The sequence below is a fragment of the Streptococcus sp. ALY_211 genome, assembly GCF_058314555.1.
This window is the reverse complement of sequence record NZ_JBZFUN010000003.1, coordinates 171,795-253,373: the sequence shown is the minus strand read 5'-3', so window position 1 is coordinate 253,373 and position 81,579 is coordinate 171,795. Positions and strand designations below refer to the sequence as shown.

75 protein-coding genes, 3 pseudogenes and 1 riboswitch (1 of these 79 cut by a window edge) are annotated in these 81,579 nt (G+C 41.4%); of the genes and pseudogenes, 13 read left to right on the top strand and 65 right to left on the bottom strand.

What is annotated here, in order from left to right; translation table 11 throughout:
- Window positions 1–257 precede the first annotated feature (257 nt).
- Both AC4HAJ_RS04480 and AC4HAJ_RS04475 read right to left on the bottom strand, forming a co-directional pair.
- Window positions 258–1,076: a transporter substrate-binding domain-containing protein gene (locus tag AC4HAJ_RS04480; RefSeq protein ID WP_491078960.1), complete on the bottom strand. Its 819-nt coding sequence runs from the start codon at window positions 1,074–1,076 to the stop codon at window positions 258–260.
- Between the two features lie 90 nt (window positions 1,077–1,166).
- On the bottom strand, window positions 1,167–1,634 hold the full coding sequence (locus AC4HAJ_RS04475) for an 8-oxo-dGTP diphosphatase (protein ID WP_491078969.1): 468 nt from the start codon (window positions 1,632–1,634) through the stop codon (window positions 1,167–1,169).
- A 160-nt stretch (window positions 1,635–1,794) separates the two neighbouring features.
- On the opposite strand from AC4HAJ_RS04475, the gene AC4HAJ_RS04470 reads away from it, so the two are divergent.
- Window positions 1,795–2,397: a class I SAM-dependent methyltransferase gene (locus AC4HAJ_RS04470; protein ID WP_491078959.1), complete on the top strand. Its 603-nt coding sequence runs from the start codon at window positions 1,795–1,797 to the stop codon at window positions 2,395–2,397.
- Window positions 2,398–2,466: 69 nt separating this feature from the next.
- On the opposite strand, the pseudogene AC4HAJ_RS04465 reads toward AC4HAJ_RS04470, so the two are convergent.
- The 4 genes and pseudogenes from AC4HAJ_RS04465 to AC4HAJ_RS04450 form a co-directional block, all read right to left on the bottom strand.
- A pseudogene (locus tag AC4HAJ_RS04465) lies at window positions 2,467–2,547 on the bottom strand (UvrB/UvrC motif-containing protein); the annotation flags it as partial.
- Window positions 2,548–2,571: 24 nt separating this feature from the next.
- On the bottom strand, window positions 2,572–2,997 hold the full coding sequence (locus AC4HAJ_RS04460) for a hypothetical protein (protein WP_491078958.1): 426 nt from the start codon (window positions 2,995–2,997) through the stop codon (window positions 2,572–2,574).
- A 12-nt stretch (window positions 2,998–3,009) separates the two neighbouring features.
- Entirely contained in the window at window positions 3,010–5,001 is a 1,992-nt protein-coding gene (uvrB, locus tag AC4HAJ_RS04455) for an excinuclease ABC subunit UvrB (protein ID WP_491078957.1), read from the bottom strand.
- A gap of 9 nt (window positions 5,002–5,010) precedes the next feature.
- A complete protein-coding gene (locus tag AC4HAJ_RS04450; protein WP_491078956.1) occupies window positions 5,011–5,544 on the bottom strand; it encodes a hypothetical protein in 534 nt (177 codons plus the stop codon).
- Window positions 5,545–5,836: 292 nt separating this feature from the next.
- On the opposite strand from AC4HAJ_RS04450, the gene AC4HAJ_RS04445 reads away from it, so the two are divergent.
- Together AC4HAJ_RS04445 and AC4HAJ_RS04440 are read left to right on the top strand one after the other, a co-directional pair.
- Window positions 5,837–8,032 (top strand): ABC transporter substrate-binding protein/permease, encoded by a 2,196-nt coding sequence (locus AC4HAJ_RS04445; RefSeq protein ID WP_491078955.1) that lies wholly within the window; start codon window positions 5,837–5,839, stop codon window positions 8,030–8,032.
- Window positions 8,032–8,772: an amino acid ABC transporter ATP-binding protein gene (locus tag AC4HAJ_RS04440; protein ID WP_491078954.1), complete on the top strand. Its 741-nt coding sequence runs from the start codon at window positions 8,032–8,034 to the stop codon at window positions 8,770–8,772. The genes AC4HAJ_RS04445 and AC4HAJ_RS04440 overlap by 1 nt, the downstream gene beginning before the upstream one ends.
- A gap of 236 nt (window positions 8,773–9,008) precedes the next feature.
- Here the strand turns inward: AC4HAJ_RS04440 and AC4HAJ_RS04435 are convergent, their stop codons facing one another.
- The 6 genes from AC4HAJ_RS04435 to cdaA form a co-directional block, all read right to left on the bottom strand.
- Window positions 9,009–9,176, bottom strand: coding sequence for a hypothetical protein (locus tag AC4HAJ_RS04435; protein ID WP_491078953.1), 168 nt, complete (start codon window positions 9,174–9,176; stop codon window positions 9,009–9,011).
- 23 nt (window positions 9,177–9,199) lie between these two features.
- Window positions 9,200–10,513, bottom strand: coding sequence for a GTPase ObgE (obgE, locus tag AC4HAJ_RS04430; protein ID WP_491078952.1), 1,314 nt, complete (start codon window positions 10,511–10,513; stop codon window positions 9,200–9,202).
- Between the two features lie 314 nt (window positions 10,514–10,827).
- Window positions 10,828–10,956: a DUF4044 domain-containing protein gene (locus tag AC4HAJ_RS04425; protein WP_491078951.1), complete on the bottom strand. Its 129-nt coding sequence runs from the start codon at window positions 10,954–10,956 to the stop codon at window positions 10,828–10,830.
- Window positions 10,957–11,335: 379 nt separating this feature from the next.
- Window positions 11,336–12,691: a phosphoglucosamine mutase gene (glmM, locus tag AC4HAJ_RS04420; protein ID WP_491078950.1), complete on the bottom strand. Its 1,356-nt coding sequence runs from the start codon at window positions 12,689–12,691 to the stop codon at window positions 11,336–11,338.
- Window positions 12,692–12,740: 49 nt separating this feature from the next.
- Window positions 12,741–13,730 carry a CdaR family protein gene (locus tag AC4HAJ_RS04415; protein WP_491078949.1) on the bottom strand — a complete coding sequence of 330 codons (990 nt, stop codon included), beginning with the start codon at window positions 13,728–13,730 and terminating at the stop codon, window positions 12,741–12,743.
- Window positions 13,720–14,577, bottom strand: coding sequence for a diadenylate cyclase CdaA (gene cdaA, locus AC4HAJ_RS04410; protein ID WP_491078948.1), 858 nt, complete (start codon window positions 14,575–14,577; stop codon window positions 13,720–13,722). Before cdaA ends, AC4HAJ_RS04415 begins: the two co-directional genes overlap by 11 nt.
- A gap of 109 nt (window positions 14,578–14,686) precedes the next feature.
- Here cdaA and murT point away from each other — a divergent pair, with 109 nt between their 5' ends.
- Both murT and gatD read left to right on the top strand, forming a co-directional pair.
- Window positions 14,687–16,030 (top strand): lipid II isoglutaminyl synthase subunit MurT, encoded by a 1,344-nt coding sequence (gene murT / locus AC4HAJ_RS04405; protein WP_491078947.1) that lies wholly within the window; start codon window positions 14,687–14,689, stop codon window positions 16,028–16,030.
- On the top strand, window positions 16,030–16,818 hold the full coding sequence (gene gatD / locus AC4HAJ_RS04400) for a lipid II isoglutaminyl synthase subunit GatD (RefSeq protein ID WP_491078946.1): 789 nt from the start codon (window positions 16,030–16,032) through the stop codon (window positions 16,816–16,818). Before murT ends, gatD begins: the two co-directional genes overlap by 1 nt.
- 80 nt (window positions 16,819–16,898) lie before the next feature.
- On the opposite strand, the gene AC4HAJ_RS04395 is transcribed toward gatD, so the two are convergent.
- The 14 genes and pseudogenes from AC4HAJ_RS04395 to AC4HAJ_RS04330 form a co-directional block, all read right to left on the bottom strand.
- The gene (locus tag AC4HAJ_RS04395; RefSeq protein ID WP_491078945.1) at window positions 16,899–18,176 is read right to left on the bottom strand and encodes a hypothetical protein; all 1,278 of its coding nucleotides are present in this window, start codon (window positions 18,174–18,176) and stop codon (window positions 16,899–16,901) included.
- A 266-nt stretch (window positions 18,177–18,442) separates the two neighbouring features.
- Complete coding sequence (locus AC4HAJ_RS04390) at window positions 18,443–20,278, bottom strand: GbpC/Spa domain-containing protein (protein ID WP_491078944.1); 1,836 nt, start codon at window positions 20,276–20,278, stop codon at window positions 18,443–18,445.
- A 208-nt stretch (window positions 20,279–20,486) separates the two neighbouring features.
- A complete protein-coding gene (gene lplA, locus AC4HAJ_RS04385; RefSeq protein WP_491078943.1) occupies window positions 20,487–21,476 on the bottom strand; it encodes a lipoate--protein ligase in 990 nt (329 codons plus the stop codon).
- Between the two features lie 194 nt (window positions 21,477–21,670).
- Window positions 21,671–23,425 (bottom strand): dihydrolipoyl dehydrogenase, encoded by a 1,755-nt coding sequence (gene lpdA, locus AC4HAJ_RS04380; RefSeq protein ID WP_491078942.1) that lies wholly within the window; start codon window positions 23,423–23,425, stop codon window positions 21,671–21,673.
- A gap of 196 nt (window positions 23,426–23,621) precedes the next feature.
- Window positions 23,622–24,659, bottom strand: a pseudogene (locus AC4HAJ_RS04375) (dihydrolipoamide acetyltransferase); the annotation flags it as partial.
- Window positions 24,660–24,842: 183 nt separating this feature from the next.
- Window positions 24,843–24,971, bottom strand: a pseudogene (locus AC4HAJ_RS04370) (biotin/lipoyl-containing protein); the annotation flags it as partial.
- 311 nt (window positions 24,972–25,282) lie between these two features.
- The gene (locus AC4HAJ_RS04365; RefSeq protein WP_491078941.1) at window positions 25,283–26,281 is read right to left on the bottom strand and encodes an alpha-ketoacid dehydrogenase subunit beta; all 999 of its coding nucleotides are present in this window, start codon (window positions 26,279–26,281) and stop codon (window positions 25,283–25,285) included.
- Window positions 26,282–26,325: 44 nt separating this feature from the next.
- Window positions 26,326–27,294 carry a thiamine pyrophosphate-dependent dehydrogenase E1 component subunit alpha gene (locus AC4HAJ_RS04360; protein ID WP_491078940.1) on the bottom strand — a complete coding sequence of 323 codons (969 nt, stop codon included), beginning with the start codon at window positions 27,292–27,294 and terminating at the stop codon, window positions 26,326–26,328.
- A gap of 194 nt (window positions 27,295–27,488) precedes the next feature.
- A complete protein-coding gene (locus AC4HAJ_RS04355; protein ID WP_491078939.1) occupies window positions 27,489–29,420 on the bottom strand; it encodes an ABC-F family ATP-binding cassette domain-containing protein in 1,932 nt (643 codons plus the stop codon).
- Between the two features lie 86 nt (window positions 29,421–29,506).
- Complete coding sequence (locus AC4HAJ_RS04350; protein ID WP_491078938.1) at window positions 29,507–29,863, bottom strand: hypothetical protein; 357 nt, start codon at window positions 29,861–29,863, stop codon at window positions 29,507–29,509.
- 12 nt (window positions 29,864–29,875) lie between these two features.
- Complete coding sequence (locus AC4HAJ_RS04345) at window positions 29,876–30,649, bottom strand: matrixin family metalloprotease (protein ID WP_491078937.1); 774 nt, start codon at window positions 30,647–30,649, stop codon at window positions 29,876–29,878.
- Between the two features lie 76 nt (window positions 30,650–30,725).
- Window positions 30,726–32,390: a ribonuclease J gene (locus AC4HAJ_RS04340; RefSeq protein WP_491078936.1), complete on the bottom strand. Its 1,665-nt coding sequence runs from the start codon at window positions 32,388–32,390 to the stop codon at window positions 30,726–30,728.
- Between the two features lie 216 nt (window positions 32,391–32,606).
- Window positions 32,607–33,272: a YwaF family protein gene (locus tag AC4HAJ_RS04335; protein WP_491078935.1), complete on the bottom strand. Its 666-nt coding sequence runs from the start codon at window positions 33,270–33,272 to the stop codon at window positions 32,607–32,609.
- Between the two features lie 15 nt (window positions 33,273–33,287).
- On the bottom strand, window positions 33,288–34,652 hold the full coding sequence (locus AC4HAJ_RS04330; protein ID WP_491078934.1) for a UDP-N-acetylmuramoyl-tripeptide--D-alanyl-D-alanine ligase: 1,365 nt from the start codon (window positions 34,650–34,652) through the stop codon (window positions 33,288–33,290).
- Between the two features lie 123 nt (window positions 34,653–34,775).
- Window positions 34,776–34,866: riboswitch (THF riboswitch) on the top strand.
- 79 nt (window positions 34,867–34,945) lie between these two features.
- Here AC4HAJ_RS04330 and AC4HAJ_RS04325 point away from each other — a divergent pair.
- A complete protein-coding gene (locus tag AC4HAJ_RS04325) occupies window positions 34,946–35,500 on the top strand; it encodes a folate family ECF transporter S component (RefSeq protein ID WP_491078933.1) in 555 nt (184 codons plus the stop codon).
- Between the two features lie 64 nt (window positions 35,501–35,564).
- Here the strand turns inward: AC4HAJ_RS04325 and AC4HAJ_RS04320 are convergent, their stop codons facing one another.
- From AC4HAJ_RS04320 to AC4HAJ_RS04300, 5 genes are all read right to left on the bottom strand, one after another.
- A complete protein-coding gene (locus AC4HAJ_RS04320) occupies window positions 35,565–36,503 on the bottom strand; it encodes a bile acid:sodium symporter family protein (RefSeq protein WP_491078932.1) in 939 nt (312 codons plus the stop codon).
- Between the two features lie 113 nt (window positions 36,504–36,616).
- Window positions 36,617–37,048: a hypothetical protein gene (locus tag AC4HAJ_RS04315; RefSeq protein ID WP_491078931.1), complete on the bottom strand. Its 432-nt coding sequence runs from the start codon at window positions 37,046–37,048 to the stop codon at window positions 36,617–36,619.
- 468 nt (window positions 37,049–37,516) lie between these two features.
- Window positions 37,517–38,563, bottom strand: a complete 1,047-nt coding sequence (locus AC4HAJ_RS04310; RefSeq protein ID WP_491078930.1) for a D-alanine--D-alanine ligase — start codon at window positions 38,561–38,563, stop codon at window positions 37,517–37,519.
- A 76-nt stretch (window positions 38,564–38,639) separates the two neighbouring features.
- Window positions 38,640–39,881 carry an acyl-CoA thioesterase/bile acid-CoA:amino acid N-acyltransferase family protein gene (locus AC4HAJ_RS04305; RefSeq protein WP_491078929.1) on the bottom strand — a complete coding sequence of 414 codons (1,242 nt, stop codon included), beginning with the start codon at window positions 39,879–39,881 and terminating at the stop codon, window positions 38,640–38,642.
- A complete protein-coding gene (locus AC4HAJ_RS04300) occupies window positions 39,871–40,347 on the bottom strand; it encodes a MarR family winged helix-turn-helix transcriptional regulator (RefSeq protein WP_491078928.1) in 477 nt (158 codons plus the stop codon). Before AC4HAJ_RS04300 ends, AC4HAJ_RS04305 begins: the two co-directional genes overlap by 11 nt.
- 141 nt (window positions 40,348–40,488) lie before the next feature.
- On the opposite strand from AC4HAJ_RS04300, the gene AC4HAJ_RS04295 reads away from it, so the two are divergent.
- A complete protein-coding gene (locus AC4HAJ_RS04295) occupies window positions 40,489–41,085 on the top strand; it encodes a TetR/AcrR family transcriptional regulator (RefSeq protein ID WP_491078927.1) in 597 nt (198 codons plus the stop codon).
- A complete protein-coding gene (locus tag AC4HAJ_RS04290) occupies window positions 41,082–41,648 on the top strand; it encodes an NAD(P)H-dependent oxidoreductase (protein ID WP_491078926.1) in 567 nt (188 codons plus the stop codon). Before AC4HAJ_RS04295 ends, AC4HAJ_RS04290 begins: the two co-directional genes overlap by 4 nt.
- Window positions 41,649–41,674: 26 nt before the next feature.
- Here AC4HAJ_RS04290 and AC4HAJ_RS04285 read toward each other — a convergent pair whose 3' ends face one another.
- The 4 genes from AC4HAJ_RS04285 to AC4HAJ_RS04270 all read right to left on the bottom strand — a co-directional run bounded on the left by AC4HAJ_RS04285 (window position 41,675) and on the right by AC4HAJ_RS04270 (window position 46,628).
- Window positions 41,675–42,634: an aromatic acid exporter family protein gene (locus AC4HAJ_RS04285; protein ID WP_491078925.1), complete on the bottom strand. Its 960-nt coding sequence runs from the start codon at window positions 42,632–42,634 to the stop codon at window positions 41,675–41,677.
- Between the two features lie 109 nt (window positions 42,635–42,743).
- Window positions 42,744–43,340 carry a recombination mediator RecR gene (gene recR, locus AC4HAJ_RS04280; RefSeq protein ID WP_491078924.1) on the bottom strand — a complete coding sequence of 199 codons (597 nt, stop codon included), beginning with the start codon at window positions 43,338–43,340 and terminating at the stop codon, window positions 42,744–42,746.
- A gap of 170 nt (window positions 43,341–43,510) precedes the next feature.
- Window positions 43,511–45,682 (bottom strand): penicillin-binding protein PBP2B, encoded by a 2,172-nt coding sequence (gene pbp2b, locus AC4HAJ_RS04275; RefSeq protein ID WP_491078923.1) that lies wholly within the window; start codon window positions 45,680–45,682, stop codon window positions 43,511–43,513.
- Between the two features lie 250 nt (window positions 45,683–45,932).
- Window positions 45,933–46,628, bottom strand: a complete 696-nt coding sequence (locus tag AC4HAJ_RS04270) for a phosphoglycerate mutase (protein ID WP_491078922.1) — start codon at window positions 46,626–46,628, stop codon at window positions 45,933–45,935.
- A 260-nt stretch (window positions 46,629–46,888) separates the two neighbouring features.
- Between AC4HAJ_RS04270 and AC4HAJ_RS04265 the strand changes: the two genes are divergently transcribed.
- Both AC4HAJ_RS04265 and AC4HAJ_RS04260 read left to right on the top strand, forming a co-directional pair.
- Window positions 46,889–47,824 (top strand): dihydroorotate oxidase, encoded by a 936-nt coding sequence (locus tag AC4HAJ_RS04265; protein WP_491078921.1) that lies wholly within the window; start codon window positions 46,889–46,891, stop codon window positions 47,822–47,824.
- Window positions 47,825–47,958: 134 nt separating this feature from the next.
- Entirely contained in the window at window positions 47,959–48,996 is a 1,038-nt protein-coding gene (locus AC4HAJ_RS04260) for an oxidoreductase (protein WP_491078920.1), read from the top strand.
- A 190-nt stretch (window positions 48,997–49,186) separates the two neighbouring features.
- On the opposite strand, the gene AC4HAJ_RS04255 is transcribed toward AC4HAJ_RS04260, so the two are convergent.
- From AC4HAJ_RS04255 to AC4HAJ_RS04235, 5 genes are all read right to left on the bottom strand, one after another.
- Entirely contained in the window at window positions 49,187–49,369 is a 183-nt protein-coding gene (locus tag AC4HAJ_RS04255; RefSeq protein WP_491078919.1) for a hypothetical protein, read from the bottom strand.
- A gap of 71 nt (window positions 49,370–49,440) precedes the next feature.
- Window positions 49,441–49,716: an HU family DNA-binding protein gene (locus tag AC4HAJ_RS04250; protein ID WP_491078918.1), complete on the bottom strand. Its 276-nt coding sequence runs from the start codon at window positions 49,714–49,716 to the stop codon at window positions 49,441–49,443.
- A 179-nt stretch (window positions 49,717–49,895) separates the two neighbouring features.
- On the bottom strand, window positions 49,896–50,495 hold the full coding sequence (locus AC4HAJ_RS04245; RefSeq protein WP_491078917.1) for a YpmS family protein: 600 nt from the start codon (window positions 50,493–50,495) through the stop codon (window positions 49,896–49,898).
- The gene (locus tag AC4HAJ_RS04240; protein ID WP_491078916.1) at window positions 50,464–51,336 is read right to left on the bottom strand and encodes an SGNH/GDSL hydrolase family protein; all 873 of its coding nucleotides are present in this window, start codon (window positions 51,334–51,336) and stop codon (window positions 50,464–50,466) included. Before AC4HAJ_RS04240 ends, AC4HAJ_RS04245 begins: the two co-directional genes overlap by 32 nt.
- Window positions 51,329–52,171, bottom strand: a complete 843-nt coding sequence (locus AC4HAJ_RS04235; RefSeq protein ID WP_491078915.1) for a DegV family protein — start codon at window positions 52,169–52,171, stop codon at window positions 51,329–51,331. The genes AC4HAJ_RS04240 and AC4HAJ_RS04235 overlap by 8 nt, the downstream gene beginning before the upstream one ends.
- 446 nt (window positions 52,172–52,617) lie before the next feature.
- Here AC4HAJ_RS04235 and AC4HAJ_RS04230 point away from each other — a divergent pair, with 446 nt between their 5' ends.
- Window positions 52,618–54,189: a putative cross-wall-targeting lipoprotein signal domain-containing protein gene (locus tag AC4HAJ_RS04230; protein WP_491078914.1), complete on the top strand. Its 1,572-nt coding sequence runs from the start codon at window positions 52,618–52,620 to the stop codon at window positions 54,187–54,189.
- A 409-nt stretch (window positions 54,190–54,598) separates the two neighbouring features.
- Here the strand turns inward: AC4HAJ_RS04230 and AC4HAJ_RS04225 are convergent, their stop codons facing one another.
- The 25 genes from AC4HAJ_RS04225 to prfB form a co-directional block, all read right to left on the bottom strand.
- Window positions 54,599–56,347 carry an ABC transporter ATP-binding protein gene (locus tag AC4HAJ_RS04225; RefSeq protein WP_491078913.1) on the bottom strand — a complete coding sequence of 583 codons (1,749 nt, stop codon included), beginning with the start codon at window positions 56,345–56,347 and terminating at the stop codon, window positions 54,599–54,601.
- Window positions 56,347–58,086 carry an ABC transporter ATP-binding protein gene (locus tag AC4HAJ_RS04220; RefSeq protein ID WP_491078912.1) on the bottom strand — a complete coding sequence of 580 codons (1,740 nt, stop codon included), beginning with the start codon at window positions 58,084–58,086 and terminating at the stop codon, window positions 56,347–56,349. Before AC4HAJ_RS04220 ends, AC4HAJ_RS04225 begins: the two co-directional genes overlap by 1 nt.
- A 197-nt stretch (window positions 58,087–58,283) precedes the next feature.
- Window positions 58,284–58,799 (bottom strand): VanZ family protein, encoded by a 516-nt coding sequence (locus tag AC4HAJ_RS04215; RefSeq protein WP_491078911.1) that lies wholly within the window; start codon window positions 58,797–58,799, stop codon window positions 58,284–58,286.
- Window positions 58,800–58,818: 19 nt separating this feature from the next.
- Window positions 58,819–59,913, bottom strand: coding sequence for a dual-specificity RNA methyltransferase RlmN (gene rlmN, locus AC4HAJ_RS04210; RefSeq protein WP_491078910.1), 1,095 nt, complete (start codon window positions 59,911–59,913; stop codon window positions 58,819–58,821).
- Between the two features lie 4 nt (window positions 59,914–59,917).
- Window positions 59,918–60,520: a YutD family protein gene (locus AC4HAJ_RS04205; protein ID WP_491078909.1), complete on the bottom strand. Its 603-nt coding sequence runs from the start codon at window positions 60,518–60,520 to the stop codon at window positions 59,918–59,920.
- 151 nt (window positions 60,521–60,671) lie between these two features.
- On the bottom strand, window positions 60,672–61,757 hold the full coding sequence (locus AC4HAJ_RS04200) for a SepM family pheromone-processing serine protease (protein WP_491078968.1): 1,086 nt from the start codon (window positions 61,755–61,757) through the stop codon (window positions 60,672–60,674).
- 11 nt (window positions 61,758–61,768) lie between these two features.
- Window positions 61,769–62,263 (bottom strand): pantetheine-phosphate adenylyltransferase, encoded by a 495-nt coding sequence (gene coaD / locus AC4HAJ_RS04195; RefSeq protein WP_491078908.1) that lies wholly within the window; start codon window positions 62,261–62,263, stop codon window positions 61,769–61,771.
- Window positions 62,253–62,792 (bottom strand): 16S rRNA (guanine(966)-N(2))-methyltransferase RsmD, encoded by a 540-nt coding sequence (gene rsmD / locus AC4HAJ_RS04190; protein ID WP_491078907.1) that lies wholly within the window; start codon window positions 62,790–62,792, stop codon window positions 62,253–62,255. The genes coaD and rsmD overlap by 11 nt, the downstream gene beginning before the upstream one ends.
- A gap of 36 nt (window positions 62,793–62,828) precedes the next feature.
- Window positions 62,829–63,917, bottom strand: coding sequence for an MmcQ/YjbR family DNA-binding protein (locus tag AC4HAJ_RS04185; protein WP_491078906.1), 1,089 nt, complete (start codon window positions 63,915–63,917; stop codon window positions 62,829–62,831).
- Between the two features lie 103 nt (window positions 63,918–64,020).
- Window positions 64,021–65,013 carry an aspartate--ammonia ligase gene (gene asnA, locus AC4HAJ_RS04180; RefSeq protein WP_491078905.1) on the bottom strand — a complete coding sequence of 331 codons (993 nt, stop codon included), beginning with the start codon at window positions 65,011–65,013 and terminating at the stop codon, window positions 64,021–64,023.
- 341 nt (window positions 65,014–65,354) lie between these two features.
- Entirely contained in the window at window positions 65,355–65,990 is a 636-nt protein-coding gene (locus AC4HAJ_RS04175; protein WP_491078904.1) for a TipC family immunity protein, read from the bottom strand.
- Window positions 65,991–67,700, bottom strand: a complete 1,710-nt coding sequence (locus AC4HAJ_RS04170) for a hypothetical protein (RefSeq protein WP_491078903.1) — start codon at window positions 67,698–67,700, stop codon at window positions 65,991–65,993.
- Between the two features lies 1 nt (window position 67,701).
- On the bottom strand, window positions 67,702–68,082 hold the full coding sequence (locus tag AC4HAJ_RS04165) for a hypothetical protein (RefSeq protein WP_491078902.1): 381 nt from the start codon (window positions 68,080–68,082) through the stop codon (window positions 67,702–67,704).
- Between the two features lie 13 nt (window positions 68,083–68,095).
- Window positions 68,096–68,371: a TIGR04197 family type VII secretion effector gene (locus AC4HAJ_RS04160; protein WP_491078901.1), complete on the bottom strand. Its 276-nt coding sequence runs from the start codon at window positions 68,369–68,371 to the stop codon at window positions 68,096–68,098.
- A 262-nt stretch (window positions 68,372–68,633) separates the two neighbouring features.
- The gene (locus tag AC4HAJ_RS04155) at window positions 68,634–70,187 is read right to left on the bottom strand and encodes a hypothetical protein (protein WP_491078900.1); all 1,554 of its coding nucleotides are present in this window, start codon (window positions 70,185–70,187) and stop codon (window positions 68,634–68,636) included.
- A gap of 9 nt (window positions 70,188–70,196) precedes the next feature.
- Window positions 70,197–70,415 (bottom strand): hypothetical protein, encoded by a 219-nt coding sequence (locus tag AC4HAJ_RS04150; RefSeq protein ID WP_491078899.1) that lies wholly within the window; start codon window positions 70,413–70,415, stop codon window positions 70,197–70,199.
- Window positions 70,412–71,236, bottom strand: coding sequence for an ABC transporter permease (locus AC4HAJ_RS04145; RefSeq protein WP_491078898.1), 825 nt, complete (start codon window positions 71,234–71,236; stop codon window positions 70,412–70,414). Before AC4HAJ_RS04145 ends, AC4HAJ_RS04150 begins: the two co-directional genes overlap by 4 nt.
- Before the next feature lie 8 nt (window positions 71,237–71,244).
- Entirely contained in the window at window positions 71,245–72,030 is a 786-nt protein-coding gene (locus tag AC4HAJ_RS04140) for an ATP-binding cassette domain-containing protein (RefSeq protein WP_491078897.1), read from the bottom strand.
- An 8-nt stretch (window positions 72,031–72,038) separates the two neighbouring features.
- A complete protein-coding gene (locus AC4HAJ_RS04135) occupies window positions 72,039–72,581 on the bottom strand; it encodes a hypothetical protein (protein WP_491078896.1) in 543 nt (180 codons plus the stop codon).
- Window positions 72,578–74,170, bottom strand: a complete 1,593-nt coding sequence (locus AC4HAJ_RS04130) for an Hsp70 family protein (RefSeq protein WP_491078895.1) — start codon at window positions 74,168–74,170, stop codon at window positions 72,578–72,580. The genes AC4HAJ_RS04135 and AC4HAJ_RS04130 overlap by 4 nt, the downstream gene beginning before the upstream one ends.
- 135 nt (window positions 74,171–74,305) lie before the next feature.
- A complete protein-coding gene (locus tag AC4HAJ_RS04125) occupies window positions 74,306–75,973 on the bottom strand; it encodes a zinc ribbon domain-containing protein (protein WP_491078894.1) in 1,668 nt (555 codons plus the stop codon).
- A gap of 20 nt (window positions 75,974–75,993) precedes the next feature.
- Complete coding sequence (locus tag AC4HAJ_RS04120; RefSeq protein WP_491078893.1) at window positions 75,994–77,163, bottom strand: hypothetical protein; 1,170 nt, start codon at window positions 77,161–77,163, stop codon at window positions 75,994–75,996.
- Between the two features lie 277 nt (window positions 77,164–77,440).
- A complete protein-coding gene (gene ftsX / locus AC4HAJ_RS04115; RefSeq protein WP_491078892.1) occupies window positions 77,441–78,355 on the bottom strand; it encodes a permease-like cell division protein FtsX in 915 nt (304 codons plus the stop codon).
- Window positions 78,348–79,040, bottom strand: coding sequence for a cell division ATP-binding protein FtsE (ftsE, locus tag AC4HAJ_RS04110; RefSeq protein WP_491078891.1), 693 nt, complete (start codon window positions 79,038–79,040; stop codon window positions 78,348–78,350). The genes ftsX and ftsE overlap by 8 nt, the downstream gene beginning before the upstream one ends.
- A gap of 21 nt (window positions 79,041–79,061) precedes the next feature.
- Window positions 79,062–80,160 (bottom strand): peptide chain release factor 2 gene (gene prfB, locus AC4HAJ_RS04105; protein ID WP_491078890.1). Its coding sequence is split into 2 segments (ribosomal slippage): window positions 79,062–80,087 and window positions 80,089–80,160, totalling 1,098 coding nucleotides; the frame shifts between segments, so codons are not numbered across the junction.
- Between the two features lie 265 nt (window positions 80,161–80,425).
- Here prfB and AC4HAJ_RS04100 point away from each other — a divergent pair.
- Window positions 80,426–81,283, top strand: coding sequence for a metallophosphoesterase (locus AC4HAJ_RS04100; RefSeq protein WP_491078889.1), 858 nt, complete (start codon window positions 80,426–80,428; stop codon window positions 81,281–81,283).
- Between the two features lie 74 nt (window positions 81,284–81,357).
- Window positions 81,358–81,579 carry the start of a glycerophosphodiester phosphodiesterase family protein gene (locus AC4HAJ_RS04095; protein WP_491078888.1) on the top strand. The gene runs 1,506 nt beyond the window's last position, so the window shows 222 of its 1,728 coding nt (coding positions 1–222); its start codon is at window positions 81,358–81,360; its stop codon lies beyond the right edge, outside the window.

Here is an 81,579-nt window from a genome sequence, read left to right as displayed (position 1 = left end):
ATAACGCGACTTTTTGGTAGAATAATTAGTGGACATGTTCATCTGCTTTCTATACTGAGTTGGAGGATTCTAGTATATCAGACGAACATGTCTTTTGTGTTGCACTTCATTTTACAACGCGGGAAAAGAATTGTGACAAAAGTCCAGTCTCGTTAGTATTGTTCGATAATTTCAAAATGGTAGGGGGCGAAAGCTAGACCTAATTGCTAGGAGATCTTAGTAGTTGATTGGGGCTTCTTTTTTCAGCTCTCCGACGGTTATTTTTCTGATTCTTCATTCACTTTTTGGACAAAGTAATCAATCTTACCGTCTTTTTTCAATTTTGTAATAATGGTGTTGATGCGATCACGTAAGGCAATAGACCCCTTTGGTAGCGCAATGGCATAAGAGCTGCCATCTACTTTTTTCAAGGTGATATTAGCAACAACTAAATCGGGGTGCTTAGCAACGTATCCTTCTGCGATAGCGTTCTCCATAACGATCCCTTCGATCTGACCATGCTCAAGCTCATTGATTCCTTCACTATTTTGTGTCAATGATACCGCAGAGGCTTTTGGGATCTGGTCTTGAAGGACACCCTCTTGAATGGTTCCTTTTTGGGCTGAAACAGATACCCCATCAAATGAATCTACAGATGTATATTTTCCAAGATCAGCTTTTCTAACCACTACTACATTTTTGGATTCAAAATAAGGTTCTGTAAACTCAAACGAGTCTTTACGATCTTCTGTAATTGAAATACCTGAAATGCCGTAATCCGCTTTGCCGATAGCAACACTACCCAGTACATTTGAGAAAGAGACCCCGAGAAAATGGGGCTTAACACCAAGTTCTTTAGCAATTTCTTTGGAAATTTCAACATCGATACCAGCAATTTGATCCTTACCATCCACCAGCTGTTTGTATTCAAAGGGAGCAAAATCTGGGCTAGTTGCTATAATGAGGGTCCCTCGAGATTGAACATCCTTCAAAGAGTTATCGGCTTTCTTATCAGACCCATTAAAGACACCGTAGGCACCCAGGATCAGTAAAACGGCAAGAGCGACTAGCACTATAAAATTTTTTCTTAAAGACATTGTTATCCACCATTAAGCTGTTTAGCTGGCCTATCCTTTATTTTTATACTATTTTAGCTTATAAAAATACACCTGTCAAGTTTTCATCCCTTAGTAAAAGAACTTACCCTTCCACTCACCATTGACTTTCTCGTCGTAAAAATACTCAGAAAGTTCTTCGTCATCAAATACTCGAAGGAGCTCTAGCATATCATAGGCTAAGGTCAATCGAGTGAGGTCCTTTCGATTAACCCAAAGGACCTCTCCTTCTTGGGAGGATCTGAGCTCCCCTTCATAGCCACGCGCTTTATACAAAAAGACGAGATAGCGCATTCCTTCATCTGTGTGCCAATCCTTCATTCCTACTAGTTTTGGTCGATGGATAGTGAGCCCAGTTTCTTCTAAAACTTCCCGAATGACAGCGTCATTCAGCGATTCCCCTGTTTCAATATGGCCGCCCGGTAATGCTGCTCCTGACCAAGCATAACGCTTGGGATCACGAATTTGCATAACAATATTGTCATGCTCATCTTCAATCAGACACATATTGGTTAAAATAACTTGAGACGCACGAGGTATGGTAGAGTGCTTCCTTTCCATCACAGTGATCTATTTAGGCTTTATTATAACACATAGATTATGCAAAAATGCTGAGTTGGATAACTATCTTTCTCATTATTTAACATGTTGGCTACATTGAATTAGCGAAAGAGGTATTATTTTAGTATATAATAGTAATATGAATTATCTTATCACCTATTTGATTAGGCAGTCGAAACAGCCGAGTGGTCTGGTCGGTCGGCTCCTTACTAAAATCTGGTCAACTTACTTTCAAAAGCTGAGTCTTTGGACACTGAGCTTAACGACTATACCACAAAGCCCTAGAATCCTTGATATTGGCTTTGGCGGTGGGAGTAATATCAAGACCCTTGCATCGATAGCTAAAGAGGCCGATATTTATGGTATTGATGTGTCTAATGAAGCCTATAAACAAGCGAGCAAACTGAATCGGCGACTCATCCAAAATGGACAGGTCCACCTCAGCCTAGCCGATGTCGCTCAACTCCCTTTTTCAGATCAAAGTTTTGATCTCATTGTGGCAACACAACCCCACATCTATTGGGATGAACTCGCCGAAGGTCTGGCAGAATGCGCACGTGTTTTAAGAAAAGACGGGCAACTCCTTATCAGCAGCGAAAAGGACAAAATCAATTATCATTTACCCGCATACAGTGATCCAAACGATTTTGTTGCTCTACTAAACCAACAGGGCTTTTCCGAAATTACGGTCAAAGATACCCCATCTTATATCGGTTTTATTTGCCAGAAAAAACAGAGCTAGCCTTATGCATTAGCCCTGTTTTTTTACTTTTTAAAGATAGACAATAGGAAAGCAGACAATCTCCTTACCTTAATCCATGGCCTTCAGCTCTAATACCATATCACGAATCTGAGCGGTCAGTTCAAAGTCAAGCAGCTCAGCTTTCTTTTGCGTGTTTTCCAATACCTAGATTTTTTAGTCCGAATAGGTGATCTTTTCCACTTTAGTTTTCATGAGATAACAATTTACTTTTTCGTGATAAACATCGTAGGAACCAAATCCAAACCCTTTTTCCACCACAATATAGTTTCCCTCTTCACGAGATAATAGCTCAAACGGTCCAATACCCTTAAATGTAATCAATAAAAAGATGAAATATAGAAAGACTAGCATAATGGGCACTAAAAGGGCATGGTAAGCATGCAATGTCACTTTTCTATATAGGAATGTGAACATCCCCAAAAATAATAGTGCAAAGAGCAACCAAACCAACCAAATATCTGGTTTCCATGTCATACCTAGACCATTTAACACGAAACTCACCATAAGAAAAATGCTCAACAGTCCAAATCCGATAATATAAAACCATTTGATCCTTTTATTGATTGTTTTTGTTGGCATCAATCATCTCTCCTAATCCATGGCCTTCAGCTCTAATACCATATCACGAATCTGAGCGGCCAGTTCAAAGTCAAGCAGCTCAGCAGCTTCTTGCATCTCTTTTTGGAGCTTCTTGATGGCCTCTTGACGTTCTTTCTTGGACATGGTCGATACATCCATCTCATCTGCTACTTGTGTTTCTTCATTGGTCTTAGTAATAGCAATAAGGTCCCTAATTTCCTTTTTGATCGTTTGCGGAACAATACCGTGCTCTTCATTGTAGGCCATTTGAATTTGTCGGCGACGGGCGGTTTCATCCATTGCTTTTTGCATAGACTCTGTCACCGTATCGGCATACATGATAACATGACCCTGGCTATTACGGGCAGCACGACCGATGGTCTGGATGAGGCCGCGTTCATTGCGCAAGAAGCCTTCCTTGTCAGCGTCCAAAATAGCAATCAAACTGACCTCAGGCACATCGATTCCTTCACGCAGGAGATTGATCCCAATGAGCACATCAAAGACTCCTAGGCGCAAATCACGAATAATCTCCGTTCGCTCCAGAGTCTTAATGTCGCTGTGCATATACTTAACCTTAATTCCCATCTCTTTAAGATAGTCGGTCAAGTCCTCTGCCATTTTCTTTGTGAGAGTTGTGATGAAAGTGCGCTCGCCCTTTTCGACACGGTCATTGATTTCACCTAACAAATCATCCATCTGCCCCATAGTAGGACGCACTTCGACTTCTGGATCAAGCAAGCCGGTCGGACGAATAATCTGCTCAATTACTGTGTCAGTCTGCTCCATCTCATAGTCACCTGGAGTGGCAGACACGTAGACAATCTGGTGGACATGGCTTTCAAACTCCTCACGACGTAAGGGACGATTGTCCAATGCACTAGGCAGTCGGAAACCATAATTAACCAGCATCTCCTTGCGGGAGCGGTCACCATTGTACATTCCCTTGATCTGTCCCATAGTCATGTGGCTCTCATCAATCATGATGAGGAAATCTTCCGGAAAGAAATCCAGCAAGGTATAAGGTGGCTCCCCTTCACTGCGCCCATCCATGTGACGAGAATAGTTTTCGACACCATTGGTGTAACCCATCTCACGCAGCATCTCAATATCATAGTCTGTCCGCTGTTTGAGACGCTGAGCTTCCAGAAGCTTGCCTTCGGATTCAAAGAGCTGCAGCTGGTCTTCAAGCTCAGCTTGAATTTTACTGATAGCCACTTCCATGTGTTCTTCATTGGTCATAAAGTGGGTCGCTGGGAAAATTGCCAGATGATCCACTTCACCTAAATGATGACCTGTTAGAGCATCAATCTCACGGATACGGTCGATCTCATCTCCAAAAAATTCAATTCTGAAGGCGTGTTGGTCACGGCTGGCTGGAAAGACCTCAACCACGTCACCCCGAACCCGGAAGCGCCCCCGTTGGAAATCGATGTCATTGCGTTCAAATTGAATGTCAACCAAATCGTTGAGAAGCTGGTCACGGGAGATTTCTTGACCGGGACGCAGGCTAACCACACTATCCGAATATTCTTTTGGCGACCCCAAACCGTAGATACAGCTGACAGAGGCTACAACGATAACATCGTTGCGCTCCAACAGCGCTGAAGTCGCTGAGTGACGAAGCTTATCAATTTCATCATTGACCGAGCTATCCTTCTCGATATAGGTATCAGACGAAGGGACATAGGCTTCTGGCTGATAGTAATCATAATATGAGACGAAGTACTCGACAGCATTGTCAGGGAAAAACTCCTTAAATTCTCCATAGAGCTGACCCGCTAAGGTCTTGTTATGAGCGATGACCAGGGTCGGCTTGTTGACCTTGCTGATGACTTGGCTCATGGTATAGGTCTTACCTGTCCCTGTTGCACCTAGCAAGATTTGAGCCTTCTCGCCACCCTCAATGTTATCAACTAATTGTTCAATAGCTTGCGGTTGGTCTCCTGATGGTTCATACTTAGAGACTAATTTAAATTGATTATCTGTTACACGCTCAATCATCTTTACTCCTTATTTTTTCATATAATCTATAATTTCAACTGTAGAAAACTTGGTTACAAAAATGATCCTAAAATCCACAATACGTGTATTTTGGATTGTTTCCAACTTTCCCTTACCTCTGTAGCCAAATTGTTTGGCATAAGAAACTGCCTGATTTCCTTCCTTGAATACAAGGTAAAAATATGCATAGGTACTTTCCATCACACTGCCTGCAGATAAGTGTGACTCATTATCTACCACTTTAGCCACCTTTAGGGTATTTTTGAAAATCCGGTTGGCACTGTTTCCATACTCTTCGCTGAACTCTTGAGATAGTGTCTTATTTCGTCGACCGATCGTTTCAATCAGGTCATAAGGAATCACCAAGCGCTTATTCCTAAACAGACCATAATAACGGGTGACTGCCGTCTCATCGAAACGAAACACAACTCGTCCTTGAAAGAGACTAATCCCAAAGTGAATAGCAGGTAAAAGTGCTACGAGAGCAAAAACACCATTAAATACTAGATAAATCAGTCTTTCTAACCAATCAAAATCAGTCAAAAAGAACCCGCTTAAAAACAGCATTAACCAGAAAAGGCCGAATGGTCCACATAACACTATGACCGTTAGGGTCTTCCATAAGCTATATCTTATTGTCATCACATTCTCCCACTGTTACTTCTATCTATTTTATCACAATTCAAATGCTTCGTTTGTCATCACATTCTACTTGCAACATTATTTTTTAGAAGCCCATGTTATATTTTCTTACATAGATCTCTAAAAAATTTGAACCTGCTACCTTTTTTTGGTAAAATAGGGTCGTATCTTACATTATTATAAGGAGAAAAATATGAAGAACAAACTGCTGGCACTTACAGCGAGTGTCTTATCAGTCTTCTTTATTTTCAGTGGTAAGGTTGAAGCAGCTGATAAGATTTCGATCGTATCGGATACCGCTTATGCCCCATTTGAATTTATGGACACTGACCACAAATATAAGGGGATTGATGTTGATATTATCACCGAAGTTGCTAAGCGATCTGGCTGGGACTATAAGCAAACCTACCCTGGCTTTGATGCTGCTATGAATGCGGTCTTATCTGGGCAATCTGACGGTCTAATGGCAGGGACGACCGTCACAGAAGCTCGGAAAAAAGAATTGACCTTCTCAGATACCTACTATGACACAGCTGTCGTCATCTATACCAAAAAGGGAGAAGACAGTGTCAGTGATTATCAGCAGCTGAAAGGAAAGACTGTTGGGGTCAAAAATGGAACGGCCGCACAGGCTTGGCTAAACGAACATGCTTCTGAATACGGTTACACCGTCAAAACCTTTGATACCAGCGATTTGATGAACAATAGCCTTGATCAGGGTAATGTCTATGCTGCTATGGATGATAAACCTGTCGTCCAATACGCTATCAAGCAAGGTAAAAATTATGAAATGAATATGGAGGGTGAAGCTGTTGGTAGCTTTGCCTTTGGGGTCAAAAAAGGCAGTGATAAAGAATACTTAGTCGATGATTTCAATAAGGCTCTAGCCGCTATGAAAAAAGACGGTACTTACGATAAGATCATGAAGAAATGGCTGGGAGATTCTGTCAATGAAAATTCAACAACCCCTTCTGCCCAGCTAAAATTGACCGGAAAGGCTGATGCCAAGGCTAAGTCTGTTAAAGATACCTATACTATCGTATTAGATTCATCTTTTGCACCGTTTGAGTTTCAAAAAGGCAATGATGCTTACACTGGTATAGATGTCGAACTCATTCAAGCTATTGCTAAACAACAAGGCTTTAAGGTTAAATTACAATATCCTGGCTTTGATGCTGCACTTAATGCTGTTCAAACCAGTCAAGCAGATGCTATGATTGCTGGTATGTCCATAACGGATGAACGTAAAAAGCAATTCGATTTTTCAGATGCTTACTACACCTCAAAGATTATTGTCGCTGTTGCATCAAATTCTCAGGTCAGCAAATATGAAGACCTCAAGAATAAAACTGTCGGTGCTAAGAAGGGAACCTCTTCTTATGAATGGTTGAGCGCTAACGACGACAAATACGGCTTTAAGGTCCGTGCTTTCGATGATGGTTCTACCCTGTATGATAGCCTTAACAGCGGTACTGTGGACGCTATTATGGATGATGAAGCAGTCCTAAAATATGCCATCTCTCAGGGGCGTAAATTTAAAACACCTATTGCAGGTGAAAAATCTGGGGATCTTGGATTTGCTGTTAAGCGTGGTTCCAACCCTGAATTAATCCAAATGTTCAACAATGGTCTTGCTCATTTGGTCAAAACTGGTGAATACGACAAGATCATCAACAAATACTTAGGGTCTAATAAGACTGCCAACACTGATGCTGCAGATGAGACAAGCATTTGGGGGCTGATCAAAAACAACCACGAGCAATTACTGCAAGGGCTCTGGATTACTATTGCCCTGACCCTACTTTCCTTTGCTATTGCTATGGTCATCGGGGTTATCTTTGGTATGATGGCAGTTGCTCCAAGTAAGACTCTCAGATTAATCTCTCAAATCTTCGTTGATGTTGTCCGTGGTATTCCTTTGATGATTGTAGCAGCTTTCATCTACTGGGGAATTCCTAACCTGATTGAATCCATTACCGGTAAGCAATCACCTATCAATGATTTCTTAGCAGCTACTATCGCCCTCTCGCTCAATGGTGGTGCCTATATTGCTGAGATTGTGCGGGGCGGTATCGAAGCTGTTCCTAAGGGACAGATGGAGGCTAGTCGAAGCTTGGGAATCTCCTATGGAACGTCTATGCGTCGGGTTATTCTTCCACAGGCTATCCGTCTGATGTTGCCAAACTTTATCAATCAATTTGTCATTTCACTTAAGGATACAACCATCGTTTCTGCGATCGGCTTAGTTGAACTTTTCCAAACTGGTAAGATTATTATTGCCCGCAACTACCAATCCTTCCGTATGTACGCCATTCTTGGTATTATCTATCTAGTGATTATCACCCTATTAACACGTTTGGCTAAGCGCTTAGAAAGGAAGTTGAAATAATGGCAGAATTAAAAATTGATGTTCAGGATCTTCATAAGTCCTACGGTGACAATGAGGTCCTAAAAGGCATCGACGCTCAATTCCACGAAGGGGATGTTGTTTGTATTATTGGTCCTTCAGGCTCTGGTAAATCAACTTTCCTTCGCACCCTGAACCTCTTAGAAACTATCACGAGTGGACGTGTTATTGTCGATGGCTATGAGCTTTCGGATCCTAAAACCAATGTGGATAAGGCACGAGAAAATATCGGAATGGTATTTCAGCACTTCAACCTTTTCCCACACATGTCTGTTCTAGACAATATTACCTTCGCACCTATCGAGTTAGGTAAGATGGATAAATCAAAGGCAGAGCAAGTAGGCATGGATCTGCTGGAGAAAGTTGGGTTAGCGGACAAGCGTGATGTTAGTCCTGAAAGTCTCTCCGGTGGTCAAAAGCAGCGTGTTGCGATTGCTCGCAGCCTCGCTATGAACCCTGACATCATGCTCTTTGATGAACCCACATCAGCATTGGATCCTGAAATGGTCGGTGATGTTCTCAACGTTATGAAGGATCTCGCTCAACAGGGAATGACCATGTTGATCGTTACTCACGAAATGGGCTTTGCCCGTCAGGTAGCCAACCGAGTTATCTTTACCGATGGTGGGCAGTTCCTCGAAGACGGTTCCCCAGAGCAAATCTTTGATAATCCTCAGCATCCCCGCCTTAAAGAATTTTTAGACAAGGTGTTGAATGCCTAATCTCATTTCTATACCCTTCCGTTAACTTGTTGTTAGCGAGGGTATTTTTTTAGCCAATGAGAAACGAATCTGATACAAAAATCCAGTTTCGTTGGTATTATGTAGGTTTACTAGATTAACAAGTACCTGAAACAGTCCACCAGAGTGTTTCAGGGATATCGCCTAGAAAGATAAAAGAGCGAAAAAAAAATCAGTAAACCGTGATTTCATCACGATTTACTGATTTCGTCCCACTCTCAATTTTTTGTTGCTTCTTGAGCTTCTTTTTTCTCTCTTTCTAAACGCTCTTTACGCTTAGGATTGAGGGTATTGAAAAGCTCTTCTAACTTTTCAGCATTCCAAACATCGGCTGCTGACACAAAGTTACCATCTTTGTCTTTAAAGGATATTGGTTTATCTCCCATAGCATACCTCTATCATTAAAAGTTTAATCTACAAACTCAAATTCAAAATTTCCAATACGGACGAGGTCACCATCTTTAGCACCACGATCACGTAGGGCCTGGTCAACTCCCATTCCCCGCAGTTGGCGAGCGAATTTCATCAGAGATTCGTCACGCTCTAAGTTAGTCATGACAAAGAGTTTTTCCAGTTTAGCCCCAGACAAGACCCAGGTTGCATCATCGTCACGTGAGATTTCAAATGGCTGTTCGTCAGCATCAAAGCCATAGTAGGCTTCCTCTTGTTCCATATCTTCTTCGCTGTAGAGCAAGAACTCATCCGTTTGATCGAGTAGCTCTGCCGTCGCTTCTAATAAATTTTCCAAGCCCTGATGCGCCAAGCTTGAGATTGGGAAGATCATCGGTAGCTCTTCAAATTCATCATAATTAGCGGCGAGTTTTTCCTTAAAACTCTTGAGATTGTCCTGCGCCTCAGGCATATCCATCTTGTTTGCCACAATAATCTGCGGACGCTCCATGAGACGAAGATTATAGGTTTCCAATTCATTATTGATAGAAAGGTAATCTTCATAAGGATCACGTCCTTCAGAAGCAGACATATCGATCACATGCAGGATAACACGGGTGCGCTCAATGTGACGGAGGAACTGAGTTCCAAGCCCAACACCTTGACTGGCCCCCTCAATAAGACCAGGCAGATCCGCCATAGCAAAGCTCTCACCCGATTTGGTACGTACCATCCCAAGATTGGGTACAATGGTTGTAAAGTGATAAGCTCCTATTTTGGGCTTAGCTGCGGTTACGACACTAAGCAAGGTAGATTTCCCGACTGACGGGAAGCCAACCAGTCCTACATCTGCTAAAATCTTCAGCTCTAACTGCAACTCACGTTCTTCGCCTGGTTCCCCATTTTCAGAGATTTCCGGTGCCGGATTGCGTGGTGTTGCAAAGCGAATATTCCCACGGCCACCGCGACCGCCTTTAGCGACCACGAATTCTTGACCATTCTCAACTAAATCAGTTAGAATCTTGCCAGTTTCAGCATCTCGCACTGTTGTACCGGGTGGAATAGCGACAATCAGGTCTTCGGCCCCACGTCCGTGCATGCCCTTAGTCATCCCCTTCTCACCATTTTTAGCCTTGAACTTACGATTATAACGAAAATCCATCAGAGTGCGCAAGCCCTCATCGACCTTGAAGATGACTGAGCCACCCTTGCCGCCATCACCGCCCCATGGTCCACCATTAGGGACATATTTCTCACGGCGAAAGGCCACCATACCATCTCCGCCACGACCAGCTTTGACGCTGATCTTAGCTGTATCCAAAAACATACTCATTCAAACTAGTTCCTATCTTGTAAATTCTAAAAAAAGAGTAAGACAGATAGCCGACTCTGCTCCCCATAATCTCTAGCAGTACGTCATCCGAGCAGGCTATTTGAGTATCACTCAGCGAAAAAGAGCTGAATCCGCCCTCTTACTCTTTCCATGTTCAACCTTAATCTATCGGATTAACTTTACTGGCTCATTAGACCAATTCTATGTTCAACTTTTCAGCAAAGCATAGAGAATCTCATCACTATCCTACATCTCTACCCCTATTGACCCCATACAAAATTTAAGGCCAGAACACCTCTGTCCCAGCCTTTACATTAGAAAATAGCAGCCAGCGCTCCCAAAACAATAGCAACTACCGTTACAATGATCATAATCAGCATAACAAAGCGCGTTAGGTGTTCAAAACCTGTCTTCTTACGTGGCCCATTATCTCCAAATGCCATAATCTCTTCCTCTCAATTAGTGATATTATAACTTATATTACCATGATTAAGGGGAATGCGCAAGACTTACCTAGATAGAGTATGGGGTGCAGATTTTTAGAAAGTAGAGAAGTATATTTAAAAACAGGAGAAATTCGAATAGCTTGTTTGTCATGTCATCATCCCTTCGTCTATTTCCTTTCAATCGTAGTCATATGACTGGATTACTTGACCTTTTTTTGAGAGCTGTCACTCTTTGTAGATAGGGGTCTAGCTTTTTGAATCTTTTGCTTATAAAAGAGGCTGAGACAAAAGTTCTCAGCCTTATTTATTTAGACAATTTTACTGACTAGGCGCAGGGGTTGGATATCCTTATTTTGGGATATACTCTCTTGACGACTTATGGCTCTATACCGATTTTTTGACGGACAACTTCTGCAATAGTGTCCACATAATAATCAACCAATTCTTGGGTAGGCGCCTCTGCCATTACACGAAGCAAGGGCTCTGTTCCACTTGGACGAACCAAGATACGACCGTTACCAGCCATTTCCTTTTCCATCTTTTCAATAATTGCAGCGATTTCAGGGACATCCATAGCTTTAGACTTCATAGTGTTATCCACACGGATATTAACTAGTTTTTGAGGGTAGATAGTCACTTCAGATGCTAGTTCTGACAAGGTTTTACCAGTTTCCTTAAGTATTTTAGCAAGCTGTACTCCAGTCAACTGACCGTCACCTGTCGTATTGTAATCCATGATGACTACATGTCCTGACTGCTCTCCTCCCAAATTATAGCCGCTCTTTCTCATTTCTTCAACAACGTAGCGATCCCCAACAGCTGTCACTACTTTATTAATATTTTGCTGATCGAGAGCCTTATGGAAGGCCAAGTTAGACATGACAGTGGTCACGATTGTATTGTGGGCAAGTTTCCCTTGCTCAGATAAATACTTACCAATGATAAACATAATACGATCACCATCAACGATAGCACCATTTTCATCAACAGCAATCAGACGGTCACTATCACCATCAAAAGCTAAACCAAGATCGGCACCAACCTCTTTGACCGTCTCTTGTAGTTGCTCAGGATGGGTAGAGCCACAGCCATCATTAATGTTGAGACCATTGGGACTTTCACCGATCACTGTGATATCTGCGTTCAAGTCGAGAAAAACATCTCTGGCTGAGACGGAGGCAGCCCCATTAGCAGTATCCAAAGCAATTTTCATTCCTTCAAGATCTGTGCCAGTCTCTACTAAAAATTTCTCGTACTTGCGCAGTCCTTCGGGATAATCAACAACAGTCCCAATCCCTTGGGCTGACGGACGTGGCAGGGTATCTTCCGGAGCTTCCAAAAGAGCTTCTATCTCTTCTTCACGCGCATCATCTAGTTTAAAGCCATCACTTCCAAAGAACTTAATCCCATTATCCTGAGCAGGATTATGGCTAGCTGAAATCATGACACCCGCACTAGCTTTTTCAGTGCGAACCAAGTAAGAAACGCCAGGAGTTGCTAAGACACCAAGATTGTAAACTTCGATACCTACTGAGAGCAAGCCTGCTACTAAAGCAAATTCCAGCATCTCACCAGAAATACGGGTATCCCTGGCTACAAATACTCGAGGACGTTCTATCTCATGCTGGCTAAGGACATAGCCGCCAAATCGCCCCAGTTTAAAGGCCAATTCTGGTGTCAGTTCTACATTTGCTTCTCCACGAACGCCGTCTGTTCCAAAATATTTTCCCATAATAGTCTTAGTGCTGGGCACTTTCCTCCATTCTTCTATCAAAATACTACTAATGTTTTTTTACTTTAAAGGTGACCTTTACTCTACCTGGAGTGACAAGATTATCACCTGAAGATAGTGAAACTGTTTTTGTCGTATTTTTAGTAATTTGTGCAATATCTATTGTAGCCGTCACCGACTTAATCTTATCCAGATCTTTCTTCTTTCCTCTAAGGGTGACCTTTGAGGTACCTAGACTATAGTCGATAGAAGCTACAGACGGATCCATCTGACCAGTGAACTTGATCTTGACTGGAACCTTCTTAGTTGATGAGGTAACGTTCACTTTAAGGTTGGCTGTTTGTTTCTCAATCGTTGCAGGCAGGACATTGCCTTTTTTATCAACAGCTTCTAAATTAACCTCCCCTTGATAATCTTTCGTTAAAGGGGAAATATCGTCAGGTAAACTAGCTCTGATGTGGTCAATGCGTGTGATTGTATCCTCGTTACTGGTCACTGCCACCTTATCCAGTGATACAGTGGCAGATCCTAGGCTATAGCCCTTTTGTAACTGTTTTGTTTCAATATCAGCTTGAACATTAAAATTCTTAGTTTTGCGCTTACCTATGGTGACACTCACTGTTCTTGGAATAACCTTAGCTGTCATACCAGAAGGTAGGTTGTGAACATCCAGCTCTACATTTGAGGTCCCTTCTGCAACATTGCTGAGATCGGCTACCACTTGAATATTTCTAGTCGAAGCATCCAATTCAGTGGTTAAATTAATCCTGTTTGAAGATGATAATTGCACGCTAACATTGCTAGCATAACCAGAAATATAGTATTTTTTACTATCATATTCAAAGCTAATAGGAATATTTTTTAAGGTATGACTGTAAGTAGAGGAACGACTGCCATTTGTGATTCCTCTTGTATTTCCTTCGCCGGTTGTTACCGTTAAAAAGACAAGCGTAGCTAGAAATACTGAAAAAAGAGCGGTAACCAAACGTCTTCTTATTTTTCTTCTGAGAGAGTAATGTTTAAACCATTTACTTATCACCTGAGTGCCCTCCTCTCAGACGCTTAAGAAGAGAAGGTCGCTGAGGTTGTGATTGTATGAGATTGTCACGTAAAAAGCTTTCAAGCTCTTCTTTAGACAAATCATGTAGGAACTCTCCACGGTAGGTCACAGAAAGACCACCTGTCTCTTCGGAAACAACCAAGGTTAATGAATCTGAGTTCTCCGACAAGCCAATAGCGGCACGATGGCGCGTTCCAAACTCTTTAGAGATGCTAGCTGACTCTGTCAATGGTAGGTAAGAGCAAGCTGTCGCAATCTTATTGCCTCTAATAATCACAGCTCCATCGTGTAACGGTGTATTGGGAATAAAAATATTAATTAAGAGCTGGCTGGATATATCTGCATCCAATTGAATCCCCGTTGAGATATACTCCTGCAATGTTTGAGTTCCCTCAATAGCGATCAAGGCTCCGATCTTACGTGGACTCATGTAGGCAACAGCCTTCATCAAGGCATCGATGACCTGTTCTTCCTCAGTCAAATTAGAGGTTTGGATAAAGGTCTGAGGAGCACGCCCAAACTTTTCCAACCCCGTACGGATCTCGGGAGTGAAAATAACTACTGCTGCAATAACTCCATAAGTAATAACTTGATTCATCAAGTAACTAACAGTTGTCAGCCCAATCGCTTGTGCCAGAAAGCGCAGTAAGACAAATAGGATAACTCCCTGGACTAAAGACATGACCTTGGTTCCAGCCAAAGCATTGATAAACTTATAAATCAAATAGGCAACAATGGCAACATCTAAGATATTGACCACTAGAGCCCATGGACTGGAAAAGACCGATTGCCAGAACTCTGGATCAACATTAATGAGACTATTCATAACTCCCTCTCTTATTAGAATAAACTGTTGAAATCATCCTTACTATTATAGCATGTTTTGCCATCTTTTTCGCTATCCTTCTCCCTTATTTTTGTGATAGAATAGTGGTATGAATTTACGTACATTATTAGGAATCACAGCGGGCAAAACCGCTCACACTGTTTTGAGTAAAATGGGGCGGGGATCGACCCTCCCTGGACAGTTAGCCTTAAAATTTGATCCTACTATTTTGGATAAATTAGCTAAGGATTATGAAATCGTCGTTGTGACCGGTACCAATGGCAAGACACTGACGACAGCTCTCATCGTTGGGATTTTAGAGGAAGCCTTTGGCCCCATCGTTACTAACCCTAGCGGAGCCAATATGATCTCAGGAATCGCCTCAACCTTTTTGACAGCAAAAAAGAGCAAATCTGGTAAAAAGATCGCTGTCCTAGAGATTGACGAAGCCAGCCTACCTCGGGTTACTGATTATCTCAAACCTAGTCTATTTGTCTTCACCAATATCTTCCGGGATCAAATGGATCGCTATGGAGAGATTTACACTACCTACCAATTTATTTTAGATGGAGCTAGTAAGACTCCAGAAGCTACGATTTTAGCCAATGGAGACAGCCCAATTTTTAACTCTGGCGAGGTTAAAAATCCTAGGAAATTCTATGGCTTTAATACTGAGAAAACTCCAGCCAAACAAGCCCACTATAATACCGAAGGAATCCTCTGTCCCAACTGTCAGCATATCTTAGAGTATAGGCTAAACACTTATGCTAATCTCGGTGATTATGCTTGTCCAAACTGCGATTTCAAGCGTCCTGAGTTAGACTATCAATTAACTGAGTTAACTGATATCACCAATACCTCATCATCTTTTGTTATTGACGGACAAGATTATAAAATTAATGTCGGTGGTTTATACAATATTTACAACGCTCTAGCCGCTGTTGCTGTTGCTGAACATTTCGGAATTGACCCAAGCAAGATCAAAGAAGGCTTTAATAAGAGCCGGGCCGTATTTGGGCGACAAGAAACCTTCGCCATCGGAGATAAATCATGCACTTTGGTCTTGATTAAAAATCCAGTGGGCGCCAGTCAAGCCTTGGAAATGATAAAACTAGCACCTTATGATTTTAGCCTGTCGGTCCTGCTCAATGCTAAATATGCCGATGGCATTGATACTAGCTGGATATGGGATGCTGATTTTGAAGCTATCACTCATATGCCTATCACTGAAATAAATGCTGGTGGTGTCCGTCATTCTGAAATTGCACGCCGCCTGCGTGTCACAGGCTATCCTGAAGATAAGATTACCCAGCATGACAATCTAGAAGCCATTATGGCAGCGATTGAGTCTCAGGAGGCTGATCATGCCTATATCTTAGCCACTTACACGGCTATGCTGGAATTTCGTGAACTGTTAGCCAATCGACGAGCTGTAGAAAAGGAGATGCACTAATGGTCTATACTTCATTACAATCCCCACAAAATAAAGATTACTCTTATCAACTCAATATTGCTCATCTCTACGGTAACCTTATGAATACCTATGGTGATAATGGCAACATCCTTATGCTCAAGTATGTCGCAGAAAAGCTCGGTGCTAGTGTGACCGTTGATATCGTTTCTTTGGAGGATGACTTTGATGACAATCATTACAATCTTGTCTTTTTCGGTGGAGGGCAGGATTATGAGCAAAGCATCGTCGCCAAAAATCTTCCTCTGATCAAAGACTCGATCGGTCGCTATATTGAGAATAACGGTGTCCTTCTCGCTATCTGCGGAGGATTTCAGCTCTTGGGTCAATACTATATCCAAGCCAATGGGCAACGTATCGATGGTATTGGTGTGATGGGGCATTATACACTCAATCAAAAGGATAATCGCTATATCGGTGATATCAAAATTCACAATGAGGAATTTGATGAAACCTATTATGGTTTTGAAAACCATCAAGGTCGTACCTTTTTATCAGAGGATGAAAAGCCTCTAGGAGTCTGTGTCTATGGCAGTGGGAATAATAAAGAAGACGCAACCGAAGGCGTCCACTATAAGAATGTCTTTGGTAGCTATTTCCACGGTCCTATCCTTTCTCGAAACGCTAATCTGGCTTACCGCCTAGTTACGACTGCCTTGCGTAATAAATATGGGCAAGAGATTCCATTAGCCAGTTATGATGAAATCCTCAGCCAAGAGATTCCAGAGGAATATGCTGACATCAAATCCAAGGCAGACTTTACAGCCTAGTTTCAAAAGTCCAATTCATCGGGCTTTTATTTTTCAAAAAAAGAGACCCGATGGGTCTCTTTTTGGCTTCTTAAATCTGATTATTTTTCTTCTTTTTTGGAGTATTTACCAGCAAAGAAGGCAATAATAGCTAGAATAACAGCACCAGAAAGAAGATAAGCAAAAATGTTAGAGTTCTTTTTGACACCTACTTCTGATTCTCCATTTTGCTTACCAGAAGCAATGGGTTTTTCAGAAGAACTGCTTGATGATGAGCTACCTTTCGCATCTTTTTCATCCTGAACACGAGTTGATGATGGAGCTGTTGGACTTTGTGGCAATGATTTCTCTACATCGTCTTGACGTCTTGCACGTCCCTCAGTCGCAGATTTCCCTTCAATAGCAGATGGACTTGTTGGCATAGAGTCATCTGGTTTTGAATCCTCGACAGAAGGCTTGGTTGATGGCTGGTCATTGTTTTGACTCGGTTTAGGCTCATCTCCTGATCCTGATGGTGCTTCAGAACCTGGATTTGGAGCTGGAGTTCCTGGAGCAGGAGATTCAGATCCAGGTCCTGGATTTGGAGCTGGGGTTTCTGAAGTAGATGGACCTTCTCCTGGAGCAGGAGATTCAGACCCAGATCCTGGATTTGGAGCTGGGGTTTCAGATCCTGGATTTGATGGAATTTGAGTGTTAGGATCTACTTCAGATGAGCCAGTCTCTGAATTTTGCGGTTCCATATTTGGCATGGATTCCAACTTAACTGGAACAAATACATCTTTTTTAGAATTATCTTTGTAAGTGATTACCACATGAACAGTAGTATCTTCAGTAGGGGTGAATGGGAACGACACCTTGTCATCCTCTACAGAGGCAGTAGCGCCATCAGGTAGTTCTCCTTCTCCAAATGCCTTTCTAATAAAGTCATCTTCACTAGCAATTACTTCGTTGGGTTGGACTTTAACTTCTTGTGGTTCAATCCCAGAGTTTTCTACTTCTGTTGCAGACTGTTCACTATTATTTTCACTAGTCGTTTCTTCAGCTGTGCTTGCTGCTGTTGCTGGACTAGTCACGTCATCTGCTGCAGTCTCTGAAGGAAGTTCAGCTACTGCTGCAGATTCTTCTTTTGGAGACTGGCTTGCTGCTGGCTCCGATGAAGCTGTAGCAGGTGTTTCTGTTTCAGGTACCGCTGTCGCCTCTGCAGCAGATGTCTGCTCAGCTGTTTCTTGCACTTGTGGAGTAGCCGTTTCAACAGCTCCTGCTGAGGCAGGAGTTGCTTGGTTTTCATCAGCAAAAGTTGTAGTGGTTGCAAGGACACTAGCGAAGAATAAACTTCCTACCAATGCACTCTTTACCGTTTTTGATGTCTTTGAAATCATCTCATTAATCCTCCTGAGATATTAAGCTATGTTAGGATGGGCTTATGCTTGGCATAAAACCAACTCACTAACAATGATAGCATAATGCCTTAATTCTGTAAATAACTACCAATCGTTTGGTAATATTTCAAGTCAATTATTACTAACATCTAATGGGTTATGATTTACAATTAGATTGCACCTTATGTTCATCTACAATTCAACTTATTTATAAAAATTTACAATCAAAAAATCCTCTCTATTTCTAGAGAGAATTTTATAAATTATTAGTCTTCTTTACGTTTTAATGAACCAAGAAGTGTCAAAGCTGAGAAGGCTACTACCCCAGTACCAAATGCTGCAATACCATAAGCATTTGAGTCACCAGTTTCTGGTAAGGCTTGAGCTTGTTGTGTTTGCCCTTGTCCTTGCTCTTGAGATACAGAAGCAGGTGTTTTAGCAGCTGTTGGAGCTGGTGGTGTTGGTTCTCCTGGCTTCCCTGGTGTTGGTGGTGTAGGAGGTGTTGGTTCTCCTGGCTCCTCTGGTGTTAGTTCTCCTGGCTCCTCTGGTGTTTGAGGGGCTGGAATCTCGTTTTGCGCAACAACTACAGCAGCATCATATCTTACTTCAACACTATCCAATGTTGGCATTTCAGGAGCTTTTGGTTCTTCATTTGGCTCTTGAGCAGCAACAGTATTGAAAGCAAACCAGATAGCAGTTGGTACTTCAGCATCGTTACCTGATACAGATACTGTAATAGGATCACCATTGTAGGTCATCGCACCTGCACCATGAATTGAAGATGCTGTACGAACTTCACCATCTTTGTTGATCTTATCCCAACCATCTTCACCATCACCGTTAAGAGCTGAACCATTAGCTACGTATTGGTTTTCTGTTGGTGAATAGATGTCTCCATCTTCATTAAGACGAATAGTTGAGTTGTCAAAGGCTACAAATTTATTTGAGCCGATATTTTTAACTTTTTCAACGTGGTTTCCGTATTCAGTTGTCCAGTGGTTCAATGTTGCCAAAGTCATAACTGCATTATTTTCAGCAAGATTAATCTCTTGACCATTTTCATCGTACAACTTCACTTGGATATCCATGTCCACTGACTTGGATAGATCATCTGATGTTTGAGCACCGATGAAGATTGATTTAGTTGGATCATGGTAGAGTTTAGCAATAGCAGTATTGTCATTGCTTGTAGTACCAGTCAAGGTGTAGCTTGTTACGATCTTAGAAACTTTAGTTCCAAGGTAGTCTGAATTTTCAAGATTAGTGTATGTTGCTGTAACAGTGTCACCAACATTCATCTTGAACCAAGCATCTTCATTAGCTGCATATGGATTTTCTGATGTCAATTCTGACGCTGGATATTTATCCGTGTTGAATTGTTGAAGGATTTCTTCTTGGACGTGACGTCCTTGAGCTTCCTTGGTAATGTATTGATTAACACCATCAATTGAAACTACAGCGTTTGGTTCGTTGACATAAAGCAAACCTTTAACTTGTTCAATAACTTCTGGTTTGTCCAAATTGTTTACAACATTTTGAACTTCGTTCTTTTCAGCAACTCTTTGATCGTAAGCTGCTTTTGCTTTGTTGTAAGCCTCTTGCTCTTGGCTGTAATTAGCCAAGGCAGTCTTATAGTTGTCTACATCATTTTGGTAGTTTGCTAAGGTAGCATTGATTGATTGTGCTTGCGCTTTGTTAGCAGCATCAGCTTCCTCAACGGTGTTATAAACCTTAGTTTCGCCTTCAGTTACTTTAACTTCAGGAACAACAACAGATGATGTTGCAGGTGCAGTTGTACCTTGTGCATCTGATGTTGAATTTGCTGAAGCTGGTGATGTTGATTTGTTAAAAGTATTAACATTATTAACAGCTTCAGTCAATTCTGGTGATGTTACTGAAGATACTGTTGTTGTTTTATTTCCTTCAGTTGTTTGAGAGATAACCTTGACTTGTGGTCCAGAAGTTGCGACTTCTGAAGATTGATTGTCAGTTGTTGGTGCTACATTAGTAGCTTCTTCGGCAAATACAGTTTGGCTAGCAGCGAGCGTAGTCAAAACTAATCCACTAAGAAGTGAGTATTGAGTGAGTTTTTTCTTCCCCATTGTTATAACCCTTCTCTACAATTATAATTTTAAGCATCGTTATATATTAATCGAAAATTAAAATATAACGTTATTTGCTATGTAATGATAGTAACATTTAAGTTACCTAAAATCAAACCGTAAAGCTTTTTAAGTTATTTTTTATATAAACGTTAATTATTTTAAAATATTTTTGTAACATTTGTATATCTGGAGTAATTTTTCTGCATTATGAAACGATGGCTTTTGCGATGTCCTCAGCAGACATTCCAGAAAAGTAACGCGATATATCTACCTGGCTCAAGCGTTCCAACACATCTTTGAATTCATAGCGACACCCTAATAATATTTCTTCGATGTCATCGACATCTAGGACTCCAAAGAAATCACCATAGATCTTAATTCCCTTGATGAGAGAATTTTCAACATTAGCAAAGGTGTTAATTTTTCCAGCAGGATAGCGAACATTGCGTTCTATTGTATATTCTGGTGACTGGCCATATGTCCATTCCCATGTGTTAAATTGATTGTCATAGGACTCTTGGATCTTGTCCAACTCCTCCTGACTCAGGACATACTCCGTCATATCTGGGTACATTTCCTTCATCTTATCTAAAATTTTATCTGAAAACTCTTGGACAGTAATTTTTTCAGGTAATTCGCTAAGAATATTCGTAACACGAGAACGGACAGACTTGACGCCTTTAGACTCAATTTTATCCTTGCTGACTTTTAAGGCATCACCAAGAACTGTCATATCAACATCAAATAGCAGACAGCCATGGTGCATCATACGCCCTTTGTAATAGGCTTGAGCATTGCCACAAATTTTTTTGCCATTGATTTCGAGGTCATTACGGCCTGAGAACTCAGCCTTAGCACCAAGATCGGCTAGGGTACTGATCACAGGCTCTGAAAAAGTTTTGAAGTCGAAAGCTCCTTCATCAGATTTATTTGAGATGATGGTGTAGTTAAGATTATTGAGATCATGATAAACAGCACCACCACCAGACAGCCTGCGGACAACATGGATGCCATGTGTATCTGTATATTCTTTATTGATTTCTTGAATGGCATTTTGATGCTTACCAATAATGATGGCAGGCTCGTTAATCCAGAGGATAAAGAGTTCATCTTCATCCACTAGTTCACGAAAGGCATAAGCCTCTAGAGCAACATTATAAGCAGGATTATTAGATTTATTTACGATATATTTCACTAGATTTCTCCTTATTATGACTTACTAGTCACATTATAACAAACTGATACTTTAGATTTAGAGAAAAAATTTCTCTATTATCATTTACAAAAGAGGCTAGGATCGACTCCTGCCTCTAGTTATTTGCTTTGCGATAAAAATTATTCGATAAATAGTCGCTTATCCTAAGTCCCAAGTACTGCTAGAACTATTGACTATTTGCGCTTGGGTGGGTTATGAATGGCTTCTCCTAGGACATCTGCAAAGGCTTCATACATGTTTTCTGAGAAGGTTGGGTGTCCATGGATTGATTGTAGCAATTCATCAACTGTCAATTCATTTTCCATGATAGTAGCCGCTTCATTTATTAATTCAGCAGCTGCTGGTCCGATAATGTGAACACCAAGGATTTCGTGATATTTAGCATCTGCGATGACTTTGACAAAGCCGTGGGCTTCATTTGAAGCGATGGCACGGCCATTCCCAGTAAAGCTTGATTTACCAACAAGAACCTCTCCATACTTCTCACGTGCTGCTTCTTCTGTGATCCCAACCATGGCAACCTCAGGATGAGTATAAACAGCTGCTGGTGTGAATTCTAGGTGGGCTGTGCGGTGATTACCCTTGATAGCATTATCAGCTGCTACCTCACCCATACGGAAGGCTGAATGGGCCAGCATCTTGGTTCCGTTCAAGTCTCCTGGGGCATAAATACCGGGGATTGATGTTTCTTGGAATTCATTGACTAGAATACGTCCACGATCATCTAGTTCTAGATCTAGATTTTCTAGCCCTTTCATCTGCGGTACACGGCCAATAGCAAGAAGGGCTTTATCAGCCACCAAGTCTTCACCATTGTTAAGTTTGAGAGTTAATTGGTTATTGTTCTCAATAATTTCGCTGACCCCAACAGATGTTTTGAAGGTCATGCCTTTCTTTTCAAGGAGTTTTTGAAGTTCAAGGGAAACTTCGCGATCCATAGCTGGGATAATGCGATCAGCCATTTCAACGACAGTCACATCCACTCCATACGATGCCCAAACTAGACCTAGCTCGACACCGACAACTCCGCCTCCCATGACAACGAGTGATTTCGGAATTTCACGCAGATCCAAGATATCATCTGAGGTTAGTACAAGGTCAGAATCGATACCAGGAACATTTAGACGAAAGACTTTTGAACCGGTTGCTAGGATTATTTTATGTCCTCTAATGGTCTCATCGTTGATGGTCACTGTCTTATCAGGGTAGGCTGTACCGAAACCATTGAAAATAGTTACTTTATTGGCACGAAGAAGGCCACGTACTCCGCTAGTCAGAGTTTTAACAACGGAATTTTTAAAGGCAACTGTTTGATCCATATCAATGGTATAGTCGGTCGATGCAAGATTAATACCACGATTAGCAGCTATCTTTAAGTTATCAAGGATTTCAGCATTCTTAAGATAGGTTTTGGTTGGGATACATCCGATATTCAAGCAGGTTCCACCAAATTCTGTCTTTTCGACAATGGCTACCTTGGCACCTAGCTGAGCTGCACGAATAGCTGCATAATAGCCAGCAGGACCGCCTCCTAATACAACAAGATCGTATTCATCCTCTGCTAGAGCTTCTTTTGGTTCTGAGGATACTTCAGCCGGTGAGGTTTTTGGAACCTGCATTCCTGCTGCTTCTAGGTTTTCTGTAGCCGCCTTGACTTGATCTTGACTCTCTTCAGTCGCAAGAGCTTCCCCTTGCTCACCTATATAGGCAATGACCTCTGTAACCGGTACTGTATCGCCAGCTGGATGGACGATTTTGAGGAGATAGCCTGAATCTTCTGCCTCGATTTCCATATTGGTCTTGTCAGACATGATCTCAAGCAGGATGTCCCCTTCAGATACGGGGTCTCCTTCTTGCTTTTTCCATTCAATAATTTCGCCTTCGGCCATATCGACGCCGAGTTTTGGCATAATGACTTCAACTGCCATATTTAAGATACCAAGAGCAAAAAGAAAGGGGCTGAGTCTAGGAAATCATGGGAAATCTTTAATTTCTAAACGATTTGTCTTTCTCCAAGCATTGTGCTCGGCTTCAGTTTTCTCTTTCTCTTGCTCTATATCCTTTCTTTATTTTGATTTTGCTTAAAGGGTTTACTACTTGATAACTTCTCTTGTTATTTCGTCATCAAATCAACAATTCCATCGGATTTTCAAGGATGTGCTTGAGGTCAACCATGAATTTGGCACCATTCATACCATCGACAATGCGGTGGTCAATAGTCAAGCACAGTTGCATAATTGGTCGAATAAGGATCTCACCGTCAACGACGACTGGTGTCTGTACTGTCGCTGCTACTCCTAGGATAGCTGAGTTGGGTTGATTGATAATAGGATTAAAGGACTTGGTTCCAAACATTCCAAGGTTAGTAATGGAGAAGGTTGAACCAGACATTTCAGCCGCTTTTAGCTTACCGGACTGGGCCTTCTTGATCACATCTTTAGATGCTACTACAAAATCAGATAGGCTCATCTTATCAGCACCGTGAACGACAGGAACAACGAGCCCTTCATCCAAGCCAACAGCAATACCTAAATTAACAAATCGATGCAGTTCGATATCCTTGGCATCATTGATGAGAGAAGCATTTAAATATTCATGCTCGGGCTTCATCAGGGTACGCACAACAGCCAAACCAATTAAATCTGTAAAGGTTACCTTTTGATCAGTCTTGTTCATGATTGGATCTAGGACTTGTTTACGAAGGGCCATCAAATTAGTCATATCAATATCATAATTAAGCGTAAAGGTTGGAGCTGTCAGGTAAGAATTTGTCATACCTTTTGCAATAGCTTTACGCATCGCTGACATTGGTTTAATTTCAACACCTTCTGCTAGATCAGCTGATTTTTGTGCTTGGACTGGTTCTGGGTTAGAGGTTGGAGCCGGTTGTGCTTCTTGAGCCGGTGATTGACTAGCTGCTAGGATATCTTTCTTGGTGATCTTACCAAAGACACCTGTTCCTGAAACTGCTGTTAGGTCTACATTAAGATCCTCAGCAATCTTACGTGCCAGCGGTGTTACCTTAGGCTGGTTTCCATCAAAGTTTTCGACATCGTCTTTGTGGATACGGCCATTAGGTCCTGTACCAGGCACCAGTTGTAAATCCACTCCCTGTTCTGATGCTAGCTTACGAGCAGCTGGTGTCGCACGTACCTTTTCATCTTTTCCTTCTGCTGCTACTAGCGGTTGAGTGCTAGGAGCCAGTGAGGAACTTTTTGTAGGCTCTTTGGCCTGCGATGATGGGGTTTGACTTCCAGCATCTTCGACAACTTCACCGGCCTGACCAATATAGCCGATCACCTCAGTTACGGGCACAACATCTCCTGCTGATCGAGTGATTTTAAGGAGAACACCTGAATCCTCTGCCTCGATTTCCATGTTCGTTTTATCCGACATAATTTCAAGAAGGATATCCCCTTCAGAGACTGTATCACCCTCTTGTTTCTTCCACTCGATGATTTCACCTTCAGCCATATCAACACCGAGCTTGGGCATAATAATTTCAACTGCCATAATTTATCACAAATAAGCAGATAAAAGCCTCAATAATTCAGGCTTTTGCACTTATTCTATCCTTTCTGTTAAAAGATAAGAGAGCTGCTTACTTTGCAAAATTCTCCGTAAGCAACAAGAGATCTGACAATAGTATACAAGGTCATCTCCTTTATTTGAAGTAATCAGCTCTCTTTTTCCTAAAATCACTTTAGGAATTGATCTAATCTGGCAAACAAAGACTTTTGTATATTGTAATAAGCGAAAGTTATCTGCTCGCCATCTATTTCATTCTAGTTACCCTTATTGGCCATTTTAATAATAGCTGTTTTTATTTTTTCAACATCAGGAAGCACCGCTTGTTCTAGGACACGCGCATAAGGAACTGGCACATCTTCGCTGGCCAAACGTACGATTGGATGATCAAGGTAATCAAAGGCTTCACTCTCAGTAATCATAGCTGCAATTTCACCGATAAAACCGCCTGTCTTGTAGGCATCATTGACCAGCATAACCTTACCCGTTTTCTTAACCGAATGAATAATCAGTTCTTTATCAAGCGGCACGAGAGTGCGAGGGTCAACAACTTCAACATTGATACCTTGTGCTGCTACTTCGTCAGCAGCCTGAAGGACTCTCTCAAGCATGCGACCGTAGGTCACAACAGTTAGGTCAGTTCCTTGGCGCTTGATCTCTCCCTTACCTAGCGGAATATAAAAGTCAGGATCGAGATCAACCTCTTCTTTTTTACCATAGAGGGCTTTGGGTTCCATGAAGACAACAATGTTATTGTCTTGAATGGCTGACTTGAGGAGACCCTTGGCTTCGTTGGCATTTCCAGGGGCAACCACCTTAATGCCTGGAATGTGGGTCAACCAAGCCTCCAGAGATTGCGAGTGCTGGGCTGCTGACCCGATACCAGAACCCGATGCCACACGAAAAGTAACAGGCGTCTTGAGACCGCCTCCAAACATATAGTTATTTTTAGCACCGTTATTAACGATAGCGTCAAGGGCGATCGTTAAGAAATCCATAAAGGTAATATCGACAATTGGACGCAGGCCTGTGATAGCAGCACCGATAGCTGATCCAGCGATAGCGGCTTCTGAGATTGGCGTATCTTTGATGCGTTTGGGACCAAACTCCTCGTACATTCCAACAGAGGTACCGAAATCTCCTCCATACACACCGACGTCTTCTCCCATTAAGAAAATCTTTTCATCTTTACGCATTTCCTCGGTCATTGCGAGGTTTACGGCTTCACGCAAGGCCATCTTTTTTGTTTCTGTCATTGTGCTCTCCATTGATCTGTGCATTCATTCAAAAATAATTATAATTAATCAACCCAAATGTCTTCAAAAGCAACTGAAATATCTGGATCTGGACTATTTTGTGCAAACTCATAGGCATCATCAATTTCTTTGACGACTTGCTCATGGATAGTATCCAGCTCTTTTACCGTAATATCAGTCTGGCTGGCTGCGAAATCTCGGAATTTAAGAAGAGGATCTTTAGCTTTCCAGCTATCCACTTCTTCTTTGCTACGGTACTTACCAGCATCAGCTGTCGAGTGACCGAACCAGCGGTAGGACTCCACTTCAATAATAGCTGGACCATTGCCAGCACGCACATAGTCCACTACCTCTTGCATCTTATCATAAACTGCCAGAACATCATTACCGTCTTCAACATAAAAGCCAGGAATACCGTAAGCTTCTGCCCTTGTGTAGAGATGGGGGGTGTTGGTCGCCTCGTTAATATCCATCGAGATACCGTAGCGATTATTGATGATGAAGAAGATAACTGGAAGTTTCCATGTTGCTGCCATATTGACAGACTCATGAAAAGAGCCCTCGTTAGTCGCTCCATCACCAGAAAAGGCGACGACGATATTCTTAGTCTCATTGTACTGTTGAGTGAGGGCGGCACCAACTGCGAGGGCGTAGCCACCACCAACGATACCATTGGTTCCGTAGTTTCCTTTTTCAAAATCAGCCAAGTGCATAGACCCACCGCGTCCTTTTGAAACACCGGTAGCCTTGCCAGCCAACTCAGCCATCATGGCATTGAGATCCATATCCTTAGCAATAGACTGACCGTGACCACGATGATTTGAAAAGATAATATCATCGTAAGTCAGATGAGCAATGGCACCTACACTGGCCGCTTCCTCACCTACTGAAAAATGCGTCATACCTTGGACAAAGCCACGACGAACTAATTTATTAATGCGCATATCAAACTCACGAATACGCTCCATCTTTAAATATAACTCTAATAGCTGCTCTTTGGATAGTTGTGCCATAAGAACCTCCCCATAATCTTTTATAAATCTATTCTATCCGAAAATTTCACAAACTGCAACCAAAAATACCCTTGATATTTCAAGGATGAAAAGGTTTTTATACAGGTTTTTGATAATGTTTTCACAATGTTTTTTTACGTGGTGTTTTCTATCCTTTTTTAGAAAAAAACAACCTGCATACGAGGTTGCATTTTCTAGGACATATCTTCCAGGTTTTGACTTAATTCCTCCCACTCTTGCATGAGACTGTCCTGCTTTGTTTCTAAGCTATCCCAATCTGCTTGAAGTTCCATCAGCGATTGAGCATCATTTGTTTGGCCCATATTCTGAGAGATCAATGCCATCTCTTTCTCTATAGACTCTAGATCAGCCTCTATCTGCTCAATACGACGGTTGAGTTTTCGGAGTTCCTTTTGATTGGCTTTTTGTGCTTGGTAGTCCTGAGGAGAGGATGATACCTGTGCTTTTTTCTCTTGCGTAAGAGAATCGACTTTGGTTTCAGCTAATTTGGCCAGCTCTTCTAACTCTGCTTTTTTCTCCAAGTAATAATCATAATCTCCCAAATAAAGGGTTGAGCCAGCTTCAGATATTTCTAGGACTTTGGTAGCAACACGGTTGATAAAATAACGATCGTGACTGACAAAGAGCAGGGTTCCATCAAAATCAATCAGGGCATTTTCTAAGACTTCTTTACTATCAATGTCCAGATGGTTGGTTGGTTCATCTAGGATAAGGAAGTTATTATTTTCCATAGAAAGCTTGGCCAACAACAGTCGAGCACGCTCTCCACCCGATAGCATGCTAACGGATTTCTTGACATCGTCTCCTGAAAATAGAAAGGCTCCTAGCCGATTTCTAATGTCAACTTCTGGAGTGGTACTAAAATCATTCCATAATTCATCTAAGACTGTATTGGTATTGGTTAGGTTACTTTGATTTTGGTCATAGTAACCAGTATCAACATTAGCTCCGAATTGCGCCTTTCCTTTGATAAAAGGGGTTTGATTGACGATGGACTTGACCAAGGTAGATTTTCCGATACCGTTTGGACCGACAATGGCGATGGCATCAAATTTTTTAATTTCCAGATTAATAGGCTCAGATAAGATATGGTTGCCGTATCCCACTGCTGCATCACTTAGGCTTAAAACAACATTGCCAGACGGCTTATCAGCATGAAAGGTCATATTAGCAGATTTTTGACCTGCTTGGGGCTTATCGAGACGCTCAATTTTTTCCAACTGCTTACGTCTAGCTTGAGCACGCTTAGTTGTGGAAGCGCGCACGATATTACGCTGGACAAAGTCTTCTAGCTTAGCGATCTCCTTGGCCTGCTTTTCAAAAGCCTTGGCCTCGGAAGCTAGCTTCTCTGCCTTGGCATCCATAAAGAAAGAGTAGTTCCCCATATAGCGATCCAGCGCATGCGGCGTCAGATCATAGGTGATCGTTGCAACCTTGTCCAAAAAATAACGGTCATGACTAACAATGATAAGAGCCCCCTGATAATTGACCAAGTAGTTTTCAAGCCAGGCAATTGTTTCGATATCCAAGTGATTGGTCGGCTCGTCTAGCACTAAAAGCTCAGGTTTTTCTAACAGCATTCTTGCGAGGGCTAAACGTGTATTTTGACCACCTGATAGGTCTGAAATCGGAGTTTGCCAGCTAGATTCATCAAATTTGAAGCCATTTAAGATAGCCTTTATATCAGATTCGTAGGTAAAACCACCTCTAGCTCTAAAGTCCTCGGAGAGCTGGTCGTAATCTCGCATGAGCTTATCCAGTTCCTGTCCTGTCACCTCCGACATCCTTTGCTCCATACGACGAAGGACCTTCTCCTGCTGGATTAAATCCTCAAAAACACGACGCATGCCATCGTAAATGGTGTCATCTGATTCAAACCGACTATCTTGTGCTAGATAGGATAAGCGCAGATCACGTTTGGTATTTATTTGACCTGTAGTTGGGGCTTCTTCACCGACTAATATTTTAAGCAAGGTAGATTTACCAGCACCATTTCTTCCCACTAGGGCAATACGGTCACGCTCATCTACTTGAATATTAATGTTATCAAAAAGCACATCTCCTGAGAAAGAGCGCTCAATTTTATTTCCTTGTAAAATAATCATAACTTTATTATATCAAAAATAAAAAGGAGCCTTGGAGAAATCACTCTTCAATATGAAGAAAGATTGCACGGCTCCTTACAGTTCAATCAACCAGGTAGCTGGCTTAAGAGCGACTGGTGACGGTAGATTAGGTAAATCCCTAGTAATAAAATGGCTATGAAAATCACAATTTTTAAGATCCCTTTGATCAGCTGCCAGATGACCAGGGCTATCATTGATAATCCTAACCAGAACCAAGGTAACTGGGTAAAAAAGCCTTGAAGATTGCTAAGATTACCTTGAGTCAGGGATTCTAGCCAATCTGGGATAGGAGGATTTCCTAAAGCTAGACCGAGCTTACTCCTAATCGCTAGTCCGGTCACTTTTAGCCAGATGAAAACACCTGTATTATAACCAAGAAGAAACAGTTGCAAGGGATAGCGTCTGAAGATCGTCCTCAACAAGATAATCACCTCCTAGTCTCTTTCATAAAGTTCCTTTGTGGCCTTAATATCACGTTTTTGGATGCCGTAATAGGAACCGGATGACTGCATCACCGAAATTTCAGCATCATTATGGTCAAGTCCAATGGCATGTCCCAATTCATGCTTGGCTGTATTGATGATTCGTTCATTACTATAACCATAGCTAGGATTTAGTAAATAGTAGCTATTTAAATAGACATCAACATGTTTGATGAGGTTAGTCCTAGCATCTGAGGTCGACTGAGCTTCTCCGGCTGCTTGACTGCTAGGGTCAGACTTATCCATAAGAACAATATCGGCTTGATCCTTACTAGCTGCTAAAGTAAAGGTAAAGGCACCCGTAGAATTCCAAGATTGCAAGGCTTGCTCATAAGCATTGACAATCGTTTGGTCTGTTGAAACGATGTAGACCGAAGCCTTATTGGTAGCCCAGCGTGAACCGTGAAAATGATTCGCATCGTGCTCATCTGTCGTTAAATTTTGTAGACCGAGCTCTTGAAGATTACGATCTAAATCTTCATCCATAGAGATCCGGCTGGTCACAGTATCAAAGGTAGTTTGAAGAGAGCGTGCAAAGGGTGAGCTTGCGTGTTGAGAATAGAAAAATAAGCCGACAAGAATGGCTGCTATCACTAAGGCTGCCTTAACCATACCAAAGAAAAAGCGTAAAACAAAGCTCAATGCAGCTCTAAATAATCGCCACAATAATCGAACCATATAGATCATCTGATCATCACCTCGCAATCTATCAAAACTAAATGACATTTAGTATATCAGTCCTGATAAAAAAACTCAATTGAAAAGGCAGGTTGCCCCACCTTTTTTGTATTATTAGTCCATCTCATCTAACTTCCATAATCACCGGAAGGATAGCTGGCCGGCGTTTAGTCTGATCAAATAAGAATTTATTGAGTTCATCACGGACTTGACCTTTTAGCTCGCCCCAGTCAAATCCTTCTGTCGCTAAGTAATTTTCGACAGTTTTATTTACCAAGTCCGCACTTTCACGCAGAATATCACGGCTCTTGCGAACATAGACAAAACCTCGAGTATGGACTTTAGCCTTGGAGACAATGGTCTTTTTCTTTTTATTGACTGTGATGACAACGATAAAAATACCATCTTCAGATAAAATGCGACGGTCACGCAGGACAATGTTACCCACATCGCCAATAGCATTCCCATCAATCATAACATCACTTGCTGAAACACCACCTTCATGTAAGAAGCCTTGATCGCTATAAGTCATAATATCTCCACGCTTCATTATGTAGATATTTTCAGGCAGCATGCCAACTTCTTCTGCACGATCAGCATGAGCTTGCAACTCACGGTACTCCCCTTGAATAGGGAAGAGGTATTGCGGACGCAGCAAATTGATCAAGAGCTGCAGGTCACGACCATTAGCATGACCAGATACACGCAAGTTTTGTGTGATCAGCTTGACACTACCACCAGCCATATAAATCATATTTTCTACACGGGCAACGACAGCTTCCTTAGCCACACTCGGCGTTGTGACGATATAGACTAAATCGCCATCCTTGATCTCAACATAGCGATGACGACCGATAGACATCTTTCGTAATCCTTCAAGAGGCTCACCCATGCGACCTGTTTCTAGAATGATCAATTCGTCATCTTCAAACTTAGCCATCTCTTTTGGCTTGATCATCAACTTCTCGTCAATAATACTGAGTTTATTGAGCCGAATGGCTGTACGAACGATATTTTCAGCGTCGAAACCTGTAAGAACTACACGGCGGCCATGCTCGGCAGCAGCATCAAAGACCTGCTGGATACGAGAGAGGTTGCTGGCAACGGCCGCTACGATAATACGTCCTTGGGCATCGCCTATCACCTCGTCCATCTCTAGGCCGACCTCAGCCTCACTGGCAATCTGCTCATTGCTATCTGCATTAGCAGAATCAGCAAGGAGGGCTAAAACACCTTCTCGTCCAATCTCAGCTAGACGAGCAAAGTCGGTCTGGTAACCACTGCTGGCTGCTTGGTCAAACTTGAAATCACCAGTATAGACGATATTACCACGGTCAGTCTTCAAGACAATACCAAGACTCTCAGGAATCGAGTGAGTTGTGCTAAAGAAGGATACCACAGCATTTTGGAATTCAATTTCCGTCTGTGCATCAACGATGTGAAAGTTATTGAACTTCTTAACTTGAGAGTTATTTTTAACGACTAATTTAGCCAACTCTATAGTCAATTCTGAACCAAATACTGGTACTGGCACATCTTGTAAAAGGTAGGGAAGGGCTCCAATAGCATCCGCATGACCATGAGTCAGGAAAACTCCTTGTACACGGTCTTTATTGTCTACCAGGTAGTCCATATTGGGTACTACAACGTCAACACCGAGTTGGTCATTATCTGGATATTTAAGACCAGCATCCAAGATAAAGATAGCATCGTTAACCTCTACGATGTAGAAGTTTTTTCCGTTTTCACGGACACCGCCCAAGGCGATGATTTTAATATCACTGCTCATGATTATTTCTCCATATATTTTTTATTACTTGATTATCAGAGGACATCCTCCATTATACCTACAGCTCATCACTGCGGGTTACCAACGGTCCTTAAGGTCCTCCTGCCCACTGATTACTCTCAAGGGTGAAGGTTACTAAGTCGATTTACAGTCTCTAGTATTATAGCACAAATTGCTGAGCTTAGTCAGGTTTTCAAGTAGTAAAAAAAGCCTTGATCAGGCTTTCTTATAAGATTGAAACGCCCACAAGCAAATAATCAAGGCTAGGCTATAAACACTGGAGACCGCTAGATAATTGATCCAGACATTGGTGCTATTGATAATCGGGGTGAATCGCATGATACCATAATTTCCACCTGTGATATGATTAACTCCAAGTAAAATCAGATCTAGTAGAAAAGTCCTAGCCACTAATCCCGCAATTGACAGGGACTCCTTGCTACGGTAATTGAGCAGATAGGCAAAACTATTGATCAAAAGGGCAAAATGTCCAAGAATAAAGGAGACTCCTGTAATATGAGGAAAATCGTAGGGATCTAAGACAGGATAGCCTAGGGCAAAGATAGCCCCAGCGAAGCCTAAATAAGCTAGATAGCGCTTCAATTTCCAACTATCAGGAAGAAAGACGAGGCCTAGCATAGCTAGGCGACAGTGGTAAAGCGGCAAACTGTCGGATACCGGAATAGTAAAGACTAGATACCAGCCATAGAGCCCTAGTAATTGTAAAAGCTGAACGGCTTTAAAAAGCTGCAAAAACCAGTTTTTACTGTGGTATCTATAGGTGATCACTAAACTGAAGACCAGGCCGGCTAAAATGAGCAGGTAAACCCAGATAGGAATGGTAGGGGGCTGAGTTTTGTGGGTCGTTAGAAATTCTTGCATATTTCTTTCCCTCCTTTAGCCAAGCAAACCATCGACAACCTTGTCCAAGTGCATGGAATTTGAGCCTTTAAGCAGGATTTGATCTTCAGGTTTGAGGAGGTCCTTGATCTTATCAAGCATTGGAGCAAATTGGTCTTCCTTGGTTGTTTTTTTGAAGAAATAGACATGGCCAAGAGGGAACATTTGGCTGGCTAGTTGACTCAATTCTTCAATGTCTTCTCCATAACAAATGAGATAATCCAGTTGATCAGGATTCATAGCCATGATCATATCTGTGTGCATCTTGACCGAGTCAGGACCAAGCTCTTTCATGTCAGCTAGGACGGCTATCTTCTTGCCGCCAGTATTGGCGGGAATGGACAAGAAGGTCTCTAAAATCAAGCGCATGGCTGTTGGATTGGCGTTATAGACATCAGCTAGGATATCAGCACCATTTTGAGCTTTTTTCCACTCTGTCCGATTCTTGGTCAAGACGAGATGCTCCAGTGCTGTTATGATCGCTCGATCCTCTACTCCTTCTAGCCTGCCGACATAGGCTGCCAGCATAGCATTGGTCGCATTATACTTACCAGTGACAGGCAGCTTTATCTTCCCATCCATGAAATTAAGCGTAAAACTCAAACTATTCTTACCCTCATCAAGCTCAGATAAGTAAATATCCTCATCTGGACCGAAACGGACGATCCGTTGATTATCTGGAAGATAGGGATTAATAATCGGATCTGCAGGTGCAATCAAAACACCATCTGTCGGCATACCCGCTGTGATCTGCATTTTCCCTTGGGCAATCTTATCACGGCTGCCAAAAAACTCTAGATGCGCTTCTCCAATCAAGGTCACAAGCCCTATTTTGGGGCGAGCGATCTTGGAGAGCAACTCAATATCACCTAGATGATCCTGCCCCATCTCTAGAACAAGCTTTTGTGTATCGTCTGGCATATGCAAAATCGTATAAGGCAGACCGATCTCATTATTATAGTTCCCTTGAGTCTTGTAGGTCTTGTAGGTGGTAGTTAAGACATCATGAATCATGTCTTTGGTAGTTGTTTTACCATTAGATCCTGTCACTGCGATGACATCGATTGGCATCTTTTCTAGGTAGTACTGAGCTAACTTTTGAAACGCTGCTAGAGTATCAGCTACCAAGAGAAAGGGATGGTCTTCAATGATACGTTCGCTAAGGGTTGCAGCCGCTCCATTATCAAAGGCCATAGGGATAAAATCGTGGCCATCACGCTCCCCTTTAAGAGGTAGAAAAAGGTCGCCATTTGCAATTTTACGACTATCAAATTCAATAGCAGAAATCACCACATCTTTATAAGCACTCACATCATTTTGAGCACCAACCACTTTTGCAATTTCCTGTAAGGTTAATTTCATGAGTACACCTGTTTCTTTTTTTATCTGATTATTCCTTAGCATTATATCATATTTAAATGTCCAAAATTTTTAAGGTCTAGCCTTTTTCTCGCAAGCATGGTAGACTGATAGAGTATGTAGCCATACAGAGTAGGTGGTTTGCGTCAAGTGTATGTGAATGGGATGTTGTCACATAACGAAACGAAACGTGCGATAAACCACTGCATCCGCTGTTTTTTCTAGATGATCTGTTGTCCCAATTTATCAGATCCTATAGGTAAACAGCTCCGCTTTACTAGAAAAGGAGCTTTTTTATGTCAAAATACCCCAGTAAACTCGAACTTAGGCAGCTCAGTACCCTAGCCATTCTGATGACTTTGCAGCTAGTCCTTAGTAAGCTATCTATCCCTATCATTCCTCAGCAGCTAACGGTCAGCTTGACTTTCATTACTGGTTGCTTGATTGGGGCTGTTGGTGGACCATGGTACGCTTTTATTGCTTTTGCCTTGATTGATATCCTTGACACCTTCAGCGGAGGTAGCTCCAATTTTATCATCTGGTGGACGCTTATGGAAGCTATCCAAGGTGCTATCTACGGATTCTTCTTTTATGGAAAGTCCCTCAGCTGGCACTCCAAAGGCAGTTGGCTACGGGTCAGTCTGGCTACTATCTTGGTCATGCTGGTGGGAACCTTCATTTTCACTCCTCTATTGATTCAGATTTATTACCATACTCCAATTTGGGTACAGTTTATCACTGGGCGTTGGTTGAAAATCTTTGAAATTCCTATTCGTATTATTTTAACCATGCTGGTTCTAACCCAGATGCAGAAAATTCCAGAGTGGTGTCGCATAACCAAGGCTAGCTAGCAAACAAAAAGTCGCATTTCCTATGAGGGGTGCGACTTTTTTAGTAGCTGTATTAGCTGTTTTATTACAAACTTTCTTTTGCATGATTTTTCCACCATGATGATAGGATTGAGCCAGAGATATTGTGCCAAATGGAGAAAATAGTTGAAGGGATAGCCGCTTGCGGCGTGAAATACTTCATGGCTAGGGTTGCTCCTAGGCTTGAATCCTGCATACCAACTTCGAAGGTGATTGCTTTTTGTTGAGGCTCTTTTAGTCCTAAGATTTTTGAGAAGGCAAATCCCAATCCATAACCACATAGATTGTGGAGCATGACAACAGGAATAACGATAGCTGTCGCTGATGTAAAGATATTGGCATGGTTGGCCGATACTACCGCACCAATAATCAACAAAATAGCTGTCTGTGAGATCAAGGGCATAATCTTAATAATAGCATCGATCTTATGGGCCAATAATTTATGAATGACGATACCGAGAATAATCGGTACAACGACTATTTGAAGCGTTGATACAAAAAGCTTTGCTGCAGGTACTTCAATATACTGTCCAGCTAAGATTGACAGCAAGATAGGTAACATCACAGGTGCTAATAAAGTGGAAAGGACTTCGATTGAAACATCCAAAGCCACATCCCCACCTGCTAAGAAAGCCATTACACTTGAAGAAGTCCCGCTTGGACAAGAGCCAACTAGAATAACTCCTGCTGCTGTTGCCCCATCCAAGTGGAAAATTGTGCAAAGCAGCCAAGCTAGGCCTGGCATAATAATATAGTGGGCTACTGTCCCCAGAACGACAGGAATAGGGCGTTTAGAAATACGGACAAAATCTTCAGTCGTCAATGTCAGCCCCATGCCAAATAAAATAAGACTAAGAAGATAAGAAGTATTTGGAATAACCCAACTACTGGTTTGGGGTAAACCATAATTAAAGGCTGCCCAGATAATCACAAATAAGGTGAACCATTTACTAATCCACTTACTAACTCGTTCTACCTTTTCCATAAGTTTTCGCCTCTTTCTATCATTGTGTGGCCTTATTATATACCTCTGTCAGAATATTTTCAATAGAGTTTTGAAAATATTCTGAAAATTATTTTCCCAAGTAAGCCATAAACTCACTCACTGATATCCCAGTCGCTTTTCATATAATCTTTTGTAGAATCGTAATCCTCAGGCTTTAAAATACCATCGGAAATCCACGCATCATCTTCTATATGCGCTTTCTTTGTTTTCAGCGGTTTGAAAGGAGAGGATTCCTTGTAAAGATACGTTTTAGTATCGTCCTGCCAGTGTAAGAGACCTCCACTATGGAAACGATCATAGATAACTCGGTAACGATCGCCCTGATAGGAAAAAGTAAAGGTTTCATAAGTACGAAAAAGACTAAAAAATATCATGCCTATACTCATTAACAGAGCTGTTGTTCCCATATACAGCCATAAAAATCGACCGACGTTGGTTGCTGATTTTCCCATAGAAAAGCCAATCATCAAAAATAAGATGGCAACGACTAGCAAAGTCTGAGGAAAATAATAGACCAGGGTCACACTCCATAAAAAATACTAAACCCAATAATGAAGCGAAGACGATTGGGTTCTTTTCTAAATATCACATAAATCCCTAACTGCAGTAAAGCAGAAAGTATTAACCTCATCATCACGTAACCCATTAAAGACATTTCCTTCTCCTTTTTCTGATTCTATAAAAAAAGCCTTTCGGCTTTCAGCTGAATAAAAAATAGTGTTTGCCACCATCCTTAAGGGCTTGTTGGACGCTAGCAACCTCCTTCGGAGTTTCATAGCTTAATTTTGAGACTTAGGTCTCAAAATTCTCGAGTGTTAGAAACCTTTATATAATAGCGTTTCTAACACTTTTAGCACGGCGGAGGTGGCTGGATTATGCTCGCCTTACTCGGTAAAAAAAGGAAATGTATTTGAAAACTTGCAAAGCTTCTTATCTCATTTTATTGGGGAAAATAAATTTGTCTCCAGTCTGAAAACTTCCGGCTTTTCTTTTTATAGCAAATGCGCTTCTCTCTTATCAAACATGTCTTGTGCGAGATCTACAAGCTCTGAAATCAGATCGGTATAGTTTAGTCCCATATTTTCCCATAGCAAGGGATACATAGACCATTGGGTAAAGCCAGGCATGGTGTTCAGCTCATTGAGATAGATGTGCCCTTGTGCAGTTAGGAAGAAGTCACAACGTGATAAACCACAACCACCAATCGCACGGAAGGCAACCTCTGCATAGTGACGCATCTGTGCCATAATGTCCTCAGGAATCTTAGCTGGAATAGCCATAGAAATCTTGTTATCAATATACTTGGCCTGATAGTCGTAAAATGCGACATCCTTGACCACTTCTCCTGGAAGGGTCGTCTTAACCTCACTATTACCAAGAATGCCAACTTCTATTTCTCGAGCATCCACTCCTTGCTCTATCAAGATACGGCTGTCATACTTAAGGGCTAAATCGATAGCTGCGCTCAGCTGATCACGGTCCTCAGCCTTAGATATCCCAACAGATGATCCCATATTAGCAGGCTTGATAAAGACTGGATAGGTCAGCTTTTCTTCTACCTTGTCCATGGTCTGTGATTTATCTTGACCTTCCAGATAGACCTGGTAAGCAACTTGAGGGACACCGGCAGATTCAAGGACATGCTTGGTTGTAATCTTGTCCATAGCGACACTAGATGATAAAAGATTGGTACCGATATAAGGCAGCTTCAGAACTTCAAGGAAGCCTTGGATAGAACCATCTTCACCCATGGGACCGTGCAGTACTGGAAATACAACCGCACCTTCTTCATAGATATCACTGGGTTTGATCTGAGCTGAGTAATCAACCTTATCGTTGGTCATGAGCACCTGATCTTGGCTGGGCTGGCTAGTAAAGCTTTGAGTTCTAATAAAGTCACCCGCCTGAGTGATGAAATAGGTCTTGACCTCGAATCGATCGTAATCGACAGCCCGCATAATGCTTTGTGCCGACAGAACAGATACTTCACGCTCAGCTGAGCGTCCACCGTATAGTAAAACTAATGGTTGCTTAGACATAAGTTCTCTTTTCTACTTTATTTTTTCGCTGGTGATATTATAGCATATCCATAAGTGTAATCAAATGCTCAGAAGGTTATAAATAATTTTTAAAAAATGCCACAGTAGCTTGCCAAGATAGCTGACTATCTCTTTTGGAGATTTTCCATGGCATACGGCTATAACGATGATTTGGCTGATTAGCAATGGTTAACATATGAGCACTACCAGGAAGAATGAGCGTTTGTACCTGTCCTGCTGGTTGGGATCCCTCAGACCATAGGGTCTGCTCAATCTGTTGGACCGAGGCGCTGGCTGGCCAGATTTCATCTTGTCCACCAGCTATCATTAAGAGATTGGCTTTGAAATCTTTCAAAGGAATCAAGCTATCTGACCTATATGCGATGATGGGACGACGGTACCATAAGCCCTTCAAGAAATTTTTCCATGAAAATGGTGTATAAGGTAACTCCTCACCTGATAGCAACCATGAGGAGGACTTGGAATTTCGTTTCCCTTTAATGCCTTCCATAACAGCACATGAAGGGGAGTTAAGAACTAGACAAGAAAAATCTTTAAAATAGGCCGCACTAACTAGGGCCATCTCTGCTCCTTTGGAGCGCCCATATAGGCCAATTCTGTTTGAGTTGACTTGAGGCAAAGTTTTAAGATAAGCCGCAGCTTCTTGTACTGAAAGTATTTCAATCCGGTTTAGATTTTTAGGCAAGCCTCTCAAGCCAAAATAGGATAAGGCTAAAGTAACAAAGCCCCTGCTGGCTAGTAACTGCGCAATATTTTGGGCTTTCTCTATACGACCGTCACTGCCACTTAAAACAATAATAGCTGGTTGATCTTGCTTATCTTCCAGGTAAAAAAGACGTCCCTTAGCCTTTGTAAGGTTGATCGTTTTTTCTTTCACTATTGGCAGTTGAAAATAGCGTTTAAAGCTTGCTCTCCCTACTATTTTTGAATTATGGTGTACTTCAATCAATACAGTAAAGTCTTTTTTCAAGGGTATATCTTCTATCTTATCCACAAGTGCTTTTTTTGCCACAGTTTGAGGGCGACATAGATAAAATAAAGCCATCGCTTCTATCCCCTTGTAGGAGCCACCAAAACTTTCACTTTTATTTATGGATAATCTGCCAGACCTATCGGTCTGATAAGTTCCTTTAGCTGTCCAAGGAATCTCTGGGTCCAAGGTCATTGGTGCATTAATATTGTAATAGCCAATTAAAGTCATTTCAATCTCATAAATAGTCTCAAGCAAAGCATCTGTCACGAGGATATCAAAATCATCATCTGCTAAATAACTCTTACTCTCTAGGCTAATCTTCATGAACTCCCTCTTCCTTATTACGTAATAGCAACTCATCCCACACCTTTTCAACATCTGTCATTAGTTGGTACATATCATCTAATAATTCGCTAGGATAATTTGCTAAAACCATCTGTAATCGTGTTTCTAAAAAATCGTGCTGTTGGCGATGGTAAGTCACTACTTCTCTGCCAGAAGCGGTCAATGACAGCTGCAATGCACTCTTTTTATGGTAGGAAGGAGTCTTTTTCAGATAGCCCTTCGCTACAACTTTACTGACAAGTTGTGTTACTGCACTTCTGCTGACACGCCATCGAATGGCGATTTCTGAAAGTCCTATATTTTCCTGCTGACTCACTAATACAATCAGATGAACCTCCGCTGTTGTTAGTGAACTATCCGGCATAGTATGCTGACGCTCTTCTTGTTGGTAATACTTATCGACAAAGTCTCTAAAGCGATCGTTAAATTGATGTAAGCTAACCATAATACCCTCGTTTGTTAAGTTACTTAACAATTTAACATATAAATGTCAACTTGGCAAATTCAATTTTTTCTTGACTTCAAAAAGTAGACAGTGTATACTTTTTATAAAAGTGGACAGCGTCTACAAAAAGAAAGGAGATTTATGAAAAGAGATACTCAAACGCTCAAAAAAGCACTGATCACCACTGCTCTTAAGGATATTGAGGAAAACGGCATAGACAACTTATCTATCCGTCAGGTGGCCAAACGCTGCGGAATCACTCACGGTGCGCCCTACCGGCATTTTGGCAGTAAGGAAGGTTATCTCAAAGTGCTGGTGGAAGAAATTTCTGCCTCTTTTAGCCAGATCATGATGTCGGGAGTTACTGATGCTGAGACTAGCCAGGAAAAGCTCCTGGTCATGGGGCAAAATGTCCTTAGATATGCTCAGCAATCCCCACATTTTTTTGATGTTCTATTTATCAAATTTCCGACGACTTACCTGACCTTCGCAGAGGAGCATATCATAGCTCATGAGTCTTTTCCAGGCTTCACACGCTTTGTAGCGATCGTTCAGACATTGAAGCAGGAAGCAAGCCTTAAGGCATCAGAAAAAGAGATTGCCCTGCATCTATGGAGCTATATTTTGGGATTGGCTATGATTGTCAGATCCGAAGTCAATTCCAAGCTTTCCCAAGATGCAATTTCTGATAATTTATCAGAATTTCTATCTATTTATATCACTGGAGGTCAAGCATGAATATTCTTATCATTACTGCTCATCCTAAGACAACTAGTCTTACACATGCCATTCAAACCAAAATCCAATCAAGTCTGCCAAAAACACATACTATCAAACATGTGGATCTTTATCAGGAAGACTTTAATCCTGTCTTACATTATGATAAGCGACAAGCTATCAAGGACGACCCTGAAATGGCAGTCTATCGCCAAATGATCACCTGGGCTGATGATGTTATCTTTATTTTTCCTATCTGGTGGGGAAGTATGCCAGCTATTCTCAAAGGCTTTATTGATCGTGTCCTTGCTTCTGGCTTCGCTTATTCCTACAAGGGGACACGGCCAGTTGGTCACCTTAAGGGAAAATCCGCTTGGATTATTACAACTCATGATACCCCTAGCTTTATTGCAAAATTCTTTCAGCAAGATTATGGACGCCTCCTTCAGAAACAAGTCCTTGGCATGTGCGGCTTCAAGCCCGTCAAACTCACCAGCTTACCTTATGTTAAAGGAACTTCTAAGGAAAAATTAACCAAAGGCTTGGACAAGATTGGTCTGATGACTGCTAATCGCTACCACTAAAAAATGCGCTTTAAATAGCGCATTTTTTAGTGGTTTTTCCCATAGCTCTCATAAAAATCAACCTTCAACTGGATAAAACGTTCTAAGTCTTGCAATAACTGAAACAAGATAGCTCTCGTTTCAAATTCTTGTCGTGTCTTGGGAAGATCACGCTGACGATACAAGACCAGCGTTTCTTGGATTTCTTCTATTAGGGCAAGGGCTGGGTTATCTTGACTGAGTTGTCTAGCTGTCTGCTGAAATAGGTGGGCTAAGATCTGACTCTCATCTCCATCTAGCTGACCTCGATTGATTGTAGTAGCCATCTGACGCAAAAGGCTATTTTGTTGCTGACGCATCTCAAAGTAGTGGACATGGTAGTTGGTTTGACTAAATAGCTTATTATGTCTATCTAGATAAACCAAGGTCAAAGCCTCTTCTAGCGTCTCAGCTAGGTCATTGATCAGTCTTGCATCATTGGTTCCGTCACCTTTAAGTAAGAAACTTTCAAACCGATAAAGGATTGCTTTTAGCTGATGCTCGACACGATCATGAAAACTTAAAATTTCTTTTTCTTTTGAGGGCATATAAAGATTGAAAATCAAGGCCCAGCCCACTCCTATAACAAACAGAGCTGTTTCATTGAGCAAGAGGGGAAAACCGATCGATTGCTCTGCTAATAAATGAGTGACAAGGACAGTACTGGGGGCAATTCCTGCAGCTAACTTCCAAGGATAGGCTATCAGCAGGTAAATCAATAAATAAAGAGCAAGGGCATAGAGGGTGTAACCTAGGCTAGCAAAACTTATCATAGCAAGAGCAAAGGCCAGCAGCATGGATAAAAATCGTCTTCCTGCTATCTGGAGCGTTGATCTCCGTGTTTCTAAAACACTTAGAATAGCTATAATACCAGCTGAACTAGCATAAGATAGACCTAGGCAGTTAGCTGTCACAATAGCGAGCAAGGTTGCTAGGGTTACTTTTACAGCACGCTCTAATGTTGTCATAAAACCTCCATATTACGTTAATACCAGATCGTATAAAGTCTTTAAAAGACATAGATAAAGACAATAGAAAATTCGTTAAAAAATGCCCCTTGAGGGCATTTGATAAGACCTATAATTCCGTACGATTTTCAATGGCACGCAGGAGTGTTACTTCGTCGGCATACTCAATATCACTGCCAACCGCCAAGCCACGCGCCAAACGGGTAACCTTGATCCCAGCCGGTTTTAAAATACGTGAAATATACATAGAGGTAGCTTCTCCATCTGCTGTGGCATTAGTAGCTACGATAACCTCATTAATCTCACTGTCCATGAGACGGTTGATCAAGGCTTTGAGGTTAATATCATCAGGGCCAACCCCATTCATGGGAGAAATTAGGCCATGCAAGACATGATAGAGACCGTGGTACTCTTGAATTTTTTCCATAGCCGTCACATCCTTGCTCTCCTCAACCACTAGGAGAACGGAACGATCTCTCTGCTCATCCTGACAGATTGCACAGGGATCTTCATCTGTCAGATTGCCACAAATAGAGCAATAAGTCAGCTCCCGTTTGGCAGCAAGGAGATTTTTCGCAAAGTCATTAACATCCTCATCAGACATACCAATGGTATAAAAAGCTAAGCGTGTAGCGGTTTTGCTTCCGATTCCTGGTAATTTTGAAAAACTGTCAATCAATTTTGCAATAGGTGTTGGATAAAGCATGCTAACCCTTTCTAAAGATAAATGTACAGAAACATGAGAATGAAGATTTTCTAGCAAGATAGGCTTTTTAGTCTGCTAGGGAAATAGCTACTGGAGCATTTAGGAACTCTAACTATAATGAGTTTGGGAAACTTCTCCCAAACTCATTAATATCTATTATTATCATAGCATTATTGTGCTGCTTTTGCACCATAAGTGGATTGATAGAGCTCAAGAACTTCTCTAGCCACATTTTGATGTGCCTTGCTATCTGATTCAAGGACATGAGGATACATAACAGCAACGGCAATTTTTGTGCCATCTCCTGCAGTAGCATACGCTACCGTATTCAAATTGTAGGTTGAAACCGTGCTACCATCATCTAATGAAGCAAAAGTTTCAGCTGTTCCTGTCTTTCCAGATACTGTCAAAGCTGAACTTGCTAGCGATTTACCTGTCGCATAACTATCTGAACTGTTGACCACATTATAGAATCCATTTTGAATGACACCCATTTGACCATCGGAGATCCCAACTTTATTGAGTACTTTCTTGTCAATAGACTTGACCTTATCTCCTAGACCGCCCTCGTCATTATTGCCGTAAATAGCAGATACCAGATGAGGGGCGACTCGATTTCCTCCGTTGGCAACCGTTGCCGCATATTGGGCTAATTGCATAGGAGTGTAACTATCAAACTGTCCAAAGGCTTCTGTCAAAACATTCCCTGGCTTATAATCATCGGTTAAATAACCAGATGATTCATTTGGTAGATCAATGCCCGTCTCCTTGCCTAATCCATACTCCCCGTAGGTCTTACGCAGGGCCTTCATTGTGTCATCAACACCCTTATCTGTCAGGGTCATTCCTGGGGTATAGGGTTGTCCCATCATCAGTAAGGCCAGCTGAACCATATACGTATTGGAAGAGTATTCTAGGGCTTTTGAAGCTGAGATGGAGCGACTGCCGTCCTCTGTAAACCAAGAGTTAATTGGGTTGGTACCATTAACACTGATCGTTTGGTCAACAAGGACATCATCTCCTTGGATAACACCTGCCTCCCATGCAGCAGATAGGGTTGCTCCCTTGACTACTGATCCTGGTACGAAGACATCAGTTACAGTTCCTAGGGCATCAGATGATAGATCCCCTGTATCTCTATTATGGGATAAACCAGCCATGGATAAAACAGCACCGGTATCAGCATTGAGCGCTACTGCATACATTCCTTCTGAGTACTGTGCATTGCCTGAGGAGATTTCTGAGCCATAGTAGCGCTTCAGAATATTCTCAACTCCTTTTTGATAATTAAGATCCAGAGTTAGTTTTAGGTTGTTGCCCTTGCTTCCTTTTTCTGTCAGCTTATTGGATACAACATTTCCTTCCTTGTCGACATCTATTTGTGTGGTCGTCCGTGTCCCTTGCAAATCATCTTCATATTGAGCTTGCAGGTAGGAAGTTCCGACACGGTCGTTAAGCGAGTAACCTTTGGCCAGATATTCATCAGCCTTTTCTTGTGGGAGACCCGTTTCTTCACTAGAGATCGTTCCGATGATATCCTTTAGGGATTCAGAAGAGGTGGTGATACTCTGATTCCAGTCCGTTGCCACGCTGATCCCTTGCAAATCATCCTTATGCGCTTCGAGGTAATCAATCTGTGAAGCACTGAGATCCCCTGTCGTCAAATAAACCGTACTAAAGTTGCTGGCTGAGTTCATCTGGCTATAGATAAAGGCTTGCTTCAACTCGTCCTTGTTGTAGGAGAGGGCACTCTTAGGTACAGCTGCAACAGCATTTTTATAGATAACGGATTCTTCTAGCTCATTTCCAAAAGTATCCTGTTTCTTGTTTTTGGGAAGGTTATCAACGATCTCCTGATAGTGCTTAGAATCCGCCAAATAAAAATCTCTCTTTTGGCGATCACTGACATTGGTATGAGTGAGATTAATTTCTTTGGAGAGTTTCTTTGTAATCCTCAGTAGGTCATCTGAGGTCGCTTTATTGCTACGGGTGAAGGCAACAACTTTTTTCTTTTCATTATCGACCAAAGGCTTGCCCTTGGCATCATAGATTTGACCACGCTCTGACGATTGACGCACAATATAAGTCGTCTGCTCATGGAGCTTATCAGCATAAAATTGGTGCTTAGAAACTTGCATATAGGCCAGACGACTAATCAAGACTGTTAATAAAATAAGAACAATCGAGAAAATGATATAAAGACGGCTCGTTAAGCTGGAGAGGAAACCAGCTTGGTGGACTCTTTTCTTGGTGATACGAGCCAGCTTATGCCCAGAAGCCCCTGTCTTATCCTTATCATCCTTGTCGTCCACTTTGGGACCAAATGACTTTAAAAAATCCATATTCCCCTCTTTTCCATATTATAATACCTTATTATTCTACCACAATTTACCCCAAAAACTGTGACAAAGCTAAAAGGATTTCCTTGGAAGTTTTTTCTACCAGCTGGTGGTTTGTAAAAGAGCTCAGGACCTAAAATTCCCAAGCTCTTGTTTTTTTAATTATTAAATATACAAGCGAGAGAAGGACTTACTGAGCAATCAAATCCCTCAGATTATTGATTGCTGTCCTACTCTCGTAACTTCCATCAAATTATTTATCTTCAAGGTAGTATTCCTTAACAAGGTTAAGGTTATCATCAAATTCAAATACCAATGGTGGGAAGTTTGGAATTTCAACATCCATAATTTCATCATCTGATAATTGTTTGATGTGTTTCACAAGGGCGCGGATTGAGTTACCGTGTGCACCAACGAAAACATTTTTACCATCTTTAAGGGCTGGAGCAATTTTATCTTCCCAGAATGGAAGGGCACGTTCCAAAGTCACTTTCAAGTTTTCAGCATCAGGGATTACTGAGTCATCAAGTGAAGCATAGCGACGATCGGTGTGCGCTGAATGTTCGTCATCTTTGGCCATGTCTGGTGGCAATACATCATAAGAACGGCGCCAGATATGAACTTGCTCGTCACCCCATTTTTCAGCAGCTTCAGCCTTGTTTTGACCAGTCAAGCCACCATAGTGACGTTCGTTCAAACGCCAAGATTTTTCAACCGGAACCCAAAGTTGATCAGATGCTTCAAGGGCAAGGTTAGTTGTCTTGATCGCACGTTTCAATACTGATGTAAAGGCAAGGTCAAACTCGATACCTGCTGCTTTGATCAGCTTACCAGCATCGATTGCTTGTTGTGTCCCTTTATCTGAAAGATCAACGTCTGCCCAACCAGTGAAGAGGTTAGCTTTGTTCCATTCTGACTCACCGTGGCGAGCAAAAACCAATTTTACCATTCGTCATGTCTCCTTTAAAAATGGACTCTTATTGAGTCAAATTTCGTTACGGTTTTACACCATTACTTCTTCATTTTACAAGAAATCTCTGAAAAAATCCAGTCTAATCTCAAGTCCTTAAGAAGAATGGATAATTACTTTAAATGACGAACGACATCCGAGCTTCACTCTGATAATATTCGTTTTACGTTGAAAATTCTTTAGATAAATAGTAAAATGGTGGCAGTTATAGGTTAGTTTTCTGTCTGAAAGGAGACATTATGGTATCAACTGCTACACAGATTGCTGATTTTTCATTTGATAACTGCTTAATGAATGCAGCAGGTGTCTATTGCATGACTAAAGAAGAATTGGAGGCTATCGAAAGATCTGGTGCAGGTTCTTTTGTGACAAAGACTGGAACGCTGGAACCTCGCCAGGGTAATCCTGAGCCTCGCTATGCAGATCTCCCCCTAGGATCTATCAACTCGATGGGATTGCCAAATAAGGGGTATCGCTATTATCTTGACTTAGTTACCCAACTACAAAATGAGGCAGGAAGTAAGAATCATTTCTTATCTGTTGTTGGTTTGAGCCAGGAAGAGACCCATACTATTCTCAAAGCTATCCAAGCCAGTGACTACCAAGGACTCGTTGAACTCAATCTTTCCTGCCCCAATGTCCTTGGCAAACCACAGATTGCCTATGATTTTGAAACAACCAACCAAATTCTGTCTGATGTTTTCACTTATTACAGTAAACCATTGGGTATTAAACTGCCTCCTTACTTTGATATTGCTCATTTTGACCAAGCTGCAGCGATTTTTAATCAATTTCCACTTAGCTTCGTTAACTGTGTCAACTCTATTGGAAATGGTCTCTTTGTGCAGGATGAAACCGTCCTTATCAAGCCTAAAAATGGCTTTGGAGGCTTAGGGGGTGATTATATCAAGCCAACTGCCTTGGCTAATGTTCATGCTTTTTACCAACGTCTTAAGCCCTCTATCCAAATTATCGGAACTGGTGGCGTCAAAAATGGTCAGGATGCATTTGAGCATATTTTATGCGGGGCTAGTATGGTTCAGATCGGTACCGCCTTGCAAAAGGAAGGACCCAACATTTTTGAGCGTGTGACACGTGAGCTACAAGACATTATGGAGGATAAGGGCTATCAAACCATCGAAGACTTTCGAGGCAAGCTCCGCTATATCAATTAACCTAGTTCAAATCTGTCCTAGCACAGATTTTTTTAATAATTTTTAGCCATATTTCTGCTATAATAATCCCGAAAATAGCGATCTAAGCTCTTCATTATTGGCTTAGAGAAACTCTAGCTTACAGGAGGAAGTCAATGTCAAAACTACTCTCACCTGCACATGTGGCGGGATTGGATCTTAAAAATCGTGTGGTCATGCCACCGATGTGTATGTATGTCGTTGATAAGGAGGATGGTATGGTCACCTCCTTTCATCACGCCCACTATGGGGCAAGGGCTATCGGACAAGTAGGGCTCATCATCTTGGAAGCGACAGCTGTTGAACCCGATGGCCGACTAACCAATAAAGATTTGGGGATTTGGAGCGATGACCATATCCCTGGACTTAAGCGCTTGGTTGATCAGCTCCATGCCTTAGGTGCAAAGGTTGGTGTTCAGCTCGGACATGGCGGTCGCAAGTCCAAAGATGCTCACATCAAAAAAGCTCCTTCTGCCATCGCCTATAATGATGATTATGGTATTCCACATGAACTCTCCCATCAAGAGATTGCAGACGTTCAACACGCTTTCTGCGCTGCCGCCAAGCGTGCTCAAGCAGCTGGTTTTGACATGATCGAGCTCCACGGGGCTCATGGTTATTTGATCAATCAGTTCTTAGAGCCGCAGAGCAATCAACGTCAAGATCAGTATGGAGGCAGCTTGGAGAATCGCTATCGCTTTTTAGGAGAAATGTTACCAGAGATCAAAGCGAACTTTCAAGGAGCTATCTGGACACGTTTGTCCATGACTGCCTACGATGATTTTGGACTTCAAAATACAATTCAAGACTGGCAGATGATCGGAAAATGGCTGGAAAATGATGGCGTGGACTGCCTCGATATCTCCACCGGTGGCCTCAGAGATATTCGTCCTAATATTTCTATCTACGGGGGCTATCAGGCTGACTATACGAGACAGATGAAGGAAGCTGTCTCTATACCTGTCACTGCTGTGGGTCTCCTGAATGCACCAGAACTTGGGGAATACCTCTTGCAAACTCATCAAGCTGATCTCATCGAGGTGGGACGAGGGCTGATCCGCAATCCAAATTGGCCTGCTTATGCTGCGGAAGTACTTCATGATCATGACTTTACAGTCTATAATAACTCTTACAAGAGAGGTCAAATGCGTTAAAAACTCGTTTCGATACAAGAAAGGGTCTGGAATAACATTCCAGACCCTTTTGTATCATTCAAAATTTACCAGATAGGCACAGTGGTTGGGAGTAAGATTTGTTGTGTCTATGCCAAGAAGTTTTAACCTTGCACACAGCTCATTAGGTACTTTAGCAACAATGAAGCACTGCTAGTCTTCAAATGATTCATTAGAAGTCGCTATCCTCCTGGTCTTCGTCTTCTTCCTCATCAAATTCACGATCAAACTGATCTTTCTCCTCTGGAGTCATCTCTGATGATGCTAAAAGATTAAAAATAGCTTTGAGGATAAAGAACTTGGTAACAGCATAGACAAAAAGAATCAGGAGGATAATCCAGACTATATTTTTCATAAATACTCTTTACTCATTAGTTGATAAATAAAGACTGGAAATAACTTCCAGCCTTTTCTTGTTTGTCCAAATTATTTAACTGCGTCTTTAAGTGCTTTACCAGCTTTGAATGCAGGTACTTTTGAAGCAGCGATTGCAATTTCAGCACCAGTTTGTGGGTTGCGACCCTTACGAGCTGCACGTTCACGAACTTCAAAGTTACCAAAACCGATCAATTGAACTTTTTCACCTTTTGCAAGGAACTCTTCAATAGAAGCAAATACAGCATCTACAGCTGCTGCTGAATCTTTCTTAGTCAATTCTGTTGCTTCAGCAACCTTTGCAATCAAATCTTGTTTATTAGCCATTTACTAATCCTCCAAAAATTATTAAGCCTTATTATTAAAGGCTTTAACACAACCTATCATATCTAATTTTCCTTATTAGGTCAAGTGTAAAGGAATATTTTGACTTATTTTTATTGAACAAATTATTTTTAGGATAAAATTATTCTTAAAATAATCAAGAGGCCCCTAGAGGCCTCTGTTTAACTCTTCTTATAAATATCAAAGTTGAGGTGATTATTGACCAAATCTAACTCAGTGGCCTTCACATAAATATCAGCCTCGTTTTTAAGTTTAGGTAGGTTGAGAATGATCGTCGTCTTTTTAGCATTAATCTCAACAAAATCAGGGAAGTCGTAGCTAGCAGCAATGACTTTTAGAACATCCTTTTTGGGAAGAGAGAGGCTACCAGCCGACACCGAAGATACTTCCAGCTGGATACTGCCATCATTCAGGACCACTGGAGTGAAGTAGATTTCTAAAGGAATGTCGTAGCCTAGAACTTTATAGCTGCCTTTAAAGACAATATCGCTAGATGTTGCTGAAAAGGTATACTGGTTGTTCTTGCCTTGGTACTCTTCAAAATAAGAAGCAACAGTCTCATTAAACTCATCTCTGGATGAGGTGAAAGTGCCTACTTTGACATCATTTTTACTGACAAAGGTCTTGTGCTCCTGAGTCAATCCACCATTTAGGGGACCTAGGCGTAGCATAACGATCGCTAGAAAAGCAACATTTAAGGCTAAAAGGGTTAGAAAGGCCCATTTCCACTTACTTGTTTTTCCATTGATTTTTGGTTCCATTTACTTCCTCCAAAATAGCGTTGGCCATGATTTGATAGCCAGTGTTATTGGGATGAAAATGATCTCCCTCAAATAGAACATCATTTTCAACAATCTTATCTTTATCTTTTGATGATGATGAAGTATCTGAGCTAGACTGACTGGACTCACTCACACCTTGCTTACCGTCTAATCCCTTATAAAGCAGGTCATTAATAGGAACAAAATAGACACGATCATATTCCCGAGTCACACTTTCAGTCCCCTTGTTCCAATTGTCTATGACATCCTGCATCTCAGTCAATTCTGGAAAATTGATATAGAAGGGATTGTATATTCCTACAATATAAATTGGCAGATCTGGGTTATCTTTTCTAGCTAGTTTTATAATATCTCGGACATTATTTTGATAGGTTTTTGCTGGTTTATTAAAGGTATCTACTTGTAGATCCTCAAAATGGTCTTTTAGCACATGAATGACATCATTACCTCCGACAGTAAGGGTCATCATATCTGCTGATGCCATATCTTTTTGGATATCCGACTTGGTCTTCATCCGCTTGAGAATCTGCTGGCTAGTATTTCCAGCAATTCCATAATTGGTTTCCGTAACTTGATAAGGATAGCGTTGCTCTAATTGTCTAGCTAAGATAGGGACAAAGCCACCTTGTTTACTCGTGTCTCCCACACCTTCCGTCAAGGAATCACCAATTGCTACATAAGAAAAAGAAGTTGTTTTCTTAGCCCTATCATTGTCTAGTGCAGCACTATTTTTTGCCCTGGGTAAGAGCAGATTGATAATAAGAGCAAAAATAATAAGGCAGCTAATAAAATATCCGATTGAAATCCAACGTCTATGCATAGTGTATCATGATTGCAAAGGCACCCTCACCCGTATGGGTTTGAATAATAGATCCCGTTTCAGCTACGGTGATCTTTTCACTATCAATCAAGCCTTGCAACTTCTCCTTTACTTGATAAGCCCAGTCAGATTTTCCGGCATAAGAAATACCAATTTCCTTAATAGGACGATCTTGGGCTTGCACGATAAAACTATCCAACCATTTGACAAAGGTCTTTTGTCCTCTACCTTTGACAACAGGAACTAGTGAAGCATCTTTGAATTGCATGATGACACGGATATTCAGCAGAGAGGAAAGCAGCCCTGATACCCGTCCAATACGTCCACCTTTGACAAGATTTTCAAGGGTGGAAACCCCAATAAAGAGCTCTGAATTTTTACGGACCTCTTCGATTTTAGCAAGGATTGTTTCAAGATCAGCACCATCTTTTGCTAATCTAGCTGCCTGGACAACCTGATGCATCATAGACTGATCCGTGAAATCAGAGTCTAAAACGGTAACATCTACTCCAGCTATAGCAGCTCCCTGTCTAGCTGCTTCTACTGTGCCAGAAAGACTATGGGTAATATGAATGGAAACAATGTGGTCAGCTCCTTGCTGTACGAGTTCTTCATAAACTTCTGCAAAAACACCAACCGGAGGTTGACTGGTCTTTGGAATTTCTTTACTCGCTTTCATGAGCGATAAAAATTTTCCCTCTTCCTTTAAATCAGTATCCTTATAGATGACACCATCAATCATCACCGTCAGTGGAACGATTGTGATATCCAAATCTTCGGCTAATTTAGGATCTATTGTGATCGATGAATCGGTAACAATCTTAATAGTTTTCATATCTTTTTTCCTAGTTTTCTATACTTTTATAACGACTATTTTATTATATCAGAAACTTAAATAATTTGCGTCAATAGTCTGCAATTACTACTAGCTAGTATTTTAAGGCGGCACTGACTTTTGAAGATTTTTTAACCTTTAATCTATCCTTTAGAGTAGCTTCTTTCTTTTTCACTCTAAAATGAATGATTGCAATCTCGTCAAATAGTTTTATCAAAATGTAACTAAAATGAAAAGTTGAACTTTTTTTCTCCTAATTTTGGTCCCTTCATCAAAAATAATGGCAAAGAATCCTTATCTTTTTTAGGGTCTTATCTCATTTATCATCTTTAGCACTTTGTCTTATTTTATTAATACTGGCAAAAGTTAGAAAATGGGTAGTAGGCATTCGAACCAATCTATGGTATTATTACTCAGTCAGAAAAAATATTTAGATAGGAATTACTATGCAAACGAACACATTTAGCAAACGTAAAACCAAAACTGCTGGCCTTTGCGGAGCCATCCTTGCTACTGCAACACTTGCTGTCGGACTTTCTTCGACAGTACAGGCCGATCAAAATTCTAAAACTACTCAAGCTACGTCGAGCCAAAAAGCTCCGACCTTTACTGTAGATACACAGACTGTTCAAGCACCTGCTGCTTCTAGTAATCAGTCTACAACAGCGGCTACACCAGCCCAAGAACCAACAACTACTCCAGTCGCTAGGCCACAAATGTCTTCAGCGACAGTAGCCGCTCCTACTGCAACAGCTGTTCCAGCGCAATCATCCGCTGCTAGTCCTGCTGAGCAGCAGGTTGCTCAACCTGTTCAATCTGCCAATGTTACTGTGACTAAGCCAGCTACTGCTGCTAGTACAGTAGCTTCTACTAAACCAGCAAATACAACTGAAATTGGTAAGGTGGACTACGACAAGACATTGTCATCGGCTCAAAAAATCGCACCAGTTACTGACATTACTTATAGCGGTAATGCAGATGAATACATCACTGTTGAAAATCCTGGGCAAGCTTACAAACCTAATGCTGAAAACATTACAAAATACCTCAACGAGTACCTGACAGAACTTCGTAACATTAATGGTATTAATGTACCAGTGCCTGAAGCTAATGATCTCATGAAAGATTTTGCTCAGTCTCGTGCTAATGAGGAAGCTAGTGAAAATGATGGCATTGATCACAAAACTAATTCAGACTTCCCATCTAGTGTAAAAATTTACTCTGAGAATGGGCATGAAGACACGCTCAGCTCTATCGCTCCGCAAAATGGGGCTGGTCAGACTCTAGGGTCAGACAAGGCAACAGCTTACTACTTAGCTCTCAACTGGTTCGCTGATTACTTCAACATTATGAGCGGTGACGATGGCAAGTCTGCATTTGGTCATGCTATCAGTATTCTTTCTAACAGTGGTGAAGGGATGTCTCTTGGGGTCGCTACTAATTCTGCAGAGACAAGTAACTTCTATGCTATGCTTGAAATCGGTAGCAATACAGATGTTCGTAATGAAGATGGCTTTACCGCTACACAGGATGCTAACGGCAACTATGTCCTCAATTACAACGGTCAAAAGGTAAAATTCTTGCCTAAAACGACCTTCCACTATGTGACACCTTCTTCTGCTAATGCTGAAGTGGCAGCTAATAATAACAGACCAGCTAATAACAATAATAATGCGGCGGCTAATAATACACCTGCCAAGGCAAACACACCAGCTAGGGAGAATACACCTGCTGCAGGAGATCAGAACCAAAATCCTGCGAATGCTAATCAAGCAGATCAAGAACGAATCCCAGTTAGTCAAGGTGAGGGAGAGCCTTCTGGTCTTTCTCCATATTACACAGCTACTGCTGCATCTAAAGAAACTGTTGCTAAGCAAACTGCTACAGCATCAGGTGAGAAGCAAGATGGGCAACTTCCAGAAACTGGGGATGCTGAAGTTCGAGCAGGTATTACTTTAGGGGCTACTTTTGCTCTAGTTGGACTTGGTCTTGCTTTCAAACGTAAAAGTGAAGATTAATCATCAAATTTTTAAAAGCAACTCAGAATTTTTCTTCTGAGCTGCTTTTTTTCGTTATTGAGGCTTGCCTTTTATGCAAATAAAAAATCTCTCTAGTTAAGAAGAGCTAGGGAGATTTTCGATTTTCTAAACTTAAGGTAAAATGAAACACGCGCCTTGGTGATCACCTCGAATAGTCGTCCTATGGGACTTAATGCAGTTGCTCGCAACTTATTTCTGATTACCTCGAATAGTCCTATAGGACTTAATGTAGTTGCTCACAACTTATGTCTGATCACCTCGAATAGTCCTATAGGACTTTATGTCGTTGCTCGCAACTTATTTCTGATCAGCTCGAATAGTCCTATGGGACTTAATGCAGTTGCTCGCAACTTATGTCTGACTACCTCGAATAGTCCTATGTATGGGACTATTCGAGCATTCCAGCTTGGAGTTGATACATTTTGTGATAAGTGCCTTGTTGGGCTAGGAGTTCTTCATGCGTTCCACTTTCGATAATGTGTCCTTTATCAAGAACATAAATACAGTTGGCATCTTGAATCGTTGATAAGCGATGGGCAATAGCGATTGTTGTCCGTCCTTTACGCATTTTTTTGAGAGAGGCTTGGATAACATCTTCCGTTTCGGAGTCAATATTGGCAGTTGCTTCATCAAGGATCAAAATCTTAGGCTGACTGGCCACTGTTCTAGCAAAAGCTAGAAGCTGGCGCTGACCAGTCGAGTAGGTAGAGCCGCGTTCCGTTACAGGCTCGTCATAGCCTTGTGGTAGTTGTTCTATAAAGTCGGCTGCATCGACAAACTCAGCTGCTTCTGCAACTTCTTCATCACTAATGTTTTGGTACATACGGATATTGGATTTGATGGTTCCATGATAGAGGAAGGGATCTTGAAGGACCAAGCCTACTGATTGGCGCAAGACTTCTTGTGGATACTGACGAATATCTTTTCCATCCAGTAGGATTTGGCCAGACTGAAACTCGTAGAAGCGCATGAGAACATTGATAATCGAAGATTTACCAGATCCAGTCGATCCAACGAAAGCGATTGTTTCTCCTTTATTGACTGTAAAACTAATATTATCGAGAATCTTGGTCTTGCCATCATAAGAGAAATTAACATTTTTAAATTCTATGTTGCCTTCCTCAACCTTGATATCATGCTCATCCTGCTGAGGTTCGTAATCCGTGCGATCAATTAACATGAATATACGACCAGCTGAGACCATTGACGTTTGTAAGGTTGAAAAGTTTTGAGTGACTGAGATCAAGGGATCAAAAAGTCTATTAATGTACTGAATGAAGGCATACATAAGACCAGCAGTAATCCCAAAGATATTCCAGGTTAATCCAAAGTAAGTCATCAAGACAGCGTATCCCAAGAGCTTAAGCAAGGACATGGCTGGGCGTAAAAAGATAGAGTCCAAGAGAACGGATTTATTGGCATAGGCAAGGTGTTCTTGGTTGATCGTATCAAATTCATCCTTAAGGCGGTCTTCTTGACGAAAGGCTTGAATGACACGGATCCCCTCTATAGATTCTGAGAGCTTGGTATTAATGTCACTCAATTTACTACGAGTCGAGGCAATGACAGTGACGGATTTTTTCCGATAAAGATTGACCAGCAGAATAATTAGGGGTAAAAATAGGACAACTAACACGGTCAAACGGACATCCAAAACAATCATGGTATAGAGAGTTGTCACAAAGATAAAAATGGCTGATATAAAACTAGCTAGTATCCCTGAAAACATCTCACTGATCGATTCAGTATCATTCGTTAGGCGTGAGACGATCGAGCCAGCCGGTGTTTGGTCAAAATACGACATACCTAGCCGCTGAACATTATCAAAAGCATCCTGACGAATGTCTCGTACAATACTGTAAGCTACCTTGGAGAAGAGGTAGTTCCCTACGTAAGAAAAAATCATCTGGCAAACATAGAGCATAAAGTAGCCAACTAGGATCAGCAAAGCTGTCTGAGTGATATTTTGGATATAGTGATCAATGAAGTAACGTGCGACTAGGGGAATAATGGTTTGCACTACTGTCGTCAACAATAAGAAAGCTAGGGCCAAGACGGTCAGCCACTTGTAGGCTTTAAGGTAGCCCATAAGACGTTTGAAAACAAGCCTTTGGCTCATTTGTTCTTGTGTGTCCATCAATACTCTCCTTCCATTTCAAGCTGTTGGGACTCATAGGTACGCGCATACCAGCCCCCTTGAGCTAGCAACTCTTCATGGGTACCACGTTCCATAATTTTCCCTTGATTCATAACCAAGATCAAATCACTGTGTACAACTGCACTCAGACGGTGGGCAGTAATGATCGTCGTCTTGTCTTGGCGGTTATTTTTAAGATTATCTACTATAGCATGCTCTGTTCTGGCATCCACGGCTGACAAGGAATCATCCAAGATCAAGACCTCGGGGTCCATAATCATAGCACGTGCCATAGCAATGCGCTGCTTTTGCCCACCGGATAATGAAACACCTTTTTCACCGATCAAGGTCTTAAATCCTTCTGGCATAGCAAGGATATCATCATAGACTTGGGCCAATTTTGCTGCTGCTTCTACCTGCTCTATGGTTAAGTTAGGATTGGAGAAGCGAATATTTTCTAAAATACTCATGGCAAAAAGAAACTGATCTTGTGGTACATAGCCAATTAAGCTGCGGAGATCATCTAATTTATAGTCTTTAATATTATGACCATCTAAGGCAATCTGTCCCTTGTCTACATCATACTGGCGTAGGAGTAATTTAATCAAGGTTGTCTTACCAGATCCAGTCTGGCCTACAATTCCAAGGGTCTGTCCTTTTTTCAAAGTGAAGTGAATATCTTCAAGACCAGCATCGTCATCGCCCTCATAGATAAACTGATCAATAGCATAGCTAATATCCCCATTTTTTATAGTTTCCAGCGGATGCTCAGCTTCTAGGACATCGCTTTCTTGCGCCAGAAGCTCAGAAATACGTGAATAAGAGACATTTCCACGCTGGCTGATATTAAAGAGGAAGCCAATAGCCTGAAGGGGCCATACCAACATATCTAAATATGTGATGAAGGTTACTAGACTTCCGACTGTTACACGACCAGCTGAGATCATATAAGCCCCTACCAGTAGCGTCAAGACATAACTAGCTCCAACAAAGAGGTTGGTCACTGGGGTGAACATGCTATTGTAACGCATGCTGACTAGATTTTTCTGGAAAGTCCGCTCATTGGTTTGGGCAAAACTTTTTGACTCGTCTGATTGGTAACCAAAGGACTTGGTCACTTTGATACCTGAAACACTCTCTTGGACCTTATTATTGAGATCCGAAAAGGCTGCCTGAGCTTCCTTGAAGGACTCGTGATTCTTATGTCCTAGACGGCTGGTTGCAAAGGCCATAAGGGGTAAAGGAATAATAGCGACTAGAGTCATCTGCCAAGAAATAGTGAAAAACATAGTAATCAGCGTCACCAAGGCTGTGATAGAAGCGTCCACGGCGGACATTACCCCACCACCAGCAAGCATCTGAAGGGCATTAATATCATTGGTTGCATGGGCCATCAGGTCACCCGTTCGATATTTTTGGAAAAAAGAGGGGGACATCTTTGTAAAATGCTCAAACAAACGTGCCCGCATGATCCGTCCTAGTCTTTGAGCTGTTCCTAGGAGATAAACACGCCAAATCAATCGCAAGATATACATGGCAAAGGCAGCAGCTAAGAGGATGATTAATTTGACAAATAGAGTCGCAGCCGTCAAATTTTTAGCGTCAATGGAGTCAATCACCTCTCCCATCACCATGGGTGGGATCAAGTTGAGGACACTGACAAGACTCAAAGCGATAATTCCTATGAGGTAGCGGCGTTTTTCTTGACGGAAAAACCACCAAAGTTTCTTGATAATCACAAACGTTTCCTTTCTTCTATAGGGCTTGTATTTTCTCAGGGTCAATCCCCGATCTTTCAAGACTAGTGAATCATCTTGTTATAGTACTAGCAAGACCTGATAAGCACTCACAAAGAGGCTGGACCTGCTGTTCCAACCTCTTTATCTGAGTATCTTATTCTAAACACATCAGTCCTGCTGTCATTATAGTCAGGACTTCAGGTTTGTTTGCTAGCCATTTTTAACAAGAGTAATTTTAGCACAGGTAGCAGCCAAAGAGCAACTAATCCGCCTAGAGTATTGAAAATCAGATCATCAACCTCAAACACACGATTAAATCCCAATGTTAGATCTAAGACAATCTGAATGAGTTCAATACTGAGGCTCATTAAAAAGCTCCATTTGAGAACTAAAATAGGTTTAGTCAAATTGGGATATAGGACTAGTAGTCCTAACCAAACTGGTGTTAGTAAAAAAAGGTTACTAATATTTTGACCAATGACCCAAAACAAGGCTTTAAATGTTACCAAGCGTCCAATATTAAAAAAAGAATTGAAGGGAACTAAGAGAACAGGGACACGACCGATGTAAATAATATTTGGAGTCGTGACATCCTTGATCACATAATACTGGGGTGAAAAACACAGATAGCAAAGACAGCAAATATATGCTATTAAAAGACCTACGACGATCTGTCTTCCCAGTCCTGTTAGCTGAGGTTTGTCATTTCTCATCTTTTTCACATTACAAGCCCTAATTGACCGCAGCCATAGCCTTTTGGCGATCACGCTTCATGGTATTTGAACGCAGCTGGCCACAAGCTGCATCAATGTCTGTACCGTGTTCTTGACGTACCACACAGTTAACGCCGTTTTTCTTAAGGACATCGTAGAAAGCATCGACACGCTCCTTGGTCGAGCGACTATACTGATCATGTTCTGATACTGGATTGTAAGGGATCAGGTTAATATAAGACAGCTTGCGAATATTTTTAGTCAGGTCAGCTAGTTCTTGAGCATTTTCAGGAGAATCATTGACTTCATTGAGCATAATATACTCGAAAGTCACACGTCGATTGGTTGTTTCAATATAATATTCAATAGCATCAAACAGTTTTTCCAAAGGGAATGAGCGGTTGATGCGCATGATACTTGAGCGAAGCCCATTATTGGGTGCATGTAAGGATACCGCTAGATTAACCTGAATCCCTTCATCAGCAAACTCACGAATTTTATGAGCCAGACCGGATGTTGACACTGTGATATGTCGAGCTCCAATAGCCAGACCATGATCGTCATTAATAGTGCGTAAGAAACGCATCACATTATCATAGTTATCAAAAGGTTCACCGATTCCCATGACAACGACATGGCTAACACGATCTCCTTCGCCACGATCATCCAAGTATTTTTGCACCAGCATAATCTGGGCTGTAATTTCACCATTAGTCAAGTCACGCTGCTTTTTAATCAAACCACTGGCACAGAAGGTGCAGCCAATATTGCAGCCAACTTGAGTTGTCACACAGACAGATAGCCCATAGTGCTGCCGCATTAAAACAGTCTCGATCAACATCCCATCAGGTAATTCAAAGAGATATTTGATGGTACCGTCTGCTGATTCTTGGACAATACGCTGCTTGAGAGGATTAAATTCAAAATTATCCTTTAGTAGGCTGATGAGATCCTTTGAAATATTAGTCATATCCTCAAACGATTGTACTCGTTTTTTGTAGAGCCAGTCCCAAATTTGTTTGGCACGAAAGGCTTTTTCACCCTGAGCTATTGTCCATTCGATCAACTGCTCTCTGGTCATCTCATAAATGGATGGTTTTAGTGTTGCTGTCATCTAACTACTCCTTCTTTCTTATGGTAAAGTGTTGCTGCTCACTAGGCTTATTAGTCTTGATTTTCTTTTTTGCCTTGGGTTGCTTAGCAGAGGACTTGGTATTCTTAGCATTGACTTGATTAGACTTTAGGCGATGGCTAGGTGCTTCTTTATTTTTACGTCTAAAACCTTCTCTTTTAGCCTCTGCCTCTTTCTTTCTCGGTTGTTTATGATAGTTTCCTTTAGCTCTACCAGATCTGTCTGATTCAGATTTAGGAAGACGTGGCTCTGGATTTTCTAAAATAAAATAAGCACAGCCAAAATTACAATATTCCTTGAGGTAGTCATCTAAACGGCTGATTTTCCATTGAGCAATCTTGGTGCGATCATCCTTGTAAAAGCCTGTCAATCTTAGCTCATCGCTCGAGCGATCTCCCAAAATATAGTCATATTTTAACAAGATCTCTGAATAGCGCTGTTGGAATTTTTCGAGATCAAAGGCTTCTCTATAATTTTCCAGTAGGGTAAAGGACAGGTCATCCGCAACAATCTCTTGTCCGATCACCTGAAATGTCGGTCCTGGAAATTTATTGTAATTATACATTTCAGGTGCAATCTCGCGTCTCATTCCCTGCCATCCTTTCTTCTATTAAAACTTATTTCCTTAAGCATTCGCTTTATCATTATACACTATTTCTAGAGAGATAGAAACTTTCCATCTAAGCAAAACAGTCTGAGCACCTATCATCTCAGACTGTTTTTTTATTTCTTGTTAAGTATTAGCGCTCCAGGTAATCAATAGCATCCTGGGCTGTTTTGACAGGAACGATGGTCATATCAGATCCAATGTCCTTAGCTGTTTTCTTAGCCTCTTGGTAATTATTTCCATTAGGGTAGTAAGATTTTTCTTCTTTTTTTATAGGATTATCAGGCACAAAGAAAACTTCGGCACCCGCATCATTTGCTGCAACAACTTTTTGCGCCACACCACCGATATCACCGACTGTACCATCCAGCTCAATCGTTCCAGTACCAGCAATTTTGCGACCTTTAAGCAAATCTTCCTTGACCAGCTGGTCATAGATAGATAGAGTAAACATCAAGCCTGCACTAGGACCACCGACACCCTCGGTACTGAATTTAATATCTTCTTTGGTCTCAACTTCGGTATGGTCTGTCAGAGAAATACCAATACCATTTTTCCCATTGGCTAGTTTGATAACCTTACCTGTTGCTGTTTTTTTCTTCCCTTGACGGGTGAACTGTACGCTGACAGAGGTGTCTCGTTGGAGACTTTTGACATAATTCATCAATTCTTTTGAGCTCTTGAAGGTTTTATTGTTAACCCCTGTTACGGTATCAGAAATTTCTAACTTATCTTTAAAAGTAGAATCATCGGTCAAGCCTAGCACATAAACGCCTTTATAGGCCATTTTGACATCTTTCCCAGATAGTTTGAGTGCCTGATAAATGGCAGTGTTCTGTGAGTTTTCCATATAGTACTGGTTCATCAGTTCATACTCTTTACTGCTAGCACCGCCTGTCATTTGCTCCTCGGGGACTACCTCATAGTGATCATTAAAAGATGCCATCAATAACTGAAAAGGGGTTCCTCTGCTGACACCGACTGCGACAAAATTATAGGAACCATCCGCATTATTAGACTTGCCATTTACGGTTAGAACATCTTTGATATTATAAGCTCCACCTGGCGCTTCCACGTAGTAGGGTAAAGGAAGGGCAAAAAACGCAATGACGGATACAATCCAAAGAATTATCCCACCACCTAGGAACCATGCCCAGTGGCGCCTAAAAAAGCCTTGCTTTTTATATTCGACGTGTTGGTTGACTATTGGTAGAGGCATTTGCTCCATAATTAATTCTTTCCTTTCTCTATTTCCAAAACAACGCTCTTAGGGACATAAGCGCTAATGTCAGCTCCGAAGTGGATCAATTCACGAATACGTGTTGAGCTGATTTGAGTCAAAGATGGTTGGCTAGCTAAATAAATAGTTTCAATCTCAGGTGCCAAGTCATGATTGAAGTAATCCATACTAGTCTCATAGGTTAGATCCATACCATTGCGCAATCCTCTAACCAAGGTCCTTGCACCAACTTCCCTAGCGACATCTACTGTCAACTGACTGTGAGAGGTCATAACAGTGACCTTACCAAGGCTATTGTATTCAGCCAGAGCTGCTTCCAGCATGGCCTTACGGCGCTCAATGGGAAAGAAGCCTGGTTTTTCTTGATTATAAAAGATACCGACATAGAGCTGATCAAAGAGCCGACTCGCACGTATAATCAAATCCATGTGTCCCTTGGTAACAGGATCAAATGATCCAGTCAGTAATCCAATCTTATTTGACATAGACAGTCACCTTGCTAATTCCATAGGATTTTTGTTTCCAGATAGCTAGATCTGCAATTTGTTCTGGTAGTTGAACCTGCTTATCCGTCTCGCAGACTACTCTAACATCATCGCTGAGCAGGTCCAATGCCTGCAGGGTCTGGATATTTTGAACGACTGCTTCCTTAGCATAAGGAGGATCCAGTAAGACCAGGTCAAACTGGCCGGTCAGTCGATCCAGCACCTGTTTGGCATCGCCTTTAATTAAGTGGAACTGACTCTCGGCTTTGGTCATTTTGATATTGGCTTGGATAATAGCTTGAGCCCTACGATCTTTTTCGACTAGGATAGCCTCACTCATGCCACGAGAGATAGCCTCAATTGACAAGCCACCGCTTCCTGCAAACAGGTCTAAAACACGACCACCATCAAAGTAAGGACCGATCATGCTGTAGATGGCTCCTCTCACTTTGTCTGAGGTTGGTCGTGTCGTCTTGCCTTCAAGTGTCCTTAAGGGACGCCCACCAAATTCTCCTGCTATAATTCTCATAGACTTCATTATAGCAAAATTTTAAAGAGCTGTTTACTATTTTTCTGGTGGATTTTTTGAGGGAAGGTAGGGCAATAGTGCATCTGCTAAAGTCTTGGTTGCTCGTCTGGGGCCTCTGACAGCCTTGATTCCTGCTGCCTTGAGATCATCAAAAGAAAATAATTGATCTTCAAAGGTTACCAATCGCTGGATCCTCATAAGACTCTTAATCCTTGCTTGCTCGCCATCATTCCTATCGGGAATATTGACCTCTAAGACTTGGCAGGCATAGCGAAGTGACTTGACTGGTGCTGTCATGTAGATAAAAATCCAATCACCTGTCTTTATCCCTGCTTTCTGTGTCCAGAGCAGGCTGTCAGATAGAGCAAAGGCCTTATCGATATCATAGTATTTAGGATTGGCTGGAATGATCCAATAGTCTGGACCTGTCTCAGGCCGATAAGACTTGGGACCTACCAGTTGTCGACTCTTTTCGACGAGTTCGAAGACCAGATCATCCGCTAGGGTTCCATCTAAAATAATAGAAATCCAACTCTTTTTATTCATATGATAGCTGGGATAGATGCCATCTAAGGCCAGGAGGCCTTCTAGCTTTTCTTTATCAATTTTAATATTGAGGACTTCGACAGTTTTATGGCCGCCAGAGTGCTCCGGTAATAATTTCTCAATAGGAAGGGGAAAAATCAAAGCATACCACTTGTGGTTGTCCGGATGCCGATAAGAGCTATACTGCGGATACTTTTCAAAAGGGTGATCATAATCATCTCCATAAGTCTGATCTAAGAATCTCGCCAAGTGATTGGTCTGGTCAAAAACAAAAGGGCTTTTATCAAAACATTGGTCAGCTATGGTCCTTAAAAATTGACCGTAAGCTGCTTTGACTTGGCCAATATAACTGCCGCTGGCGGTTGGTACTTGAATAGCTAGATAAGGTTCGCCAAGATCCTGATCAAGAAGTTGTCCTTTCACCTGACCATCTGCTGTCACCCACAGCTTAGCTAGAAATTCCCCATCCATGATAGTCTCCTGATAGGTGTAAGTCGTTTTCTCCTGTTTAAATCCAAAAGCTAACAATTTAGCTATATTAGGTTTATACTTTTCAAAAAAATTATCCTCAAAAGCCATCCCTATCCCATCTCCTTTTTAGATATTGTACCAAAAAAGTCTGGGACCAAAGTCCAGACTCGTTAGTATGATTCTAGAATTACTAGATTGATGCAGTGGTTGATTATAAGATATTATCAAATTCTTCACGCACTGCTTGGGGCCAAACACTCGATTGGACTTCGCCAATGTGTTTTTTTCTAAGCAGGAACATGGCCATGCGAGACTGTCCAATACCTCCACCAATCGTTAAAGGGAAGAGACCGTTTAGCAATGTTTTGTGCCACTCAAGTTCAAGACGATCTTGATCACCAGTAATCTCTACTTGACGTTTGAGAGATTCCTCATCGACACGGATCCCCATAGACGAGAGTTCAAAAGCGTGTCCAAGCGCTTCATTCCATACTAGAATATCTCCATTAAGTCCGTGATAACCATTTTCTGTCTCACTGGTCCAATCATCATAATCGGGCGCACGTCCATCATGGCGCTCGCCATTTGGAAGCTCTCCGCCAATACCGATTAAAAAGACAGCTCCGTACTCTTTAGTGATGGCGTCCTCACGCTCTTTTGCTGTCATATCAGGATACTTTTCTACCAGATCTTCTGTATGGATAAAGGTGATTTTTTTAGGTAGAATGGCATCTATATCAAATCTAGCTTCTACTGCTAGCTCAGTCAAGCGAATCGCCTTGTAGACCTTTTCAACTGTTTCTTTAAGATAATCAAGATTGCGATGGCCGTCCGGAATGACTTTTTCCCAGTCCCACTGGTCCACATAGACAGAGTGAATCTGATCTAGAGAATCCTCATCTGGACGTAGAGCCTTCATATGGACAAAGAGCCCTTCGCCTTCATTGAAACCAAAGCGCGCTAGAGTATGGCGCTTCCACTTGGCCAGAGAATGAACGACTTCATAAGTTTCATCTGGAATTTTGAGGACATTTACCCGAACAGGATTTTCTACACCACTCAAATTGTCTTGCATTCCATCTCCCACACGACTTAAAATAGGGCCTTGAACCTCAACGATATCAAGTTTATCAATCAGATACTGTGTGAAAGTATTCTTGACAAATGAAATCTCCTGCTGCTGGTGAATGAAGCTTTTTTTCATAAAACACTCCTCCTCAAATGATATTACTGGTCTCTAAATCTCAAACAAGAATAAAAATGATGGGACAGCAAGAACATAGGATGGACGAATCCTTGTCTTCTGCTTTTCCTATTTCAAATCTTTTTCTTTGGATACCTGTTAAAGCTTGCCAGTATTACTTAATAAAACTCATCAGATACTTTAATGAGTGAATTCATTATAGACCATTCTTTTGAAAATTCCAATGATTTTTCAAAATTATTGCTTAATTATTCGCTTTCTTACATTATTACTTTTATAGGAGGGGCATTATTTGATAGAAAACTATAATTTATCAACAGTTTCTTTAACTCAGTTCATTTTCAATCTTCTTTTACCATCACGGAGCTAATCTTAACATCACCCCAATTTTTTTCTGAAAAGTGACTCTTAGTATCTTTTGCACCTATCCATGCTCGGATAACCGTACGCCCTAGAATATCTCTAGTCTGCCTTTGAAAGTCTTTTACTGTCAGTCCTTTGTCTGTAAGTGCTTGTTGAAAATCGCTCTTTGTGCCACCATCCATGATCGTAAGAGTCTGCGATAAGGTTTGAGTCTTTTTGAAATACTCAAAAACAACCTGTACCTCCAGCTTGTCTGTCAACTGGTAATAACAAAAGATAGATATCGGCTCTTCATCAGATTCTTTATGCACTATTACCCTTACGTAAGTGACAGCTGCTGGTAAAGCACTATTTTCTCCTGTTTCATTACTGGCTGAATAAAAATATAAATCAGGTGGAACACCATTGTCTTCCAAAAAGCCCTCTCTATAGGAAACTTCCCCACCAAGATTTTCCGCCAATGTCCCATTAGGACGTTTTTGTAAATTCTGAGCCATCTCATCAAAAACATTATCGTAGTGTCTGTTGTCAATCCTTAAGTTAACATATACTGTCAGTCCGATAAAGGCTAGAACAAAAAGTAGAGCGAACGCTAGCTTGAAATATTTTTTCATCTATTTCTCCTTATCGGATTGGTAGTCCTCATCCCCAGCATAATCAGTCGTCATGTTGTTGTCACCATTTTTAAGCGCCTCGATAAAGTTATATGATTCTGAGTAATTTTCCCTTAAATACTGCCCTCTTTCAAAGTCAGTCCAAGTCCTTGAGCCACGACCTTTACCAGGTTCAAACGTGGTGCTAGTTGATGGAACGAGTGCAGTATAGATGACGTCCTCAACCCTCTTCATACCTTCATTGTCCTTAAATTCCTCAGCACGATTGGTCTTACCAGAATCAATGTCGCTATAGTAGTCATTGCTGATCTCCATATAACTTTTCCCTGAGTCTTTCATTCTTTGGGCTGTATTCACAGCATCAAGATCTGCTCGGTAATCATCATTCTTGATAGAAGGTTTTTTGCCTGCTTGATCCGTAGTATCTCCACGCCAACCCGCTAATTCCTTAATTCTATTATCAATGGGGTCATCATTTTTGTATAATAACGTAGCTGTAGTAATAGACTGATGGGCAAAGTCGGCATTGGTGTATTTCTGATTGTCTGTAAAGGAGTTATATTTCTCTTTCCAAACTTTCTCAAATTCACTTTCTGATAAATTTGTACCATTGGCTTCATTATAGGCTTTTCGATAATCATCTTTCTTCTTAGAATCTAGCCTATCATATTCATAGACTCTGTCTTTTTTATTTTCAAAACCATCTCCAGACATCTCATGCTGCAAACGAATATTATAGTTTAACTGTTTAGCCTCTTTTTGGCTTAACCCCAACTGCTTAAGAATACTGACAGTATCCGTCGTTCCAAACGCATCTTTTAATGAGCCTGCTGTTAGCTCCCACAGTTTCTTATTATATTCATAATCAACATCATACCACGCTCCTCCAAGAATCCTGAGAAACAGATAGTCAATCTCTTCCTGACTTTTATCAGGAAACTTCTCCTCCAGTCCTCTTCTGACTTGGATAATCTGGCGGGCTGTCGTGTCGTCAAAGCCATACTGTGCTTTGAGGTTCTCGACAAACTGCTTTTCCTCTGCCGACAGTGTCAGCTTGGCTGAGGCATTGTCCACAGAGGTGCTGACCAACTGCATCCAGTCCCTGTTCTTAGGAATGATAAAGATACCAGTCTTGCTGTCCCAGGAGCTGTTGGCTTGCTGGAGACCCTTTTCAAAGGCTGCTTTCAAACCGTCAATATGGGCAAATAATTCGGGAGAGGACGCATGAAAAGCACGAAGCCTCTCCAGCTTGTCCTCCAGCTCTCGCTTGCTGTCTTCTGCAATGTCTATCATCTTATGATAGCTAGCCATGCGCGAAGACGCATGTTTATCAGATTTACTGCTCTTCATACTAGCTATCGCATCTCTGGCGTTATTAATCCGAGCACTCAGGTCTGCTATCTGCTGTTCCAGCTCGGACTCCTTGAGACTCTCGTTAGCGACCTTCTCAATATAGGCTTCTGGAAACTTTTCAACCGCCTCTGCGACAGCTTGGGCTAAACGCTTCCCGCCATCAACCAAGGGGCGCAGCATGGTGGCTGAAAATTGACGGGCAGAACGGTAGGCTTTCCCCTTTAAATCGGCTTCACTGTTTTCAAACTCCGAGAGAACGGCTGACAAAGCCTCATACTGAGCGATCTCTTGCTCTGCTATCTCTCTGGCACTGGCTGCCTGTGCTTGTGAGCGCTCTAAATACATATCAATACTCATCTTACTCCATCTCCTCTAGCTCTCTTTGTAGTCGTAAACGCTTCTCATAAACCTCATCTTGCTCATCTCGATTCTGTCGCTTAAGCTGCTCAAAATCTTGTCGGGACTCTTCAAAGAGATAACGCATATGATTTCTTTCTTGCTGGTAATCTTGATAACGCCAAGCTGGACGACCATCAAACTGATAAGCGTACCACAGCTCTTCTATGCTGAGACTCAGCTGACTAAAAGCATCCTCAGCTATGCCTTCTTCATCTTCGAGTTTTCGCTCAGCACTGAGGAGGTCATACTCTCTTTCGATCAGTTCCTGTTCTTTATGATAGGTTTTGGATACTTCCTGTTCTTTTTGGAGGCGTTTTTGCTTTAGTGAGTTGTCGGCCATGATTGCCCTCTATTTATAATAACTTGATGCCCGCTGCCTGCTCACTATCAACAGCTTGAAAACCTTCGGCAACACTATGAATATTAGTCGAGGCAGTACGCATAAGTTCTGAGAGTTGTTGGCGGGCTGTTTTAGTTAAATCTAGCACTTCATGGGCTTTCTCATTACCAGCAACCGTTGTGGTGTCATCTTTGGAGACGTCACCAAGGCTGGTCAGGCTATTGCCTTTTTCTGAAAATTGGGTCGCATGTAATTGAGCGACCGTCATCACACTTTTGATACTGTCCATAGAAATCTCCTAACTAGTCTCATATGATACTAGTTTACTGATACTTTAAGAGTTATGCAAGTCTTTTGATAGATGTTACTAGTAAAATTTATCAAAAGATAAAAAATTAGTTACAAAACTGATATGAGATTTGCCATATACCTTGTTACTTGTAGCAAATGGACAAGATACAAAATGAGTTTGGAGCAAAAAGTCCAAACTCATTAGTATGTTTTAGATGGGTGAGATGTCACGGTAAAAGTAGAACAAAACCAGTTCTAGGCTATTTAGTCTTTTTAAAGACAGCATCATCAAATTCTGAGTACTTATAAGTTGACGCATCAAATTCTGAATCTAGGGGGCCAGTCCATTGCACATAGGTCAGAGTGCCATCATCGTTTAACTTGAAGCCATATTCTGCATCAAATCCAGCACCTCCCAGGCCAAGGGTAGGCAGGGCATTGCCAATATCTTCACCGTCTGCAAAGCGATACAGATTATCCGAAACTTTTTCAACCTTAGTCACTTTTGCTTGGTAGGTGTCCTTGCTACTCTTGATTGTTTTTATAACCGTGCCATCTTTCTTGTACTCCATGGTTTGTGTGCCCTGTGCACCTGCATCACCCTCCCATTTGCCAATCAGATCTGTTGGAAAAATTTTACTCTGGGCTTGGCTGTCTGTACTCTGGCTATGACTGGTGCTCTTAGCATATTTCTTGATCAGATTTTGATAAGCATCCTGCATATCCTCAGGAGCTTTCTCATAAGTGTAATCCAGTGCTTTTGACTCATACCAATAGTCTTTGGTGAGATAGACCGTTCCATCTGTTGCTAAAAGGATTTCATAGCTGTCCTTGCTATGATCTACCTGAGTATCATAGAGATCATTATAGCCAAAATTTCCTGCCATTGTATTTTGATCATCAGCTAGTTCATCTTTGTTAATCAAACGGCTTGATTCATCTGTAGCAGAGGCAAATTGCTGATGGGTTTTATCTTTTAGAGTATAGAGCCGAAAGACTGCTGTCGATTGATAGTCCTGGGCTTGATCACTGGTAAGATCATTCCCTAAGAGAGTCAAATCAAGACTGTCTTTTTGAGACAATAGGGATTCTTTATCAGATGCTTTACCATCAACATAGATATCAGTATCTGGCAGATCATTTAGGGATCCTTGGATATATCTCTGGAGACGGGTCATAATTTCCTGACCATCTGAGGTTTTAGCCATCAAGAAAGCGATTGAAGGATTACTAACTGCAAGAATCTCTCCGTACTTACTACGTGTCACTACACTATCCTTGGCATAATGGCTATTAAATAACCAATCACCAAATTGGCTGATTACTTTTTCTTCATTTTCTTTTGTCAACTCAACTTTGGTTATCTTTTCTGAGGTGGTTGTTGATGAAGAAGTATCTGCTGATTTTTCTGAAGCCTTTGTATTGTCTTTAGTAACCCTACTGCTACCTTCAACTTGCTTATATTTTTTAGAATTCTCCACATTCACTGTCGGATCACTAGCTGGGTTGAGATTTTTTTTGATGACGATATCGCCTTGATTATCAGGTAGGGTAATTCTTACAGCACTGCCCGATTTGGAGACATCTTTGGTCTCGTAGACCCGTCCAGTACTAGTATTTTTGACTTGGTAGGTGTCGTCCTTGGAACGTCTAATCTCAAAGGTTACTCGTTCTCCTGTCTGCTTATCTATCACATCAGTTGCATAGAGCGTATGGATATCTGCTAGAGCGATTGTCTGTTGATACTTACCAAAAGCCATGAAAATCAAGAAGATGATCATAGCTAATGCAATAAATTTTTTATTCTGTTTCATCCTTTAGCCTCACATAAATAAAAAGCCAATAATATAGCCGAAAACAGCTAAAAATACGATGATAAAAGTCTTGATGATAATGCTCGGACTGAATCTTTTTGAAGGCTTATTATCACTCGGGTTAGAGAGGGGTTGAAACCCATTTTTTGAAGCTTCTGTAAATTCTTGAAAAGTTGGTTTACGTCCTTTTAGGACTTGAAACTCTGTCACCCATTCATCTCTAGTCATCTCGATTTCTCCTTTTTGAACTGTAAGGTTAACACAAAGACTAGGGCATAGACTAAGGCGTGGAGGGCCAGAATCAGATAACCATGCCAGATCTTATCTTGATCCATTTTAAAAAGATCAAGTGCCCAATCTTCAACAGGGATATTGTATTTAGCCATTGTCCCTGGGATTTTGTCCAGCTGGTTAGTCACTCCGAATAAGCGGTGTCCATAACCTAGGAAGATAAAATCATCGATACCTTTTATAGACTTTGGTAATTGTAAAATTGTCCCCGATAAAGAGAACTGAGTGATCCCAGCAATGACTCCTAAAATTACTGAGGTAATCTCACTGGCACCAGACCAGGCAGATATCACTAACCCTAAGAAGTGAGAGGCTAGGAGGATCAAAAAGCTAGTCACGACTAACTCGAGGAAGAAACTTTGAAATAGCTGTCCCTGTGTTTCTAATTCCTTACCATAGGCTTCACTGATCCAAATATAACCAGTAGAAAATACTAGAGCCTCAATTAGGGCATAGCCAATATTAAAAATCAGAGTTGCTAATGCGTAATAGCTAGGATTTAAAATCGAGAAAAAATCTCGATTTAATATGGCCCTTTCCTTACTGATATAAATAGATGTTTGCACTAAAACCAGAAGACTGGACGAAAAGATCAAGAGAAAGAGCGTCATTCGGGTTTGTTCAAAATTAACTAAAAACCCTTTCTTTTCGATATAGAGAATGAGGACCTCAAATGCTAAAATTCCCAGCAAAACTTTCAAAAAATCGAACAGGGAATGACGGCACTTGTACCATGATAAACGTAATGCAGCAGTCATATAGCCTCCTATAATTTGTAAATCCGTCCAGAAGTCTGAAGCTCTTGGTAAATATCTGCCAAATTCAAGTCGAGATATTTACTAATTTCATAGTCATCCGTTGTTTTGAATTCTCTAAGTAGCTCTTGAAAAGTCCCTACGAATTTAGGAAGTCCCTTAGAGAGAAAGACTAGACGATCAAAAATAGCTAGATTTTCTGTATTATGGGTAATAACAACGATCGCCTTATTAGCTGTCTGGGCTAAAATCTTCAAGGTCCGCAGTAAATTGCGGTCACTTAAGGCATCTAGACCACTTGATGGTTCATCAAGTATAAAGTAAGGGGAATCGCTTAGTAGTTCTATCCCAATACTCACACGCCGCTTTTGTCCACCGCTAAGCTCTGAGAGTTTCTTGTCCCAAAACTCCAATAAACCGAGATCTCTAGCAATAGCCTGTGGGCGTTGATGGCGAACATCTTTAGGATAGGACTTGAGGTAGGCATCTGCATAGACTGTAAAAATTTCCTTGACCTTGAGATAGTCTCTCAGGAGGTTTTGCTGGGGAACATAACTCCAGCTGGCTTTTTCCATTAAAGGATGGCCGTCTTGCAAAATTTCAAACTCCCTACAGGTTGGGGTCAAGCGTTCCAGTAAGATTTCCGTCAAAGTTGTCTTACCACTACCTGATGCTCCCAAGATACCAACTAACTCTCCGGTTTTTAGGCTAACATCCAGATTATGGAAAAGAGCTTGATCATTGCCCTTATAAGTGAAACAAATATGCTTAAATGTAATGGTGTGTTGCTTATCCATCTGGTTCCTCAACTATCTAATAATAAAGCTAAGATCACAATGATACTAATTATAAAAACTAGAATTAAAACATTCCAATTAAAATAGACAAAAAGCAGTCCCAGCAGCCATATACTTGCTAGGCTAGTCAAGCCTACCAGCCACAGCGAGCGCTTACGCTCCTGCTTTGGCGCCATAACCGAATTTGCTGGGGGAGTTTGAGTAATAGGTTGGACTGGCAAGGCAGTCGAGGTATAACTACGGTCATTCAACTGATAATCCTGACGCTCCTGCGGTCCCGGTTTCTTTATACCTAGAAGAAGGTCATAAGATTCTTTGTTGGTTTCATTTAAGAAATAACGTTTGGCTTTTTGTAGAGCTTCCGCCAAGAGATGATCATCTGGACGCAAGAGGTTGAGTGCTTCGCGATTGCCTAACATCTCTACTTGCTCTTCTACCTTTTGATAATTTTGATTGGCGGTCTGTTTATTATCTAAACTAGCACTTAGTTCTTTTAAATAGGGAATGGATTCTCCTGTTGATGTTTCAATACCTTTATAAAAATCAATCATGATGTGAATTTATCAAAAATCTCCTGTAGATCGCTCAGATCATCCTCTAATTCGATACGTTCCTGCTCAATTTTGGCATTGAGGCGATACTGACCTAAGCGTTGATTGCTTTGACCATCAAAAACGTCAATATGGATGATTTGCTCGGGATCAAAGGCAAAAGAAATTGTTGCTACCTTTTCTCCCTTGCGACGTGGCGTAGGCAAAGTCTCTTTTATTTCTAAAAGTGGCTTCACATTAATAGGATTTTCATAATTTCCTTCTGAAATACGCACTCGAAAATTATTTTGGCCGTCTACTACTGCATAAATATCATAATTTCTCACTGCGGGGATAGGTGTGTTACGAGGCACGACCACCCGATTAAAGAAATCACCACCAAAGGCATAAGTCTGATTTGGGACCTTACGCAATAGCAGTCCAATTCCTTGGGATGTGATATCCCTAATCTGTACCTTTGTTGGATCAACCGCCTGGTTGTCTGCTTCTTCTTGGAAGCTGACACTGTCATTTGCAATCAGATTAGCAATAATGCTAGCGCCCTCGGCAACAATGGTATCTGGATTAATGCTATAGGTGGGCTGACGACCTGACATGGCCTCGATCATATCACGCACTATTGGCATACGTGTTGAGCCTCCCACTAGTAAAATGTGGTCAATATCAGACCAGGTCACACCAGCTGCTGATAGAGTGCTCGTAATCTTAATTTGCGTATCTTTGAGCAGATCAAAAACAACATTTCTGAAGTCATCCCTGCTGATTTCAACTCCAAAGTCTCCCTGATCCGTGTAAGTTTCAAAAAAGGCTGTCTCATTGACTGATAAAGAAATTTTGATTTGCTCAGCTTGGTAGCGTAGTTGCATCTTTTCCTTATCAGAAATCATGGTCATATTGAGCCCTTGGGCTTCTAACTTAGATTCTATGAAGCTAACCAGTCGTTTATCAAAATCTATTCCACCAAGGCGATGATTGCCATCCGTTGCTAGAATGCTGTAATGATGATCTCTGACATCCATCACAGTAACATCAAAGGTTCCTCCTCCTAAATCATAGACGAGGATTTTTCCCTGAACATTTTTTTCATGCGCATAAGAAATAGCTGCTGCGGTGGGTTCATTGATAATCCTTAGGACATTAAAACCTGCCAAACGACCAGCCTTTTTAGTGGCTGCACGCTGCTCAGAGGTGAAATAAGCTGGGACTGTAATAACCACATCCTTAATGCTGTCCACTCCCATTTCCGAAGCTACAACATCTGAGCGCTTTTTGAACTCGTGAAGAACCAGGGCAGACAGTAAAACAGAATTCACTCGGATATGATGAGGTGCTTCACTCTCAACATTCCTTGCCATATCCCGTTTAAAATCTTGTTTAACATAATCGATCTTCCCTGTGTTAATCCCTCGAGTAAGGGCTGAAGTGCCGAAAAATACACGTGACTTCCCTTCAATTTCTGAAAAGTATAGTGCAGAGCGTAATACCTGCTCATCGTTTGCTCCCATAGGAATAATTTCTGGCTTTTGATCTTTGACAATAGCCATAACCGAATTAGTAGTTCCTAAATCGATTCCAAGTGCGTAGTTCATAATCTATCCCTTCTAATCTTTCCTGTGCTGTCACTATTACTATGTCATTAGGGAGTCCAATCCGCTAATCATTTGTCTTTATTATACCATTAACATAAAGCAAAAAGTCCGGAACTCTCAGGTTCCAAACTTTTTCTACTCCACTGTGTCTTCTGAACTCAGTTTTTTTGAAGTTCCATTCTTATCAGTGATAATATAACCAGAAAAATCTTCATAGCTATATAGATAGTCACTATCGGAATCCAGGGCTTCATCATAGGAAATCTTGGAGGACCAAGAGAGCTTTTCCTTAATAGTACCTGAGGTGTCATGATCTTCATCGGCTGAATAACCAAACTCAACGGTTACTGTATAGTCTACCGTATAGTTCGTTGCACCTGTTTGTGTGACTGTAGTAACATCGACATTTGAAAAATCAATCCAGTCTGCTGCTCTATTTTTTGCATTTACTGTATTGTCATCAATCATAGTCTTTAAGTCTTTGTACATACCGTTTTCTGTGCCGCCCTTAAAGATATCAGACAAATCATCCGGTGTGGTATTGTCATTATCAGCGTAAGAATCCATTAAACTGTAGGCTTCCGTCATAAGATCATCAGCCGTATCCCTGGTTAAAATGTCCGATACTTCCATGGTTAGCGTGTCTCCATCAGAAATATCTGAAATTTTAGTGGCGCTGGTCTTAAGACTGGTACCATCACTGAAGTCTTTTTTTACATAAACCGAAGCGCTGTCCATCACAGGTAACTTTTCAGCTGTATATTGACCATCCTTAAGTGTTCCGACACTCTTACTGCCAATATAGACCTTACCATCGCTGATGTTACTTGAGATCTTAAAACTCAAGTACTTAATATCTAGGGCGATGGTCTGATCCTCTGTTAAGTCTTTTTGAGAGCTAACCTCAATGTCCTGGCCTTTGACCTTTCCAGAAGCTAGGAAGCTATAGGTCCCAGGATAGAGGCGCTCGACTACTTTATTATAATCTGCAGAATCTGACTTACCATAGTCTACGTCGTTGATGCTAATGTTAAGATCTTTAGTGTTAGTCTGTAGGGTAGCATTAACTGGTTTGACTGCCACTCGCCATTTGGGAAAAATGAAGAATTCATGTCCCGACTTCACCATACTATTACCAGATAGCAGCATGGCTTTATCAGTCGTTGTATTAACAGATTTTTTATCAACATAGGTCAATTCAGAGGATTTGATCGATTTTTTCGTATCTGACCAAACCTCATAATCTACTTGTTTGTCAAAATCTTTGCCAGCCACCTTTAAGTAGCGGTCTGCCACAGCCTCTCTTGAATAATACTGATGACCATATATAAACGAAGAGACTAATGCCAAACTCAACACGACCAAAAAGGTTACCATGACACGACGTAAGATTGATTTTTTAGGCTTTGCTATTGCCCTTGGCTGAACAAACTGGTTGATAGTAGTTAAGTCAAAGTTAGCTGCCTTACCAAGTAAAAATTCTTCTGGTAGAGGAGATCGCCCTACATACTTCCGAAAAGCATTTATCCAAGCATCCTGAGCCGTTGAACTTTTTGATCCTCCAGGGCTGGGACTGGCTACTGGCTGAGAAAGGGCACGATCTGATACATCATAAAAGCTCTTTCCAGTTAGATCAGAGCTTTGAGAATTGGAAAGTTTTTCTGAATTGCTATCTAAACCAGCAATCCGACGAATTTCTCGAGGAGAGAAATCCGTCTCCTTGCCTTTCATAAACTCCTGTGGAGTAGGCTTACGACCGACGACACTCTCGAAGAGATCAGCCCATCTTTCTTTCGTTGCCATAGGTTAAACCGCCTTATATATTAGTAATCATCAAATGCTTGAAGAATTTCTTCAAATCCACCTGCAATCATTGATCCTGTAATTTTATAGACAATATAGTAAACAATGACAAATGCAAGAGCAGCTAAAATCAAAACGTAAAAGTTATTCACCTTGCCAAAGGTTACGTGGGACATATTTTTAATCAAAGCGATAAAAATAATGATGAGCCCGAGACCAAGTAAGAATCCGAAAAATTGAGCATTGTTAATGATCTGCTTGAGAGGGGCTGTTACACTTGAAATATAGGAATCTGCTGACATTACTGAATCAGATGAACTGTTATCTGCCAAGTGTTTTGGTGCAAAGAAAGTCACAATAAAGGCTAAAAAGTTCAAGACCAATAGAATTGGGGTATAAGAGAAGTATTGCCCTGCTTTTTGAGTAAAGGTTTTACCTGCGTCACGATTAAAGACCACTGGCATGGCCATCACGATAACATAAAAGATATAAAAGAAAATCAAGAAAATTAAAACTTTGAGAAATCCAAATTCTGATGAAACAATCTCTTTCAACTTGTCATCATCACTACCAAACTCTAAGAGGAAGGCTGAGGCAACTCTATTGAAAAAATTAACCAGTGCCCAACTAGCAAACAAGGCTACGGGTACTAATGTTATTAAACCGAAAGCAAAGTGGCTGTCTTCAGACTTAGCTTGAGGATTTTTAAAGCCATTTAGGAACCAAGTAAAATAATCCTTAACAGCGATACCAAAGGCAGATGGTTGAGCTGGCTGGGCTGGCATTTGATATTGAGGAACTTGTCCAGCCATAGCTTGCTGCTGGTAATAGGCCTGCTGCTGTTCTGGTGTTAATTGCGCAAACTGAGCCTGCTGTTGAGCTGCCATTTGCTCTGGTGTGAATTGTGGCGCTTGTTGCTGAGCTGCCATCTGTTCTTGTGTAAACTGAGGCGCTTGTTGTTGGGCTGCCATTTGCTCTGGCGCAAACTGAGGCGCTTGTTGTTGAGTTGGCACCTGATCTTGTGTAAACTGAGACGCTGGCTGTTGAGGCATTTCTTGAGGGGCTACAGGTTGGTCTACTGGGTTGTCATCCACAAATTCACCTGCAGCAATCGCCTGAGCGATCTCCTCTTGTGAGGGCATACGCCCATTTAACGCTTCAAAGTACTCCATCCAATCCTGTTTGTTCATAATAAATCTCCTTAAAAATTATCGACTAGACCAGCTAAAAGTCTGATCTAGTACAAAGAGTCAACTGTCATCAAAAGGTAACCGTGATCATTTATCATCATTTTAAACCATTTTAAGACACAGTTTATTCTACACTATTTTCACTAATGAAACAATACGATTTCAATAAAAATAAGGTAGAGCTGGCCTTTCCCTATCTATCTCACTCGTGAAAAAACAGCCTTGACCTTGATCAAGACTGCTTAGAAAATTATTGAATGAAAATGGTTACTGTCTACTAAGCTTTAAGGTAGCGTCTCATAGACAAGATTGACCCTAAAGAGCCGATAATAATACCTAGCGCGGCTAGAGCACCAATTAAATAAAAGAGATAAGGATCTGTCGGATAGAGCGATAAATTATCTCCTTTCAATTTATTCTGGAAGGAAGCTATGGCAATATTGTAACCAATAAAAAGGACTCCTGCTGGTAGGATAGAGCCTATTAGACCAATCCAAGCACCTTCTAAGAAGAAGGGCGTACGAATATAAGAATTCTTAGCACCTACCAAACGCATAATGATAATATCGTCCTTACGTGACATGATCGTGATGCGAATCGTATTTGAAATCAAGAAAATTGCAACAAGGATAAAGAGAACGACTCCTGCTAGTCCCCAGAATTTTATTCTATTAGAAAGATCCGCTAGTTTCTCAACATCATAGTCAGCATATTTGGCGTCATTAACACCTTTAATTGTTTTAAATTTTTTTGTGATTTTTTCCATTTTATCGTAGGAATTTACCTTGACGATATAGGCATTGTAGAGGGGATTATTGCTAGAATCAAATCCCCATACCTTTCCTAGATTTTTGGTGAGCTTTTCTAGCTGCTCATCACGTGTAGAGTAGGTAATCTCTGTTACGCCATCAACAGCCTTGAGCTGGTCATAGATCACATGGTATTTTTTATTTTGATTACCATCAGCATCCAACTTGTTGTTGTCGTAGACATTGGTCTCAAGGTAAACATTGATGACCATGTTCTTTTCGACATCATCAATCAATTTATTGAGGTTCAATAAGAGGGCAACAAAGATACCTACGACAGTCAAGGTAACGCTGACCATGGAAATGGCTGAGAAGCTCATCCAGCCTTGGCGGCGGATATTGACCATGGATTGGCGTAAATGTCGGAAGAAATTTCTAATCATCGTATTCGTACTCCCCTCCTTCTTGATCTCGGACAACCTTGCCGTCTTCTAGAGCGATGACACGGTGCCTATGTCCATTAACAATGACGTTATTGTGGGTAGCCATGATAATGGTCGTTCCTTGCTCATTGATGCGCTCCAGCAGATTCATAATTTCCTCAGAAATCTCAGGATCCAGATTCCCTGTCGGTTCATCTGCAATGAGAACACGGGGCTTATTGACTAGAGCACGGGCAATAGCAACACGTTGTTGCTCACCACCTGATAGCTGTCTTGGAAATGAGCGCTCTTTATGCTGAAGCCCGACTAACTTGAGGACTTCTTTCACACGGCGCTTAATCACCTTACGACGTTCACCAATAACCTCCATAGCAAAGGCTACATTTTCATAAACTGTTTTGTTGTTTAGTAGTTTATAATCCTGAAAAACCACGCCAATAGAGCGACGCAGGATAGGAATTTGACGTTTTTTCATCCTATTGAGACGGTATTGACCAACCTTGATAGTTCCACGACTCGCTTCTTCCTCACGGTAGAGAAGACGGATAAGACTGGATTTCCCAGCTCCTGATGGTCCCACTAGGTAGACAAATTCTCCTTGGCCGATTGTCAAAGTGATGTCTCGTAGAGCGACATCCCCACGGCCGTAACGCTTGACCACTTTATTAAGTTCGATCAGTGCCATAATATTCCTTTCTGTATAACATTAGTCTTCGAGCCGCCACTTGAGATAAGCATCAATAAAGCCGTCGATGTCCCCGTCCATGACCTTGTCTACCTGGGCAACTTCATAGCCTGTACGATGATCCTTGACCATGGTATAGGGGGTAAAGACATAAGAGCGGATTTGACTGCCCCAAGTGATCTCTTTTTTATCCCCTTTGAGGGCAGAAACTTCCTCTGCTTTTTTCTCTTGTTCCATTTGATAAAGCTTGGCTTGGAGCATCTTCATAGCACGATCCCGGTTTCCATACTGAGTCCGGTCAACAGTAGAAGCTACGACGATACCAGTAGGAATGTGGGTTAAACGCACACCGGTTGAGACCTTATTGACATTTTGTCCACCAGCACCACCTGAGCGGAAAGTATCCATCTTAATATCATCGTCACGGATATCAACCTCAATAGTATCATCCAACTCCGGCATAACCTCAACCGAGGTAAAAGAGGTATGACGGCGTTTGGCAGAGTCAAATGGTGATATGCGCACCAGACGGTGAACACCCATCTCAGACTTGAGCAGACCATAAGCATTGGGACCTTCAAATAAGAGGGTCACGGACTTGATACCAGCTTCATCACCAGCTTGATAATCAAGAGTCTCAACCTTGAAACCTTGAGCATTGCCGTAGCGCTGGTACATACGCAGCAACATCTCTCCCCAGTCCTGAGCTTCAGTCCCACCAGAGCCAGGATGGATCTCAAGGATAGCATTATTGTGGTCATAAGGTTCTGACAAAAGCAGGGTCATTTCATAGCTTGTCATCATCTTATCCAACTTTTCAAGGACGCTTTCAAGCTCAGCTTGAACACTGTCATCTTCCTCAAGCATTTCCATATAAAGCTCTGACTCTTCGGATAATTCAACCATTTGGGTAAAGGTATCATAAGTTTGTTTGAGGTCACTGAGTTCCTGTGATGTCTTTTGGGCAAGAGTATTGTCATCCCAAAAGTCTGGCTCAGTCATTCGATTTTCAAGCAGGGCAATCTCTTCTTCTAGACCTTCTAAGTCAAAGAGACCTCCTGAAGCTAGTCAACTTCTCTTGATTATCTACTAATTTTTGGCGGATTTCAGCCACTTCCATAGGGTTGCACTCCTTTATCTTTTATTGAGGCTGGGATAAAAGTCCAGACTCCTTAGCATTATTTTAGATTAAAAAATTAATGCAGTAGCTGGGGGCAACAAAATCAAAATCGTCATTTATCACGACTGACTGATTGAGTCCCACTCTCATTGTAACTGTTTTATTCTACCACAAAGGGGCTAAATTTGCCATGTGTCACAGATCAATCCCACTCAACCAAAGTCAGTCATATCTTTTAGGGCGTTTTTTTGCTAGAATATAAGCCATGAAAAAACTTGCTATTATGAGCGATTTACATATTGACCTCAATCGTTTTGGAGATTTTGAGATCCAAACTCTGATAAAGATATTACAAGAACAAGAGGTTACACATCTTCACTTAGCTGGTGATATCAGCAATCATTATTACGATATCACCCAGCCTTTTCTGACATTTTTGTCTCAACATCTGGAAATCAGTCACAATCTCGGAAATCACGATATGCTAGATTTAGATGAGTCTACCATCAATCGTCTTGATTATCAGGTTTACCAGATTGGTCAACGTCAACTGTTAAGTTTTCATGGTTGGTATGATTATTCTTTTTCCCCAGATAATCTAGACGATATTCTCCGGCTCAAGCGTACTTTTTGGTTTGACCGCAGACTCACACGTCAAGCTGACGATCCTGATATTGTGGACGAGATCTTGAATAGACTTGAGAATATGTTAAAGGAGCTAGATACCAGTCGCTTGATTGTTGCTATGCACTTTGTGCCTCATCGGAATTTCACTATGACACATGAGCGATTTAGACCCTTTAACGCCTTTCTAGGCAGCCAGCGTTTTCATGAATTGTTTGTCCGCTATGGCGTTAGCGATGTGGTCTTTGGTCATGCTCACAGGTCTTACGGGGATCAAAAGATTGATGATATCACGTATCATTCACGCCCTTTGGGCTATATCAGAGAGTGGGACTTGACAATAGACTTTGTCTCAGATCATCCCGAATACAATCCAAGTGGTAGCTGGAATCTCTCTAAGCGCTACCACCTAGTCAAGGACAAGGCAAACTATCAATCCTATAAGAAAAAACAATTACCTGAAGAATTGTTAAAGTCAATGACTTTATTTGAGCTATAACTTAGAGGTCTAGCAGAGATGTCTCCTCAAATCTTTCTAGACTAGCTGATAATGGAGTGACAAGGAGGTCTATCGTGAGCGACTTCGAAAGATGGGGACGATATGTAGGAAAAGAACTGAGCAAGCGTACTCTAGATTTTTTAAGAATTAGTTTATGGCTTTATGTCTTTGGAGCTTATCTGGCTAAGGGCGCTTTGTCTTTGCTTATCAGCCGTATTAGCCTTTATGCTAATACTGGGCAATTAGATATAGGTGACCTGCCAGAGATCCTCAAACATCCCTTAGCTCTAAGTAGT

Bases quoted from the DNA above. Each gene is read 5' to 3' on its own strand.
- asnA (WP_491078905.1), bottom strand. From the start codon at position 65,013: ATGAAAAAAAGCTTCATTCACCAGCAGCAGGAGATTTCATTTGTCAAG.
- ftsX (WP_491078892.1), bottom strand. From the start codon at position 78,355: ATGATTAGAAATTTCTTCCGACATTTACGCCAATCCATGGTCAATATC.
- lpdA (WP_491078942.1), bottom strand. From the start codon at position 23,425: ATGGCAGTTGAAGTCATTATGCCAAAACTCGGCGTCGATATGGCCGAA.
- coaD (WP_491078908.1), bottom strand. From the start codon at position 62,263: ATGTCAAATAAGATTGGATTACTGACTGGATCATTTGATCCTGTTACC.
- rlmN (WP_491078910.1), bottom strand. From the start codon at position 59,913: ATGACAGCAACACTAAAACCATCCATTTATGAGATGACCAGAGAGCAG.
- AC4HAJ_RS04235 (WP_491078915.1), bottom strand. From the start codon at position 52,171: ATGAAAACTATTAAGATTGTTACCGATTCATCGATCACAATAGATCCT.
- obgE (WP_491078952.1), bottom strand. From the start codon at position 10,513: ATGAGTATGTTTTTGGATACAGCTAAGATCAGCGTCAAAGCTGGTCGT.
- AC4HAJ_RS04250 (WP_491078918.1), bottom strand. From the start codon at position 49,716: ATGGCTAATAAACAAGATTTGATTGCAAAGGTTGCTGAAGCAACAGAA.
- AC4HAJ_RS04340 (WP_491078936.1), bottom strand. From the start codon at position 32,390: ATGAGCAGTGATATTAAAATCATCGCCTTGGGCGGTGTCCGTGAAAAC.
- AC4HAJ_RS04185 (WP_491078906.1), bottom strand. From the start codon at position 63,917: ATGGCTTTTGAGGATAATTTTTTTGAAAAGTATAAACCTAATATAGCT.
- AC4HAJ_RS04470 (WP_491078959.1), top strand. From the start codon at position 1,795: ATGAATTATCTTATCACCTATTTGATTAGGCAGTCGAAACAGCCGAGT.
- gatD (WP_491078946.1), top strand. From the start codon at position 16,030: ATGGTCTATACTTCATTACAATCCCCACAAAATAAAGATTACTCTTAT.
- AC4HAJ_RS04435 (WP_491078953.1), bottom strand. From the start codon at position 9,176: ATGGGAGATAAACCAATATCCTTTAAAGACAAAGATGGTAACTTTGTG.
- AC4HAJ_RS04390 (WP_491078944.1), bottom strand. From the start codon at position 20,278: ATGGGGAAGAAAAAACTCACTCAATACTCACTTCTTAGTGGATTAGTT.
- AC4HAJ_RS04245 (WP_491078917.1), bottom strand. From the start codon at position 50,495: ATGGAACCAAAAATCAATGGAAAAACAAGTAAGTGGAAATGGGCCTTT.
- AC4HAJ_RS04345 (WP_491078937.1), bottom strand. From the start codon at position 30,649: ATGTCATTTAGTTTTGATAGATTGCGAGGTGATGATCAGATGATCTAT.
- AC4HAJ_RS04125 (WP_491078894.1), bottom strand. From the start codon at position 75,973: ATGGCAACGAAAGAAAGATGGGCTGATCTCTTCGAGAGTGTCGTCGGT.
- AC4HAJ_RS04260 (WP_491078920.1), top strand. From the start codon at position 47,959: ATGTCAAAACTACTCTCACCTGCACATGTGGCGGGATTGGATCTTAAA.
- AC4HAJ_RS04135 (WP_491078896.1), bottom strand. From the start codon at position 72,581: ATGATTGATTTTTATAAAGGTATTGAAACATCAACAGGAGAATCCATT.
- AC4HAJ_RS04150 (WP_491078899.1), bottom strand. From the start codon at position 70,415: ATGACTAGAGATGAATGGGTGACAGAGTTTCAAGTCCTAAAAGGACGT.
- AC4HAJ_RS04175 (WP_491078904.1), bottom strand. From the start codon at position 65,990: ATGAAAAAATATTTCAAGCTAGCGTTCGCTCTACTTTTTGTTCTAGCC.
- AC4HAJ_RS04335 (WP_491078935.1), bottom strand. From the start codon at position 33,272: ATGCAAGAATTTCTAACGACCCACAAAACTCAGCCCCCTACCATTCCT.
- AC4HAJ_RS04305 (WP_491078929.1), bottom strand. From the start codon at position 39,881: ATGAAGATTAGCCTAGAGAGTAAGAGTTATTTAGCAGATGATGATTTT.
- AC4HAJ_RS04355 (WP_491078939.1), bottom strand. From the start codon at position 29,420: ATGATTATTTTACAAGGAAATAAAATTGAGCGCTCTTTCTCAGGAGAT.
- pbp2b (WP_491078923.1), bottom strand. From the start codon at position 45,682: ATGGATTTTTTAAAGTCATTTGGTCCCAAAGTGGACGACAAGGATGAT.
- AC4HAJ_RS04215 (WP_491078911.1), bottom strand. From the start codon at position 58,799: ATGAGAAATGACAAACCTCAGCTAACAGGACTGGGAAGACAGATCGTC.
- recR (WP_491078924.1), bottom strand. From the start codon at position 43,340: ATGCTTTATCCAACACCTATTGCAAAATTGATTGACAGTTTTTCAAAA.
- rsmD (WP_491078907.1), bottom strand. From the start codon at position 62,792: ATGAGAATTATAGCAGGAGAATTTGGTGGGCGTCCCTTAAGGACACTT.
- AC4HAJ_RS04310 (WP_491078930.1), bottom strand. From the start codon at position 38,563: ATGTCTAAGCAACCATTAGTTTTACTATACGGTGGACGCTCAGCTGAG.
- AC4HAJ_RS04460 (WP_491078958.1), bottom strand. From the start codon at position 2,997: ATGCCAACAAAAACAATCAATAAAAGGATCAAATGGTTTTATATTATC.
- AC4HAJ_RS04330 (WP_491078934.1), bottom strand. From the start codon at position 34,652: ATGAAATTAACCTTACAGGAAATTGCAAAAGTGGTTGGTGCTCAAAAT.
- uvrB (WP_491078957.1), bottom strand. From the start codon at position 5,001: ATGATTGAGCGTGTAACAGATAATCAATTTAAATTAGTCTCTAAGTAT.
- ftsE (WP_491078891.1), bottom strand. From the start codon at position 79,040: ATGGCACTGATCGAACTTAATAAAGTGGTCAAGCGTTACGGCCGTGGG.
- AC4HAJ_RS04155 (WP_491078900.1), bottom strand. From the start codon at position 70,187: ATGAAACAGAATAAAAAATTTATTGCATTAGCTATGATCATCTTCTTG.
- AC4HAJ_RS04205 (WP_491078909.1), bottom strand. From the start codon at position 60,520: ATGAGACGCGAGATTGCACCTGAAATGTATAATTACAATAAATTTCCA.
- AC4HAJ_RS04170 (WP_491078903.1), bottom strand. From the start codon at position 67,700: ATGAGTATTGATATGTATTTAGAGCGCTCACAAGCACAGGCAGCCAGT.
- AC4HAJ_RS04230 (WP_491078914.1), top strand. From the start codon at position 52,618: ATGCAAACGAACACATTTAGCAAACGTAAAACCAAAACTGCTGGCCTT.
- AC4HAJ_RS04445 (WP_491078955.1), top strand. From the start codon at position 5,837: ATGAAGAACAAACTGCTGGCACTTACAGCGAGTGTCTTATCAGTCTTC.
- AC4HAJ_RS04360 (WP_491078940.1), bottom strand. From the start codon at position 27,294: ATGGCACAACTATCCAAAGAGCAGCTATTAGAGTTATATTTAAAGATG.
- AC4HAJ_RS04295 (WP_491078927.1), top strand. From the start codon at position 40,489: ATGAAAAGAGATACTCAAACGCTCAAAAAAGCACTGATCACCACTGCT.
- AC4HAJ_RS04120 (WP_491078893.1), bottom strand. From the start codon at position 77,163: ATGAACAAACAGGATTGGATGGAGTACTTTGAAGCGTTAAATGGGCGT.
- AC4HAJ_RS04145 (WP_491078898.1), bottom strand. From the start codon at position 71,236: ATGACTGCTGCATTACGTTTATCATGGTACAAGTGCCGTCATTCCCTG.
- AC4HAJ_RS04160 (WP_491078901.1), bottom strand. From the start codon at position 68,371: ATGGACAGTATCAAAAGTGTGATGACGGTCGCTCAATTACATGCGACC.
- AC4HAJ_RS04225 (WP_491078913.1), bottom strand. From the start codon at position 56,347: ATGGACACACAAGAACAAATGAGCCAAAGGCTTGTTTTCAAACGTCTT.
- murT (WP_491078947.1), top strand. From the start codon at position 14,687: ATGAATTTACGTACATTATTAGGAATCACAGCGGGCAAAACCGCTCAC.
- AC4HAJ_RS04140 (WP_491078897.1), bottom strand. From the start codon at position 72,030: ATGGATAAGCAACACACCATTACATTTAAGCATATTTGTTTCACTTAT.
- AC4HAJ_RS04290 (WP_491078926.1), top strand. From the start codon at position 41,082: ATGAATATTCTTATCATTACTGCTCATCCTAAGACAACTAGTCTTACA.
- AC4HAJ_RS04365 (WP_491078941.1), bottom strand. From the start codon at position 26,281: ATGACAGAAACAAAAAAGATGGCCTTGCGTGAAGCCGTAAACCTCGCA.
- AC4HAJ_RS04100 (WP_491078889.1), top strand. From the start codon at position 80,426: ATGAAAAAACTTGCTATTATGAGCGATTTACATATTGACCTCAATCGT.
- AC4HAJ_RS04130 (WP_491078895.1), bottom strand. From the start codon at position 74,170: ATGAACTACGCACTTGGAATCGATTTAGGAACTACTAATTCGGTTATG.
- AC4HAJ_RS04255 (WP_491078919.1), bottom strand. From the start codon at position 49,369: ATGAAAAATATAGTCTGGATTATCCTCCTGATTCTTTTTGTCTATGCT.
- AC4HAJ_RS04325 (WP_491078933.1), top strand. From the start codon at position 34,946: ATGTCAAAATACCCCAGTAAACTCGAACTTAGGCAGCTCAGTACCCTA.
- glmM (WP_491078950.1), bottom strand. From the start codon at position 12,691: ATGGGAAAATATTTTGGAACAGACGGCGTTCGTGGAGAAGCAAATGTA.
- AC4HAJ_RS04285 (WP_491078925.1), bottom strand. From the start codon at position 42,634: ATGACAACATTAGAGCGTGCTGTAAAAGTAACCCTAGCAACCTTGCTC.
- AC4HAJ_RS04240 (WP_491078916.1), bottom strand. From the start codon at position 51,336: ATGCATAGACGTTGGATTTCAATCGGATATTTTATTAGCTGCCTTATT.
- AC4HAJ_RS04165 (WP_491078902.1), bottom strand. From the start codon at position 68,082: ATGGCCGACAACTCACTAAAGCAAAAACGCCTCCAAAAAGAACAGGAA.
- AC4HAJ_RS04200 (WP_491078968.1), bottom strand. From the start codon at position 61,757: ATGCCTCTACCAATAGTCAACCAACACGTCGAATATAAAAAGCAAGGC.
- AC4HAJ_RS04480 (WP_491078960.1), bottom strand. From the start codon at position 1,076: ATGTCTTTAAGAAAAAATTTTATAGTGCTAGTCGCTCTTGCCGTTTTA.
- AC4HAJ_RS04425 (WP_491078951.1), bottom strand. From the start codon at position 10,956: ATGGCATTTGGAGATAATGGGCCACGTAAGAAGACAGGTTTTGAACAC.
- AC4HAJ_RS04300 (WP_491078928.1), bottom strand. From the start codon at position 40,347: ATGGTTAGCTTACATCAATTTAACGATCGCTTTAGAGACTTTGTCGAT.
- AC4HAJ_RS04440 (WP_491078954.1), top strand. From the start codon at position 8,032: ATGGCAGAATTAAAAATTGATGTTCAGGATCTTCATAAGTCCTACGGT.
- AC4HAJ_RS04270 (WP_491078922.1), bottom strand. From the start codon at position 46,628: ATGGTAAAATTGGTTTTTGCTCGCCACGGTGAGTCAGAATGGAACAAA.
- AC4HAJ_RS04395 (WP_491078945.1), bottom strand. From the start codon at position 18,176: ATGATTTCAAAGACATCAAAAACGGTAAAGAGTGCATTGGTAGGAAGT.
- AC4HAJ_RS04265 (WP_491078921.1), top strand. From the start codon at position 46,889: ATGGTATCAACTGCTACACAGATTGCTGATTTTTCATTTGATAACTGC.
- cdaA (WP_491078948.1), bottom strand. From the start codon at position 14,577: ATGAATAGTCTCATTAATGTTGATCCAGAGTTCTGGCAATCGGTCTTT.
- AC4HAJ_RS04320 (WP_491078932.1), bottom strand. From the start codon at position 36,503: ATGGAAAAGGTAGAACGAGTTAGTAAGTGGATTAGTAAATGGTTCACC.